Raw genomic sequence first — 115,343 nt, 5'->3', positions numbered from 1 at the left:
AGCTGCGCCAGGTGCACGGTGTGGCCGGTCTCGCGCTGAAGCGCACGCAGGGGCGCGGCGGCGAACTGGCGCAGGTCCATCGAGCCCAGGGCGAGTTCCGACAGTTCGATGATGCCGCTGCCGAGCACGTACGTCCCGGCACCGGTCCGGCGGACGAAGCGGGCCGAGTCGAGCGTCTGAAGGATCCGCAGGGCGGTGGACTTGTGCACCCCCAGGACCTCCGCCGCCTCGGTGAGTGACAGCGGATGCTCCGCGGCGCGACGGATCAGGTCGACCGCACGGCGAATCGATTGCGACAACGTCCTGTCTCCCTTCGCGCGGCGACCCGGACGGTCGCCGGTTGCATCATATGCAATGTAGTCCGCCCCCATTGCAACCGACTATTGACACCGTTGCACATGTCGCTACGATCGTTGCAGATTCCAGCTCGGCGACTCTGACCTGCTACAGGGGAGCGACGATGAGCAAGGAGCCATGGTTCGGAAGTGCCGCCGAGGCGTTGCCGGACGACGTCGACCACAGCGTCCTCATCGGCCGCATCTGGGACCCGTCCGTCGACGGCCCCTCCCCGGTCACCGTCCGCGACGGCGACGTCATCGACCTCAGCCGCCGGTTCCCGACGGTCCGGGACATCTGCGAGCTGCCCGACCCCGCCGCGACCGTGGCCGGATCGGACGGGCCACGGGTCGGTGGCCTTGACGAGCTACTGGCCAACACCGGTGCCGCGAAGCGTGACCCGAGCCGGCCCTGGCTGCTCGCCCCCGTCGACCTGCAAGCACTCAAGGCCGCCGGCGTGACGTTTCCCGTCTCGATGATCGAACGCGTCATCGAGGAGCGGGCCCGGGGAGACCTGACCCTCGCGGCGGACATCCGTGGCCGGATGCTCGCCGACATCGGTGCCGACCTGCACAGCCTGGTCCCCGGCTCGGTCGAGGCGGAGCGACTCAAGACCGCGCTGGTCGCCGAGGGCGTCTGGAGTCAGTACCTGGAGGTGGGGATCGGGCCGGACGCCGAGATCTTCACCAAGGGACAGCCCCTCTCCGCCATCGGCACCGCCGTCCCGGTCGGCGTACTCGCCGCCTCGACCTGGAACAACCCGGAGCCCGAGGTCGCACTCATCGCCCAGTCCAGCGGTCGGATCGTCGGCGCCACCCTGGGCAACGACGTGAACCTGCGGGACGTCGAGGGACGGTCGGCGCTGCTGCTCCCCCGGGCCAAGGACAACAACGCCTCATGCGCGCTCGGTCCGTTGATCCGGCTGTTCGACGAGCGGTTTCCGCTCAGCCGGGTACGCGAACTGGAGGTGGGCCTCCAGGTCCACGGGGTGGACGACTTCCACCTGAAGGCAACCTCGGAGATGGCGCGGATGTCACGCGACCCGGCGGAGCTCGTCCGGCAGTTGATCGGCCCCCATCACCAGTATCCCGACGGCGCCGTTCTGATGCTCGGCACCATGTTCGCCCCGACTCAGGACCGCGAACGCCCCGGTGAGGGCTTCACCCACAAGGTCGACGACGTGGTGCGGATCAGTTGCCCGGCGCTCGGCACCCTGGTCAACCGGGTGTGGCACGCGGAGCGGTGCGAGCCGTGGCGGTTCGGCGTCCGCGACCTGATGAGCAATCTGGCGAGGAGAGGACTGCTGTGAAAGTCACCACCACCGACCCGCGCGACGGCCGGCCGCACCCGACGGATCTCACCGAAACGGACGAGGCTGGCGTGGCGGCGATCGCCGGCCAGGCGTCCCGAACGGCACAGTGGCTGTTCGACCTGGGCAGGGCCGGCAGGGCGCAGCTGCTGGACGCGGTCGCCAGCTCCCTGGAGTCCCGTCGTGCGGATCTGGTCGCGACGGCGGAGGCGGAAACCGGGCTGGGTCAGGCGCGGCTCGACACGGAGTTGACCCGGGCGGCGGTCCAGTTCCGGATGTTCGCGGCGGTGCTGCGCGACGGTGGGTACCTGGAGGCGGCCATCGACCACGCCGCCGACACGCCACTCGGGCCCGGCCCGGACGTGCGACGGATGCTCGTACCTGTCGGGCCGGTGGCCGTCTTCGGCGCCAGCAACTTCCCGTTCGCCTTTTCCGTCGCCGGGGGCGACACCGCCGCGGCGCTGGCTGCCGGCTGTCCCACGGTCGTGAAGGCCCACCCGTCTCATCCGCTGACGTCGCGTGCCTCCGCCGACGCGATCGAGTCGGCCGTCCGCGACCTGGGTGGGCCCGGCGGTGTGCTCGCGGCCGTGTACGGGGAGCAGGCCGGCCGGTCGTTGGTGCGCCAGCCGACGATCCGGGCGGCCGCCCTGACGGGCTCGATCGGTGCTGCCCGCGCCATCCAGGCGGCCATCGACGAACGCGCCGATCCCATTCCGCTGTACGCCGAACTGAGCAGCGTGAACCCGATCGTCGTCCTGCCCGACGCGGCGGCCAGCCGGGGAGACCAGATCGCCGACGGGCTGTTCGCCTCCTTCACCGCCTCGGGCGGTCAGCTCTGCACCAAACCGGGGCTGGCGTTCCTTCCGGCAGACCCGGGCGGAGACCTGTTGGTCGACGCGCTCCGGGAAAAGGTCGCCGCCGCTGGCGGGATGGTCCTGCTGAACCAGCGCATCCGTGACGCGTACGAGAGCGGGGCCAACGCCTTGGAGAAGGCCGGCGCTCGCCTCGTCGCGCAGCCCCGGATCGACGCCGACGCGGGCTTCACGGTGGCACCGACGCTGCTGGAGGTCGACCTGCCGGGCCTGACCGCCGAGATCGCCGGCGAGTGCTTCGGCCCGCTCATGGTCGTGGTCCGCTACCGCGACGTCGCCGAACTCGACGCCGCGCTGGCGACCGTGCCACCGTCGCTGACCGGCTCCATCCACAGCGGACCGGGAGACGACAGCGACGCGGTACGCAGGCTGGTCGACGTCCTCGCCGCCCGCTCCGGTCGCATCGTCTTCGACGGCTATCCCACCGGCGTCCGGGTGTCGTGGGCCCAGCACCACGGTGGTCCCTGGCCGTCGACGAATGCCGTGCACACCTCGGTGGGCGCCACCTCGATCCGACGCTTCCTACGCCCGCTGGCCTGGCAGAACGCCCCGGAGTGGATTCTTCCCGAGGAGTTGCGAGACGAGTACACCGCCATTCCCCGCCGAGTCGACGGGAGGTGGGTGTCAGGGATCGATCGCCAGCCCTGATGTGGACGCATGGAACTCGCGCACGGAGCCCGAAGGGAACCCACGTCAATGAAGACGACACGAAAACTCGCCACGGTAGCGATGCTCGCAGCCGCGAGCGGCCTGGTCGCCTGCTCCTCGGACGGAGGCGGAAGCGACGCGAGCAACTGCACCAACACCATCACCAAGCAGGACCTGCCGGTTGTCACGATGTGGGCCTGGTACCCCAACATGCAGCTGGTCGTGGACAACTTCAACAAGGCCAACGACGAGGTTCAGGTCTGCTGGACCAACGTCGGGCAGGGCGGCGACCAGTACGACAAGTTCCAGACGGCCATCTCGGCGGGCACCGGCGCACCTGACGTGATCATGGTAGAGATGGACCGGATCCCGACCTTCCAGATCCAGAACGCGCTCGTCGACATCAGCGGGTACGGCCTCGACACGGTCCGGGCCAACTACGGCGACGGCGCCTGGAAGGACGTCTCGGTCGGCGACGCGGTCTACGGCGTACCTGTCGACGGCGGCCCGCTGGCGATGATCTACCGCAAGGACATCTTCGACAAGTACGACGTCACTCCACCGCAGACCTGGGCCGAGTACGAGCAGGCCGCGCAGAAGGTGAAGGACGCCGGTGGACCGCTCTTCGGTGACCTCGGCGCGAACGTCCCGGCACTGATGATGGCGCTTCAGATCCAGAAGGGCGCCTCCCCGTTCACCTACGATCCCGCCCAGCCGGAATCGATCGGGGTACGACTGAACGACCAGGCGTCGAAGGACGTCCTGGACTACTGGGGCGGTCTGGTCCGCAAGGGCCTGGTCGGCACGCAGGACCAGTTCACCCCGGAGTACATCTCCGGGGTGATCAACGGCAACTACGCGACCTACATCTCGGCCGCCTGGGCACCCGGTTACCTGACCGGCGCGGGCGTGGGTCAGGGCGCGGACACCGGCACGTTCGCGGTGGCGCCGCTGCCGCAGTGGGATCCGAACAACCCGGTCCAGGTGAACTGGGGCGGGTCGGCCTTCTCGGTCACCAGCCAGTCCAAACAGCCGGAACTCGCGGCCAAGGCCGCCTACGGCCTCTACGCCGACCAGGAGTCGCTCACCGACGGCTGGACCAACCAGATCATCTTTCCGCTCAACCTGACCGCACTCAACAACCCCGAGTTCGTCGATCTCAAGGTGGAATTCTTCGACGGCCAGCAGGCGAACAAGGAGGTGTACGTCCCCGCCGCCAACGCCTACCAGGGCGTCGTCTACAGCCCGTTCGGCCAGTACTACTTCGATGCCATGACCAAGCAGATCAGCGAGATGAGCGCCGGCTCCATCACCGGATCGCAGGCTGCCGACCGGCTTCAGGAGGACGTGACGAAGCACGCCACCGAGCAGGGATTCACCGTCCAGTGACCGACCGGGTGGGCCGTGCCGTCCTCCCCCGGCCGGCCCACCCTCCACCCCCAGCGGCCCTCGTCCCGGAGCCCGAGATGACATCGTTGACCGAGAAGCGCGCACCGCGTACTCACGATGAGAAGCGCAAGACCCGCGGCAAGACGCGCCGCCGCGAGCACCTGACCGGGTGGCTGTTCGTCGGGCCGTTCGGGGTGGTCTTCCTGGCGTTCCTCATCGCCCCACTGGCGTACGCGCTGTACCTCAGCCTGTTTCAGAAGAAGCTGATCGGCGGCACCAGCTTCGTTCTGTTCGACAACTACGTGAAGGCGTTCACCGACCCGAGTTTCCTGTCCGGAGCGTGGTTCGTCATCCGCTTCGCGCTCGTCGCCATCCCGGTCCAGATCGCCGTCGCGCTCGCCATGGCCCTCATCCTGGACGCGGTGACCTCGCTGTTCACCCGCTTCTCCCGGCTCATGATCTTCCTGCCGTACGCGATCCCCACGGTCATCGGGGCCGTGATGTGGGGCTTCCTGTACAGCCGGAGCTTCGGCCCGCTCACCGACGTCTTCGGGTTCTTCGGCGCTACCGCGCCCGACTTCCTCAGCAGCAACCTGATCTTCTACGGCCTGCTCAACATCGTCACCTGGCAGTGGGCCGGCTACTACATGATCATCCTGTACGCGGCCCTCCAGGGCATCGACCCGACGCTCTACGAGGCCGCCCGCATGGACGGCGCCGGACGATGGCAGGTCGCCCGGCGGATCAAGATTCCGCTGATCGCGCCCGCGCTGATCCTGATCCTGGTCTTCTCGCTGATCGGCACCCTTCAGTTCTTCAACGAACCGCAGATCCTGCGATACCTGGCGGCCGGCACGATCGGGTCGGACTTCACGCCCAACATGTACGCGTACCAACAGGCGTTCGGGCTGGCCAACTTCAACTACGGGTCGGCGATCTCCTTCGCCCTCGGCGGAGTCGTCTTCGTCTGCGTCTACGCCTTCCTGTTCTTCACCCGCAAGCGGAGGAGCTTCCTCTGATGTCCGAGAGCGCCAGCGCCGGCCACCGCCGCGCGCACCGCCACCTTCCGCTGCAGATCCTGCTCGGCTTCCTGGTGATCTACTTTCTCGTGCCGTTCTGGTGGGTCGTCGTCAACAGCTCCAAGGACGCGCCGGGCCTGTTCGGTGGCGGCAACACCCTCTGGTTCGCCGACCAGGTCGACTACCTCGGCAACCTCAGGCAGTTGTTCACCTACAACGGGGGCATCTACCTGCGGTGGCTGCTGAACTCCACGCTGTACGCGCTCGCCGGTGGGATCGGTGCCACCGTCCTGGCGGTCATGGCCGGCTACGGCTTCGCCAAGTATCGCTTCGCCGCCCGGCGCTTCAGCTTCGCGGTCGTGCTCGGGGCGCTGATGGTGCCCGCCACCGCCCTGGTCATCCCGACCTTCATGATGTTCTCCCGGCTCGGCCTGACGAACACGGTCTGGGCCGTGATCCTCCCGTCGCTGCTCAATCCGTTCGGCGTCTACCTGATGCACGTGTACGCGCGCGACGCGGTCCCCGACGAGATCCTGGACGCGGCGCGGGCCGACGGCGCGGGAGAGGTACGGACGTTTCTCCAGATCGCCCTTCCGCTGATGCGCCCCGCGGTGGTCACCGTCCTTCTCCTGTCCGCGGTCGCGTCCTGGAACAACTACTTCCTGCCGCTGGCCATGCTCTCCGACAACCGACTCTTCCCGGTCACCGTCGGCCTCGGCCTCTGGCAGGGGGTCGCCTCCGCGAACAACGCGGGCGGCACCTCCCTGTGGAGCCTGATCATCCTGGGCTCCCTGGTATCGGTCATTCCACTGATCATCGCGTTCTTCAGCCTGCAACGACACTGGCGCGGCGGACTGTCCGTCGGGGGCCTCAGGTAGCCCGTCGCCGCCAACTGATCAACAGCTTGCCCCTCGACCGCCGCGTACGCCGCGGCCAGAGCTTTGACAGGAAGGTGTGCTGATGTCGATGACGAGTCGACCGCTACGCAGCGGCCAGTGGTTCGGTGCCGACGGCCGCAACGGGTTCGTTCATCGGTCCTGGATGCGCAACCAGGGGTTCGCCGACGACGTCTTCGACGGTCGACCGGTGATCGGCATCGCCACCACCTGGTCGGAACTGACCCCGTGCAACGCCCACCTGCGCGAACTGGCCGAATCGGTGAAGCGAGGCATCTGGGAGAGCGGCGGCCTGCCGCTGGAGTTTCCCGCGATGAGTCTCGGCGAACCCCTCATGCGGCCCACCACCATGCTCTACCGCAACCTGCTGGCGATGGAGGCGGAGGAACTGATCAGGGCCAACCCGCTCGACGGCGTGGTGCTGCTCTCCGGCTGCGACAAGACCACGCCCGGCCTGCTGATGGGTGCGGCAAGCGTCGACCTGCCGACCCTGTTGATCACCGGCGGGCCGATGCTCAACGGCAAGTTCCGTGGCCAGGACATCGGGTCCGGCACCGCCGTCTGGCGTTTCACCGAGGACCTGCGGGCCGGCCGGGTGACCGCCGCCGACTGCGCCGAGGCGGAGGTCTGCATGTCCCGCAGCCGGGGCCACTGCATGACCATGGGCACCGCCTCCACCATGGCCTGCGTGACCGAGGCGTTGGGCGTTCAGCTGCCGGGCGCCGCCGCGGTTCCGGCGGTGGACTCACGACGGTACGCGCTCGCCCACGCCGCCGGACGGCGCATCGTCGACATGGTCGACCAGGATCAGCGCCTGTCCACGGTGCTCACCCGCGAGGCGTTCGAGAACGCGATCCGGGTCAACGCCGCGATCGGTGGCTCCACAAACGCCGTGGTGCATCTGCTGGCCATCGCCGGCCGCGTCGGCGTGCCCCTGTCGCTGGAGGACTTCGACACCCTCACCGCCGACGTGCCCGTGCTGGTCAACCTGATGCCGTCCGGGACGTACCTGATGGAGGACTTCGCGTACGCGGGTGGGGTGCCGGCGGTGATGACGGAGATCGCCCCCTTCCTGCACCTGGACCAGATCACGGTCAGCGGGAAGAGCGTGGCCGACAACATCGACGGCGCCCAGTGCTGGAACCGGCAGGTCATCGGCACCCTGGCCGAACCCTTCCAGCCCGCCGGATCGGGCACCGTCGTGCTGCGTGGGTCGCTCGCGCCGTCCGGGGCGGTGCTGAAGGTCTCAGCCGCCTCGGCGCACCTGCTCACCCACACCGGGCCGGCGCTCGTCTTCGACCGGATCGAGGAGTACGTCGTCGCCGCGGACGACCCTGATCTCGACGTCACGCCCGACACCGTCATCGTGGTGCGCAACGCCGGGCCGCGCGGTTACCCGGGCTTCCCGGAGGTGGGCAACGTGCCCATGCCACGACGGTTGCTCGCCGACGGCGTCATGGACATGGTGCGGATCTCCGATGCCCGGATGAGCGGCACCGGGTACGGCACCTGTGTCCTGCACACGGCACCGGAGGCGTCGGTGGGCGGCCCGCTCGCGCTGGTACGCACGGGCGACCTGGTCCGCCTCGACGTCCCGGCACGCCGCCTGGACCTGCTGGTCGACGAGGCGGAACTCGCCGAACGCCGCGCCGCCTGGCAGCCGCCGGGGCCGGCAGCCGATCGGGGTTGGGTACGCCTGTACAGCGAGCACGTGCAGCAGGCAGACAGGGGCGCAGACCTGGACTTCCTGGTCGGTGGCAACGGCAGCGCGGTGCCTCGGCACTCACACTGACCCCGGCAGGTCCTACCGGGTGCATCTGCCGCTGTGACCGCGACAGATGCACCCGGTAGCGCCGGTCAGTCGGCGAGGGTGCCGGCGGCGCGGCCCTCGTGCAGGGTGAGGTTGCGGCCGTCGGACGGGTCGAACAGGTGGATCTTCTCCAGGTTGAACCAGACCCGCCGGTCCGCCCCCTCGGTGACGGTTGACTCCGCCGACAGCCGGGTGACCAGGTTCGACCCGGCGCCGCTGAAGTCGGCCGCACCCGCGTCGGCGGCCAACTCCTCCAACTCGGCGGAGGTGGCCCGCTCCCCCTCGACGCTCAGGTAGACGTACTTGTCCGAGCCCATCGACTCGACGATGTCCACCGGGGCGGTGAACTCCATGCCCCGACGGCGGGTCTCCTCGTCGATCAGTTCGGCGTCTTCGAAGTGTTCCGGACGGATGCCGAGGATCAGCTCCCGAGGGGCGTCGGCGCCCTCCAGTTCACGGCGGATCCGGTCGCCGATCGGCACGTCACCCAGGGCGGTACGCAGCGTGCCCTCCTCGACCTTGGCGGTCAGGAAGTTCATCGACGGCGAGCCGATGAACCCGGCCACGAAGAGGTTGTTCGGGTGGTCGTACAGCTCCTGCGGCGGACCGACCTGCTGCACCGCACCACCCCGCATGATCACCACACGGTCGCCGAGGGTCATCGCCTCGGTCTGGTCGTGGGTGACGTACACGGTGGTGGTGCCGAGCTGCTTCTGCAGGCGGGACACCACGGTCCGCATCTGCACCCGCAGCTTGGCGTCCAGGTTGGACAGCGGCTCATCCATCAGGAACGCCTTGGGCTGCCGGACGATCGCCCGACCCATCGCCACCCGCTGCCGCTGCCCGCCGGAGAGGTTGGCCGGCTTGCGGTCCAGCAACGCGGTCAGCTCCAGGACCTTCGCCGCCTCCTCCACCTTCTGCGCGATCGTCTCCTTGTCGAGCTTGGCCAGCCGCAGCGGGAACGCCATGTTCTCCCGGACGGTCATGTTCGGGTAGAGCGCGTACGACTGGAACACCATGGCGATGTCCCGGTCGCGGGGGGCCTTGTCGTTGACCCGCTGCCCGCCGATGCGCAGCTCACCGGAGCTGATGTCCTCCAGCCCGGCGATCATGTTGAGGGTGGTGGACTTGCCGCAGCCGGAGGGGCCGACCAGGATGACGAACTCGCCGTCGGCGATCTCCAGGTCGACGTCCCGCACCGCCGTGGTGCCGTCCGGGAACTTCTTGCTCACCTTGTCGAGCACGATCTCAGCCACGAGTTACCACCTATCCCTTGACGGCGCCGGAGGTCAGGCCGGAGACGATGCGGCGCTGGAAGAAGAGCACGAACAGGATGATCGGCACCGTGATCACCACGGCGGCGGCGCAGATCGCGCCGGTCGGGTCCTCGAACTGCGAGGCGCCGGTGAAGAACGACAACGCCACCGGCACCGTGCGCGAGCGCTCGGTGGAGGTCAGTGAGATGGCGAACAGGAAGTCGTTCCAGCAGAAGATGAAGACCAGGATGGCCGTGGTGAAGAGGCCCGGTGCGGCCAGCGGGGCGATCACCCGCCGGAACGCCTGCCCCTGGGTGGCGCCGTCCATCTTGGCGGCCTTCTCCAGATCCCATGGGATCTGCTTGAAGAACGCCGACAGCGTGTAGATCGCCAATGGCAGCGCGAAGGTGATGTACGGCAGGATCAGGCCCGGCCAGGTGTCGAAGAGGCCCAACTGCCGCTCGATCTCGAACAGCGGCGAGACCAGCGACACCTGCGGGAACATCGCGATCAGCAGGGAGACGCCGATCAGCAGCCGCTTGCCGGGGAAGTCCAACCGGGAGATCGCGTACGCGGCCATCGCGCCGAGCACGACGGCGATCGTGGTGGCGATCAACGCGATGCCGATGGAGTTGACCAGCGCTCGGACGAACTGGTCGGTCGCGAAGATCGTCCGGTAGTTCTCCAGCGTCCACTCCCGCGGGATGAACTTCCCGTCGGTGAGCGTCGCCGGCGTCTTGAACGACAGCGACATGATCCACAGCACCGGGGTCAGCGCGAAGACGACCACGGCGACGTCCAGCAGGCCCCAGCGCACCTTGGCCCGGGTGGTGGTGTCAGCCATGTCAGCGCCTCTCTCCGTCGTCGCTGCCCGGAGCAGCGGTACCGAACAACTTCACGAAGATGAACGCGATGATCGCCACGGTGATGAAGATCAGCACCGACATCGTCGAGCCGATGCCGAGGTTCAGCCCTCGGATCAGGTTGTTGTACGCGATCATCGACACCGACGAGGTCTCGTTGGCCCCCGACGTGAGCACGTAGATGTTGTCGAAGACCCGGAACGCGTCCAGGGTGCGGAACAGCAGCGCCACCAGGATCGCCGGCTTCATCACCGGCAGCATCACCTTGGTGAACCGCTGCCAGGCGGTCGCGCCGTCGGTGGAGGCCGCCTTGAGCAGATCCTCCGGCACCAGCGCCAGCCCCGCCATCAGCAGCAGCGCCATGAACGGCGTGGTCTTCCAGATCTCCGCCAGCATGATGATCGCCAGCGAGCTGGCCCGCTCGGTCAACGGCGCACCGTCGGAGAACAGGTTGGCCAGATATCCGGTGCCGGGCGTCCACGCGTACCGCCAGGAGAAGGCGGCCACGACCGTGACGATGCCGTACGGGATCAGCGCCGAGGTCCGCACGATCCCCCGCCCGACAAGCGTACGGTGCATGATCAGCGCGAGTCCCATGCCGAGCACCAGCTCCACGGCCACGGTGACCACCGTGATCAGCATGGTCACCCCGAACGCCGTCCACCAGAACTCGTTGGTGAGCACGGTGGCGTAGTTCTGCAAACCGATGAACTCCCGCTCGGCGGGGAACCTCAGGTCGTACCGCTGCAATGAGAGCCACACTGAGTACAGGATCGGGTAGGCGGTCACCGCCAGCATGACCAGTGCCGCCGGGGCGCACAGCAGCCAGCCCAGCCGGCGCTCGGCCCGCTTGTTCTCACTCAACGGCGGCTTGCCGCGCCGGTTGTCCCGCTGCCCGGGTACCGCGGCCCGCCGGCCGCTGCGGGTGTCGGTGCCGTCGGCGGCGACGTCCGCGCCGGCCGGGGTCGCATTGACGCTCATGCCGTCCCTCCGCTTCGCTCCGGTCCGGCCTGAGGCGCCGGCGCACTGAGGACGATGGTTCGCTCGCGGCGCTCGCTCACGGCAGGACTCCCCTCGACTCCAGGGCGGCGGCGACGGCCTCGCGCAGCTCGTCGGCGGTCGCCTGCGGGTCGATCGCCGACGGCGGCGACAGGATCGCCGAGGTCACGGTGGAGATGCTCTGGTACGCGGGGGTCAGCGGTCGCACCGCCGAGTCCCGCAACTGTTCGAGGATGGTCTCCTTCATCGGGTACGCCTCGTCCATCTCCGGGTCGTCGTAGACGCTCTCGATGGTCGGCGGCACCCCGTCGTTGATCGCGGAGAACTTCTGGTTCTCCGCGTTGCGCAGGCACTTCGCCGCCTCGAAGGATTCCTCCGGGTGCTCCGAGTACCGGCTGACGGCCAGGTTGATGCCGCCGATGGTGACCCGACTTGGTGTGCCCTCCTCGACTCCCGGCACCCGGGCCCAGGCGACCTGCTCCGCCAACTCCGGGTTGGCTTCCTGCATCGCCGGATAGACGAAAGGCCAGTTCACCTGGAAAGCGCCGTTGCCGCTCTGGAACTCCAGCCGCACCGGATCCTCGGTGGCATTGCTGAACGACGGCGAGGTCACCCCGGAGGTGGCGAAGTCGCGCAGCACCTCAAGTGCCCGCACCGCGCCGTCGTCCACCACGGCCTCGGTGCCGTCGTCGTTCAGGATGTTGCCGCCCGCGCTGGCCACCAGGGTGTTGTAGAGCACCACGAGTCCCTCGTACTGGGCACCCATGGTGAGCACCTGATGCGGCCGGCCCTGATCCCGCAGCCGCTGCGCCATCGAGATCATCTCGTCCCAGGTGGTCGGCGGCTCGGGCACCAGATCCTTGCGGTACCACAGCAACTGGACGTTCGTGTTCTTCGGCGCGGCGTAGAGCTTGTCCTCGTACCGGGCGGTCTCCAACGGCCCTTCGAGAGTGCCTTCCTCCACCTCGGCGCGGTCCTGCCCGGTCCACTCCCGGATCCAGTCGGCGCTGGCGAACTCCTGAGTCCAGGTCACGTCGAGGCCGAGCACGTCCATGCCGTCGTCCTCGGCCGCGAGTCGGCGCACCATCTGCACCCGCTGCTCGTCGGCTTCCCGCGGCAACACCCGGTTGACGATGCGGTACCGCCCGCCGGCCTCGGTGTTGCACCGGTCGACCACCTGCTGCAGGTTCTGCTCCGGCGGGTAGTACAGGTTGATCGTGGGCACGCCGCCGTCGTCACCGGCGGCACACGCCGCCATCGGTGCCAACAACGTCAGTGCCGCGGCCGTCGCCGCCATCCGTACGCGGGGCCGGCGTCGACCGCCGGCCGGATCACTCCGCTCGCTCATGACCCTCCCCTCGTTCTCGGCCAACAGCCGGGGAGGACTCCGTGCCCCGGCGCACGGCGAGACGGTCAGGGCGTTGACCTGCTGCTTCGCACCCCTGCGTTTCGTGGCTGAAACACTGCCCGACGTGTGGAGCCGCGAAACCTGCCCGAGCCGAGACGCGCTAAACACGAAAGTGTGTGGCCCACGTCACGTGCCGGCAGTCGCACCGGATCGCCGGGGCCGGCAAGCGCCGCTGACCACGGCCCCGCGGCCTTCGGAGGCGGATGTCGGTGCCGGCCGGCATGATCGGCGGATGATCGCACGCTTCAAGGACCTCTGCCTCGACGCCGCCGACGCACACGCCCTCGGCGGCTTCTGGGCTCGGATTCTGCACGGGGAACTGGTCGATGTCGGTGACGGCGACACCCGGGTCGACTCGCCCACCGGTGTCAGCGCCGAGTCGATCTGGGTCAACCGGGTGCCCGAACCGCGTACCGTCAAGACCCGCGTACACCTGGACCTGCGGTTGGCCGAGGCGAGCCCGGCAGCGCTGCTGGAAGCCGGCGCGCGGCTGGTCCGCGAGCCGGACTCGGAGATCAGCTGGTGGGTGCTGGCCGACCCCGACGGCAACGTGTTCTGCGCCTTCGCCCCCGGTGACGACCCCCGCCCGGGGCCGTTCGAGTTGGTGGTGGACTCCGCCGACCCGAGCGCCCAGGCCACCTGGTGGGCCGGCGTCGTCGGCGGCGAGGTCCAGGTCAGCGAGGAGGGGCACGCCTCGGTCACCGGCGCTGCCGGCTTCCCCTGGGACTACTGGGTCTTCGACCCCGTCCCGGAGCGTAAGACCATCAAGAACCGGATGCACTGGGACGTCGACCTGGCCGCCCCCGAGCCGTCCGCGCTGATCAGGGCCGGGGCCACCCTGCTGCGGGAGCCGGACGACGCGGTGTCCTGGTGGGTGCTGGCCGACCCGGAGGGCAACGAATTCTGCGCCTTCCCACCACGGGACTGACCGGCCGGTGCTACCGGGCGACCGTCAGGTGGACTAGCGTTTAACAAGCTCCGCCGCCAGCGCGTACGCCGTCGCCGTCGATACGCCACCGGCCGACCCCGACCCGCCCGATCGGTTGGTTCTCGCGGGAACAGCCCCTCACCGGTTACCGGTTGGGCAGGATCGTCCCCAACGAGGAGGTGCCGCCGTGGTGCAGGACACCCGCGCTCTCACCCTGACGTTCGAGGTGAGCGGCCTGCCACCGGTCAAGACCGAAGCGCTGTCCATCTTCGCCGCCGGGCATCGGCAGGCGACGAGGGTACGCGCCCTGTTGCAGGCCGCCTGCGCGGCCGCGCAGGAGACCGGCTGGACGCCACTGTCCGGCCCGATCGAGATCGACCTGACCCTGCGCTGCCCGCCCGGGCACCGCACCTCCGACGCCAGCACGCTGCTGGGCGGGGTGTGTGCGGTGCTGCAGGACAAGAAGCGGGTTTCCAGCATCGGTCTGGCCCACCTCGGCGTGCTTGTCGACGTCGCACTCTACGACGACGACAAGCAGATCCGCCGGCTGTCGTACCTGGAACAGCCAGCCGAGGAATTCTCCTACCAGGTACGCGTCGCCGCCATACCGGACGGGGTTTGACCGACGGCAGCGGTGGGGTACCGCAGCCGCCGACGAAGGGAGCGCCATGTCGGAGCCACACGTCACGCTGGATCCACACGACCCGGTGCAGGAGAAGCTGCGCGGGCCGCTGGAGGAGCAGCTGACCTCTGCCCTGCAGGTGGCCGCCGACCGGGTGCGCAACAGCTACGCCGGTGAGCCGGTCGAGCAGGTCTGCCAGCGGCTGCTCGACGAGACCCGCGCCGGCCTGCACCCCGACATCGCGGCCGGTTTCGAGCCCGACATGGACGAGTTGTGCCGGGTGGCGGTCGCCATCGTCCGCGGCGCCGCCACCTGACGTTCATGCCGCGACCGGTCTCGCCCGCGCTTCCGTCCTCGTCGGCCGGGCTGCCAGCTCGGCCACGTAGTCGCTGACCAGCGCGGGCAGCCGGTAACCGAGGGGCTCGTCCCGGTAGACCAGGTGCGCGTCGACCAGGCCCTCCAGGGCCCGCCACACGCGCTCGGCAGGGAGGCCGAGCCGCGCCGCGGTCGGCTCAGGAGCGACCGACGCGTCAGGTGCCTCCCCGAGCAGCGCGAGGATCCGGCCGGTCACCTCGTCCGTGGCGCGGACCGCGGCGACCCGGGTCGCCAGGCTCGTCCGCACGGACAGGTCACCGAACGCCAGGACGTCCAGCCGGCCGCGCCCGCCGTCCGCCCGCTCCGCCAGGACGCCGACCGGCAGGTCCGGACGGCTCGCCAACCGTGCGGCGGCGATCCGCAGGGCCAGCACCGAACCGGCGCAGAGCCGGACGAGCCTCGCCGTGGCGGCGGGTTCCGCCTTGAGCCGGTCGGCGCCGACATGGGCCGCCAGCAGCGCCCGCGCCTCGGAGTCAGTCAGCCGCCGCAACCCGACCGACGTGACGTCGTCCAGGCCGTACAGTTTCCGCAGGCCCACGACGATCAGTGCCGGACCGGGCCCGGCGGGGACGAGCGGTCGCACCTGTTCCGCCCGGATCACCCCGTCGAGCACCAGCAGGATCCGCCGGCCTGCGACCCGCGTCCGGTACCAGCCGGCCCGCTCGTCCACATCCTCCGGCACCTCGTCCGCCGGCACACCCAGGGCGCGCAGCACCCGGCCCAGCACCTCACCTGAGGTCACCGACGGCCGGGACCCGAGGTCGACGAAGACCTGCCCCTCCGGGAACTTCTCGGCGACCGCGTGCGCCGCCCGGACCCCGACCGCCGTCCTCCCGCTGCCGGCCGGCCCGCTGACGACCACGGCGGCCGGCCTGCCACCGCACGCGGCCGCCACCACGTCCGCCACTTCCCGGGTACGCCCGACGAACGTCGTGAGGTCCGCCGGCAGTTCCCGGGGTACGAGGGCACCCGGGGTCACGGGCCGGGACATCTCGTCCGGCCGGCTCCGGGCACTGTTGCCCTGCGCCAGATCGGGCGACCGATCCAGCATCGACCGGTGCAGCGCTGTCAGGTCCTCACCCGGCTCGATGCCGAGGTGTTCGTCGAGCGTCGCGCGTGCCTCCTGGTACGCGGTGAGCGCCGCCGGCACGTCCCCACACCGGTAGAGGGCGAGCATCAACTGCCCCCACGCGCGCTCCCGCAGCGGGTGCGCGGCGAGGTGGCGCCGCAGCTCGCCGAGGAGGTCGCCGTGCTCGCCGACGGCCAGGCGCGCCTGCGCCCACTCCTCGAACACCTGGAGACGCTGCTCCTCCAGGCTGGCCCAGTGGCCGTCCAACGCCGGACCCGACGGAAGTCCGTCACCGGCACGGCCCCGCCAGAGATCAAGCGCACCGGTCAGCGAGGCGACCGCCGAGCCGTGATGCCCGGCCGCCAGGTCCGCCCGACCCTCACGGGCCAGCCGCTGGAACCGGTCGACGTCCAATTCCTCATCAGCCAGGCACAACTCGTACGCGTGGGGACGGGCGACCAGCCGGTCACCGAGCACCTTGCGGAGCCTCATCGCGTGCGACCGCAGGTTGGCCACCGCGGAAGGCGGCGGCTCGTCGCCCCAGGCCACTTCGGAGAGACGGTTCAGCGAAACCGGCCGGTTCGCCGCCAGGGCCAGGGCGGCGAGGACCGCCTGCCGTTTCACGGATCCCGGCGTAACGGTGACGCCCTCCACGATCAGTTGCATCCGGCCGAGTAGCCTGAGGTCAACCTGCATGTTTCGCTCCCCCGTTGAGCCTTCGAGCGCGCTCAGGCTAAGTGCCGGCCGCAGGCGCCAACAAGATGCATTGATCGACGACAATCGTGATGAATGTCTATCGGCTACGACGGCGCGTCAGCGTAACGATCCGGCGGCTGGAAACGCTTAGCCAGCAAACCCTTGCCGGCCAAGCCCGCTCTCACACACAGATCATCTTGCGGCTAAAGGACGTCTCGTAACTCGGTGAAGGCGTTGCCGGGTAACGGTGCTGGTGTCAGCCGAGGAGGATGATGTTGTGGAGGTGGGCGATGCCGGAAGCGGTGTCGGTCAATGTGTGGGCGGCGCGGCGGTAGTCGCGGAGGATTTTGAAGGTCTTCATGCGGGCCAGGGCGTGTTCGACCTGGGTGCGGACGGTGCGGTGCTGCTTGTTCAGGTCTTTCTTCCAGTCGGGTAGTTCGCTGCCGTCGGCTGGTTTGCGGTAGGGAATGATCACGTCGGGGTTGCCGCGGTAGGCGCCGTCGGCCATGACCGGCCGCCCGGCGAGTTTCTGGTCGATGCCGGAGGTGCGGTAGACGATGGTGTCGTTGCGGTTGCCGGGCTGCGGGTCGCCCAGGGCCACAACGAGACGGGTGTGGGCGTCGATGGCGACCTGCAGGTTCGTCGAGTAGCGGTAGTTCTTGCTCGGTGCGGCGAGGCGGTGGTCGCGGGTCGGGACCAGGGTGCCGTCGACGATCGCGATCTGGTCAACCCGACGCCGCCGTACCGGAGCCAACGCGAGCAGCGGGCCGAGGGTGTCGATGACCCGATGCGCGGCGGAGTGCGACACCCCGAACAGGGGACCGATCTGCCGCATCGTCAGGTTCGTCCGCCAGTACGCGGCGACCAGCAGCACCCGATTAGCCAGATCGAGCGACCACTGCCGCCCCGGCCGCCCATCGGCGATCGCGTCACCGCCCCGCTCGGCGACCAGCCTGACCAGCCGGCGGAACTGCACGGGCTGCAGCCCGGTGAACGGGAAGATCCACTCCGGGCGGGCTGCCGAGATCACCTGCACCCCGACATGATCCACCATGGACCGCCGCCGGAGTTACGAGACGTCCCTTAGGTCAGCACGCAGTATCGCACTTCCGGTAAATTTTCCTGTCCCTCAGGTCAGGGTCACCAACATAGAACGCCAAGGTTATTATCCCGTCTCGCGTTTCGGCATACATCTCCGCGCCAACCGAGACCTGCCGGCCACCCAATTCCTTGACATGCAACTTCACTCGGTTAGTTGGACCATCCGGGTCCTCCCGGGATGTCGCCGTATCCCAGACCCCCACCGCGTCCAGTTTGTCACCAACCGGGTCGAAGTTCCGCGGGAGGGCGGACTGGAAGTCTTCGAACTCCTCATAGGGCAGATTAGTTGCCGAGAATTCTCCAGCTTCCCTGAAGACCAGACCATCGCCCGCGTCGTCCTGCCAGGCGCCGACCAGATCTCCGGCGGTTAGGTCTGCGCGGTTATCGCGAGCAGGAGCACCCCCGACGAAGCACCCACCCAACATCACGACAGCCAACACCAGAGCGGCTAGCCGGCCGGCATTCACTTCCACCATCCTGTCGCGCCATACTAGAGGGAAGGAAGGGTCGGCCAGTTAATATACCGCAACGGCTTGAGAGCCGGCGCCCAGCGACCGGCTCACTCCCACCCACGTGCGTCGCGGGTTTCGGAACCTGCATCCGACCACCGCCCTGCCGGCCAGCGCACCGAACCCAGCAAACCACGTCCCGGCTCCCGCAACCGCCGGCCCACACCCCGCCACGACGTCGGCAAGACCGTAAAGCGTGACTTGACCATCGCAGCACGTAAGCAAGGCGAGGGTTAAGATCAAGTTCAGTTCGTTCGCTCTCACCCGCCGTGGAAGACGTACACATAAGCCACCACATTCTGTGAGTCCGGCACGTGCTGCACGAGAGCATGCGCGGAATACAGATTCGGTTTCCCGACGCTGAACTCTTGGAACCGCTGCTCCGGCCCGAGTTGCCATCCCATATCGGTGACAATATCCTCGTCCATCCAAAGACTACGGAAGCTCAACGGCCGCTCGGCCCCACTTCCCCTGATTCTCTCGGCCTGAAGCAGACCCCGCATACCATTGGCAGCCAGAAAGCTGTTTATGCAAGCCTCTGAGGAATCAAGGCGCAGATACAGCTTGTAGTGGTATCCAAAACCATCGCCAGCGGTTGCGAACCGCAATTTCTCCTGAAGGCACTCCGGCAACCGCAAGTTTGCGCGGCGAAGACCCTCGTTAAGGGTGATATCTCCGCTGTCAACTGAGTATGCGCGGGCATCTGGCGCAGACGTAGCGGGGCCACGCCCAACCTCGCCGGAATTTGTCGCTCGCTCTACATCCATGACCACAATGGTGAGCAGCAGCGCCGTTGCGACGAAGACCGGCCAGACCAGGCGCGCCCCGCTACGCTTCATGAATGAAACCACTTCCCTGCGACTAGCTTACATCGATCTGTCGACGCTGTTGCGAAAATCCTTGGTCGCCATCAAACCCGACTTGGCATGCAACGGACTCCGTTATAAGCGAATAGGCGAAGGCCGTCACACGTTAACGCAGCGTGACGGCCATCTCCTTGAGCGACACAGGCTCAGACGTTTCCGGAGGATGCTATTCAACGGGATTCAGCAACCCTGCCTGCTTCATTTCAGCACCCAATCGCGTCACTCCCTCCAAGCCTGGCCAATCGCGACCTGGAACAACGAGCGAAAAGAGGAATCCAGCCTCTTCGAGACGCGCCTTCACCTTCAGCGACGCCGGAAGTGTGCGAACTCGCCTCCTCGACAGATAAGTGAGGTATCCGGCGAACGGATTGGCTGGCGACACTTTCTGCGCTTGCCGCATCGGGTGCGTCCAAACCATCCCGTAGTCGGGATCGAACGCCCTGACTAGCGAAAGCAACAGCGACTCCACAACAGCAGTCCACCGGGAGACCTCAGCCTGGGACTGCCGCCGAATTTCAAGCCGGGCACTATTCACCAAACCCGACGCCGACTGGCCAGCCACGGCCCTGAAGTTCACTTCGAGTTCGCCGCCTTGGCCGTTCCAGGCACCGAAACCGTAGCCCAACTCAGGTTTGTCTACGTTTGCTCCTTCCATGATCATCTGCCTCAGAAATTGCCGATCGTCGAGGGTGATCTCTCGATAACCCGAACCGCCACCCTCAACGGCTCGAGAGCCGGCTCCCATCGGACGCTCTGGCACCACCCCACCAGGAAACGCCTCGGGGGTTATCCAGTGCGATTTCCCACGAGCCAGCGTGGTGGCTCGCCGCACCAGCGACGAGCCACCCTCTGCCACAACTATTCGGGCTTCCCCGGCTGACTCAAAAGCTCCGGCACTGATCTGTCGATGGTAATGGTCAACGGGCCGTCCGGTTTGATTGCTGAGGCAGCCACAGCTCCGTCAACCAACGCTAACCATTGAGGAAGCGTCGACTCCACCAAATCAATGGAGGTCGTTATAGGGGAATAGTCGATGCCGAAAGCACGGACCTCGTCACCTACTTCCAGACTTATGAACTTCCAGTGCATGTCGGCCCGATCGGCGGCACGGAGCGTCAACCCGGCTTCGCCCATGGAAGCGACGAAATCTTCGGTACCACGGATCACCCCCGGGCGGGTGCCGTGGTTTAGGAATGTGAATCTGTTCTCGATTTGATCGCCGTTAGACAGGTATGACCTCAGCTCGGACACCTTCCTCGCTGAGTCGAGGTCGGCATCCCTCCGCCAGATTGATTTCCTCAAGCAGAAGGTCGGCCCCTCCCCCTCCGGTTCGGACAGGGCAGAGTCGGTCCGATACACCCCGACTACGAATGCACGATGACCTTCATCGATCAGCATCGTCAACCAAGGCTGGAACAGCAGGCGAGTTCCCGAGAAGGAGGCGCTGATCATTCGGATACTCGACAACTTTGCCATGGCTATCCGCTTGAGCGTGCCAACATTCGCCAGAAGGCGAGGCTGCCGCCTCACGACGAAGCCGGGAAAGCCAGCTTCCATCCCTTCCACCACCGAGCCTCCCTTGCCGCCGTCAGTAATCATCAACGTTTCCAATGTACTCCCCGGCGTTCGGATCAGCACCCTTTCTGACGGCGAAGATGTTGCCGTTCTTGTCGACGTAGAGGTCGAAGTGCGCCACCGGGCCCGGCAAGCCGTCCTTCACTTCATGCGGGTCAATCCCATTCTTTTTCAGCCACTTGTCGTCCCGCTTCTTGGGGTTGTCGGGCTTAGGCGTCTCAAAGTTACCTCCGCCACGAGCGCCTGGTGATTCCAGTCGGCCAAGGTCGTCCCAGAAATTGGACCCTCCGTGAGCCGCCATCGCGAAGCCTCCGACAACCAAGGCTCCACCGCCTACCACAGCAGCGCCTCCTGCGGCGCAGGCCGCACCGGTGATAGGTGCGGTAATGCCTCCCGCGAGCGCCGGCAGGCTCACCCCGCAGGCAGCAAGGCCAGTCCCGATCAACGCGATTCCGCCGTACATCGCGGCGCCCCCAAGGAGCATCTCGGCGGAGTCAACTGCGAGGTCGGTAAGGGCCTCCGAATTGTGATCCACCCATTCTGCTCCCGCCTCCAGAGCATCACAGGCTCCCTGGAACACTTCCCAGCAGTGCCCGTCAATCTCGATTGCGCTGATTGGATTGCCCCCGCCGAAGGCATATCGGTTGCCGGTCCAGGGATTCGTACCGAGGTACATATCGGCCAGTGCACCGTTGTAGCTGTCTCGGGTGAGGAACCGGTTGAGGCCGGGGCTGTAGTCGCGGAAGCCCATGTCGTACGACTCGGAGGCTTGGTCCCACCGCTTGGCGTTGAACCGGTAGGCGTTGTACGGCTCCTTCGTCGGATCCGCAGCGTCGGGCTTGTCGATGCCCGTGAACTCGGCCTCGTTGTCCTTCCCGTACGCGGTGTAGCCGTAGGTGGCCTTCGTGTTGCCGGTCGCGTCGGTCAGCTGTTCGACGTCGGTGTGCGGGTTGTACCCGTAGTACGCCTGATCCTCGGTGCCGTCGTCCTTGTGCGTGATCTGCGACAGCCGCTGACCCCACGGCGAGTACTGGTAGGACTTGGTGAGCTCGCCAGCCACCTCCTCGTCGAGGACCTCCGACGACAGGCCCAGGTAGTTGAAGGTGGTCGTCTTCTCCTGCGTTCCACCGGCGTCGGTCGTCTTCGTCGCCGTCCGATCCAGCGGGTCGTAGGTGTACCGGGTGACCGTGGTGCCGGTGCCGATGTTCTTGCGGTTCTCGATGACGTGATCGAACCCGTCGTACAGGTTCTTCTCGATCACCTGGCCGGCGGCGGTCACCGTGTCGAGCCGCCCGAACGGGTCGTAGTTGTACGACGCGGTCGCGCCACCCGTGGTGGCCGTGAGCAGCCGGTTGCGGTCGTAGTTGAAGGTGGTCGTGGCGCCCTTGATCGTCTGGTTGATGACGTTGTTGTTGGCGTCGTGGACGTAGGTCTCCGTGTCGGCACCGTCACCGGCCCTGACCAGTTGTGTAAGGCGGTCACGCGGATCGTAGGAGTAGTCGCTTGTCGTGTTCAGATACGCCGAGTTGTTGTCGGCGTTCATCTTCTTCGCGACGTCCCGCGTGCGGTTGCCGTTCAGGTCGTAGGTGAAGGTGTGCTCGGACACCAACGTCCCGTTCGACTTCTTCTCGACCTGGTGCCTCAGCAGTCCGTCGAGGTAGTACGTGTAGTCGACGGTGTTTCCGTTGCCCTTGGTCTCCTTCTTCTTCTCACCCCGGTCGGTGTAGGTGAAGGTGGTCGTCTTCTTGTCGGCGTCGGTGGCGGACTTGCCGTTGACCACCGTCGAGACCAGGTCGCGCTCGTCGTAGCCGTAGCTGGCGTACTGCTTGTCGTGCTCGGTGGTCAGCGGCGCGCTGTTCTCGTTGTAGGTGAAGGACGTCGTGTTCCTGACCGTCCCCGACTTCCGCTCGGTCACCGTCTGCACCTGGTTGAGGCCCGTGTAGGCCACCGAGTACGTGTCCACTCGGGCCTTGGGCGACGAGTCGGTGATGGTCTCCAGGTTGCCGTTCGGGTCGTACCGGTAGGCGTAGTCGACCTTCTCGTTGTCGGTCACACCGGTGTTGTCCCGCACCACCTTCACCGCGTCCGCGACGACCGTGCCGCTCGCCTGGTCGGACAACGACACCGTGTGGCTGTTGCCCTCGGTGAGGCTGTACGAGCCGAGGCTCACCCACGTCCCGGCGTTGGCGGTCTGGTCGACCGTCTTCACCGTGTCCCCGCCACCGTGCTTGACGGTGTATCGGGCGTCCGTGGCGGCGCCGGACACCTGCGGGTAGCGGGCGAACACCTCGTAGGTGCCGGCCTGCGGCACGTTGAGCTGCCAGGTGAAGGTGTTCGTGCCGGTGCCCGCCGGCCGGGTGGCGTAGTTCGGGCCGTACTTGTTCCCGGCCGTGGTCGCGGCCGTCCAGGTGCCGGTGGTGGTGACGTTGTTGAAATCGGAGTTGTCCACCAGCACCACGTGCTTGCCGACCGGCACGCCGTCATCCGTGCGGGACGCCAGCTTGCCGTCCGGGAAGTACGACCAGGTCATCGTGCGGTTGGACGATCCACCCGCGGACGTCACCGTCCGCGCCGTCTGCGCGCCGAGCTTGTTGTAGTCGTACGTCGTGACGATGTCCCACGGATCGCTGCTGGACTCCGTCCAGCCGTTGTCGAAGTACGAGTACGTCGTGTCGTTGCGAACCGACTCACCCGCCGACGGCGGCATGCTGACCTTCGCCAGCCGGCCCACGTCGTCGTAGTGGTAGGTGGTGACGTCCGCGGTCTTGTAGCGGGCGTCGTCCTTGTCGTACGCGGTGCGGGTCTCCTTCACCCGGTTCAGCTCGTCGTAGACGCTGACGGTGGCGAAGTCGTCCGGGTCGTCCGTGGTGGCGACGCCCCGGGGGCTGATCACCCGCGTCTGGTTGCCGACCTCGTCGTACTCGTACTTGGTCGTCCGGTAGGTGATGTCGCCGTTGTCGTTCTTGTGCGGCACCTTCACCTCGGTCGGCTTGCCCCGCCGGTCGAGGGTCACCTCGGTCGTGTTGCCGAGCTGGTCGGTGGTCGCGGTGACGAGACCGTCCCGGTCGTACTGGCTGGTGGTGAACTTGCCGATGGCGTCGGTGACCTTGGTGACCCGGTGCGCCCAGTCGTAGTCGTACAGGGTCGTGTAGTCGGCGGTGTCGGCCGTCGCGTTCTTGCGCGGATCGACCACCTTCTTCACGTTGCCAACGTTGTCGTACTCGTAGGTGATGCGGTGCCCCTCGGCGTTTGTCACGCTGGTGAGCTGGTAGATCGGGTCGTACGCGTTGGTGGTGACGTAGTCGCCAGCCACCGTCGTCAGGTTGCCCTTCGGCTCGGTGGCGGTCAGCAGGTTGCCGACCTTGTCGTAGGTGAAGGACGTCTTCCGCTCCGGGTCACCCGCCACGTCGACCGGCGCCAGCGTGTAGGCCAGCTGGTCCGCCTCGTCGTACGACGCGGTGGTGTACGCGCCGTTCGGGGCGTACGACTTGACGACGTTGTCGTTCCGGTCGTACTCCGGGGCCGGGGTGACGATGAAGTCGCCGGCCGCCTGGTCCTTCGGCACCCGGTTCTCCAGCGGACGGCCGAACGTGTCGTACGTCTGCGTGGTCTCCTTCTCGTACGCGTCGATGACCTTCGTGACCTGGCCGCGCACGTCGTAGACGAACTCCGTCTCCTTCAGCTTCGCGTCGATGATCTTCTGTGGGTAGCCGTTGTCGTCGAACAGGTCGTTCTTGGTGGTGTTGCCGTTGGCGTCGGTCGCCGTCAGCATCTGGCCCCATGCGTCGTAGGTGTAGGAGGTCTTGTAGTCCTCCGGGTCCGACGTCGTGTTGCCGATCGGGTCGATTACCCAGGCGAGGTCACCGTCGGCCTCGTAGCCGAAGGTGTGCTTGCGCCCCTCCGGGCTGGTCTTCTCGGTGAGGTCGGCGACGTAACCGTTGAGCTGGCGCTGGTAGGTCAGCACCGTGCCCGGCGTGCCGTTCTTGACCGCCTCCGCGTCCTTGATCTCGGTCGGGTAACCGGTCTTGGCGTCGTACGCCCAGGTCGCGACCGCGCCGTTGGCCTCCTCCAGCCGGGTGACGTTGTGGTCGTCGTCCCAGCCGAGCTTGGTGATCTCGTTCTTCGCGTTGGTGGTCTGGTACGGACGGCCGTAACCGTCCATCCGGTACGCCGTCGCGTGGTTCTCCGCGTCGGTGACAGTGGTGTCGATGTTGTTGCCCTGCGGCCCGTCCGGGTCGGTGTAGGCGAACTGGGTCGGGTGCCCGAGCCGGTCGGTGTAGGACTTGGTGGTCCAGTGCCACTTCGGGTCGTCGCCGGTCTGCGGGTAGTTGTAGACCAGGTTGGTCGCGTTGGCCCGCGGGTCGGTGACCTTGACCAGCTTGACGTTCTTGTTGCCCTGGGTCATGTCGTAGGCAAACTTGAACGTCTTCGGCGCGCCGTTGGTGGAGCCGGCGCCGTCGATCAGCTCACCGAGCAGGCCCTTGTCGGTGTAGGTGAAGGTGAGCTTGCGGCCCGAGATGTCGGTGATCTGCGAGATCTTGTCGATGATGTGCGGGTTGGTCAGGTTGGTGCCTGACTTCCGCGTCCAGGTCGTGTCATCGATGTAGTCGAACGCCTGGCCCTTGACGTGGTAGTCGACCGTGAGGGTGCGCCGGTCGGCCGCGTCGGTGATGTAGCGGAGAAACTTGGTCGGCTTGTTGTTGGACTTGCGCTCCTCGTACACGAAGCGCATCTCGTTGCCGTTGTTGTCCACCACGCTGGACAGGAAGCCCTCACAGTCGTAGAAGAACTGCGTCCGGTCCGGCTTGGTGAGCACCCAGGCTCGCGGCTCCTGCGTGTTGGGCTTGCACTGCACCGGGCTGTGCTTCTGCAGGTAAAGGTGCACGCCCTTCGGGCTCTTCCACTCGTTCGCGGCGGCGTCCCAGGTGAACCAGTGGCTGGTGCCGTCACCGTCGGTCAGGGTGACCTTCGTCGGGTTCGGGTTGGGGTGGAAGTCCAGCGGAGTGCCCAGCCGCATCAGCGACGACGCCTGCAGGGACCAGCCGAAGCCGGCGACCGTGTCGGAGGTGTCCAGCGAGTTGTACGCCAGCCGTACGAACGTCGACAGACCCCGCGACGGGTTGGTGAACGCGTTGTACGACCAGACGGTGTTGCCGGCGTACAGGTTGTTCATCACGGTGGAGCCGGCGCCGGTGTTCTTGCCCGCGTACGAGTAGAACTTCTCCAGGCCGAGTTGGTCGGAGGTCGGCTCCTCGACCGCCACGTTCTGCGGCAGCGCCTTGATCGGCGTGGTCTCCGACAGCTTCTTGCCGGTGAGCTTGTTACGCAGTTCCCACTGGAGTACGTAGGGCGTGCGCTTGCTCCCCTCCGTCGACGACGGCGGGGCCTTCACCTGGGCGGCGACGTCCACCGTGCCGCCGGCCGGCACGTTCTTCGGCAGCGGCGTGCGCAGCTCGAAGCTCGCGTCGGCACCGTCGGTGACGCCGTCGGCGCGCTTCCAGTCGTACGACAGCTCCCAGTCGCTGGTGTTCCAGGCCGCGAGCGTCGGGTTCGACACGGTCACCGGCAGCGTGTACGTGGTGTTCGGCGTGAGCACCTGCGGCGTGGCGGCGGCGTAGTACGTCGACTCGGCGGTCTGCTCGAGGTAGGTGACCTCAAGCGTCGGCCGCAGCATCGGCTCGGCGCCCTCGGAGGAGAGCAGCATCGCCCGGGCGGTCTGGTTCGCCTCGTCGCGCTGGCGCAGCAGCAGGCCGTAGTTGCTGGCCGGGGTCTTCACCCAGCCGTCGACGGCGGTGGTGACGTCCCAGGTCTCCCACTCGGGGTCGTTGGTGAAGCCGTTGAAGCTCGCCTTCCAGGCGGCGTCGTAGTCACCGCCCGGCGTGGTCCAGGCGTTCACCCCGTCGTAGGTGTTCCACGTTGCCTTCGTCTCGTTGAAGGCGCGCTTGAGCTTGTAGACATCGACGTACTCGTCGGTGTCCGTGCCGGGGAACAAGGCGTTGTTGTACATCCGCAGCTCGGCGCCGACGACTCTGGCGTCGGTCGGGATGCCGGTCAGCGTCGGGAACTTCACCACGCCCCGGGAGTCCCCGTAGTACGGCGAGTTGTTGCCCGGGCTGACGTAGGGGTCTCCGTCGTAGACGTCGACGTTCTCCGTCGGCCGCGCCGCGGAGAGCGTGGTGTCGATGACGCCGTTCGAGCCGGTCGCGTCGGTCGCCGCGGTCCGGTAGATCCGGGTGATCTGGCCGGCCTTCGGCAGCATCGCCGGCTGCGTCGGGCCGGCGAGCAACTGCCCGTCGCGGGTCTTCACCGCGACCATGTAGTAGAAGAACTTGCGGGCCATCGGGTCGGTGTTGTCGGCCGCCGTCGGCTCCGCGGTGGTGTCCTGATAGGTCCGCGTGCCCGACGAAACCGGGGCGATCAACGTCGCCGCCGACGGGGTGAAGTTCTGGTGCACGCTGCGGTGTACCTGGTACTCGGTGATGTCGTCGCCGGTCGCCGTTGACGGGTCGACGTACGCCGGCCAGGTCAGCACCGCACCGGTCGAGGTGATCGTGGTCGGTGGCTCCACCGAAACGCCCGGCCGGCCGTAGGTGACGACCAGCTTCGGCAGGTTGTAGTCCCGCCGGTCGTTCGCGTACGCGTACTCCGACGCCTCGTAGATCGGGCCACCCCGGTTCTTGGTGGCCTCGTCCAGAGCCTTGATCATGAAACCGTGGTTCGAGTGCGTCCCGTTCACCCAGTCCTGCACCAGGTTGCGGACCGGGAACGACGTCCACACGCTCGACTTGGCGTTCTTCTTGACCGCACCGGCCTTGGTGAAGCGCACCGCGTCGGCGTTCGCCGACGTGCCCGGGACGCCGTTGAGGACCACCTTGCCGGTGGTACCGGCCACGAACGGGTGGGTGCCGAGGGTGACCCACCTACCCGCGCTGTCGGGCGTCGTCTGGTCGACGGTGTAGGCCTTCGAGCCGCCGCTGTGGTGCACGGTGTACTTCGCGTTCGTGGGCCGGTCGGAGGCGCCGACGTAGTGCACCTCCACCTGGTAGTCGCCCGCCTCGGTGATGGTGGGCACCCAGGTGTGGGTGTCCGACGAGCTGGAGCTGCCGTGGTAGCGGTAGTCGCCGTTGACCGCCTTCGGCGTCAGCGTGGCGTTGCTGGAGTACGGCCACGAACCGACCACCGACGTGCCGGAGTCGCCGTCGTCCTTGGTCACCACGTTGCCGGCCGGGGCGCCCGCGATGTTGCCGCTCATGTTCGCCCAGTTGGCGGAGTCCTCGGACCAGGCCGTGGTGACCCGCCGCGCCTCCATCGGCACGTCGTAGGCCCACTGGGTGTGCGTCTGCGAGTAGTACAGCTGCAGCTGCGCGTCATCGATCGGCGTGTTCGCCGGAATGGTGCCGAGGTTGAACTTCAGCAGCGATCGCCAGGTGTGGGTCGCCTCGGTGCCGACCTTCAACTGGTAGGTGTCGTTGTAGTTCCTGGTCGTGTTCCCCGAGTAGATCTGCACGTCCTGCGCGTCGGCGGGGACGGGCTGGATCTTGATCGTCGGGTCGATGACCACCGGGTAGACGCGCGCCGGGTCGGCGAGCCAGCCGGCGTCGGCGGTCACCGTGATCGTCGAGGCGCCGCCGGACTGGGTCACCGTCTGGGTGACCTTGTCGCTCCACACCTTGCCGTGCGGGGACGACCTGTCGTCCTTGTCGTCGTACATGAACGGCGCCGGCATCACGTAGACCGGCTCACCGCCACTCGCCCGCACGAAGGCGATCGAGCCGTCCTCCCGCTGCTGCGCGGTCAGGCCGGCGGTCTCCAGAGTGAACGTGTACGACGCCGGTCCGCTCGGAGCCTTGCGCAGAACGATCTTCTCCTTGAGTGCCGTCGCGGTGACGTCGTAGACGACGTCGGCACCGCCGGCGATGCCCGGGTACGTGACCGTCGAGCCACTGACCTTCGGCGTCACGTCCTTCGCCGCACCGGCCAGGCCCAGCGCGATGCTGCGCCCGTCCCGTTCGAAGCGGACCAGTTCGTCCGAGCTGTCACCGAACAGGCTGGTGAAGGTGTTGCTGCGGTTGCCCTGGACGTAGCCCTTTTCGGTGGTCGGGCGGACCTTGGTGTCGATGGGCTGGAAGTGGCCCTTGGCGTCCTTGTAGTGCAGCGGCACCGCGGAGATCTCCGCCTGCGTCCGCCCGTCGGAGAGCTGGTAGACGCGGGCGTTCGCCGTCCGCTTGCCGGTCAGCTCCCGGAGCCGCTTCTGCGGCGGCCACGCCTTGCCCGGTAGCGCCTTCTCGTTGACCGTCAGCCCGGCGCTGACCACCTCGGGCCTCGTGCGCCCGGCACCTCCGCCGACCAGGTCCCTCGCCGCGCCGCCGATGCGCTCCAGCAGGCCCGGCCCATCCTCGGAACTCGCTGCCTGGTCGGGGCTGTCATAGGTCAGCAGCTGCGTCCCGCCGACGGTGCTGCCCACCAGCGCGACCGCCAGGACCGCGATCAACGGTCCCCGTAGTCTTCTCTTCACCCGTCACCCTCCGGTCAAGGGCCAATACGACGGGTAGAAGCTAGGTGCGGTCGATACATCCCGGGCTATCGATCAGATAGCGACGCGTCGGAGCTTTTCCGCGAGTCCTGTCTCGCCTCGAAGCGAGGATTACGCGGACGCTTTGCGGCGGGCGGCCAAACGCCACTCAGAAGTGGAGGAGCAGGTCCGGGAAGGCGGCGAGGCACAGCAAACCCGCGTCCGCCAGGTCCAACTCGTCGTGCTCCAGCACCCAGGTGTTCTCGTTGGGAATGAACACGGCGTTCATGCCAGCCGCCCGGGCCGGGACGATGTCGGACTTCGGAGAGTTGCCGATCATCCAGGCGCTCGCCGGGTCGAAGCCGTGCTCCTTTGCCAGCCACCGGTAGGTGTCCACGCTCTTCTCCGGCACGATGTGCGCCGCCCGGAAGTGGTGCAGCAACCCGCAGGCGTCCAGCTTGCGCTGCTGCTCCTCGCGCTCGCCCTTGGTCAGCAGCAGCAGCTCGTGCCGGCCGGCCAACTCGTCGAGGGCGTCGGCCACCCCCGGCATCAGCTCGATTTGGTGGGTCACCAGCGCCACCGCCAGCTCGTCGATCTCCCGGCGCTCCGCCTCGGTGGCCGGCCGCTGACGCAGCTGCTCCAGGCACTCCCGCAGGCTGCGCAGGAAGACCTTGCTGCCGTACCCGTGGGTGACGGCGTTGGCCCGCTCGATGTCGTCGAGCACGGCCCGCAGCTGCGACCGGTCGAGGCTGGGATGCTCCAACCACTTCAGGAAGTCGTCGATCACCCGCTCGAACACGACGTTGTTCTCCCAGAGGGTGTCGTCGGCGTCGAAGACCAACACCCGGCCCGGCTCGATGGGTCCCCCACGCGTCACCTCGCGGACTGTAGGCGAACCGGCGCGCGGCGGGCCACCGGATAACCGGGGAACCTGATCGTCTGCATTCCAGTGACTCGACACGACGGCACGACGGTCACTGGAATGCAGACGATCATCGGCTCAGGCCGGGGCGAAGACCACCCGGGAGCGGATCCGCCGGAAGCCGGTCCGCTCCAGCTCCGCCACCACCGCCACCCGGTGCGCGGCCACGTCGGCGACCACCTCGTACGCCCCGTCGGCGGCCAACGCCGCGACCGAGTCGGCCAACAGCTCGCCCAGGCCGGTACCGGCCCGGACCGACTCGTCCAGCAGGCCGAGGTAGGCGATCATCGGGAAGCAGGCGTCGGCCGTCGGTCCCGCCAGGCCCACCGGTTCGTCACCGTCGAGCGCGACGCGCCAATTGCCTGGCGGCGTACCGGTCAACCAGGCCAGCGGGTCGCGGGCCAGGTCGACACCGGCGACCGCCCGGGCGGTCTCGGCACCGGTCAGCACGACCGGTTCGCCGACCCGGGCCACCAGCGCCTTGATCTCCGCGGCGTCTTCGGCGGGGCGGAAGGAGAACCGGCCGGACGGAGCCGGCAGCGGTCCACCCGCCCAACTGAACCTGAGCCGCTCCCCCCGCTCGACAAGTCCCGCGAGTCGGGCCGCCGCCATCGCCGCCTCGGCGACGGAGCGCACCTCGGGTTGCCGACGCCAGTACGCCGGCAGCGCCGCGTGGTACACCTTCGGGCCGCCCAGCGCGTCGTGTGCGGTACGCAGCAACGCAGCACCCACGGCGCTTGCGGTTTCGGTGGCGGGTGCGAGGTCCAGGTCGAACCGTTCCAGCCACGGTTCACCGACGGATCCGGGTAGCAGCAGCCACGCGGCGCGACCCACCACCCGGCCGGCGCGCAGGGCGATCCAGGTGTGCTCCGGCCGGTAGCCGCCACCGGCGATCCCGTCGGCGTAGCTGATCTGTCGCAGTTGCGGCAGTGGGTCGGGCATCGAGTCGAACAGTTCTTCCTCGCCCGCGACGAGCGGGCGGACGACCAGATCGGTCATGGCAGATCCTCCGGGACAGCGACGCCCCGGGTCAGATCCGCGTGGACGCCGGGCCGCGGACGGGGCGCAGAACATCGGACATTGTTCTGACCTCCTCTCCACTCGATCGGCGTGCCAGCCAACCTACGCCCCCACCCCACCCCCCGCAACCATCCCACCCATCCCACCCCCGGCCGGCTGATCAAGAAGTTTGCGTCGTCCCGGGCCGCGAAATCCGACGCAAACTTCTTGATCACCGGGACGAGGGGCGGGGGGTGAAGAGGGTTTTGCTGAGGAGGTGTTCGCGGTGGTCCTGGGTCTCGGGGCGTAGTCGGCCACCCCGGGTGAGCATCACCATGCCGTGCAGCAGGCTCCAGCCCAGCTCGGCGAGGATGTCGGCGTCGCGGCCGGCGGCCAACGGCGTGAGCGCGGTGCGCAGCTCGGCGAAGGTGGCCGCGACCGTCTCGGGAACCTGCGCCGCACCGAGGGTCAGCTCCGGCGTGTGGGCGAACATCGCGTCGTAGACCTCGGGATTGGCGTACGCGAAGTCCAGGTAGGCCGCCATCACCGCCGGCCAGACCTCTGCCGGGCAATCGACAGACATGCGTGCCCCGGTCAGTGCGGCGGCCAGGTCGGCGAAGCCACGCACCGCGACGGCGGCCACCACCGCGTCCCGATCGGCGAAGCGCTGGTAGAGGTCGCCGAGGTCGACGTCGGCGCGTTCGGCGAGCCGGCGGGTGGTCACCGCGGCCAGGCCCTCGGCCTCGGCCAGCTGCCAGGCGGTGGTGACGATAGCGTCGCCGTCCCGCCCGGTGCCTGGTTCGTCTGCTCCGGACACGCCGCCGATGCTAGCCCCGCGTCACACAGGGTTACCCGGTCGCGACGGATTGGCGACTGAAGGCGGGTCTGCCAGGAGGCCGTCAGCGGCGCAGGGTGAGGATGAGGTCGGCGACCAGGGCGGTCCAGCCCGTCTGGTGCCAGGCACCCAGGCCGGCGCCGTTGTCGCCGTGGAAGTACTCCGGGAACGCGATCAGGTCACGCCAGTCCGGGTGGGTCTGGAACAGCTGCGCCGCGCCGTAGATCGGCCGGCGGCCCCAACCGTCGCGGGTGAACAGTGCGATCAGCCGGGCCGACAGGTCGTCGGCGATCTCGTCGAGGGTCTTCTTCACCCCGGAACGGGTCGGATACTCCACCTGAAGGTCGTCGCCGAAGAACGCGGCGTAGTCCCGCAATGCGCTGATCAGCAGGAAGTTGGTCGGCATCCAGATCGGACCGCGCCAGTTGGAGTTGCCGCCGAACAGGCCGCTTGTCGACTCGGCGGGCTCGTAGCCGACGCAGAACTCCTGCCCGCCCAGGGTCACCGCGAACGGCTTGTCCAGGTGGGCGCGGGAGAGCGTACGCAGCCCGTACTCGGAGAGGAACTCGTCGGTGTCCAGCATCCGGGCGAGCAGCCGTACCACCTGCTCCGGGCCGCACATGGACAGCAACCGTTGCTGCCGCCCGTCCGGACCGAGCCGTCGCGCGCCGACCACCGCGGCGTACTCGGGCCGGTTGGTCAGGAACCAGCGCAGCCGGGCACCCAGTTCGGGCAGCCGGTGCAGGGTCCGCGCGGTCAGTCGGGTCACCGCGGCCAGCGGCAGCAGACCCACCACCGAACGAACCTTCAACGGCACCTTCGTGCCGTCGGCCAACCGCAGCACGTCATAGAAGAACGCGTCCTCGTCGTCCCACAGCCCCTGGTCGTACGCGGCCGCCGCGATGTAGGCGAAGTGTTCGAAGAACTTCGTGGCGGTGTCCACCCAGGTGCGGTCGTGCTCGGCCAGCACGATGGCGATGTCCAGCAGGTTGAGCGCGTACATCGCCATCCAGCCGGTGCCGTCGGACTGCTCCAGCACCCCGGCCACCGGCAGCGCCGCCGAGCGGTCGAACGGGCCGACGTTGTCCAGCCCGAGGAACCCGCCCTCGAACACGTTGTTGCCGCCGGTGTCCTTGCGGTTGACCCACCAGGTGAAGTTCATCAGCAGCTTGTGCATCATCCGGGCCAGGAAGTCGTGGTCCCGACTGCCGTCGATCTCGAACACCTTCAACGCCGCCCAGGCGTGCACCGGCGGGTTGACGTCGCCGAAGGCCCACTCGTACGCCGGGATCTGCCCGTTGGGGTGCAGGTACCACTCCCGCAGCAGGAGCAGCAGTTGCTCCTTGGCGAAGCCGGGGTCGACCCGGGCGATGCTCACGCAGTGGAAGGCCAGGTCCCAGGCGGCGTACCACGGGTACTCCCACGGATCCGGCATGGAGATCACGTCGAAGCTGGTCATGTGCCACCAGTGGCTGTTGCGCCCGTGCCGGCGACCGGCCGGCGGGTTCGAGCCGGGGTCGCCCTCCAGCCACCGTTTGACGTCGAAGTGGTAGAACTGCTTGCCCCACATCAGCCCGGCGATGGCCTGCCGGGCGATCAACGCCTCGTCGGCGCTGGCCTTGGCCGGGATGACCGTGTCGAAGAACCGGTTCGCCTCGGCGCGCCGGGCCCACACCACCGCGTCGAAGCCGTCGCCCAGGTCGGCCGGCGGCGGCTCGCCACCGCCCGGCGGCGGGGCCGTGCGGGTCAGCCGCAGCCGGATCCGCCGCTGCTCGCCAGCCGGCACGTCCAGCACGTAGTGCAGCGCTCCCTTCGTGCCCTCCAACTGCGGGTTGACCGTCTCCGCACCGTCGACCACATGGTCGTTGATGCCGTCCTTCGGGTACGGGGTACGACTCGGCAGCCCCCACAGCCGCTCGGCGTTGGTGTCGTTGTCGCAGAGCAGCGGCGTCGGGTCACCGTCGCCTTCGAGCACGACCTGACCGAGCACCCAGTGCTCGCCGACCAGCCGCCGCCCGGAGCCGACGATCCGGGGCACCCGGTCACCGCCGGGCAGCCCCCACGCCCAGGTGTTGCGGAACCACAGGTGCGGCAGCACGTGCAGCCGGTCGGCTTCCTCGCCACGGTTGGCCACGGTCACCACGATGCACATGTCCGTCGGTCCGGCCTTGGCGTAGTCGACGCTGACCGCCCAGTACCGGTCGTCGTCGAAGATGCCGGTGTCGACCAGCTCGTACTCCGTGTCGTCCCGGCCCCGCAGGCCGTTGACCGCGACCAGCTCGTCGTAGGGGAAGGCGGCCTGCGGGTAGTGGTACCGCCACCGCATCCAGGAGTGGGTGGGGGTGGAATCCTCGTACCACCAGTACTCCTTGGCGTCCTCGCCGTGGTTGCCGCCGTCCCCACCGAGGCCGAACATCCGCTCCTTGATGATCGGATCGCGTCCGTTCCACAACGCGAGAGCGAAACAGAACGTCTGCCGGTCGTCACACACGCCCGCCATGCCGTCCTCGGACCACCGGTAGGCTCGGGACCGCGCATGGTCATGGGGAAAGTAGTCCCATGCCGTGCCGTGCTCGCTGTAGTCCTCCCGTACCGTCCCCCACGCCCGCTCGGACAGATAGGGACCCCATGCGCGCCAGTCCTGCTCCCCGGCATCGGCCTGGGCGAGCCGGATCCGCTCGACGTCGGGGGCGGAGGGCGAACCGTCAGTGATCACCTGAACATCTTCGACGCCGCCGGGGTACTGCACCACAGCGGCCATTGTCGTCGTGTCGTGTTACACCTCGCCGCCGTGGAGGAAAGTTGATCGAAATTCGCTACGGTTCGCAGGTCTGCGGCGAGCTGACCAGCGCCGCCAGCCGGGAATGGCTGGTACCCGACGGCCTCGGCGGGTACGCCATGGGCACCGTCGGCGGGTTGCGCACCCGCCGCTACCACGGGCTGCTGGTGGTTCCGGGTGAAACGCCGGCCTCCCGAAAGGTGGGACTGGTCAGCCTCGATCCGGCGGTGCTGCTGCCCTCCGGTGCCCGGGTGCGCCTCGGCGCGCACGAGTGGGTCTCCGGCGATGTGGACCCGCGCGGCTTCGAGCTGCTGGAACGCTTCGACCTGGCCGACGGGCTGCCGCGCTGGCGGTGGCGCATCGGCGACGTGGTGATCGACCGGGAGCTGGCCATGCTGCCCGGTCGCTCCTGCGTAGCGGTGGTGCACCGGCTGGTCAGCGGCGGTCCGGTCGAGCTGGAGCTGGCCGCCGCCTGCACCTGGCGGGACGCGCACGGCGAGCGGCGCGGCGACGGACCACCGCTGCGGATGGACCCGGTCGACGGCGGCGCGGTGATCGAGGAGGCGTACCGGCTGTCCGGGCCCGGCTGGTCACCGCAGGGCCACTGGTGGCGGGGCGTGTACCACCGCGAGGAGGCGGCGCGCGGCCTGCACCCGGAGGAGGACCTGTGGTACGCGGGCCAGTTCCGCGACACCCTGCACCGCCCCGGGGACACGCTCTCGGTGTTGGCCTGGGCGACGGACCTGGAGCACGAGCCACCGCCGGGACCGCAGGTGGTGGCGGCGGCGCGGCAACGCAACCGGCAGGTGGTCGCCGCGGCCCGGCCGGCCGACGCGGTCGAGGCGACCCTGGCACTCGCCGCCGACGCGTTCGTGGTGCGGACCGCCACCGGTCCGGACGTGGTGGCCGGCTATCCGTGGTTCGGCGCCTGGTCGCGGGACACGATGATCTCGTACGAGGGGCTCTTCCTCCGGACCGGTCGGGCCGACCTGGGCCGTGAGCTGCTGCGTTCGTACGCGGCGACGCTGTCCGAGGGGATGCTGGCCAACACCGCCGACACCGGGCGGGTCGAGTACAACACCGTCGACGGCACGTTGTGGTTCCTGCACGCGGTCAGCCGGCACGTCACCGTCACCGGTGACACCGACCTCGGCGACGACCTGCTGCCGGCGTTGCGCGCGGTCGTCGACGCCCACGTGGCCGGCACCCGGTACGGCATCGCCGTCGATCCGACCGACGGGCTGCTCGCCTGCGGTGCCCCTGGTGCCGCGCTGACCTGGATGGACGCCCGGGTGTACGGGGTGCCGGTCACCCCGCGTCACGGCAAGCCGGTGGAGGTCAACGCCCTGTGGGTCAACGGGGTGGCCGGGGTCGCCGAGCTGGCCGAGCTGGCCGGGCAGGACGCCGACGGGCTGCACCGGCTGCACGAGCGGGCGGTCGAGGCGTTCCGGAAGCGGTTTCCCACCCCCGCCGGCTGGCTGCACGACGTGGTCGACGCGCCCGCACCGGCGTACCCGCTCGGTGGCGCGGCCCACCACGACGACGACCTGCTGCGGCCCAACCAGCTGCTGGCCTGGTCGTTGCCGTTCGCGCCGGTGGCGCCGGATGCTGAGGCGCTGGGCCACCTCGGGGCGGGGCTGCTCACTCCGCTCGGCCCGCGCAGCCTCTCCCCCGACTGTCCCGGCTTCCTGGGCCGGCACCGGGGCGGGCCGGCCGAGCGGGACACCGCGTACCACCAGGGCACGGTCTGGCCGTGGCTGATCGGCCCGTACGCCGACGCCGTCCGGCGGGCCGGTCTGCCGGTCGACGACCTGTTCACCGGATTGGAAGCGCACCTGAGCGAGTACGGCCTCGGCTCGGTCAGCGAGACGGCCGACGGTACAGCCCCGCACACCGCGACCGGTTGTCCCTTCCAGGCATGGTCGGTGGCGGAACTGCTGCGCGTCCGCCGGTAGCGCTTTACACCCCCGCAACGGTTATGTCTCCGCTGGTTAGCCAGGTGCGACCAGGATTGGTCCCGATCCGGCCGCAACGCGAACGCCACCCGTCAGGGGGCTTCCCACGGGGTGCGCGGAGACAAGTCAAAGGGGGCGCGTATGTCACCGAACGCCGACGTGATCGACATCAACCCCGCACGCTCGCAGCGGGTGCTGATGCTGTCGTGGGAGTACCCACCCGTTCTCGTCGGCGGGCTCGGCCGACACGTGCACGCGCTTTCGGTGGCGCTGGCCGCCGCCGGTCACCAGGTCACCGTCGTCACCCGCCACACCGACGGCGCGCCCCTGGAGGAGTACGTCGACGGCGTACGGGTCATCCGGGCCGCCGAAGACCCCGTCGCCTTCCCCCTCGCCACCAACTCCCTGCTGGCCTGGACCATGGCCTTCAACCACACCCTCACCCGCGCCGCCCTGCACGCCACCAGCACCGGTCAGTACGACGTCATCCACGCCCACGACTGGCTCGTCGCGCACACCGCCATCACCCTGCGCGACCACCTCCGCCTCCCCCTCGTCACCACCATCCACGCCACCGAAGCCGGTCGGCACCAGGGCTGGCTACCCGAAGACATGAACCGCACCATCCACGGCGTCGAGCACTGGCTGAGCAACGCCTCGAACCGGGTCATCGCCTGCTCCGGCTACATGCGCGATCAGGTCACCAGGCTGTTCGGCACCCCCGGACACCGCGTCGACGTGGTGCCCAACGGGGTCGACGACCGGGCCTGGCGGGCCCGGCCCCGCGCGGTGGCCTCGGCCCGCGCCCGCTTCGCCGGGGACGGGCCGCTGGTCGGGTACGCCGGCCGACTGGTCTACGAGAAGGGCGTGCAGCACCTGGTCGACGCGGTGCCGAAGCTGTGCGCGCGGCATCCCGGGCTGCGGGTGCTGATCGCCGGGGACGGCCCCTTCCGGGGCGAGTTGGAGGACCGGGCCCGCCAGCTCGGGCTCGCCAGCACCGTCCGCTTCACCGGTTTCCTCGACAACACCCAACTACCGGCGGTGCTCGGCGCCACCGACGCGACGGTGGTGCCCAGCCTCTACGAACCCTTCGGCATGGTGGCGCTGGAGGCCGCCGCAGCCGGGGCACCACTGGCCGTGGCCCGCACCGGCGGGCTCGCCGAGATCGTCGAACCGGGCGTCACCGGCGTCACCTTCCCGCACAGCGACCCGTCGGCGCTGGCCGGCGCCGTCGGGCAGCTGCTCGGCGACGAGGTCTTCGCCCGCCGCGTCGCTCGCCAGGCACGCAGCATGGTCGGCCGACGGTACGGCTGGGCCACCATCGCCGCCCGCACCGCCGACACGTACGTCGTGGCCCGCCGCGACCACACCACGCCGCAACCCCGGCGCGTCGCCGCCGAGCTGCCCGCGCGCCGGCAGCCGATCGCCATCCCGGACGGCAACCTCCTCGCGGTGGGAGGGGCCGCCTCCTGAGTGGACCTGCCGGATAGGTGAATCCCGATCCGCTGGCTAGGGTCTGAGTCGACGTGCTCGATTGAGCCGAGGACGTCGACCAGACCCTGGGGACGTACGCCGGACCGTGGCGGATGGGAGAGATGTGCGAGCGGTGATCGCTGGCCGGTACCGGTTGCTCGATCTGGTCGGGCGCGGCGGGATGGGGACGGTGTGGCGGGCCGAGGACGAGCTGCTGCACCGCCAAGTGGCGATCAAGCAGGTGGTGCTGCCGGCCTGGCTCGGCGGTGACGAGCTGGACCAGTCGCGGGCCCGCACGCTGCGTGAGGCGCGGACCGCGGCGCGGCTGAACCATCCCAACGTGGTCCGCGTCTACGACGTGGTCGCCGAGGCCGACGAGCCGTGGATCGTGATGGAGTACGTGCCGTCGCGCACCCTCCAGGACCTCCTCGACGCGGACGGGCCGCTGTCGCCGCAGCGGACCGCTCGGATCGGTCTGGCGCTGCTGGACGCGCTGCGGGCGGCGCACGACGCCGGGGTGCTGCACCGCGACGTCAAGCCGGCGAATGTCCTCGTCGCCGACGACGGCCGGGTGCTGCTGACCGACTTCGGGTTGGCCGTGTTCGACGATGGCGATCAGACGATGACCGGTCCCGGCACCATCCTGGGCTCGCCGCAGTACGTCGCGCCGGAGCGGGCTGCCGAGGGGGTGTCCAGTGAACACGCCGACCTCTGGTCGCTCGGCGCCACGCTGCACGCCGCCGTCGAGGGCCGCGCCCCGTACGCCCGCAGCACCGCCATGGCGACGTTGAGCGCGCTGGCCTCCGCACCACCGGACCCGGCACCGCACGCCGGGCCGCTGTCGGCGGTGCTGGCCGGACTGCTGCGCCGCGACCCCGCGCACCGCACCGACCACGCCGAGACGCGCCGCCGGCTGCTGGCCGCCACCGGCCCCGACCCGACCGACGAACCCGACCGGTCGGGTGAGGACACCGCTGCCCTGCCCACGGTCGGCTCGTCGCCCGCCAGCACCGCCTCGTCCCTCGGTACCGCAGCCGTCCCGCCGATGACCTCCGCCTCGCCCCGCGCCGAACCCACCCGGTACCCGACTGTCGACGAGGCGACCCGGCCGTCGATCGAGCCCGACCCGGACCAGACCAGCAGGCACGATGCAGATCAGACCAGCGGGCACGACCGGGCCAGGACCGGCGGGGACGGCTTGGGCCGGGCCGGCGGGTCGTCGCCGCCCACCCCGCCCGCCGGCGGCTCGAAGGCGACGCCGAAGGCTGGGCAGCGGGGGGCGGTGGCCAGGCCCTGGGCGCTGGCGGCGGTAGCGGTGCTGGTCGCCATGGCGGCCGGGATCGGCACCGCACTCACAGTGGTCGGCACCGGCGCGGACGAAGCCGGTTCGGGGACGCAGAGCCCACAGCCGTACGACGTGGGCGCCCCGGGGCCCGGTGGCCCGTTCCCACGCGACGGGCGACGCCCGCCCGGCCCGCCGCCCGGCGGCTTCGTTCCCCCGCCGCTGCCCTGCGTACGCCCGTGGGTGGACGGTGCCTCGCTGCGCACCGCCCCACCCCGTCCCGCCGACGGGTTCCGGCCGCCCGCCGGCTGGGTGTGGCACGCCGACGCCAGCGGCTTCCGGGTGGCGTTGCCGGCCGACTGGCGGCACTCCCGCGACAACGACGTGGCCTGCTTCCAGGACCCGGCCAGCGGTCGGGCGTTCACCGTCGCGGCGAGCGCCGACGCCGCCGCCGAGCCGACCGCCCGGCTCAAGGCGGTGCGGGACCGGGAACTGGCCGACGGCACCCTGCCCGGCTACCAGGAGTTCCGCCTCGGCCGGGTCGGCGACGCCGTCGAGTGGGAATTCGGATGGCTGACGCCGCACGGTGACCGGCTGCGCGCGATGCAGATCGTGCCGGACCTCCCGAGGCGGGGCCGTGTCTGGACGTTGGGCTGGATCACGTACGAACACGACTGGACGGCCGCGGCGAGCGAGCTGGCCACCGTCCGGCACAGCTTTCGTCCCTGAGAGCGGGTCGCGGGACACGGTTAGGCTCGGACCGTGGAACCGGACCGGCATGACGACACCGACGACCTGCGAGTCTCCGACCGGGAACGGGAGGAGGTCGTGGAGCTGCTCGGCAAGGCGACGGCCGAGGGCCGGCTGACCCTCGACGAGTACTCCGAACGGGCCGGTGCCGCCCACGCCGCACAGACGCGTGGGGAACTGGTCCGGGTAACCAGGGACCTGCCCGACGCGGCGACCCGACCCGCCACCGGCGCGCTCGTACCGGCGACGGAGAAACTGCTGGCCGTCTTCGGTAACGAGGTACGCAAGGGCGCGTGGCCGGTGCCGGAGCGCATCGATGCCCGGGCGGTCTTCGGCGACTGTCGGATCGAGCTGCACGAGGCCCGGCTGCCCGGGCGGGTGACCCGGATCGACGCCGAGGCGATCTTCGGCAACGTCACGATCGTCGTGGCGGAGGGCACCGATGTCCGGCTCACCGGCAGCGCGATCTTCGGTAGCAAGCAGTCCAAGCTGAGCGGTCCCGTCGCGGCGGGCGCACCGGCGATCGAGGTGCACTGCCGGGCTATCTTCGGCGACGTGACCGTCCGCGCGCCGCGCAAGCGCTGGTTGTGACGCCGCCCGTCCCATCGCCGACAGATCGGGCCGACCGGCCGCCACACGCTGCCATACTTCCTGGTGGTCGGCCCGGTCCACCGACCGACTCCGACGGCTGTCCGAAGTGGACGACGATGGTGGTTCCCCCTGCGGCGTCGCCGCGAACTACAGTGGCGTAGTTTTGGCGCTCAAGATCCCTGGGGAGGGCGAGCCGAGATGATGGGACCGTCGCACGCGCTGTCTGGCGCGGCGGTATGGCTGAGCGGGTCCTGGGCGCTACAGCACTTCTACGACTACGAGCAGTCGCCGTTGGCGTTGGCCGTCGGCACCGCCGTCTGCGCCGGTGGGGCGTTGCTGCCCGATCTCGATCTGTCCGGCAAGGTCACCCGCAACCAGGGTGGCGCGACCGTGGCCCGCACGTTCGGCGTCTTCTCGCTGTTCATCGCCGAGGTGGTGGAGAAGGTCTCGCTGGGCGTCTACTACGCCACCAAGCTCAGCCGCGATCCCAAGCGCAGCAACGGCCACCGGACCCTTACCCACACCATCCCGTTCACCGTGCTGGTGGGTTGGGGCACCACCACGCTCTGCGCGCGGTACGGCAAGTGGGCGGTCATCGGCATCCTGTTCTTCATGATCGGCCTCGCTCTGCGCGGCCTGTTCGACGAGTGGGCCGAGCGCGCGGGCTGGGTCATCGTCACCCTGGTCTCGGCCGGCGCGGCCACGTTCACCGCGGCGAACCTGCCCGGGGACCGGGGCTATCCGATGATCGGGCTGGCCGTCGGCGTGGGAAGTTTCGTGCATATCATCGGAGACATGATCACCAGGGCCGGCGTACCGATTCTCTGGCCGATTCCGATCAAACGCCGGATGTGGACACCGATCAGCCTGCCCGACAAGATCGCGCTGCGGGCCGGCGGCAAGACCGAGATCGTCGTGGTCCGCACCGCACTGACCATCGTGTCGGTGCTGGCCGCGGTCGGGCTGGTCGCTCCCTCGGTGCTACAGAAGTTCAACCTCGACCTGTGAGTGTCGAGGCCGTCGACCCGGCGATCGTGGCCGCCGACGAGGCGGTGCCACGGTTCTGGCAGGGGCTCGGCCTGCCCGGTCTGGCCGACGTCCACGTGCACTTCCTGCCGCCGAGGCTGCGCCGCCGGGTGTGGGAGTACTTCGACTCGGCCGGCCCGTTGGTGGGGTTGGAGTGGCCGATCCGGTACCGGTGGAGCGACGCGGAACGCGTCGATCACCTCCGTCGGCTGGGGGTACGGACGTTCAGCGCACTCGCGTACGCCCACCGGCCCGGCATGGCCGAGCAACTCAACCAGTGGACGCTGGACTTCGCCCGCGACACCCCCGGATGCCTGCCGTCGGCCACCTTCTTCCCCGAGCCGACGGCGCCGCGCTACGTCGCCGAGGCGATCGACGCCGGCGCCCGGGTGTTCAAGGTGCATTTCCAGGTGGGTGGTTTCGCACCCACGGACCCGGCGTTGACGCCGGTGTGGGACCTGCTCAGCGAGGCCGACGTGCCGGTGGTCGTGCATGCCGGGCACGCGCCGGTGGGCACCGCACACACCGGGCCGGAGCCGTTCGCCGCGCTGCTCGCCCGGCACCCGCGGCTGCCCGCGATCGTCGCCCACCTGGGTGCGCCGGACTATCCCGCCTTCCTGGATCTCGCCGAGCGGCACGAGCGGGTCCGGCTGGACACCACGATGGCTTTCACCCCCTTCCTCGATCAGCTCGTGCCCTTCCCGGCCGAGGAGTTGCCGCGCCTACGCGAGCTGGGGCTGGCCGGGAAGGTGCTGCTGGGCAGCGACTTCCCCAACATCCCCTACCCCTACGCCGACCAGTTGACCGGTCTGGCTCGGCTCGACCTGGGCGACGACTGGCTGCGGATGGTCTGCTGGCAGGCAGCCAGGGACCTCTTCGACCTGCCCGCACGCTGATTCGATCTGCCGGCAGGCTGATCCGGTCTGCCGGCACGCTGATCGAGCGGGATCCGACCTCAGTTCGTCACTGCCTATTGACGTGGTCGTAACACCTGACCTACCTTCTGTCGAACCGCTTAGTCGAAGCGCTTCGACAACGCCGGGGCATACCGCGAGGAGGTGCCGGATGGCCACCATGCAGGACGTCGCACGTCGCGCCCAGGTGTCGGTCAGCACCGTGTCGTACGTGCTCACCGGCGCCCGGCCGATCTCCCAGGCCACCCGGGACAAGGTCCTCGCCGCCATGGCCGAGCTGGACTACCAGCCCAACGCCCTGGCCCGTGGGCTGGCCAGCCGGCGCAGCCGGATCCTCGGGCTGCTGCTGCCGATGGACGAGCGCGGCATCGGCGCCACCGAGACCGCCTTCGTCACCGGCGCGACCTCCGCCGCTGTGGCCGCCGGCTACCACCTGGTGCTCTCCCCGATCGGCGTCGGCGACCTCGACGAGCTGCGCCGGCTGGCCAGCCAGCGCATCCTCGACGGTGCGCTGCTGATGGAGGTCCAGCTGCACGACCCCCGGGTGGACGTGCTGCGCGAGGCGGGCGTGCCGACGGTACTGATCGGGCGCACCGAGGACCCGAGCGGCCTGTCGTACGTCGACATCGACTTCGACCGCACCGTGCGCGCGGCGGTCGACCACCTGGTCGGCCTCGGCCACCGACGCATCGTCTACGTCAACCACTCGGCCGACACCATCGCCGAGGGTTACGGCCCGGCCCTGCGCACCCGTGACTCGTTCGCCGCCGCGATGACCGAGCACGGTCTGACACCGCTGATGATCCCCGCCGAGGACAGCGCCGCCAGTGGTCGAGCGGCACTGGCCAGCGCGCTGCGCCAGGAGCCCGATCTCACCGCCGTGCTGGCGATGAACGAGAGCGCCGTCTTCGGGCTGCTCGGCGAGCTGTCCACCCGGGGGCTGGCCGTCCCCGACGACGTTTCCGTCGTCTCGATGGTCACCTCACCGCAGGTCGCCGAGTTGGCCACGCCCGCGTTGACCGCGATGACGTCGCCCGGCTCGGCGCTGGGCCGCATCGCGGTGCAGACGCTGCTGCGCCACGTCGAGAGCGGCGACGGGGAGATCCACCAGGAACTGCTGCCGTGCGTGCTGGAGGTCCGCGGTTCCAGCGGCCCGCCACGTACGCCGGCTGCCAGCACCACCGACCCGGAGGCGGCCGACGACCGGTCGTCCCCGAGTACCGAAGCAGCCCGCCGTCGCGCTGCCACGCGACGACGGGCTTGAAGGAGTACCGGCTCGATACTCACCAGGGAGACTAGCAATGCGACGATTCCGTAGCGTAGCCGTGGCCGCCACAGTGGCGGCGCTCGCGGCGACCAGCCTGGCGGCGTGCGGCGACGACGGTGGCGACGGCGAGGCCAACGTCCTCAAGCTCTGGCACTACGAGAGCGCCAACAGCGCCATGGGCATCGCCTGGGACCGGGCGATCGAGATCTTCAAGGAAGAGCACGAGGGCGTCGAGGTGCGCTTCGAGCGCAAGGCGTTCGAGCAGATCCAGCAGAACGCCGGCATGATCATCAACTCGTCCGAGGGCCCGGACGTGATGGAGTACAACAAGGGCAACGCGACCGCCGGGCTGCTCTCCTCGCAGGGTCTGCTCACCGACCTCACCGAGGAGGCGACCGAGCGCGGCTGGGACACCGCGCTCAGCCCCAGCCTCCAGACCACGGCCAGGTACGACAACGGCGTCATGGGCTCCGGCAACTGGTACGGCGTGCCCAACTACGGCGAGTACGTGATGGTCTACTACAACAAGGACCTCTTCACCGAGCACGGGGTCACGGTGCCGACGACGCTGGCCGAGATGACCGCCGTGATGGACACCTTCGTCGCCAAGGGCGTCACGCCGCTGGGCATGTCCGGCGCCGAGTACCCGGCCGGGCAGCTCTTCTACCAGCTCGCCCTCTCCCGGGCGGACCGGGCCTTCGTCGACAACTACCAGCTCTACGCCAACCCGGTGGACTTCACCGCCGACCCGCTCAAGTACGGTGCCGAGACCTTCGCCGAATGGGTGGACAAGGGGTACATCGCCAAGGACTCCGCCAGCCTCAAGGCCGAGGACATGGGCACCGGCTTCATCTCCGGCAAGACCCCGATGATCGTCTCCGGCAGCTGGTGGTTCGGCCGCTTCAAGAGTGAGATCTCCTTCGACTGGGACACCTTCCTCTTCCCCGGCAACACCCTGCACGCCGGCTCCTCGGGCAACCTGTGGGTGGTTCCGGAGACGAGCAGGGCCAAGAGCCTGGCGTACGACTTCATCGACATCACCATGCGGCCGGAGATCCAGGCGTTGATCGGCAACAACGGTGGCGTACCGGTGGCCGGTGACCCGGCGACGATCAACGACCCGAAGGACCGCAAGCTGATCGAGGACTTCAACACGGTCAGCTCCCAGGACGGCCTGGCCTTCTACCCGGACTGGCCGGTCCCGGGCTACTACGACGTGCTGGTCTCCGGCTTCCAGGGCCTGATCAACCAGTCCAGGTCGCCCGCGCAGGTCCTCGAGGCGATCTCCGGGCCGTACCAGGACGGCGTCGCGGAGATCAAGCGCGACTGACGGCGGCCCGGGGCAGGCGCGCCCGCGCGCCTGCCCCGCCCCTGGAAGGACTTCCATGGCATCCCTCGACACGGTCGACGCCCCGGCCCGGAAATCGGCAGGTCGGCGACGCCGGTCCGGCTCCGACGCCGGGTACTGGCTCTACCTGATCCCCGGCGCGGTGCTCTTCCTGCTGGTCATCGGCGGCCCGCTGGTCTACACCGGCTACCTCTCCCTGACCAAGTGGTCCGGCGTCGGCGACCCCACCTTCATCGGGCTGGACAACTACCGCGATCTGCTGACCGACGACGTCTTCTGGACCTCGTTCCAGAACACCGTCGCGATGATCATCGCGATGGTGGTGCTGCCCACCCTGATCGGACTGGTGCTCGCCGCGGTGCTCTTCGACACCATCGGACGCCGGTTCCGGCCGCGCACCGCCGCCGCGCTGCGGGCCGCCTTCTACCTGCCGCAGGTGCTCCCGGTCGTGGTGGCCGGCATCGTCTGGGGTTGGATCCTGCGGCCCGACGGCGCACTCAACGGGCTGCTCGACGCGGTCGGGCTCGGCTCGCTGGCCCACGACTGGCTGGGCGATCCGAACACCGCGCTGCCCGCCGTGATGGCCGTGATGATCTGGGTGCAACTCGGCTACCCGGTGGTGGTCTTCATGGCCGCCCTGGAACGGGTCAACCCGGAACTGTACGAAGCGGCAGAGATCGACGGGGCAGGCTGGTTCCGGCGGTTCCGGGCGATCACCCTGCCGCAGATCCGGCCGGAGACGTTCGTGGTCGGGCTCACCTGCACCATCGCGGCGATGAAGGTCTTCGGCCCGATCTTCGCGCTGACCCGGGGCGGGCCCGAGAACGCCACGAACGTGCCCTCCTACTTCGCGTACTTCACCTTCTTCAAGCGGTTGCAGGTCGGCTACGGCTCGGCGATCTCGATGGTGCTGACCCTGATCATCGTCGTGGTCGCGGTGCTGTTCATCCGGGCGCAGCACCGTGCCGAACGCCGGGACGGAGTGCTCTGATGGCGATCACCCTCACCCCGCCCCGACGGGTACGGCGTCCCGCTGACCGGCGGCACCGGGGCGTCGCCCGGTGGATCGTGCTCGCGCTGGTCGGCGCGGCGGCACTCGCCATGCTGGTGCCGTTCGCGTTCATGCTGCTCAACGCCTTCAAGTCGCCCGGGGACTACTCGACCAACGGCCCGTTGAGCTGGCCGGGCGAGTTCTACACCACCGGCCTGCGCACCTACTGGGAGCAGGTCGACTTCCCGGTGAAGCTGTGGAACTCGGTGCTCATCTCCGGCTCGGTGGCGGTCCTCGCGGTCGTCGTGTCGCTGCTCAGCGCGTACGCCCTGGGCATCGGCCGGGTCCGCGGCCGGCTCTGGATCATCGGTCTGTTCCTGCTGGCCAACATGCTGCCGCAGGAGGCGCTGATCTACCCGCTCTACCACTTCGCCAAGGAGGCGGGGCTCTACAACACCCGGCTGGCGGTCATCATCATCTTCACCGTCATCCAGGCCGCCTTCGGCACCTACCTGCTCGCCTCGGTGCTCGGCACCTTCCCGCGCACCCTGCTGGAGGCGGCCGCCCTCGACGGGGCCGGTCGGTGGCGGACCCTGTGGCGGGTGGTGCTGCCCAACATCCGGCCCACCATCTCGGTGCTGCTGGTCTTCTTCTTCATCTGGACCTGGAACGAGTTCCTCATCCCGCTGGTCATGCTCATCGACAACCAGACGCAGACCGTCCCGGTCGCGCTGGCCTCGTTGCAGGGCGACCGGCTGATGGACGCCCCGACCACCAACGCCGGGGCACTGATCAGTCTCCTTCCGGCGATCCTGTTCTTCCTCATCTTCCAGCGCACCCTTTCGCGCGGCATCACGGCAGGAGCCGACAAGTGAAGTTCACCGACGGGTACTGGCAGCTGCGTCCCGGGGTCAGCGTGCTGCGCCCCGGAACCGTGGAGTCGGTGGAGCCGGACGAGCGGTCCTTCACCGTCTTCGCACCCATCGGGCGGATCACCGGACGCGGGGACACCCTCAACCGGCCGGTGATCACCGTACGGTTCTTCTCCCCCGCGCCCGGCGTGGTCGGGGTGACCATCGGTCACCACACCGGTGGGCTGCCCAAGCAGCCGCGGTTCACCCTCGCCGAGAGCACCGAGCATCCGGTGCAGGTGGAGGTCACCGGGCTCAGCGCGCGATTGACCACCGGCGAGCTGACCGTCCGGGTCGCGCTGACCGGGCCGTGGCGGGTGGACTTCCTGCGTGGCGACCGGTTGGTCACCTCGTCCACCGAGCGCAGCATCGGCGCGGTCACCGACGCCGAGGGCAACAAGTACGTCCACGAGCGGCTGGCCCTGGGCGTCGGTGAGACCATCTACGGGCTGGGCGAGCGTTTCGGCGCGTACGTCAAGAACGGCCAGGCCGTCGACATCTGGAACGCCGATGGCGGCACCGCCAGCGAGCAGGCGTACAAGAACGTGCCGTTCTATCTCAGCAGCGCCGGCTACGGGGTCTTCGTGGACCATCCGGAGCACGTGTCGTTCGAGGTCGGCTCCGAGGTGGTGTCGCAGACCCAGTTCAGCGTGCCGGGTCAGTCGCTGACGTACCACCTGATCGACGGGCCCACCCCGAAGGACGTGCTGCGCCGCTACACCGCGCTGACCGGGCGCCCGGCGCGGGTGCCGGCCTGGTCGTACGGGCTGTGGCTGTCCACCTCGTTCACCACCTCGTACGACGAGAAGACGGTCACCGAGTTCATCGACGGCATGGCCGAGCGGGACCTGCCGCTGTCGGTGTTCCACTTCGACTGCTTCTGGATGCGGCAGTTCCACTGGGTCGACTTCATCTGGGATCCGGCGACCTTCCCGGACCCGGAGGGAATGCTGCGCCGGCTGCACGAACGTGGCCTGAAGGTGTGCGTCTGGATCAACCCGTACATCGCCCAGCGGTCGTACCTGTTCGAGGAGGGCCGGCAGGCCGGCTACCTGGTCCGCAACCCGGACGGCTCGGTCTGGCAGTGGGACAAGTGGCAGGCCGGCATGGCGCTCGTCGACTTCACCAACCCGGACGCGGTCGACTGGTTCGCCGGAAAGCTCAAGGTGCTGCTCGACATGGGCGTCGACTGTTTCAAGACCGACTTCGGCGAGCGCATCCCCACCGATGTGGTCTGGCACGACGGCTCCGACCCGCAACGGATGCACAACTACTACGCGTACCTGTACAACAAGACCGTCTTCGAGCTGCTGGCGGCCGAGCGTGGGGAGGGCGAGGCGGTCGTCTTCGCCCGCTCGGCGACCGCCGGCGGTCAGCAGTTCCCGGTGCACTGGGGCGGCGACTGCGAGTCGACATTCGTGGCGATGGCCGAGTCGCTGCGCGGCGGTCTGTCACTGGCCGCCTCCGGCTTCGGCTACTGGAGCCACGACATCGGCGGCTTCGAGGGCACCCCCGACCCGGCGGTGTTCAAACGCTGGATCGCCTTCGGCCTGCTGTCGTCGCACTCGCGGCTGCACGGCTCCGGCTCCTACCGGGTTCCGTGGGCGTACGACGACGAGGCGGTCGACGTGTTGCGCCGCTTCACCCGGCTCAAGCTGAGCCTGATGCCGTACCTCGCGGCAGCGGCCGAGGAGGCCCACCGCGAGGGCGTACCGGTGATGCGGCCGATGATCCTGGAGTTCCCGGACGATCCGACCGCCGCGTACCTCGACCGGCAGTACATGTTGGGCCCGGACCTGCTGGTCGCACCGGTGATGAGCGCCGACGGCCAGGTGACCTACTACGTGCCCGCCGGCACCTGGACCCAGCTGACCACCGGCGCCCAGGTCACCGGTCCGGGCTGGGTCACCGAGAAGCACGACTTCGACAGCGTTCCGGTGCTGGCCCGGCCCGGGTCGGTCATCGCGTTCGGCTCGGTCACCGACCGCCCGGACTACCCGTGGGCCGACGGCGTACGGCTGCGGATGTTCGCGCCGACCCCCGGGCAGCGGACCTGGGTGCGGGTGCCGGCTCCCGACGGTGGGCCGGGAACCGAGTTCGAGGTGTCCTACCAGGACGGAACGGCCAGCGCCGAGCTGGTGGCGGGCGCGTCGTCCGGGTACGAGTGCGAGGTGACGGAGGTGGCGAGATGAGCGACGTCGTGTTTCCTGAGGGATTCGTCTGGGGTTCGGCGACGGCGGCGTACCAGATCGAGGGCGCGGCGAAGGAGGACGGTCGGGAGCCGTCGATCTGGGACACCTACAGTCACACCCCGGGGCGCACCCTGAACGGGGACACCGGCGACGTCGCGGCCGACCACTACCACCGGTGGGCCGACGACCTCGACCAGGTGGCCGCGCTCGGGCTGGGGGCGTACCGGTTCTCGATCGCCTGGCCCCGGGTGCAGCCCGGCGGCTCCGGCGCACTGAACCAGGCCGGGGTGGACTTCTACTCCCGCCTGGTGGACCGGCTGCTCGAACTCGGCGTCCGGCCGGTGGCCACGCTGTACCACTGGGACCTGCCGCAGGAGTTGGAGGACGCGGGCGGCTGGCCGGCCCGGGACACCGCCGCACGCTTCGCCGACTATGCCGAGAAGATCGTCGGGGCGCTCGGGGACCGGGTGCACACCTGGACCACGTTCAACGAGCCGTGGTGCTCGGCCTATCTCGGGTACGCCTCCGGGGTGCACGCACCGGGGCGGACCGAGCCGGCCGCGGCGCTGGCCGCCGTACACCATCTGAACCTGGCGCACGGCCTGGCCGGCCGGGTGATCCGCGACCTGGCACCGGCGGCGCGGCTCTCGGCCACGCTGAACCTGCACGTCATCCGACCGGCGTCGGACTCGGCCGCCGACGCCGACGCGGCACGCCGGATCGACGCCCTGGCCAACCGGGCTTTTCTCGGCCCGATGCTGGACGGCGTGTACCCGGCGGACCTGCTCGCCGACACCAGCGCGGTCACCGACTGGTCGTTCGTCCGCGACGGCGACGAGGCCACCGCCGCGGTGCCGCTGGACGTGCTCGGCGTCAACTACTACTCGACCACGCTGGTCCGTGCCTGGGACGGCGTCTCACCCAAGTCTGACTCCGACGGGCACGGCCGCTCGGCGCACTCGGCGTGGGTCGGCTCGGAACAGGTCGAATTCCTGCCGCAACCGGGTCCGTACACGGCCATGGGCTGGAACATCGAGCCGGCCGGTCTGACCGAGCTGCTGCTGCGCCTGCACCGCGAGTATCCCGACCAGCCGTTGATGATCACCGAGAACGGCGCCGCCTTCGACGACGTCGTGTCGCCGGACGGCGCGATCCACGACGACCGCCGGATCGACTATCTCCACCGGCACATCGCCGCCACCCACGAGGCGATGGCCGCCGGCGCCGACGTGCGCGGCTACTTCGTCTGGTCCCTGCTCGACAACTTCGAATGGGCGTACGGCTACGACCGCCGCTTCGGCATCATCCGCGTCGACTACGAAACCCAGCAGCGCACCTGGAAGGACTCCGCCCACTGGTACCGCCGCCTCACCACCACCAACCGCCTCCCCTGACCCCACTCCCACCCCGCCCTTACTCGTTGATCATGAGGTTAGCGGCAGTTTGAAGATCATCTAGTGCCGTCAAACTCATGATCAACGGGAGCAGGAGGGCTGGGCAGGGCAGGGCGGGGGGCGGGTGGGGGTCAGGCGCCGACGCGTTGTTCGGGGACGGTGAGGCCGTACAGGGCCATCAGCTCGGGGGTGTCGACCCGGCTGCCGTCGGCCACCGCGTCGCAGGCGATGTCGACGATCTGGTCCTTGTGCGCCAGCAGGTACGGCCGGGCGCCGACGTCGGCACTGGCCAGGGTGGCGATGCCGGGCCAGTGCCGACGGCCGAACAGCATCGGGTAACCGCGCAGGCCGTTGTAGGTGGCACAGACCAGCACGTCAGGGAAGGGCAGCGCGGCCACCCGGCGGACCGCCGCGGCGGTGAGCCCGGGCATGTCCACCGGCACCACCACCGCCGCCTCGACCCGGTCGTCGTCGATGCCGGCGAGACCGGCCCGGATGGACGAGCCCACGCCGGTACCCCAGGCGCGGTTGACCACCACCGTGGCGCGACTCAGGTCGGCGGTCTGGCGGACCTGGTCGGCCGCGGCGCCCAGAACGACCACGATCTGCCCGCAGCCCGCCTCCGTCAGCGTGTCGATCATCTGGTCGACCAGGGGTTTGCCGCCCTGGTGCAGCAGGGCCTCCGGCCCGCCGATCCGGCGGCCACCCCCCGCAGCGATGATCATTCCTGCGATCCGGTTCAGAGCTGCGCTCCCTCCAGCGTGGGAGCGGTCGGGGCCGCGTGACCCCGACCCTCCCGTCCTACGCACACCGTTTGCAACGACAGCGGTCGGAGGAGAGTGGCGGGGCATTTGGTGTAAATTGGGTATCTATCCGGATTGCACGGACATCCCATCCGGCGTGCGGCGGCCCGCATCGCCCGAAATCGGCAGCAGCAGCATCGCCACCGCGACCAGCAGATAGGCGTTGCCGCCGAGAAAACCGTGCGGTCCGCTGGACCCGTTGGCGAAAATCCACACGACTCCGCTGCTCAGCACCGCGTACCCGACGACCCCGGCCCGCAGCCGCCATCGTTCGACGGATCTGGTCGACGGCCACGGCAGCGTCGCGCCGACGAGGACGATCAACCCAGGCACCAGCCACACGAGATGGTGCACCCAGCTGACCGGGCTGACCAGCACCCCGAGGACCCCGGTGAAGGCGAACCCGAGGCGTTCGTCCCCCGCGGCCCGTCGGACCTGGTACCACCAGAAGGCGAGCGCTGCGGCCACCAGGCACAGCCACAGCAACCGGTCGGGATGCGCCGGGTCGAGCCGGGCAACCAGACCCAGCAGCGACTGGTTCGACACGTACTCCAATTTCCCGACCCGCCCGGTGTCCCACAGCGCCTCGGTGAAGTAGGTGCGGGTGGCGTTCGGTGCCACGACTGCCGCCAGCAGGGTCGCCACCGCCGTGGTCAGCGTGGCCGTCGCGGCGGCCCGCCACCGTCGGGTCACCAGCAGGTACGCGACGAAAACCGCCGGCGTCAGCTTGATCGCGGCGGCCAGTCCGATGCCGACGCCGGCCAGCCGGTGCCGACGCTCCAACAGCCACAGGTCGACGTAGACCAAGGCCATCAGCAGCAGATTCACCTGCCCGAAACTGACCGTGTCGCGGACCGGGTTGAGCGCGGCGAACAGGCAGGCCGCCAGCGCGAAGGTATGCCACCTCGGCCAGCCGGCGCGCCGCGCGACGGGCCCGACCAGCAGGTGCAGCAGGAAGCTGGCTGCCACGACGGTGAGCGCCAGGTTCGCCGCGATCGCCGGATGCCAGGGCAGGGCCGCCACCGGCAGCATGACCAACGCGGCGAAGGGCGGATAGGTGAAGCCGTACTGGTTCCAGGTCACCCACTCGTAGAGTTGGCCGCCGTCCGCCCAGTGGCGTACCGCGCCGTGGTAGACACCGATGTCGAACCAGCCGCGGTGCCCGGGCAGCACCGCGATCGCCACGCCGATCGCGGTGGCCAGCCCGATGATCAACAGCGTCCGACGCCTGTGCTGCGTGGCCGGCCTGGTCACACTGAGGGCGGTGGTGCTGGCCCGGGGCCGCCCGGTGGTGGTCATCGGCGACCCACCAGGGCGGGCGGGGCGGACCGGCTGAGCAGCCACAGCACACCGACGGTGGCCAGGCCGAGGAGGACCCCTGCCGCCGCGAGCACCGCCTGGTCCAGGTCCGGGCCGAAACCGCTGGGCAGGACCGCAAATGCCAGCACCGTGGCGGCGAGCGCCGCTGCCTGCCGCGGCCGCCCGTGCGGCGCCGCCGCGGCGAGCAGCACCAACCCCCACAGCGCGTACCAGGGCCGGGTCGCCGGACCGAGCAGCGCCACGGCCAGCAGGACCAGGCCGACCGCGTACGGCGGACCCAGCCGACGTCGCTGATGCCAGGCGACCACCGCGACAGCGAGCAGCCCGAACAGGCCCAGCAGAACCCCGGCGCGCATCGGCGTGGCACCCAGATGCAGGTCGAACGTCTCCGCGAGCCGCTGCGCGCCCCGGCCGAGGGCGGTCGAGACCGACCAGCTGTGCCGGTACACGGGCGTGGCGAGGGCGTCGATCCAGCCGTATCCGATTCCGCTCGCCCAAGTCACCGCCACACCGCTGGCCCCCGTGAGGCCGGCGACCCGCACCACCGCCCGGAAGGCGCCGAGGCGCCGGGCGGCAAGCGCGCCCACCACCAGCAGGCCCAGCAGCGCCGGCACCTTGACCAGGGCGGCGAACGTGACCAGCACGGTGGCCGCGCCGAACCGGTCGGCGAGCGCCAGCCGAAGGCCGAGCACGAGCAGGCCCAGCATCACCGCCTCGTTGTGGGCACCCGCGACCAGGTGCAGCGGAACGAGCGGGTTGAGCACCCCCAGCCAGAGAGCGGCTGCCGGGTCGACCCCACAGTGGTGCGCCAGACGCGGCAGGTTGATCACGAGAAGCGCCACCCCGGCCAGTGCGACGAGCCGCAGCATCAGTACGCCGAGCGCCAGGTGCCCTCCGGTGAACCAGGAAACTCCGGCGACGAGGGACAGGAAGACCGGCCCGTACGGCGCGGGCGTCTGCTGCCACATCTGCGGCACCTCGGTGGCGAGGTGTCCACCGAGGTGCGCCACGCCCACCCGGTAGACATCCAGGTCGGCCAGGACCATCGCGCCCTGAGCCAGGTAGCTGTAGACATCGCGGGAGAACATCGGCGGTGCCAGCAGCAACGGCCCGGCCCAACAGGCCAACGTGACGGCGGCGCCTCGGGCCCGGGCGGGATTGTCCGGCGTGCGGCCGGGCCGGCGCAGGTCGCGGCCAGCACACCACCAGGCGAGCGTGAGCAGGGTCAGACCGGCGTAGCCGGCCACCAACGCGGGCCGGTCGGCATGCCGAAAGGCCGCCCACCACAGGGCGTCCCGCACCGGCAGTGCGCCGGCACCGCAACCGGCGACCGCCAGCAGGGCGCCACCCACCCCGCCCAGGAGTCGGTACGCAATGACGCTCGTCGGTGTCAGCACCGGGGCATGGTGGCAGCGCGAGCTGACCGCGAGACGGCCGCCGGTCGGTCAACAGGAGACCCTCGGGTGTCCGCTCAGCTCGACCGGGATCGTGCTCGCGTCGGGCTACAGCTCGCGTCGGGTGGCCAGCCGCAGCCGGCGCTTGACGCCACCGGCCGCGCGGGTCCTGAGCCGGGAGAGGACGTTGACGGCGTCGGCTCGGCCGTCCGGCTGCGGACTGAGGCTGTCGGCGTGACCCAGCATGCCGACGATCGTCTCGACAGCGACCTGGAGCAGCTGTTCCTCGTCCAGTTCGTCGGGGCTGATGCTCTGCCGCATCACGGTCGGCCGCAGGTCGTCGAGGTCACCGACGATCCGGCACGGATAGTCCTGAAGCTCCTTGATCTGCTGCTCCGCCAGGTCCCGCACCCAGTCGGCCCGGTCCAGGCCGACGCCGAAGGGCACGCCCTCGCGCCGTTTGAGCACGGCGTCGACGAGATGCCGCTGGACCACCCTCTGGTACGGCGTCCGCAGCGGATACCTGTCGCCCAACGCCAGGTTGACCCGGCGCAGCAGTTCGATCTCGGCCGCGCCGAGCGACGGGTTCGAGGTCGGTTCCGCCAGCTGGCACAGCCCGTCCGGGATCCCCAGGATGCCGGCGAACCGCTGCCAGAGCAGGTCCCTCGGTGCGCCGGGCGGCGGAACCGTCACCAGGTACCGGTGCTCAGCGGGGACCAGGTCGCCCCAGCGGCGCAGCATGCGCGGTGCCGTGTGGTTGTTCCAGAAGGCCTCGGCCCTGCCATTCTCGACGGCGCGCATGAACGCCCCGAACCGCCAGCCACTGCGCGCCCGGATGCTCTGCTGCCAGAAGGACGGGAAGGTCCGCCACAGGTCGCGGCCGGCCGCGATGACATGGACCTCGGCGGCCTCCAGGCTCTCCACCGCCCGGGCGGCCTGTTCGCTGGTCGCCGCACCCAGCCCCTCGTTGCTGATGATCACATCACCCGGCCAGCTGCGTGCCTTCTCGGCCAGCCGGTCCCAGGTCCAGTAGACGTCGCTGTCCCGCCAGGGCGCCGCCCGCAGATCGGCCATCGCGTGGTCGTGCGCCACGGCACTGCCCGGCAGAAGAATGCCGGCGTCCCGCAGAGCGGCACAATTGTTCCAGAGCACGTTCTGCACATAGGTGCTTCCCGTTTTCGGCGCACCGATATGCAGATAGACGCGTCTGGCCATGCCGCCTCCCGGACCCGACACCATGTCGATCGAAGTGGTCACCTTTGCGGAGCCAGGGTGACATACGGCGGGCGTACGCCAAAACAGCGGGCGATGCCTTTTCCGGCAGACAAATTCCCTGTTGTGCAGAGATGTATGGGCCACGAAATTCTGGTGAACAGTTTCACCGCAGCGTCGGCCGGGGCGATCGCCGCAGCACGTCCTCTCAGGCCGCGTCGGCATAACACTCCACGACAGACAGATCCAACGGGAAACGCACCGGAGTATCCCCGAACAGCAGCGCGGCGGCTCGTCGACCGGCCCGATCGACCGCCTCGGCGACCTGCCCGGCCTGCTCCGCCGGGCAGTGCACGATCACCTCGTCGTGCTGGAAGAAGACCAACTCGGCCCGGGTGCCGGCCAACTCGCCGCGGAGCACCGCGAGCAGGGTGGACGCCCACTCGGCCGCGGTGGCCTGGATGACGAAGTTGCGGGTGAACCGACCCCGGGCTCGGGCCGCCCGAGCCCGGGGTGACTGGGCGTCACTGCCCGCCTCCGGATCCGTCACGCCCTCCTCGTCCACGCCGAACCCCACCGTGCCGGGCGGGCAGGTCCGCCCCAACCAGGAACGCACCAGGCCGCCCACCTCGCCGGTCCGCGCCGCCGCCTCGACGTAGCCGAACGCGGTCGGATAGCTGCGTCGCAGCACTGCCAGCGCGGGCACCGCGGCCCCACCGGTCTGCCCGTACATGGCCCCGAGCAGCGCCAGCTTGGCCCGGCCACGGTCACCGTCGAACGCGTCCCGAGCCAGTGCGGCGTAAAGGTCACCGGTCGCTCCGGCGGCGGCGAGCCGGACGTCACCGGAGACCGCGGCCAGCACCCGTGGCTCCAACTGCCCGGCGTCGGCCACCACGAACCGCCAGCCGGGGTCGGCCACCACCGCCCGGCGGATCACCTTTGGAATCTGCAACGCGCCGCCGCCCCGGGTGGCCCACCGCCCTGACACCACCCCGCCGGGGACGTACTCCGGGCGGAACCGTCCGTCGCGCACCCAGGCGTCCCGCCACGCCCGACCGTGCGCCGTCCAGATCCGGTACAGCTCCTTGTACTCCAGGATCAGCGGCACCGCTGGATGATCGACCCCGCGCAGCACCCAGGCCCGGGTGTTCGGCAGCTCCACGCCGACCCGCGCGAACGCCTTCAGCAGCTCGGCCGGGCTGTCCGCGTGCACCTGCCGGACCCCGAACGCGGCGGCGATCCGCGCGGCCAACTCCGCCAGCCGGCGCGGCGGCCCACCCACCGGAGAGGGTTCACCCAGCAACTCGGCGAGGACCGCGTCGTGCACGTCGGCCCGCCAGGGCAGCCCGGCCGCGCCCATCTCGGCCGCGATCAACGCACCGGCCGACTCGGCCGCCACGAGCAGCCGGAACCGCCCCGGGTCACCGGTCGCCGCGACCCGGCCGAGTTGGTCGGCGTACACCCGGGTCAGGGCGGTGATGCCGGGGCCCGGCGGCCCCGGCACGGCGTCGAAGAGCGCGGCCTGACCGGTGCCGGGCGGGGTGGCGGCGCGGGGCGGCGGATCGGCCGGCACCGGCGCACCGGTCAACCGCGCCCAGGCCGCTGCCAGCCCGCGGGGCTCACCCCACCGGCCCGCGTACCCGAGCAGCAGCGCCTCGGTCAACTCCACGTCGTGGCACCGCTGCACCATGACCCCGGCGCGGAGCAGCGTCGGGTAGAGCGCGGCCCCGGATGCCCACACCCAGCGCGGCTGGTCGGTGCGTTCCCGGGCGGCCACCGCGGCGGGCAGATCGACGACCGGTTCGGGCGCGCCCAGCGGCGCACCGGTCGGGTCGAGGGGTTGCAGACTTCCCCCGCCCCGGTCGTCGGACACCACCGCCACCAGCACGAACGTGATTCTGCCCGGCCCCTGCGACAGACCGGGGCCGGCCCTCGGTCCGCTGGTCAGTCTCGGCGAAGGTTCATCCGCAGCAGTTCGGACTCGTCGGAGATGCCCGGTGGCGCCTTGGTGCCCGCCGGAACCAGCGACCAGACCTCCTGCTTGCGCACCAGCCGAGGAGAATCCAACTGCACCTGCTCGCCGTCGACGGACAGCCGCGCCGTTCCGGCTGCGAGGACGTTGCGGACCCAGTCGGTACGCGGCCCGTACAGCGGAAGGAACAGGTATCCGTCGGGCAGCGGGTGGGCGTCCAGCGGAGTCTGGTACGTCCTGCCGGACGATCTGCCCACGTGCGTCAGGACCGGTCGGACGCCCCGACGGACTTCCCGCGGGTTGACGAACCGTTTGTTGAACCGGGCGAGCCACCGCGGCAACGGCATGCCGACCTCCTCGTTCTCGGTGCGTGTCAGCGAGCACCACCGAACCACCTGGTTAGCGCCACCTCAAGGGTCTGCTGGTCCGCGCCGACCCACGCGACGTGCCCGTCCGGCCGAAGCAGGACCGCCGGCACGTCCAGTTCCTCGGTGGTGTCGACGACATGATCTACCCGGTCGCGCCAGCCGTCCACCGCGAGCCGCCCGGTCTGGTCGAGTAGCAGCCCATTCCCGGAGCGCATCAGCTCGAACAGCCGCCCACGTTTGACGTGGACGTCGCGCAGCCGCCGCCCGAGCAGGGCAGGGCCCTCGCCGAAGTCGTACCGGACACCGATCGCCGTGATCTTCTCGATCAGGAACCGGTTGACGTCGTTGAAGTCCATCAGCTGCGCCAGCAACCGTCGGACGGCCTGCGGTCCGGGCTCGTTGGTGGTCAACTCCATCTGGGCCCGCGTGTTGTCGAGCACGTCCGCTGCCACCGGATGCCGCTCGGACTCGTAGCTGTCCAGCAGATCGTCCGGCGCCCAGCCGTTGATCGCCGCCGCCACCTTCCAACCCAGGTTGAACGCGTCCTGGATCCCGAGGTTCAGCCCCTGACCGCCCATCGGCGGGTGCACGTGCGCGGCGTCACCGGCCAGGAACACCCGTCCGACCCGGTATCGCTCCGCCTGGCGGGTGGCATCGCCGAAGCGCGACAGCCAGCGGGGCGAGTGCAGCCCGAAGTCCGTGCCCGCGTACGCGCGCAGCTGCTGCTGGAACTCCGCGAGCGTCGGCGGCTGCGACCGGTCTTCGACCACGTGCTCCGCCGGCACGACCACCCGGAATGTCCCCGGCGTGCCCGACGGCCCGACCCCGAACCGCTTCTCGGTCTTGCGTACCTCGGTCACCACCTCGGCGATGTCCTCCGGCGAGGCCGTCACCTCGACCTCACCGAGCAGCGTGTCGACTCGGGAGGGCTCGCCCGGGAAGCCGACACCGAGCAGCTTCCGAACCGTGCTGCGCCCGCCGTCACAACCGATCACGAACCGGGCGCGCACCGGCGACACGCTGCTGTCTCCGAGGTGGACGGTCACCCCGTCGTCGTCCTGCTCCAGCGCGACCACCGCGCAGCCCCGCCGGATCTCGGCGCCAACCTCGGCCGCGTGCTCGGCGAGCAGCCGATCGGTGAGCGTCTGCGGGATCCCGAGCACATATCCGTGGGCGGTGTCCAGTCCACTGGGGGCGGGCTTGTCGATACCCGCGAAGAATCCCCGGATCGGAAACTGCTTACCGTTTTCGAGGAACCGTTCCAACAACCCCCGCTGATCCATCACCTCGATGCTGCGCACGTGCAGCCCGAGCGACCGCACGAACGGCGGCGGCTCGGCCTCTTTCTCCAACACGAGCACGCTGACGCCCCGCAGCCGCAATTCGCTCGCCAACATCATGCCAGTGGGCCCACCGCCGACAATGATCGCATCAAACATCAGTCCCCCAAGTGCACCCATTCTTGCCGCTCGGCCGACGATTGTGCGCCACGACCGGGGTCTTGCCGCAATCCCGGGGCTGCGGTATACGTTTATAGTGGCAAGGTGATCTACCGCGACCCCGACGGCAACGAGGTCGGCTTCGCGGCGCGCCGGTCGACCCGGCTCAGGCACCCGATGACAGACAAGACTGACTTCAAGAAGACCGCTGACGTCTACCAGGCGCACCGGGGGCGGTTCCGTGTCCTGGACGTACCCGACATGCGGTACCTCATGATCGACGGCCACGGCGACCCCAACACCTCACCCGCCTTCACCACCGCCGTCGAGGCTCTCTATCCGGTGGCGTACAAGCTCAAGTTCGCCAGCAAGCGGCACCTCGGGCGCGACTACGTCGTCCCGCCGCTGGAGGGCCTGTGGTGGGCCGAGGACATGGCCGCCTTCACCACGTCGCGGGACAAGTCACGGTGGAGCTGGACCCTGTTGCTGATGGTCCCGGACTGGGTCGACCGGGCCATGTTCGACGCCGCCGTCACGCAGGCCGGGGCAAAGAATCAGCCGGTACGCCTCGATGACATCCGCCTGGAGACCCTGTCCGAAGGACGTTGCGTGCAGACGCTGCACGTCGGTGCCTTCGACGACGAAACAGCCGTGCTCGCCCAGCTGCACGAAGAGTTCATCCCGGCCCAGGGGCTGCGCATGACCGGGAAGCACCACGAGATATACCTCAGTGACTTCCGCAGGGTCGCACCCGAGAAACAGCGCACCATCCTGAGGCAGCCGGTCACTGCCGAGGCCGCGCCCGCGCCGTCGAAACCCGGATGACCGCGACGCCCGGTGGTGCGTAGGGTGCCGGCCATGTCCCGCGCCGAGCTACGGCCGCTCACGGCCGCCGATCTGGCTGCCTGCGCCACGTTGCTGGCCGAGCGGCACCGCCGGCACCGCGTCGCCCAGCCGCTGCTGTCCGCCCGCTTCGAGGACGCCGCCGCGGCGCTGGCCGAGCTGACCACCGCGTACGAGACGCCGGACGCCTCGGGGGCGGTCGCCCACCGCGCCGGTGGCCCGGTGGGTTTCGTCCTCGGTGCGCCGAAGCCGTCACCGCTGTGGGGGCCGAACATCTGGGTGGAGGCCGCCGGGATGGCGGCCACCGATCCCGAGGTGATGCGCGACCTGTACGCGCTCGCCGCCACCCGATGGGTCGACGAGGGCCGCACGGCGCACTACGTCGTCGTTCCGGCACACGACGCGGAGCTGGTACAAGCCTGGTTCCGACTGGGCTTCGGCCAGCAGCACGCGCACGCCATCCGGCCCGCCGCACGGCTGGCAACGGCCACCCCGGCCGGGCTGTCGGTGCGTCGGGCGACCCGGGCCGACATCCCGCTGCTCGCTCAACTCGATCTTGAATTGCCGCTGCATCAGGGACAGTCCCCGACCTTCTCCGCCGGCCCGATGGGCACGCTGGAGGAGACCGTCGCCGAGTGGACGGCCGACATCGACAACCCCGGGTACGCCACCTTCGTGGCCGAGGCGGGCGGCCAGGTCATCGGCTCTGCCATCGGCTGCGCGCTGGAAAAGTCGAGCGCCCACCTGAGTCTGGCCCGCCCGGAGCACGCCGGGTTCCTCGGGTTCGCGGCGGTCCTTCCGCACGCACGCGGCGTCGGCGCCGGACGAGCCCTCGGCACGGCGGTCATCGACTGGGCGGTGTCGGCGGGTTTCGACAGCGTGGTCACCGACTGGCGAGTCACCAACCTGCTCTCCTCGCGGACCTGGCCGAAGCTGGGCTTCACCGAGACGTTCCTCCGGCTGCACCGGCTGATCCGTTTCTGAGCGCGTGCTACGAGCGTACGCAACCAGACGCTCGTCCTCGGCCTCAGCCGGAGTCAGCGGTCCACCGCCGCGCCCGGCAACGAGCAGCTTCTGGGCCGACCGACCGCCGACCGGTGTCCGATTCGTTCAAGACTTCTTCGGCGGCATGCTCGTACTGTCGAATTCATGGCACCCACCTTCAACGCGATCGGCCTCGCGGTGGCCGACATGGCCGCGTCCCTGTCCTTCTATCGGCGACTCGGCCTGGAGTTTCCGGACGGTGCCGAGCAGGAGCCGCACGTCGAGACGACGGTGGCGGGCGGCATCCGTCTCATGTGGGACACCCACGCCTCGTTGCAGTCCTTCGACCCGGGTTACCAGCCGGCACCGCCCTCCGGCGGCTGGGCCTTTCTCTGCTCCGATGCGGCAGAGGTGGACCGATGCCACGGCGACCTGGTCGCTGCCGGACACTCGTCGGTCAACGCGCCCTGGGACGCGCCGTGGGGGCAGCGTTATGCACAGGTACGCGATCCGGACGGCAACGTCGTGGACCTCTTCGCCTGGACCCCGTCACCGCAGTAGAGCGCTCAGCGGCACGCCGGCCATCGCCCGTACCTCGCGTGCGAGATGGGCCTGGTCGGCGTAACCCGCATCGACTGCCACCGTCGCGAACGACCGACCCGACCGGGCCAACGCAAGGGCCCGCTGCAACCGCAGAATCCGCTGCAAGGTCTTCGGCCCGTAACCGAAGGCGGTGTTGCAGCGCCGCTGCAACTGTCGGGAGCTCAGACCACACCGCTCGGCGACCGACCTCACAGGCAACCCCGCCTGCGCGGCACCGGCCAGAGCAACCATCACCCGGTCGGCCCCTTGCCAGCGTCGGCTCGCCGCCGAGGTCAGCGCGGCGGCCGGATCGTCGGACTCGGCGATGGCCCGCACGACGGCCGCCGGCCACACCGCGTCCAGCGGCACCCGCCGATCGACCAACTCGAAGGCGGGCACGCCCAGCACACCGGGCCCGGTGCCCGCGCCGAACCGCAGCGCAACGTACCGACTACCAGGCACAACAGACTCGACCTGAGCGGTCGTGTCCGGCCCGGCGACGAAAACCGTGCCATCCCACCAGATGATGTCGAGACAGCCGTCCGGCACAATCCGCGTGGATCCACCGCCCGGCGGCGTGACACTCTGCCAGGCCACGACGTACGGCAGCGGTGACGACCATTCCTCGTACACGCCTCAACCCTCCCATCCGGGCACGACAACTCACGAGGATGCCCGTTCGAGCGAGATCCTTCTGCGTGGGTTGCCGTGGCGCTTCGCGCCCCTCGTGTCGTAGCGGAGGTCCGTGTCGGTGGGCTGAGGCAGGATGTGGCCATGACCGTGACTGCTCACCTGGACCTGGCCATCTTCGACGCGGCGGACATTGACAAGGTTGGCTTGTTTTATGCCGAGTTGACCGGCTGGGACGTCGTCCGTCAGGATCCTGACCGGTTCGGCCTCCGGACTCCGGATGGTCAAGAGGTCGAGTTTCAGCGCGCGCCCGACCATGTCGGGCCGCGGTGGCCCGGGCAGGAGCACCCGCAGCAGTTCCACCTGGATCTACAGACCGACGATCCCCAGGCGGCGGCCGAGCGCGCGGTCGCCCTCGGTGCGGTCCGGCTGGCCGACGGCCCGACCTGGATCACCCTGGCCGACCCGGCCGGTCATCCATTCGATCTCTGCCAGGCGCAGGGTGTCGGCCCGGTGATGGGGCTGTTCGCGGTGACGATCGACGCTCCCGACGCGTCAGCTCTGGCCCGCTTCTACGCCGACCTCACCGGTATGGAGATCACCTACGACGGCCCCGAGGGCGCGCTCATCGCCGGTGGCGGTAAGAGCCTGATGTTCCAGCAGATCAGCGCCTACAACCCGCCCCGCTGGCCGGATCCGGCGCACCCTCAGCAGGCCCATCTCGACCTCGTCGTCGACGACCTCGACGCGGGCGAAGCCCGAGCACTGGAGCTGGGCGGCCGTCGGCTGAGCGCAGACGGTGAACGCTTCAGGGTCTTTGCCGACCCGGCCGGCCACCCGTTCTGCCTCATCCGGTAGCCCACGACCACGGCTTACGGTATGGGCGGGCGTTCCGGCGGCGTTCAGCGCCGAACGGCGGACCGGGTGTCGGCGTCGAGGTATTCGGCGAGCCGGGCGGCCCCGGTGAGCATGGCTTGGCCACGGGCGGTGAGTTGTTCCCGCCACTGGCGCAGCGACGCGGCGAGCGGTTCGATGCCCCCGGCCTCGCGCACCCGACGCAGCACGCCGGCGATGTGGTCGAGCCGGTACCCGCCACGGCGCAGCAGGTGAGCGAGTTCGGCGTCGCGGACATCGTCTGGTGAGTAGCCGCGGTAGCCGGTGGCCGGGTCACGCGCCGGCTGCAGAACCCCGGCCCGCTCCCACTTGCGCAGGGTCGCGGGTCGTACGCCGAGGCGGTGGGCCAGCATGCTGATCGGTACTGCTTCCCGGCTCTGTGCTTGCCGCGGTGAACCGGCGAGGACGGTGACCGCCGTCTCGACCGCGTCCAACGTGTCTCGGTCGCGCTGAAGCACGACGTGGCTGTGGTCGATCGTGCGCAGCGCGGCGTCGATGTCACCCCGGTTGACAGCACGCATGATGTCACCGCTGGCCGGGTAGCCGTGGCCCGCGATCAGCCCGAGATAGGCGCTCAGCGCCTTCGCGTGCACCTCGGTGAATCGGCGGTAGCCGGTCGGGCTGCGCTGGGCCGGCGGCAGTACGCCATCCCGCTCGTAGTTGCGCACGGCCTGCGCGGAGAGGCCGTGCCGGCGCGCGAGGTCGACTGGTCGGCGTACCCCTGGGTTGGAGGGTTTCAGGGCGGTCACCTCGCTCGATCGCTGAAAAGTCTCAACCGGTAGTTCAACGATACGGTTGATGCAATGACGTCCCTTCTTGACCTGCTTGCCGTACCGCCGACGCTGCTCGCGCTCGGCGAGCCGACGCACGGCGAGTCCGCCTTCCTCCAGATCCGCAACGAGACCTTCATGTCGCTGGCCGTGCGGGGCTACCGGTCGATCGCGCTGGAGAGCGACCGGGCGGCGGGGCTGATCGCCAACGAGTTCGTCCAGGGCTCCACCGCCGTCACGCTCGACCGTGCGCTCACCGAAGGGTTCAGCCACGGGTTCGGCGGCGCCCCGGCCAACCGTGACCTGCTGCTGCGGATGCGCGAGTGGAACGCCGGCCGACCGGCCTCCGAACGCCTGACGTTTCACGGCTTCGATGCCCCGCTGGAGATCGAGGGTGCCCCGAGTCCCCGGCACTACCTCATCCGGACCTGCGACTTCCTCGGCCTCGACCGATCGACGGAAATCGACGACCTGATCGGGGACGAGGCGCGGTGGAGCGACCCCGCTGCTATCTGGGAGCCCGGCAGGTCGGTCGGGCGGTCGGCCGACGCCCAGCGCCTGCGGGTGATCGCCGACGAGCTGCTGATCGAGCTGTACCTGAACGCACCCCGACTGGCCGAGGGCTGGCCGGCAGCGTTCGTGCAGGCCATGTCCGCCGTCGCGGTGCTGCGCTACCACGCGGCGGCCGCCGCACCACTGAAGCGGGAGGAACGCTTCGCCCGCCTGGCCGGGGTCCGGGACGCGCTGATGGCGGAGAACCTGCTTCAGATCCGATCGGCCGAGGCACACCGTGGACCCACGCTGGTCTTCGCGCACAACACACACCTCCAGCGCCAATCGAGCACGATGACCATGGCCGGAAAGGACGTCTCGTGGGCCGGCGCCGGTGCCATCGTCGGGTCGCTGCTGAATGACCGGTACGCGGTGATCGTCGGTAGCCTCGGCGCGAGCCCCGCCCTCGGCATCGGGGCGCCCGCCCGGTCGACCTACGAAGGCAGACTCCAGCGGGGGACCATGCTTCCGCGGTACGTCCGGGCGTCCGAGGTAGCAGCGGCCGAGCGGAGAACGCACGATCACCGCTACTTCCCGCTCGACCAGGCCACCATCGACCATGCCGACGCGGTGCTGCACATCCCGACCGGCGTCGACGCGGCCGTGCTCGCCGACCGGATTCTCGCGCTACCCGGCGTCGAGCAGATCGTGACGAACGAGGAGAACGGATCACCCGAGGATGCCGGCGGCGATCGGTTCTTCTACGTCGGCCCCGACCGCCGCCAGCCCTTCGCCACCATCGTCGACCACGACGTGCCCGGCTTCGACGACGCCTCCCAGCTCGACCGTCCCGGCGTCTTCCGCCTCAACCTCGACCTGGGCCGAGCCGAGTTCGAGAGACTGTTCGGCTTCCCACCCAAGGCGTTCGAGGAGCACCGGCAGGAGTTCGACTTCGCCCGGCTGGACACTCTCGTACCGCACCCGGGCTACGCGCTGTACGGCTTCGGCAGCATCGTCATGCCCGGCCCGCACCTGCTGCCCGAGATCGACCGGCTCCTCGCCATCGCTCACGGCCAAGCCGTCGACCGCCACGAACGCGCCGCACGCCGGGCGGCTGACCGACCGGACTGAGCCCCGACGATTCGGGCCAGGGTGCCATTTTCCAATGCCGTCCACAGGTTGCCGTCGGGTCCGAGGGTGATGCCGTGCGGCTCGGAGCGCGGGGTGGGCAGGTCATGGACTTCGATTTTCCCGTCCGGCGTGATGGAGCCGACCCGGTTGCCCCGCCATTCGGTGAACCACAGGTTGCCCTTGTCATCGCCGGTGATGGCGTGCGGACGACCGGCGCGGTCCGGTAGCGGAAACTCGTCGATCGCGCCGTCGGGGGTGATCCGTCCGATCTGGCCGGCAGCGATCTCGACGAACCAGACGGCGCCGTCGGGCCCGGCGGTGATCCCTACGGGGGCCGCTGCCTGCGTCGGCAGCGGGTGAATGGTGATGGTGCCGTCCGTACCGATCCGGCCGATCGCGTTCGCCTGGTTCATCGTGAACCACATGCCGCCGTCGGCACCGGCGGTGATGGCCGACGGGTAGGCGCCGGTGGCCGGGAGCGGGAAGGCGGTGGTCTCGCCGCCAGTGGTGATCCGGCCGATTCGATCGGCGTTCATCTCGGTGAACCACAGGGCACCGTCGGGCCCGGGGGCGATGCCGTACGGCCCGCCGTTGCGGCTGGTTACGGGGAATCGGGTGGTCGCGCCGTCGACGCTGATTCTGCCGATGCGGTGGGCCCGAGACTCGGTGAACCACAGCGCCCGGTCGGGGCCGGTGACGATGATCGTGGGCTGCCCGGCAGGGTCGAGTTGGTACGTGGTGGGCTCCTCACCGGGGATCATGCGTCCGATCTCGCCACTGTGGGCGAGTGTGAACCACAATGCACCGTCGGGTCCGGTGGTGACGGCGTACAGGCCGCGGCCGGCCTCGGCAACTGGGTGTTCCTCAATGAACGCGTACTTCACCGGGCTCGCTCCAGTCCGTTCTCGATGGCGATGCGTTCGATCTCGGCTGGTGTGCCGGTCATCAGCGTGCGGCAGTGCTGGTTGATCAGATCGGCAGGCCAATCCCACCACGCAGCCCTGCGCAGCCGGTGGATGTCTCGGTCGCCGAAGCGTTGGCGGATCGGTCGCGCCGGATTCCCGCCGACGATCGTGTAGGCCGGGACGTCGCTGGTGACCACCGCGCCCGCCGCGATGATCGCCCCGTCGCCGATGCGTACTCCCGGCATGACAGTGGCCCGGTAGCCGAACCACACGTCGTTGCCGACGATGGTGTCGCCTCGACTGGGCATGGCGCTCACGACATCGAGGGTCCGCTCGGCCCACTCGCCGCCGAAGAGGGTGAACGGGAAGGTGGACGGGCCCACGACCGGGTGGTCGCCGCCGGCCATCAGGAACCGGGTTCCCGCCGCTATCGCGCAGAACCTGCCGATGATCAGCTGTTCCGGTCCGTAGCCGTAGAGCACGTTGTGCCGCTCGAAGCCGGTCGCGTCGTCGGGATCGTCGTAGTACGTGTAGTCCCCCACGGTGATCTTCGGAGACGTGACCAGCGCCTTGAGGAACACGACACGTGGATGCGTCGCCACCGGGTGAAGGACTGTGGGATCAGGTGTCACGGACGCCCCGCTCGTTAAGACTACTTCTGTAGCGTTAATATCCTGGCATGGCGTCCCCACGACCGACAAGCGATCCCGACGAGTCCGTCACCGCCCCCACCCGCCGTCCCGGCGGGCGCAGCGCCGCGGTACGACGCCGCGTGCTCGACGCCGCGCTCGCCCAGTTGGTGCAGCACGGCTACGACTCCCTGAGCATTGACGTGGTGGCCGACCGCTCGGGTGTACACCGGACGACGGTGTACCGGCGCTGGCGGGATGTCGGTGGCCTGCTGGCCGACGTCCTGAACGAGGCGAGCGTCGACGCGTGGCGCCCGCCCGACACGGGTTCGCTTGAAGGGGACCTGGTCGCGGTCAACCACGAGGTCTATGCCGCACTGACCGCCGACCCGGTGACCGTGGCGCTGATCGCCGCGTCGTTCCGCTCCGAGCAGGCCGCCGAGGCCCTGCAGGCTTTCTGGACCGGCCGGTACGACCGCTGCACAGACATCGTGCGGCGCGCCGTCGAACGCGGTGAGATACCGGCGGGCACCGATGCGCGGCGACTACTCGTCGCCGCAACCGCTCCGCTGTATCACGAGCTGGTACTCCTGCGGTCGGCAGCCAAGGCGCGCCTTCCCGACCTTGTCGCCCGCAGCGCGACTACCGCCGCCCGTGCAGGCGCCTTCATCGACCGTTAGAAGGTTTCGCAGCGTGGGCTCGATCGGCCCAGTTGTCTCCCGCGTTCAGGCGGGTCGCCCGGGGGCGATCCGGGTTGACTCGTTCGCCATGCTGAAACCGCAAGCTCATGTCCAGACCATCCGAGGAGCAGCCATGCGCAAGCCGGCCAAGACTGCCGCCGCCCTTGTCGGGCTCGGCGTCGGCGTCGCAATCGGTCCGTCCCTCGGTCCGGCAGCTGTCTGGTCCGGCGTCGCGATTGCCGTGCTCGGTGCCGCACTCTGCCTGGTCGGTACGACGGAAAGCGATGTCGCCGGAGACGGCCCGGTCGACCGCGATGAGGAAACTGGGGTGGCAGGCGACGGGCCGCCCACCGGAACAACGGTCGCTGCCCCACGACGCCGCAACCGCCAGCGGCCCAGCCTCGGTGACTTGAACACCCAGGTAGAACAGATCCTCAAACTCGCCGAGGAACAGGCCAACGACCACCGCGACGAGGCACGGCGCGAGAGCGAGGCGATCGTGACCGCCGCCCGACGGGAGGCCGAGGCGATCCTGAACCGAGCCCACGAGCAAACGGCCAGGATCACCGCCAATCATCGGGACCCGTCGTCCACCCGGTCGGCTGCACCGAACGGAAATCCCAGCCCTCCGGCATGAGGCAACGCCCGTCCCGGGACCGAACGGAGGATGTCGCGGCATGGCCGATTCGATACCAATGTCGCTATGCCCGAGCTGAGCCCGCCCATCGTCCGGGTGCATCGATCGTTCGTTGCCGCCATGGCGGAGTTTCGCGCTGAGGGACGCGGTAGCTCGGGAGACCACACCATGATCGGGGCTGAGCTGCGCGAGTTTGGCCTCCGCTGGGCAACGGTGGAGGGCTTCGCCGCGTACGTCGACTGGTTGCGGTCCCAGTCCCTGGAGGACTCACCCCGGCCTGACGGCCACGTGCCGTCGACCACGCTGTGGTGGATCCAGGACGACGATTACCTCGGTCGCCTCGCGATCCGGCATCGGTTGACCCCTCAGTTGCGGGAGGTTGGCGGTCACATTGGCTACGACGTGCGGCCGTCGGCGCGGCGTCAGGGCCATGCGTCCGAGATGCTGCGCGCCGCATTGCCGGTCGCGCGCAGCTTAGGCATCGAGTCCGCGTTGGTGATGTGCGATGTGGACAATGTCGCATCCCGCAGGGTCATTGAGTCCAACGGCGGCATCTTGGAGAACCGATGCGGCGGGAAGTTGCGATTCTGGGTACCGATCACGTGACCGACGGCTGCGGCGCTGGAACGACGGACTACCCGCCAACGACCAGCAGAGGCACACCCGCGCTCGAGCAGTTGTCCGAGTACAGCACGCGCTGGCAACCTGGTTCGGCGACGCCCGTCCCACGGCATGATCGAATGCGCACTCATCGGCAGGTCCGGACGGCGGGCTCGTGCTGCCTCACATTCGCGATCTGAGTACGTCGAACTCGCAACCCGGCGCGGACGGGTCGAAGCCGTGTTCGATCAGCCAGCGGGACGCCAGCAGGCTGCGTAGCGACCACCACGCGCGAATCACATCCCGGTCGACGTCGGTGCCGTAACCGGTCAGGAGATCATCGAGACGGTCCTCGTGCCCGAGGGTCAGCACGGCCAGGTCGTACAGCGCATCGCCGGGCGCCGCCTCGGACCAGTCGATCACGCCGGTGATCTGGTCGCCGTCGGTGAAGATGTGGGTGATCTGCAGGTCTCCGTGCATGAACACCGGCGTCCACGGCCGAAGCGCCGCCTCGGCTATCTCGCGGTTGCGGTCGACCAGGTCGGCGGGCAGGACACCGCTGTCGACGAGCCAGGCGCATTCTCGTTCGAGTTCCGCGTCCAGTCCGACGAGCTTCCTGCCGGCCCATGGCGGTGGTGGCGCGTCGTGCAGCGTCCGGATCATCGCGCCCGCCGCGGCCCACGCCGCCGGCGACGCGGGCGACGGCTCGCCGAGGCGGCCGAGTGCCGCGCCGGGGACAGCGGTGATCGCTAGGACGGGCGGCTTGCGCCACAGGACCTCGGGGGTCGGCACGGGCGCCAGCCGCATCGCCTCGACCTCGACATCGATGCGTGCCTGATCACTGTCGACCTTCAGGAACACATCACCGACACGCAGGGTCGCGCGCTCATCATGGGCGACGACGACCGTGACCTCTTCCACGCCGGCCATTATCGAGGGCCGATCAGCGACGCCGCTGCGGTTATTGCTGCCGGGCCTCGCCGCCGGACCAGCGGCCTGCGACGCGAGGAGGCGGCCCTGCTCTGCCACATGTCGACCGATTACTACTCCCGGCTGGAACGCGAGCGCGGGCCACACCCGTCCGAGCAGATGATCGCCTCGATCGCGCAGGGCCTGCACCTGTCGCTCGACGAGCGCGACCACCTGTTCCGGCTGGCCGGGCACCGTCCTCCGCCGCGCGGCACCACCAGCGACCACATCAGTCCTGGCCTGCTACGGGTACTCGACCGTCTCGACGACACCCCGGCCGAGATCGTCAGCGAACTCGGCGAGACGCTCCGGCAGAACGCGCTCGGCGTCGCCCTCACCGGCGAGACCACCGGCTACACCGGTCCCGCCCGCAGCATCGTTGTTCACCTCGGGCGCCGCTCACCGAGCTGCTCCTTGAGCAGAGCGACGAGTTCCGCAAACTGTGGGAGCAGAACGAGGTCGGCCTGCGCCCGGACGACGGCAGGAACTTCGTGCACCCCGAACTCAATCTGACTTCACCGCCGTCGCGGGTCCGGAGGTCCGGATCGCAGGGCCGCGTCGAGCCCGTTCAGCCGGAGCACGCTTGCGCCGCGCAGGTGCGCCAGGTCCACACTGCCGTCGCCCTCGCATCGGAGGAAGGTCACCTGTTCGGTCCATTCCAGGCAGGTTCCGCCCGTTTCGACGCCGAGCCGGACGGTCACCAGCGAGGTCCATCGCAGTTCGCCGTCGACGATGGCCTCGTAGCCATAGACGATCCAGTGGGCACCGGCGATGTCGATGTATCGCGACCGGTACTCCAGCCGTTCGGGCGCGGTGTCCAGCCCGGTGTAAGTACTGCGGGCCGTCTCGCCCCCGCCCACCCGGAAGTCGTGCTGGTAGGAAGCCACCTTGCCGGGGAGCCGGAACCACCGCCGCCTGATCGCGGTGTCGGCGAACGCCCTGAAGACTTCACCCGGTGGCACGTCGAGGTGCCGCGAGATCGTGAACGTGTCGTGCCGGACCATATCGTTCCTTCCGCCGTCACGGCCGCCCAGGGTTGGCCGCACACCAGTTACGATCAGTAAGAAACGTGCGACCATCCGATTTAGTCCGGCTCTCCCATACGCACTTTGAAGTCAGTAACTGAGCCGTGAGGAACCAAGCCATGAGAAGCTCCCTTGCGGCCGAACTCGCGCAGCGCGGGGTCGCGCCGGACTGCGTACGGACGATCGAACTCGTCCGTGACGTACTCGCGCGGGTCGGCGACAAGTGGACGCTGCTGACCATCACAGTCCTGGCGTCCGGCCCGCTGCGCTTCACCGCGCTACACGAGCAGGTCACCGGCATCTCCCAGCGGATGCTCAGCCAGACGCTGCGCGCACTCACCCGCGATGGGTTGGTGACCAGGACCGCGTACCCGGAAGTGCCCCCGAGGGTGGAATATGCCCTGACGCCACTCGGCCGTTCGCTGCATGAGGCCGTGAACGGCCTCGTGCACTGGGTCCGCGACCACCAGAGCGACATCGCCCGAAACCGCGACGAGTTCGACCAGGCGCCCAATGTCGCTCGGCCTCGTCCTGGTCAACCGGAACGCCCTGACCGGTGCCGTACATGAGCCCGACCATCCGGAGCGCGGGCACGGTGCCGAGCTCGACCGAACGCTGATACCACCGCGGCGCCGCCGCCTGGTCCGGTGGGAAACCCCGGCCGGTGTCTCCGGCGATCTTGGTTACAAGGTTTCAGGGGTTGGGAAGCGGCCGTTGGTCAGCCGAGTTGCTGCTCTCAGGTGAGTTCGAGGCCGCCGTCGATGGTGAGGACTTGTCCGGTGAGCCAGGTGGCGGCGGGGTCGGCGAGCCGGAGCACCCATGTGGCCACGTCGTCGGGGTGGCCGCGGCGGCCCAGTGGGACGCGTGCGGCTTCGTCCTGTTTGATCTGGTTGACCATGGGTTCGGGCAGGCCGGCGGCGCGCAGGGCTTCGCTTTCGGTGGGGCCGGGGGCCAGGGCGTTGACCCGGATGCCGTCGGTGGCCAGTTCCAGTGCCCAGCATCGGGTGAGCTGTTCGAGGGCGGCTTTGGACGCGGCGTAGTGGGCAGCGCCGGCCACCGGGCGATGGCCGTAGGTGCTGGAGATGTTGATGATGGTGCCGCGGGTGTGCCGCAGGTGGGGTAGAGCCGCGTGGGCGAGCATGCTGGGTGCGGTGACGTGGAGGTCGAACATCTCGGTGATGCGGTCGGCGACCGTGTCGGCGAGCGGCATGACGGCTGTGGCGCCGGCGTTGTTTACCAGCACGTCGACCCGACCCCACCGGTCGACGGCGGCGTCGATGATTGCCTGGCCGGCGTCGGTCGCGCGGATGTCGGTGGCGAGAACGGCGATGCCGGGATGCTCTTGCGCGGTGCGGTGCAGTGCCTCCGCGCGGCGTCCGACACCGAGGACGTGTGCGCCGGCCTCGGCGATCGCGATCGTGGCCGCGCGGCCGATTCCTGATCCTGCTCCGGTGATGACGGCCACGCGACCGGTGAATGGGCCGGTGTCTGGGGGTGCGGTCACAGCTCCACCTTTGTTCGACGTTCGTAGAACATCGAACAAGCTACCATGGTTCGTGTGAAAGATCCGCAGCACCCGGAACTCGCCGAGATGACCCTCACCGAAGTGATGGCCGCGCTCAGCGACCCGCTCCGGATCGGCCTGATCCGACTGCTGTCCGACGGCCACGAACGCGGCTGGGGAGAGCTGCGAACGCCGGTGTCCAAGTCGACGCTGAGCCACCATCTGCGGGTGCTGCGCGCTGCGGGGCTCACCCGCACTCGCCAGGAAGGCACCCGGTGTTACGTCGTGCTGCGCCGCGAGGACCTGCACACCCGTTTCCCCGGCTTGTTGGACGCCGTGCTGGCCGCCGCAGACAGCGAGGACGTCGGCAGCCACGTTGGTCTCGCGACCGGCCGCCCGCCCAGGTGACACATCGGCGCCTGGTGGGCTGTCGGCGCGGATGCTCCCGCACACGCGACCGCCACCAGCCGCGCGGCCCAGCGGCAGTGAGTAGCGCCGCCGGTACATCGAGCGACGTCCTCCGTTCGGTTGCGTATGCCGAGGTTGACAGATCAGGACGATCGGCGCTCAAGCTCCTCGGGGTGCAGCTCCTTGCGTACGCCCTCGGGACCTTCGTCTTGCGCGGGCCGAGCCCCGGCGGCGAGGACGGCCTGCTGCGTCGACCTGGCGAGGCCGTGCAGGTCTGATGTCCGGACGAGGCGCTCAAGTTCGATGGTCACGGTCATGGGTGCCAACGTATGGCCGGCCGCCGCGCTCCGCCTGAGCCGCCGTACTCAACCGCACGTGAGCATCCCGCGCCGGGTCTAAGGTGTCGCCGTGAGCAACCAGCCGGTACGTGATGCCTATTCGTCAATGTCGGCGCAGTACATCGCACTGTTCGATGGCGGCGGGCAGGCCCATGCGAACGACACGGCTCTCATCCGGGACCATCTCGGCGGTCTGGACGGCGCGGTGCTCGATCTCGGTTGCGGTCCCGGCCACTGGACCGCCTACCTGCATTCGCTCGGCGTCGAGGTGACAGGTATCGATCTGGTCCCCGAGTTCATCGACCACGCCCGAGCGAACTTCCCCGGGCCGGCGTTCCGGCTCGGCTCGATGACCGAACTGGACGTCCCCGACCACTCGGTGGCCGGCGTCCTCTCCTGGTACTCGACAATCCACCTGCCACCACCGGAACTGGACCACGTGCTCACCGAGTTCCGCCGGATGCTGACCCCGTCCGGGCGATTGGTGATCGGCTTCTTCGACAGCGAGGACGAGGTGGCCGAGTTCGACCACAAGGTTCTCACCGCGTACCGCTGGCCAGTCGACGAGTTCTCCGCTCGCCTGACGCGGGCCGGCTTCACCGAGCTTCAGCGCCTGCAACAGCAGATCCCGGACCGCCCGGACCGCCGGTACGCGGCCATCGCCGCGACCGCCACCTGAGTCAGCCCGCAGCGTCCGACACCTGACCCTGCCTACGGCCGGCCGCTTCGATCAGGCAGCCGGCTGCTGTCCCGGCCAGAACGGCCACTCCTCGAACGACCGGCAACGTCCGTCGTCCGCGAATCGCATGATCCAAAGGTCGCGGTACTCCTGGTCGACCGGGTCGCCGTAGCGGACCTCCTGGCGCGACACCGCGGTGTCGCCGTCGACCGCGACGATCTCCGTGGTCATCTGGAACACCTCGTCGGGGCCCTTGCGCTGCTGGTCCCACATCTCGGCGATGGCCGGCAGGCCGACGACGGGCGTCCAGTACGGCCCCTGCTGATAGCTTGCATCCTCGGTGAAGAGCGTGGCCAGCGCCTGCGTACCCGGCGTCCGCCACACCTGCTCGTAGGCAGCGATCCAGTCGGCGACCTGCTTTCTGTTCATGGACAACACCATGCCATTCCGAGGGCGCCAGGCGGCGGGATCCGTTGAACGCAGGCCCAGCCTCGCCCCTCATGTCGGCTTGCCCTGCCTGCCGTTCGGTCCACTGAATAGGCTCACTCGACATGCGGGTGACCCACACGCTCCTCCACGGCGAGGACCTCGCCCGGCTCGTGCAACGGGAGTACGTCGTCGCACCGCCCGTCACGGTGAGTCTGCTGAAGCGTGGTTTCAACGACACGTACCTCGTCACCGATGTCGAGGGCGGTCGCCGCGTGCTGCGGGTCTACAACCGAGGAAAGTACTGGATCCGTTCGGAATCCGATCTCCACTTCGAACTCGACCTGCTCGATCATCTGGCTACGGCCGGGCTGGGCGTCATCCGTCCGTACCAGCGGATCGTCGGCGGCCGGCTCGGCCAGCTGACGGCGCCCGAGGGCGAACGATGCTTCGCCCTGTTCACCCACGCGCCTGGCAAGCCCCTGCACGAAGGCGCGCTGACCGCCGAGCAGTGGCGGGAGTTCGGCTCCGGTATCGCCCGGATGCACCTGGAGATGGACCGCTTCCTCACCCACCACGACCGCTACCACCTCGACGAGCGCATCCTCGTCGAACGGCCGCTGGCCAGCCTGGCGCCCTATGCCGGCTCGGGTCGGGCCGCGGCGGACCTCGCTGAGATCGGCAAGCTCGGGGAGCGACTGACCGGCGAGATCCGGCGCCTCCGAGCCATCGACGGCGCGTACGGGATCATCCATGCGGACCTGCACCGGGGCAACACCCATATCGACGGCGACGGACGGTTCGTCACCTTCGACTTTGACCACTGCGGTTTTGGGTTACGCGCGTACGACCTGGTCGCTCTCTATCGCGGGCCCGACTCGCCGGAGGAGGATCGCCATCGTTGGGCAGCGGTCCTCGCCGGCTACCAGCAGGTCCGTCCGCTCAGCCGGAGCGAGGTGGTCAGCTTCCCCGTACTGGCTGCCTGCCGGGCGCTGTGGGACATCGGGGACTGGCTGGGTGCCGCCGACCGTACCGGCGACGCCTGGGTGACCGATGCGGTGATCGCCAAGCTGCTGGCGGACGTCGGCAAAGCAGACGTTCCTCCCGAACCTGCGAGTTCCGCCGTGCCGGACTGAACCGAGGTCAACTCCGGGCCCGGCCTCGCCGCTCCCGCAGCCAGACGAGCACCACCATGCAGATGTTGACGACGGCGAGGATCAGCAGGGACGCGTCGCCGGTGTCGGTGGACCTGTCGATCGCGAAGCCCTCGCCGCCCGCCATCACCGTGTTGACGGTGGTGAACAGGACGTTGTTGGCGACGTGGAAGGCGACCGGCGCCTCCACACCGCGACTGATGATCGCCATGAGCCCGGTGGAGATGCCGAACACGGCGTAGTACCCGAACAGCCAGGGGTCGGTTGAGCCGTGCACCACGGCGAAGCCCAGGCTCGAGATGACCAGCCCGACGACCAGGGCCGGACGAACCTGGCGTACCCAGGATGCGGCGGCGGGCAGCACGGCGCTTCGGAACATCAACTCTTCGCCGGCTGCCTGAACCGGGGTGCTCAGCATGACGATCACCAGCATGGCGATCGTCGTGCCGGTGACACCGAAGCTGGTCCAGCCCGGCGCGTCGGGTGCGACCAGTGCCACGACACCGATCCCGGCGCCGACCAGCAGCGCCGCGCCGACCAGGTAGCGTGCCAGGCGGTGTGCGTCGAATGCTCGCGGTGAGCTGATCAGGCTGCGCCATGGCACCTTGGCGATCCACATCAGGAGCAGGATCGCCAGCACGCCCGCCGCGCCCACACTCACGTTGACGGCCAGGAACTTCAGCGGCGTGAAGGTGGGTGCCATCGGGTCGTCGCTGCCCTCGATGACGCCGACGACCTGGTAGAGCAGCACCTGCAGGATCAGCATCACCAGCGGCGGCACGATGATCACCACGAGCGGCTTCCACCAGCTCATCCGCAGGTGGGCACCGAAGGGGCGGGAGTTGTCGACCGCTGGTCGGGACTGCTCGGAGGTCAGTCGCGTAGTGGACATGTCATCCATTGCAGCGCACACCGCCTCCTGCGGACAGGCCCGCCCTGTCACCACCCGAACATGACATCCCGCGGGCAGAGATATGACGCGTTGTCACTGGTGACCCGTCGCAGGAGGCGGTGGAACGGGTCTGGTCAGGGTTTCGACAATCGGACATTTTCCGGTCACTTCGTCGCGAGCCGGCCGAGGAGGAACAGCGCCGTGGCATCGATCACGTCGTCGAAGTGCCTGCTGTCGTCGGGGTAGTGGAATCCGTGGCGGGCGTGCTCGTACTCGATGAGCGCGCACTCGTTGCCGGAGCGCACCATCGCGTCCCGAAATTGCCGCACCGAGTCGATCGGCTCGACCTCGTCGCGGGTGCCGTGGTGGATCTGCATCGGCGGGTTCCCCGGCCGCACGAGCTCGATCAGCGAATACTCGATCAGTCTGCCCGGTGCGATGCCGACCTGCCGTTCGAGGCGGCGCTGCGCTGCCGGCTCGAACGAGCGCAGATTCGATCCTGCCGGGTTGAGAGCCACCACGGCCGCGCTGCCGGGCTCCGGTGCCGTGGTGGACGCCGCCGGGGTCAGCGCAGCGACAATCGCGAGATGAGCCCCGGCTGAGCTGCCGCCCGAGGCCAGGTGCGAGGCTTCGAGCCCGCGCACCACGGCCAGCCGGGCGAACTGGTCGATCGCGCACCGAACATCAGCGATGCAGTCGTCGATGCTGGCAGCGCCGCCGGGACCGAGCAGCCGATACCCCGCCGACCCGGCGAAGATCCCGCGCGACGCCAGTTTTCGGCAGTGTGGGGCGAGCCCGTCGGCCGATCCCTGGCGCAAGGCGCCGCCATGGAACAGCACGATGCCGGCACGCGGCGGTGGGCCGTCGCCCGGCTCGAAGATCAGCAAGGGCAGTTCGCTGCCGTCGGCGGCGTGAAAGAGCAGCGAGGACTCTCGGCAGGCTGCCGTCATGAGCCGCATTCGACCATCGGGCGCAGGCGTCCACAACCGGTCAGCGTTGCTGGAACGCGGCCCGGTAGGCGAGCGGAGTGGTGGCGTACGCCCGGCGGAACTGAAGCCGGAGGTTGGCGGCGCTGCCCAGGCCACTGCGTCGAGCGATCTCCTCGACGGTCAGGTCACCGCTTTCGAGCAGAGCACAGGCCTTGCGTAGCCGGGCCGCGATCAGCCAGGCGCGCGGGCTTGTGCCAAGTTCCCTGGCGAAGGCCCGACTGAGCGTTCGGGTGGACTGCATCGCCTGCCGCGCGAGGTCGGCCACCGTGATGGGCCGGTGCAGGTTGGCCAGTGCCCAGTCCGTCACGCCGCTGAGCCGCTCCCCCACCACCACGGCGCTCGCCACGGTGTACTGGGCCTGTCCTCCGGCGCGGTGCAGAGGTGTGACCATGTGCCGGGCCCGCTGGATGGCCGCCTGCTGGCCGTGGTCGAGACCGATCAGGTACAGGCACAGGTCGAGGCCGGCGGCGAGGCCGGCGCTGGTCAGTACGGTGCCCTCATCGACGTAGAGGACCGCCGGGTCGACTTGCACGCTGGGATGTTCCTTGGCGAGGGCGGCGGCGTGAACCCAGTGGGTGGTGGCTCGACGGCCGTCGAGCAGACCGGCCTGGGCCAGCGCGAAGGCGCCGCTACAGATGGCGGCGATCCGGGCTCCGCGCTGGTGCGCGGTGCGTAGGGCGTCGAGCGCGGCTGCCGGCGCTGGCCCGCGCCGGAACCCGGGCACGATGACGGTGTCGGCGGTGGCGACCGCTTCGAGGCCGGCCGCGACGGTGATACCGAACCCGGGTGTGGTGGTCGGCACCGGCCCGGCCCGCAGCGAGCAGAGGACAGCCTCGTACCTGCCGAGACCTTCGTGGCCGAAGACCTGCGTGGCGATGGCCGCGTCGAACGCCACGACCGGAGGGAGAGCCAGTACAGCAACGCGATGAATGGCCGATTCCTCACGCACGATGGCAAGCATGCCACTGGCCCGTCCTGGCGGTGCTCGCGAGGCTGTACGGGTGAGAGTAGAGATCGTCGTGTTCGACGGCTTTGACGAACTCGATGCCTTCGGGCCGTTCGAGGTGCTGTCCAGTGCCGGGTTCGAGGTGGATCTGGTGGTCGCGGAGGGCCCGGGTCCGGTCCGGAGCATGCGGGGCGTCCAGTTGAACGTTCCCGGTGTGCTGGATCGCCCGGACGGAGTGATCGTGGTCGGGGGTGGCTGGCTGAACCGGGCCGGGCAGGGCTCCTGGGCGCAGGCTCAGGCCGGCGTGCTGCCCAGGAGATTGGCGGAGGTCGCCGGTTCCGCCCGCTGGATGGCGTCGGTCTGCACGGGCGCGATGCTGCTCGCGGCAGCCGGTCTGCTCACCGGGCGCAATGCCACGACGAATCGCCACGCGTACGACGAGTTGCGCGCCTACGGCGTGCACGTGATCGAGGAGCGGGTGGTCGACGACGGCGACCGGGTCACCGCGGGCGCGTTGAGCGCCGGTATCGATCTGGGCCTGTGGCTGACCGAGCGCGAGTACGGCGCGGAACGCGCTGCCACCGTGGCTGCCACCATCGACTTCGCTCTGCGCGGCCCGGCCTGGAGAAACCCGGCCACGACCAGATAGCGATGCCGAAACCGGCAGGTCAACTCAACCCATCAAACGGATTTGATGTAATATCCAGGTCGTGGTGTCATCGAGTCGTACCACTCCGTCATTCCTGCACCTGGCCGCACATCCGCTGCGCTGGCGACTGTTGACCGAGCTGGCGACCGGCGATCTCCGCGTCCGGGAGTTGGTGGCGCTGGTCGGCGAGCCGCAGAACCTGGTCTCCTACCACCTTCGGCTGCTGCGTGACGGCGGGCTGGTCAGCGCCTCGCGCAGCAGCTTCGACGGCCGGGACAGCTACTACCACCTCGATCTGGACTCCTGCGCCCTGGCGCTGGCCGAGGCCGGCAGGGCTCTGCATCCCGCGCTGCTCGTCGCGACAACGCCTCCCCCGGCGGATCGACAACGATCGCGGAGGCTGAGCGTGCTCTTCGTCTGCACCGGCAACAGCGCCCGTTCTCCGATCGCCGAGGCGTTGCTGCACCGCCGCTCCGGCGGCGAGGTCAGGGTGGCCAGTGCCGGCATCCGGCCCAGGTCGGGCCTGCATCCGCACGCGGTCCGCGTACTGCGCGACAGCTTCGGTGTCGACGTCGCCGGGCAGCAGCCCCGGCACCTCGATACAGTCGCCCGCCGCCGGTACGACTACGTGATCACCATGTGCGACAAGGCCCGCGAGGTCTGTCCCGACCTGCCCCACGAACCCCGACGGGTCCACTGGAGCATCCCCGATCCCGCGACGACCGCCGGCTATCCCGCCTTTCACCGCCTGGCGAACGACATCGACATCCGCGTCCGACATCTGCTACCCGTGCTCACCGCAGCCCCGCCCGCAAAGGAGATCCGGCCATGACAGACCCCCAGTACGCGAGCGTCCGCTACCTCGTCGACGACGTGAGCGCCGCCGTCGAGTTCTACACCACGCATCTCGGGTTCGCCCTGCACACCAGCGCCGCCCCCGCCTTCGCCGACGTGGTGCGCGGCCCGCTCCGGCTGCTGTTGTCCGGGCCAGCCAGCTCCGGTGCCCGCGCCACCCCCACCGACGTCGCCGCCGCCGGCCACAACCGCATCCACCTCGTCGTCGACGACCTGGATGCCGAGATCGATCGACTGCGCGGCGCCGGGGTGTCGTTCCGCAGCGAGTTGGTCAGCGGCCCGGGCGGACGCCAGATCCTGCTCGCCGACCCGGCCGGCAACCTGATCGAACTGTTCCAACCCGCCCACCGCCTCGCCGCCGGCGCAACGGCCACGTCCTGAGCGGGACCGTCGTCACGGCCGGGCCGGCCCGGCGGTCTCGGAGGTCGTCGAGCGGGTCGATCCTGCCGGTTCGGCCTGCTGCGATCAGCAGCAACGTGGTTTGGCCGGGCTCGGCCGGCTGGTCGACGAGTTCGGCGGCACCGTGACGCTCCACCTGCGCACCACGTTGGTGCTCGGCCGGGCCGGACGGCGGACCGATGTTCGCTGACCGGTGGGGAGTGACCGAAGACGGGGTCCGGCGGGCCTATCCGTGCGACGACTTCGTCGTCCCGCCGACTTTGCAGGCGTGGCGCGACCGCCGGGCCGGCACCGTCAGGGGACGTCCCCGGCGACGCGCTCGCCGGGCCCGAGGTTCACCCGGGCGTACGACGGGAGGTCGGCGCGTACGGCGCGCCCCTCGCGTACCGCTGTCGCGGTGTCCACGACGGTAGCCAGGGCCGACCGGAACAGCAGGGAGCCGGTGCTGATCCGCCGCACACCCAGCTCGGCCAGGGCGGTCACGGTGTGCCGGGCCGGCAGGAACAGGATGTTGACCGGTACGTCGACGGCGGCCACCACCGCCGCGATGTCGGCGGCCTCGGCCAGACCGGGGAGGAAGACGCCGTCCGCACCGGCGTCGGCGTAGCGTCGGATCCGGTTGACCGCCTCCGTCAGGTCGCCGGGACGCTGCCAGTGCGTGTCGGTACGGGCGTTGACGAACAGCCCCGGCACCTCCCGCTTCACCGACCGGATCAGTTCCGCGTGCTCCGGCGCCGGACCCATGGCGTCCTCCAGGTTGACGCCCACCGCGCCGGCCTCAGCCACCGCGACCGCCGCGGCGACCGATCCGGTCTCGATATCGGCGGTGAGGTGTACCGGCAGCGCCGCCAGCCGGCGGATGAGCGACAGCGTCGCGGCCCCGGTGACGGCCGCGCCGTCAGGCAGGCCGTTGACGGCCGCGACGCCGAGGCTGGTGGTACCGAGCGCGGCGAACCCGGCCTCGACCAGGAACCGGGCCGACGCGACGTCCCAGACGTTCGGCAGAACCAGCGGGTCGCCGACACGATGCAGCGCCGCGAAGCCGCTCATCCGCGTGCTCCGGCCACCAACGAGAGGGCGTGGGCGCGGCCGGGGCAGCGCCGAGGTCCCGCACCGAACGCCAGATCACCGGCCAGTGGCACCCGCACTACCTCACCGGCCTCGACGGTCATGCCGGCCACGGTGGCGGTGACCGTCGCCTGCCGCTTGGTCGCCGGCACCGGCGGGTCGTCACGCAGCACCTCGTCGACGTGACGGTGCCGGGTCCGGTCGATCAGGACGGCTGTTGCCTCGCAGGCCTGGACGAGCAGGCCGATGCGGGCGGCGGTCGGTTCGTCGAACCTGCCGCCGAAGAGCGCCACCAACCGATGCGTGGCGGTGTCGGCCCGCGACTCGTCACCGGTGCCGGGCTGGTACGCCTGCGCCACGTCGCGGATCAACTCCACCACGGGTTGGGTGACTCCCAGCCGGTGGCTCAGGACCGTCACCGGGTGGGAGTCACCGGCATGGCGTAGCGGCTCCAGCGGGATCGCGTCCAGGATCGCGACGGACAGGCCGCGTCGGCGCTCGTACTCGATGCCCGAACTGAACCGGCCCACCGTGGCGCGCAGCCAGGCGACGCCGGTGGACGCGGGCGGGACGGGCGGCACGACGAACGTCGGGTCGGTGAGCACCGCGAGGGCGGCCGCGTGGCCGTGTATCTCCAGCATGCGGCGAAGGCTACGGCCACGATCCTTCGGTGAGCACCGAACTGTCGTACCCGACAATGGGTCGATGACGTCCGCTGCCGACCTTGCCGGGCTCGCGGCACTGCTGGCCGACGAGACCCGGGCGGGGATCTGCCTCGCGCTGCTCGACGGCCGGGCGTGGACCGCGAGCGAACTCGCCGCGTACGCGGGTGTCGCGCCCTCCACCGCCACCGGGCACCTGAACCGCCTCGTCGAGGGTGGCCTGCTCGTTCAGCGACGCCAGGGCCGGCACCGGTACGTGCAGCTCGCCGACCCCTCGGTGGCGCAACTGCTGGAGGATCTGTCGGCCCGGTTCGCACCGCCCCCCGCCCGGACCGGTGGTCTGCGGGCGGCCACCGCCAGCGCGGCCCTGCGCCGAGGCCGTACCTGCTACGACCACCTGGCCGGACGGCTCGGTGTAGCGGTGACCGAGGCGATGATCGGGCGGGGGCTGCTGGACGACGGCGGCGGCTTCGCGCTCACCCCGGCCGGCCGGTCCTGGCTGATCGACCTGCTCGGCTGGGATCCGGCGCAGCCCCGGCCGGGCCGCCGGCCGCTGGTCCGGGGCTGCCTCGACTGGACGGAACGCCGGGAGCACCTCGGCGGATTGGTCGGCGCGAAACTGTGCGAGCGGTTTCTCGGCCACGGGTGGGTGGTGCGCATCGGGTCCGGCCGCGCCGTACGCCTCACCGCCGCCGGACGTGCGGCCCTGCGCGACCAGTTGGGGATCGCCCTCGACTGAGGTGTCGCGCGCTCGGTCCGGGACCGGTCGGACTCGGGTGGAGGCCGTTGGTTCCCGGACCGAGCACGTCCTGCGCGGCGGTGTCCCGGCGATTACTTGCTGACGCCTGCGGTGAGGCCGGACTGCACCTGACGCTGGAAGACGATGTAGACGATGAGCACCGGCAGCATCGCCATGGTGACCCCGGCGAACAGACCGGACCAGTCGGAGCGGTAGCCCTGGTTGACCGACAGCTCGATCAGGCCCTGGGAGATGACCTGGTTCTTCGGCTCGCCGGCCACCGACTGCATGAGCAGGGTCGGCAGGTACCACTGGTTCCACTGGCCGAGGACGTTGAAGATGCCGATGCTGATCAGGCCCGGTTTGGCCATCGGCAACATCACGCTGAAGAACAACCGGCTGTGCGACGCGCCGTCGACCATGCCCGCCTCGGCGATGGCGTTCGGCAGGGTACGGAAGAACGAGTGCATGAAGAAGACGGTGAACGACAGCGACCAGGCAACGTAGACCAGGATCAGCATGAGGTGGCTGTTCGGGCCGAGGAACGGCAGCACCACGCCGGTGTTGTAGACGCCCTTGAACAGGGGCACCGCGGCAAGGTAGATCGGCAGGGTCAGCCCGGACAGGAACATGTAGTAGATCAGCCGGTTGCCGGGGAACTCGTAGCGGGCGAGCACGTAGGCGGCCATCGAGCCGAGCAGCATGGTGAGGAAGACGCTGCCGGTCAGCACCAGGATGGTGTTGAGGAAGAACGACCCGATGTGCCCCTCGGTCCAGGCTCGGGCGAAGTTGCCCCACTGCAACTGCTCGGGGATCAGCGACAGCGGCTTGCGGATGACCTCCGAGTCGGTCTTGAGCGCCGACATCACCACCCACAGCAGCGGGTAGACCACCATGATCGCCCATACGGCGAGGAACAGGTGTGAGAAGCCGTTGAAGAACCGTGCTCCGGCCCGGCCGCCGCCGACGGCGGCGCGCTGTGCCGGCGTACCGCCCGGTGGTGGAGTCTGGTCGGGGCCGGCCAGGCCACCCGGAGTGTGGGTCACCGTGCTCATCGTCCAGGTCTCCTCAGTACTCGATCCGCTCACGACGGGTGATCCTCAGCTGGAGAGCGGCCAGCAGGATCGTGAAGATCGCCAGTGCCACGCCCATCGCGCAGGCGTAGCCGAACTGACCCTTCTGGAAGGCGGTGAAGTTCAGCACCGACGCGAAGATCTCACTGGCATGGTTCGGGCCACCCTGGCTGGGCGTCATGACGAACACCAGGGCGTACATGTCCAGGGCGATGAAGCCCAGGTAGACCCAGGCCACCGAGACGGTGTCCCGCAGCAGCGGCAGGGTGATCCGGAAGAAGGTGTGGAATCGGCCGGCACCGTCGAGGATGGCCGCCTCGTAGACGTCCTTCGGGATGGACTGCATGGCTGCGGAGAAGAGCACCATGTAGAAGCCAGCGCCGCTCCAGACCGCGATCAGCAGCAGCCACCACAGCACCGCCGGTACGCCGAGGAAGGGCTCCGGGTCGTACATGAAGGTGATCGGGTCGTCCTCGCTGACCAGCCCGATCTTCATCAGCATGCCGTTGATCAGGCCCTGGCCGTCAGCGCGGTAGATCTGCTGCCACATCACCGCGATGACGACCAGGGACAGCACCTGCGGGAAGAAGAAGATCACCTTGTAGAGGCCGGAGCCGAACACTCCCCGGATGCCGGCCTTGTCCTCGCGTCCGCCCACGTTGAGCAGGAACGCGAGGAACAGGGCCAGCGCGATGGTGAACAGCGGCACGGTGATCAGAAAGAAGACGTTGTGCCAGAACGCCTTCCTGATCAGTTCGTCGGAGAACAGCCGGAGGTAGTTGTCCAGCCCGACGAACTGCTGCCTGTCGGAGTAACCACCCCAGTCGGTCAGCGAGTACCCGGCCGCCTGAAGGAAGGGCCACACCACGTAGAAGAGGTACAGCCCGACCGGCAGGGCCAGGAAACCCGTGACGAAACGCGCAACACCGTGCCGCATGGGACTCACTCTTTCCGTTCGGATCAGGCGTCGCGGGTCTGCTTGGTGATCGACGAGTCCTGGGCGACCTTGTCGGCGGCGGCCTGCATCTTGTCGACGAACTGTGCGGCGGTCAGCCGGCCGGCCATCAACTCGGCGGACAGGTTCTGGCTCTCCTTGTCCAGGTCGGCGTAGAAGTTCCAGAGCTTGATCGAGATCAGGTCCGAGCTGGCGTTCTTCATCAGCTCGTTGGCGCTGGCGAGGGCGGCGTCCTGGACGTTGTCACCGGAGCCCTTGGTGGAGGCCAGGGACTTGGTCAGCTCGGCGAACTTCGCCGAGCCGGCCTTGGAGAGCACCGCGCGCAGGAACTCCTTGGCCGCGGCCTTGTTCGGCGCCTTGGCCGGGACGACGATGCCCTCGCCGGCACCGGCGTAGACGTCGTTTGGCGCCTTGTCGGTGGCGCCCAGGCCCCAGTAGTCGGAGATCTTCATCTCGAAGCCCGGCGGGATGGTCGCCGCCATCTCGTTCTTCAGCCAGGTGCCGACCTGGATGAAGGCCGCCTTGCCGTCGAGCCAGGCCTGCTGCGACTGGGTGTGGTCGAGCTTGCCCGGCAGCAGCAGCTTGTCCTTGACCAGCTTCTCCCACGCCTCCAGCGCCGGCAGCACACCGTCGGCACGCCAGGCGTTCTCCTTGAGGTTGTCGATGTCGATGACGGCCTGCTTGCCGGCGGACTTCCAGACCGTCGCCATCAGCGCCCAGCGCGGGTAGTACCCGTGCACGGCGTCGTACACGTACGGGGCCATGCCCTTGGCCTTGATCTTCGGGGCGAGGGCGAAGAACTCCTCGAAGGTCTTCGGCGGCGTCCAGCCCTCCTTGTCGAACAGCACCGAGTTGTACCAGTTGCCCCAGACCGTGTAGGCCACGTTCACCACGAAGAACTTGCCCTGGTAGGTGCCGTCGCCGACGGTGCCCGGCAGCAGCGTGTCGGCCACCGTGCCCTCGCTGTCCCAGGCCGGGGCGGCCAGCAGGTCGTCCAGCGGCTCGATGGCACCCTCGTTGACCAGGGTGCTGATGTCCATCATGTCGGCGCCGGAGTTCATGACGACGTCGCTGGGCTGCGTCGCCATCTTCGGCTGCTCTTCGGTCTTGATCTTCTGGGTGGAGCTCATGTTGACGGTGACGTTGGGGTACTTGGCGTTGAAGATCGCCTGGTCCTCCTTGGCCCAGGCGTCACCCAACCCACCGTTGAAGATGACCACCTTCACGGCGCTGCCGTCCTGCACGCCGAAGGGGTTGTCGTTGCTCTTCTCCCCGGCGCTGTCGTCGTTCTGGCTCGGCGTGCTGCCGGCGCAGGCGCTGAGCAGGCCGGCGGCCGGGGTCACCAGGAGGCCCGCGGCCGCCGCGCGGCGCAGCAGGGTCCGGCGGTCGAGATCGGGGGTAACGGACATCGTGTGACTCTCCTTGTGATGTCGGGTCAGGCGGTGCGCCGGAGTCGCCCGGCGTACCGCGACTCGAGGGCGAGGTTGTGCTCGTCCCCACCGGGGACGTTGGCGGAGAGGTAGATAGGGGGTGCCTCTCCGGCCTGGTGGAACCGTCGTACGACCTCCGCGGTCAGCAGCTGCGCCAGCAGCGCCGAGGTGACCGAGGAGACCGCACAGACCGCGCCGCCGCCCTCGAGCGGCAGCAGTGCGTCGCCGTACGGCGCGCCGTTGTCCAGCACGACGTCGGCGAGATCGACGAGCCGCCGGCCGGACGGGTGCCGCGGGGCCACCCGTCCGGTGTGCTCGACCGAGGTGACCGCGATCAGCGGGTGACCGCGTTCGGTGGCCAGCAGCGCCAGTTCGACCACCGAACCGTTGATGCCGGACTGGGACGCCACCACGAAGACGTCCTGCGGCTGGGGTGCGGCGATAGCGTAGAGCTGATGCGCGACGGCCGGGTCACGTTCCAGCTTCGGGTCGGCCAGCACCTGATGCGAGGCACCGCCGTGCAGCACCAGGTCGTGCAGGGAGATCCGGTTGGTGGGTACCAGCCCGCCGGCCCGGGCGACCAGTTCGGCGGCGAAGGCTTCCGAGTGTCCGGCGCCGAACGCCTGCAACACCCCACCGTCACGCAGGCTGGCGGCGATCAGATCGGCGGCCCGGCCCAGCGACTCGGCACCCCGCTCGACCAGCCGGTCGAGGACTGGCCGGACGGCGTCGGCGTACCCCTGGGCGCTGATCATGCGCTGGCCTCCCTCGCGGCCTTGTGCCCGTCCACGGCCTGGGCGGTACGCCGGAAGGCCGCGTGGGCGCGGTCGTGGGTGCGCTGGGCGACCGCGATGTAGAGCAGGTCGAGGACGACCAGTTGAGGGTGCCGGGCGGACAGCGCGTCCGGCCGGAACGTGGTGGCCTGGCTGGCGGTGAGCAGCACGATGTCGGCCAGCTCGGCCAGCGGCGACCGGCGGAATCCGGTGAGCGCGATGGTGGTGGCACCCCGGCTGCCGCCCTCGGCGAGCATCTCGATGGCCTCGCGGGTCTGGCCGCTGTGCGAGATGCCCAACGCGACGTCGCCGGGACGCAGCAGCGCGGCAGCGGCCAGCCCGGAGTGCACATCGTTCCAGGCCCACGCGGCCACGCCGATGCGGTGCAGGCTGAACTGCATCTCCTCACCGACGAGCGCGCTGCCGCTGGCACCGAAGATGTTCACCCGCTCGGCACCGGCGATGGCGACGGCGGCCCGCTCGACCTCGGTCAGGTCGAGCAGCGCGGCGGTGTCATGCATGGCCCGGGTGTCGGCGGCCATGATCTGCTCCAGTACCCGCTCCAGCGGGTCGCCGGGCTGGATCTCTCGGCCGATGTCGACGGTCCAGCCGGCCGAGCGAGCCCGACCGGTCTCGGCGGCGATGCCCAGCCGCAGGTCGGCGTAGCCGTCGAAGCCCATCGCGCGGCAGAACCGGGTGACCGTGGCCGGCGAGGTGCCGCTGCGTTCGGCCAGTTCCACGATGGTGGCGCGGGCCGCCGCCTCCGGGTCACTGAGCACGTGCTCGGCGACCCGTCGCAGCGCGCCGGTCAGTTCGGCGGCACCGGTGCGTACCCGGGCCAGCGTCCCGTCGGAGGCAACGCCCAGAGCGCCCCGGCGGTCAACCCCATCGACGTCGGCCACCGCGGTGCCCGCGGAGGTGTCCGCCTCGTGATCAACCATGGGACGCCTTTCGGAAAAGACTGTTAACTGTTAGTGGTAAAAGTTCTTACTAGAGGCCCCTCCATGTCAAGACCGTGGGCGAAGTTTTCAAACTGTTACCTGCGACACCGGGCCCGCTGCGGCTGCGCACCCCGCCCCGGAAGCGGCCACGACCAGCATGAACACCCATCGATCAGGGAGCTGGGGCGGTGTCCGGCACCGCCGTGGCCGACGGCCCCTCGCCACCGCCGGCCGCCCCGGAGGTGGCAGGCACCACCTCACCCGGGGCGGCAGGCACCACCCCACCCGTCGGCACGCCCGCCTGGCCGCACTGGTCATTGAGCCCGTCGACCTCTTGTCAACATTTGCTCGCCGATCGAGTCGTCAATGGCTAGCAGAATCCCCCTGAGCCGTCCCCGGAAAGTCGCATTACCGACTCGTCGATTCGTTGCCCTTCGTAGGGCCACCGCCGATACACCTACCGGTGGATTCGGTGCCTTGTCCGGTCGGTTAACGTTCAGTTGCAAGCAGCTGCCAGTCGAAGTCCATGTTGGAGGCCTGGTGCCGGACATCCCCCTGACCACCGCACTGTCCGCGCTGATCCAGGATCTGCAGCGATCGACATCCGGCGCTGCCGACGACAGCGTCGACGTGGAACTGAACCTGGTCACCCGGGAGAATGGCAGCGGCGTCACATGGCATCTCGCGCCTGTCGAAAACACCGGCGCACATCGCATCCGATTGACACTTTATCCATGGCGGCAGCCACGGCACTCTCCCGTTCCCCGGCACCGGCAGCCCCACGACATCGAGCCCGGAAACGCCGACCGGATAACCCGTGGCGCGGACGAGACCGAGGTGGGCCTCGACCCGAACTGGATCGGCAGCGCCCAACTGCCGCCGATCGTCCGTCCGAAGCCCGGTGTGGACATCGATCGTGATGATCACTGAAGGGGAGACCACCGGCAGCACCGACGCCCTGGAACGCGGCAACGACCGCATCCGTGACGCGGCGAAGTGGCTGGTGGCCAGCGCCGCCGCGGTGGGGGCGGCAATGCTGGCCGGCAGCCAACTGTCCAGCATCGGCGAACTTCCGCTCGGCATACCCGACTCCGTCGACCGCGCCCGGCTTTGGGTCGCGGTAACCGGTGCGGCTGCCGGGCTCTCCACGGTGGTCTACGCCATCTGGACCGCCGTGCAGATTCTTCTCCCGAAGCTGGTGCTGGTCAGCGACCTGGACGCGGCGTGGACGCAACGGCGATCCGAGTTGACCACGGTCGTGGAGCACTTCCGGCGCAACCCCAAGTACCTACAGGGCTTCGCCACGCCGGCCGACATCATCACCGCCCGCGAGGAGCTGATTGCCGCGCAGCGCGAGCCGTCGACCGGTGACGACGTACGGACGCAGCTGGCGGCCGGGATCGCCGACCTCGACGAACGGATCACCGCGATCGAGGACACCGCCACCCACGAGGCGCTGAAGAGCCAGTTCCGGCACGCCCTGCGCAAACTGATGCTGGCCACCGCCGTCGCCGCCATCGGCATCGTGGCCTTCGCCTGGGCCGCCAACCCGCCGGCCGCCCAGCCCACCGCCGACCTGCGCAACGCCCGTCTCGTCGACGCGTACCTGCGGGACGCCGATCTGCGCAACGCCAAGCTCGACCACGCCGACTTCAGCAACGCCGACCTGACCGGCGCGGACCTGACCGGCGCTTCGATCGGCGGGGTCGTCTGGCGGAACACGACCTGCCCCGACGGCACCAACAGCGACGACAACCGCCGCACCTGCGCCGGCCACCTCTCGTGACGGGACTGGAGCCGCACGTCCAGCAGGTGGTCAAGGTACGCGGCAAGCTGCTCGGCTCTGGGTACGCCGTCGGGGAGGACCTGGTCCTCACCGCCGGTCACGTCGTGGGTGCCCGCGGGGAGCCGACCTGGGTATCCCGCAGCGACAGCCCCACCGAGCCGGAGCACCGGGCGACGGTGATCTGGCGCGGCGACGACCTGGACGCCGACGCGGCGCTGATCCGGATGGACGTACCGCTCTGGTCCCGCGAGCAGACTCGCATCCGCTACGGCGAGCTGCGCGGACATCGGCCGGTGCCCTGTCTCACCGTCGGCTATCCCTGGGTCCGGGTCACGCACGACGGCCGCCACCTCGACGAGCTGCCCGGGCAGGTCATGCCCAGCCTCGGCTTCGAGGACCACCGGTACGCCCTGGACTCCACCCGGATCGCTCCGCAACCGCCGCAGCCGCAGCGCGACGACACCGGTGCCGTGGTACGCGACGACTCCGGCACGCCGGTGTTGGAGCCGCACCCGCACAGCGGTTACTCGGGCGCCCCGCTGCTGACCGCGGGCGATCGGCAACTCCTGCTCGGTGTCATGGTGGCGGTGCCGTCCCGGTACGGTCCGGGCCGGCTGGACGCGGTACGCATCACCCGGCTGCTCACCGACCCCGCCTTCGCCGGCCTGGTCGGCACCTCGCTCGACCAGGTCGAACGGGAACCACCGCAGCTGCTGCCGACCGGGATCGTCGAACACGCGGAGGCGTTGACCGAGCTGGCCGACAACCTGCGCGACGACCGGCTGCCGTACGTGTCGCCCGCCGACAGCGACGCCGCCACCCATCCCGTACGGCTGCTGAAGCGCCTCGACGAGCAGGCCGGCCAGTCCGGGCTGCTGCTGGTCGGTCAGGCCGGAATCGGCAAGACCCGCACCTGCCTGGAGGTCGCCGGCCGTGCGGTCGACGCGGGTTGGCGGGTGCTGCACGTACGCCCCGGTGAACCGTTGGTCACCACCGAGCGGCTGATCGAGGTGGTGACCGGTTGCGCCGACGAACGCCTGCTGATCATCATCGACTACCTGAACCTCAGCGCCCTGGACTATCCGGCGATCCGGTACCGACTGCTGCCGGCCGCGCGAGCCCGTGGCATCCGGCTGGCCCTGCTCGGATCGGCCCGGCCCGGCTGGTTTCACCAGAAGGACAACACCCCACTCACCGAGGTGTTCAAACCTGTCGAGTTGCGACCCGACGACGAGCACCTCGACCGGATCCGGCACCAGGTCGTCACCGCGCTGGCCCCCCGGGCGCGGACGATCCTCGGTGAGAAGCGGTTGTTGCAGTTGTGCGGCCGACGACCGGTCATCGCCACCCTGATCGCCGCCGCGGCCGAGGCACAGGCGGATCGGGGGCGGCTGTCGACGGCGATCGGCGACCTGCGGCCGGAAAACCTCCTGGACTGGTTGGTCCGCCGGCTCAACGAGGACGACCTGCTTCATCACGCCGAACGGCTGGACGACGAGCGCGACCCGGACGTGCGGCTACAGGTCTACGCCGCGATGGCCGCAGCCACCCCCCAGCCGCGTCCCGCCCTGGTCGCCTGCGGCGGCCGGGTCGAGCACAGCGACGAGTCGCGCGCCGAGCACCTGCTCGACGTCCTGCTCGCGATGGGCTGGATGATCCACACGCCGGACGGCCTGGCACCGGTGCACGACATCGTGGTCGACCAGTTGCTGGAGCACACCACCGTGCGGGCTGGACTCGACACGGTTCGCACCAGGGTCGCCGACCGGATCCTCGACGCCTGCCTGACCAGTGCCCGCACCATCGGCCGGTACGCCATGAACCTGGACCGGCTGTTGCGGGACATGGCCCTCCAGCACCGCGACGGGCCGCTCGCCGGGCATTGCACAGCCTGGTTGGCCGCCAACGCGAACGCGGCCGGCGTGCTGCTGGCCAGCCAGGATGACGTGGGCGCCTACGCCCTCGGCTCGGTGCTGGACAACTCCGCCTGGGCGCAGGCACTGTTCCAGCACTGGCCACAACTCGGGGAACCCTGGCTCACCGCGCACGGAACATCGCTGCCGGCGCGCCACATCCTCTACAAAGGACTGCGTACGGTCGCCACGCCCCAGGCCGCCCACCTGATCGACGTGGCGACCGTCTGGCTGGCGTTGCATCGAACGGCGCTGGAGGCCAGCTTCGTCATCGCGGCCTTGCTGAGCCGTACCGACCTGCGACCGGAGGATGCCCGTCACGGCATCGAGGCCGCCCTGCGCTGGCTCGACCAACACGGCACCCTCACCGAAGCCCAGTTCGTCTTACAACCGCTGCTCAGCCGAAGCGACCTGACACCCCACGACGCGCCACCCGGCATCCAACACGCCCTGCACTGGCTCGACCAACACGGCACCCTCGCCCAAGCCCAGTTCGTCCTACATTCCCTGCTCAGCCGAAACGACCTGCCAGCGCACGTGACAACTCGCGCGGTAGACGCCGCCTTGGCCTGGCTGCACGAGAACGGCGAGACGGCTGATGCCAGATTCGTCCTACAGCCGCTACTCAGCCGAAACGACCTGCCAGCGCACGTGACAACTCGCGCGGTAGACACCGCCCTGGCCTGGCTCCACCAGAACGGCGACACCGTCAATGCCGGATTCGTCCTACCGCCGCTACTCAGCCGAAACGACCTGCCAGCGCACGTGACAACTCGCGCGGTAGACACCGCCCTGGCCTGGCTCCACCAGAACGGCGACACAATCGATGCCGGATTCGTCCTACCGCCGCTACTCAGCCGAAACGACCTGCCAGCGCACGTGACAACTCGCGCGGTAGACACCGCCCTGGCCTGGCTCCACCAGAACGGCGACACCGTCGATGCCGGATTCGTCCTACCGCCGCTACTCAGCCGAAACGACCTGCCAGCGCACGTGACAACTCGCGCGGTAGACACCGCCCTGGCCTGGCTCCACCAGAACGGCGACACCGTCAATGCCGGATTCGTCCTACCGCCGCTGCTGGCAATGAGGAAGCTGACCGACCTACCGCAGTGGCTGTCGCCGCTCATCGATCGCTGGGCGGACAAACACCGGTCGACGCCGGACGTCGTCTTCGTCAGCAAGCAGCTCGCTCGGCAGAAAGCCCTGACCGAGACCACTGCGGACGTGGTGTTGCAGTGGGCCGCCACGCACCCGGAGGATGTCGACATCCCGTGGCGCCTGACCGGCATCGCCGCAGGTCTCGACCGCTATCCGAGCTTGGCCGGCCGGCTACTGCGCTCTGTCGAGGGCTACCTGGACGCGGTCGAGCACGAGACGATGGGGGTGAACGGGCACGGTGAACTGGACAGCCTGATCCAGACCCTCTGCCGGCATCGCGCGCTGCGCTGCGGGCTCGCCGGGGCACGCCTCGACGACATCGTTCTCCGCTGGCTGGCCCATCCGGCCGCGCTGAACCCGAACTGCCCGAGCAGCTTCCATTTCAGCGAGGCAGCGCGGCGCGTCCAGTCGCTGGTCTGGGCGGGACGATTCACCCACCAGGGCGCGGTCGACGTGCTGACCCGACTCCACCACTGGATTCCCCGATGGCGGGTCGTCGAGCCGCACATCCACCTGCGCGACGCCGTGTTGCGGGAGACGGCGGCGCTGCTCGCCGCGCTGACAGCCCCGGCAGCGGCGCAGCAGTTGGTGGAATAGTCCCGACGGTGCGCGTTCGTCGGCATACTTTCGGACTATGCGCCGCCTGGCCCGCCTCGCCGCCCGTACGCCGGCGGAGCGGGAGCGTTACCTCGACCTGCTCCGGGCGCTGGCGATCGTGCTGGTGGTCCTCGGGCACTGGGCGATAGCGGCGGTCGAGTACGACGAGAGCGGCCGACCCGACGGGCACTCGGCACTGACCGCCCTGCCCTGGGCGTACCCGCTGACCTGGGCGGTCCAGGTCATGCCGGTCTTCTTCCTGGTCGGCGGGTACGCCAACGCCGCCTCGCTGGCCACCCACCAGAGCCGTGGCGGCGATGCGATCGGATGGCTGCTGGGCCGCAGCGCCCGTCTGCTGCGCCCGACCAGCGCCCTGGTGCTGGTGCTCGCCGGTGGCGCGCTGGTGGCCCGGCTGGGCGGCGCCCAGCCGGACGAGGTTCGTCCGGTCGTCTGGTTCGCCACCATTCCGCTGTGGTTCCTCGCCGCCTACCTGGCCGTGGTGCCGCTGACCCCGGTCATGTACGCGCTGCACCGCCGCTTCGGGCTGCTGGTGCCGCTGGCGCTGGCGGTGCTGGTCGCCGCCGGCGACCTGGGCCGTGCGCTGGGGCCGGCCAACCTGGCCCTGCCCAATTATCTACTCGGCTGGCTCGCCGTCCACCAGCTCGGCTTCGCCTGGTACGACGCCCGCCGGGGGCACTGCCACCCATCCGGACTGCGTACCCGGTGCCTGCCGATGTCCCGCCGAGCCGCGAGTGCGATGCTGCTCGGCGGTCTCACCGTGGCGATCCTGCTCACCGGCCCCGGGCCGTACCCGATAAGCATGATCAATCTTCCCGGTCAGCGGCTGGCCAACGCCGCTCCACCCAGCGTGGCGCTGCTCGCGGTCGCCGCCGCCCAGCTCGGGCTGATCCTGCTGCTGCGGGAACGGGTGGAACGGTGGCTGCACCGTGACCGTCCGTGGCAGGCGGTGATCGCGGTCAACTCGGTCGTACTGACGGTCTTCCTGTGGCACCTGAGCGCGGCCGTGCTGCTGGTCGGTGCGCTGCACGGGTTCGGCCTGCTCCCCACGCCGGAAGCCGGTACGGCGGCCTGGCTGGCCTGGCGGCTGCCGTGGGTGCTGATGCTGGCGGTGGTGCTGGCCGTCCTGGTCGCCATCTTCGGTCCGATCGAGGCGTCCACCGGTCGCCCGCGGCACCTGAGGGCGTCGGCCAGGTGGGCGGGTGCCCGCGCCGCACTCACCGTCGCCGGATTCGCCGCCGTCGGGTACGCCCTGGCGGCAAACGGCGTGGCGGCCAAGACCGCACCGGAGCCGCTCGGCTGGCCGGTGGAGGCGCTGGTGGCCTACCTGGCCGGCGCGGGCACGCTGCGCCTGCTGAGGTCCGGGTGGGGAAGCCGAGATTGACCGTCGCGGCGACCAGAGCGAACCCCGCCCAGCCGGCGACGAGCGCAAGCGCGGCCGAGACGTCCTGGCCCAGGTAGACCCCGACCAGGAACCCGAGCAGCGCCAGACTGTTGCCGGCGAAGTGCCGACAGAAGACCGGCAGGTCCCGCCGTACCTCGACCGCGACCAGCACCCCGGCGTACGGGAAGGTCACCACCAGGCCTCGCAGCACCTGCCCGAGCAGCCCGGTCAGCACCGCACCGGCGAGAACCAGCAGCAGCCGGGCCACCACCGGCACCCGCTCCGGGCCAGCCGGGTTGGTCGGGCCAGCCGGGTTGGTCGGATCGCCCGGATCGGCCGGCTGGTCGGGCCCCGGAGCGCGGCGCAGCACCAGCACGGCGAGCAGCCAAAGGGCGACCGTAGCGGCCAGCGTCGGCCAGAACGGCAGCGCGAACGGACGCAGCACCGCCGCAAGTGCGAGGTAGCCGGCGACGCCCGCCAGGTCGGCCAGCAGGATCGGCAACCGGAACCGGTGGTACGCCAGTGCCACGACGCCGAAGAACAGGTTGAGCCCCATCACCCCGACGAGTTGGCTGCCGTCGACGGGATGACCGGTGGCCAGCAGCGCGGCGGTCATCGGCAGTGGCAGCGCGGCCACGAGGGCCCGCCACCGAACCGGACGGATCAGGGTCACCGCCCAGACCACCACGGTCACCAGCAGTACGCCCTGGGCGGTCATCCCTTCGTCAGGTGTCGAAGGTGGCCCGGCTGAGGCACGCCTGGAACGTGTCGTCGGCCCGGGCAAGGTCGGCGGCGTTCACCGAGAACCGGTTCTCGTTGATCTCGCCATGCGCGCTCATGCCGGCCGTCCAGCACGCTGTGCCGTCCCAGCGGATCAGGTTGACGTGCAGGTCGGCCGGGACCGTGGCGGTCGACAGCAGACCCACCCGGACCCCCGCCCGACGCTGCGTCGCCACCAGCTCCGCCAACTCGTCGGAAAACTCGGTGTAGGTGAAGATCCGGGTGATCTCTACGCCACGGGCCAGCGCGGCGAGATTCTCCGCCCAGTACCGCCGGCCGATGTCACCGCGCCACCAGGCCAGCCGGGGTAGCACGTTGGTCAGCGCCTCCAATCGCCGTGCGCAGTCGCGAGTGGCGGCGAGCATGTCCTGATAGTCGTCGCCGGGCCGGATGATGCGTCCCTGCCGGAGTTGGCCGAGGTCGGCGTGGAACCGTTCGAACCGGCGCTGGGTCTCCTCGGCGACGCGGGTGCCCGGATAGCGGTCGACCGCCTCGGTCGTGGCGGTGGCCAGTTCCGGAACTGCCCGGACCAGCCAGTGCGGGCCGGCAAGCAACGCTCGCAGTTGGAACCGACGCTCGGCCCGGGCCATGGAGTCCACCAGCAACGAGATGGTGATGCCCATCAGGCCGGCCAGCAACGACTCCACGCCGGTGGCGGCACCGGTCAGGTCCAGCGTCACGGAGAGCGAGATCGACAGGGCGACACCGATCAGGGCGACCGGGTCGGTGTGCGCCATCAGCCGCGCGACGCCGACCGCGTGCGCACGCGGTCCGGCACCTGGACGGCGCAGCAGTTGAACCATCTACCACCTCCGGGAACCGACTCCCGTCAGCGTAAAACCCCCCAACCACACCCACCCTCGCCCGTCCTAGCGCCCACCCAACCTCCCCCAACTCGCTGTTGATCATGAGGTTAGCGGCACAGTTGATCTCTTCAGCTGCCGCTAACCTCATGATCAACCAGGGCGGGGAGATCAACCAGGGCGGGGAGGTTGGGTGGGGTGGGGTGGGGTGGTTAGGCGGGGGCGGTGGTGCGGATGGCTTCGGCGAAGACTTCGGAGCGGTGTTCGAAGTTGCGGAAGCGGCCGTAGCTGGGCGCGGCGGGCGAGAGCAGCACCACGCCGCCGGCCGGAGTCACCTGGCGGGCCAACTGCACCGCGGCGGCGAGGTCGTCGACCAGTTCGGTGCGTACCTTCGGCAGTCCGTCGAGCGCACCGACGATGCGCGGACCACTGTCCGGGATGCCGATCACGGTCAGTTCCCGCTCGGCCAGGTGCTCGCGCAGCGGCGTGTAGTCGACCCCTCGGTCGTTGCCCCCGACGATCACGGTCAACGGCCGCCCGTCGTACGCGTCGATGGCATGGATGGCTGCGTACGGACTGGTGGCGAGGGTGTCGTCGACGAAGGTCAGGCCGGAGCGGTCGGGGATCTCGGTCAGCCGGTGGGCCAGTCCCTGGAACTCGGCGACCGCGACGGCCAGGGCGTCCTTACGCTCGACCAGGTCGATGCCCAACGCGTCGAGCACGGCCAGGGCAACGCAGAGGTTGCTCTCGTTGTGTCGACCGACCAGCGGCAGCACCGCCCGTGGGAAGAGCGGCTGGTCGACCCGGTGGAACCAGGGCGTACCGTCCGGGCCGGTGGCGACGTTTATCGAGTCGGCGGTGCCGGCGCGTACCGCCGCGCGGTCGCCCAACTCGAACGCCAGCCGCGGGTCCGCGCCGTTGACCACCACGGTGCGCGGCCCGTACGCGAGCAGGTTGAGCTTGTCCCGGTAGTACTCCCGTTCGCCGCCGTGCGCGTCGAGATGCTCGGGAAACAGGGCGGTGACCACCGCTACCCGGGGCGAGTCGGTCAGGTCGCTGCACTGATAGCTGGACAGCTCCAGGACGTAGAGCTCCGCCTCCGGCAGGTCCAGCGTCGGTACACCGATGTTGCCGCCGAAGACGTTCGGCCGATCCACCGCGGTCAACAGGTGATGGATCAGGCTGGACGTGGTGCTCTTGCCCTTGCTGCCGGTCACCCCGATGGTGCGGTCGCCGTGGTCGGCCATCCAGAGCGAGGTGCCCTGGGTGACCGTCGCGCCCTGGCGGCGCAGTTCCATCAGCCAGGGATGCGTCTGCGGCACACCCGGCGAGCGGACCACCACGTCGGCTGCGGCCAGCCGGGCGAAGCCCTCGTCGCCGGTGACCAGTGGGGCGGCCTCCGCCAGAGGCCCGTCCCAGGGCAGCGAGAGGAAGTTCGCGCTGTCGTCGACGGCGACGAGGTCGGCCGGGCCGTGGGCGGCGATGGCCGTCACCGCCGCCCGGCCCTCCCGGCCGGCGCCCCAGACGGCGACTTTACGTCCGCGCAGGTCAGACAGGCGCACAGGTTCTCCTCGGGTACGACGGCGGCAGGGCACGGTCCGGCCGAGCCGGGCACGGCCGGACGAACCAGGGCCTAGTATGGCGTGTGCTCAACACGCAGCTGGCGCGGATGGACGCGTTCACCTTCCCGTCCTACTCGATCGACCTGTCCACCGGCGAGGCGTTGTTCGACTACGCCCTGACCGGGCCCGATGGTGAGCAACGGTTCACCGAGGTGGTCACCTTGCCGGTGCCGGAGGAGTCCCCGTCGGACGCCGCCGTGGCGGCGCTGGGCCGGGTGCTGGAGCTGCTGCACGTGGTTGCCGGGGTCAGCTACTACAAGACGGCCGCGCCGGGGCAGCTGGTGCTGCCGGCACCGCTCGGCCCGGCCGCCGTCGAGTTCGTCACGGCCGTCTACACCAAGGGCCTCGCCGAGTACGCGTACCGCAACCAACTGCCGCACGTGCTGGAGCTGGCCCCACGCGTGCCCGACGGACGGGTCAAGCCGGCAGCCGAGTACGACAACTCCGACCGGCGACCGCTGTCAGCGGTCGGTGGCGGCAAGGACTCGATCGTCAGCTTGGAGGCGCTGCGCCGGGCCGGCCTCGACCCGGTGCCCTTCTCGGTCAACCCGAACCATGTGATCAACGCGGTGAACGCGGCGTCGGGGCTGCCCGCTCTCGCGGCCCGGCGACGCATCGACCCGGTGCTGTTCGAGCTGAACGCGGCCGGCGCCCGCAACGGCCACATCCCGGTCACCGCGATCAACTCGCTGATCGCGGTCGCCACGGCGGTGCTGCACGGGTTGGGCCCGGTGGTGATGTCCAACGAGCGCTCGGCGTCGGACCCGAACCTGATCTGGAACGGTCACGAGATCAACCACCAGTGGTCCAAGGGCATCGAGGCCGAGGGACTGCTGCGGGCCGCGCTCGCGGAGCACGCCGGGCTGGCCGAACCGTACTTCTCGCTGCTGCGCCCGCTGTCGGAGCTGCACATCGCCCGACTCTTCGCCGGCATCGACCGCTACGACGACGTGGTCACCAGTTGCAACGCCGCGTTCAAGCTCCGCGACGCCAGCGAGCGGTGGTGCCGGGACTGCCCCAAGTGCCGCTTCGTCTTCCTGGCCCTGGCTCCGTTCATGCCCCGCGAACGGATCACCCACATCTTCGGTGGCGACCTGCTCGCCGACTCCGCGCAGATCCCGGGCTACCGCGAACTGCTCGGCATCGACGGGCACAAGCCGTTCGAGTGCGTGGGCGAGGTGGAGGAGTCGGTGGTCGCGCTGAGCCTGCTCGCCCAGCAGCCCGACTGGCGCGACACCCCCGTCGTGACCGCCCTGGTAGCCGCCGTCCCCGACAGCGCGTGGGCGACGGCCGCCACCTCCGACACCTTCACCCCCGCCGCCGCCAACCACCACATCCCCCCCACCTACCAGAAAACCCTCCAGACCCTCACCCCCTGACCCTCACCGCGGTGATCAAGAAGTTTTGGTCCTCATTGGAGATCAAAAATGACGCAAACTTCTTGATCAACGCCGAAAGAGGGGGCGGCGGGGGTGGTCAGGGGGTGCGGATGGCGTCGAGGGCCAGTAGGGCCACGTGAAGGGAGAGGCAGGCGTCGACCGAGTCCAGGTCGACGTCGAGGATCCGGCCGATCCGGGCCAGCCGCTCGTAGAACGCCGGGCGGGACAGGTGCGCCGCCACCGCCGCCGCGGACTTGTTCCGGCCCTGCTCCAGGTAGACGCGCAGGGTGCCGAGCAGCTGCTCCCGGGGATGCTGCGCGTCGTACGCCAGGAGTGCGCCGAGTTGCCGTTCGACGAAGGTCTGCACCCGGGGCTCGTCGCGCAAAAGGTGCAGCAGCCCGGCCAACCCCACGTGCGGCAGCCGAAAGATCGGCAGGTCACGTCGGTCCCGGCGGGCCGCCTCGGCGACCTGGCGGGCCTCGATCAGTGACCGGCGTGCCTCCCGCAGGCTACCCACGCCGGACCCGGCGGCGATCAGCAGCCCGGCGATGGACCGTCGGCCAGCATCCGTCGGCGCGTCGTCGGAACGGCCGGGTGCTCCGAGACGCCCCAGCGAGTCAACCCGCCCGGACGGGTCAGCGCGCCCAGGCAGGTCACCGCCGCCCCCGGACAGGTCGGCGCGTCCCCGCAGGTCAGCGCGCCCCGGCAGGTCGGGGCGGGCCCGGCGCAGCGCGGCGGCGAAAGCGGCCAGCGCTCGATCCTCTGCGGCCGCGTCCGGCAGGGCGAGCAGGACACCCACCGTCTGGTCGTCCAGAGCACTGGTGAGCCCGGTCAGACCGGCCTCGCGCAGCGCCTGTCCGGCGGCCTCGGCGAGGTCGCGCAGCCGGGCGGGCCCGGCGTCCGGGACGTTGTCGAGCGCCTCGCCGGGGTGTCCCGGCTCGGTGAGCGGCCAACTACCCGCCGGCTGGCGATGGCGCGTGATGTCCTCGCCGCCGTCGGCACGGTGGCGGACCACCACGCCGATGAGCTGACGGCGGTCCAGCACCACACCGAGCGCCCGGGCCCGCAGGGCCACCTCGTCCACCGGCCAGGAGTGGTCGAGCAGGGCGGTGAGCAGGGTCCGGTGAAGCTGACGTTCCAGTCCCTCGGCATCCCGCCGGATCAGCCGGCCGAGGGCGAGCGTGGACGCCGCCCGCTCCACGAGGATGGCCAGCCTGGTCGGCGGTGCCGAGGGCGAGTCACCGCGCCCGGCCAGGGTCGCGACAGCCCGCCCGGGGGTCGACACCGGGGCAGACCGCCCACCGGCCGGCAACGGTTGGCCATCGGCCAGATCACCACCGGGTGGCCAGCGCAGCAGCAGCCGGCCCCAGTCCTGTCCTCGCGCGCCCACCATGGTGACCAGCCAGCCCCGGTCCGGGTCGTACGCCGTGCGCCCCTCGGGCCGGATCCGCCGGGAGTGCTGCTCCCACCCGTCCAGCAGCAGCTCGGCGCTCTCCCCCGCCGGGTCGTACGCCAGCACCTGGCGGGACAGGTTCTCCAGCACCACCGGGCAGCCGGACAGCTCGGCCGCCTGCCGGACCACCTCACCGGGATCGGCGCCCTCCACCGACAGCTCGGTGAACCGCTGGTGGATCTCCTCGGTGGCGCGCAGCTCGGTGAGCTGGGCGTCCACGATCAGGGCGTGCACCGCCTCGGTGATCCGCACGAACGGGGTGGCCCGGCGTAGTTCCACCAAGGGCAGTCCGTGGCGTTCAGCGGCGGCCACCATCACCCGGGGTACGCCGTCGTGGTAGCGCCGGCCCAACTCGACCACCAGCCCGGAGACGCCGACGCCGGCCAGGTCGCCGATGAAGGCCCGTAGTCCGGCGTCGTCGCCGGGCAGTCCGATACCCGTCGTGAGCACCAACTCGCCGCCGCCGAGCAGGGTGGCGATGTCCGGTACCTCGGCGACGTGCACCCAACGCACCCGACGGTCCAGCCCGACTTCCCCCGCGACCAGGCGTGGTGCGCCGTGGCGGACCGGATCCAGGGCGAGGACCTCACGCACGGTAGGGAACACCCGCGACACGCTACCGTCCGTGACGTGCCGGGATGCTCGCCGGTGTCGTAACAGCTGCCGGGTTGCTCGGCTGCCGCTCAGAGCGGGTCGTCGCGGCCCAGTTCCCAGCAGGCCACGGCGGTGGCGGCGGCGACGTTCAGCGAGTCCACGCCGCGTCTCATCGGGATCACCACCCGGACGTCGCTGGCCGCCATCGCCGCGCCGGTCAGTCCGGCGCCCTCGGCACCGAGCAGCAGCGCGGCCCGGGACCGCTGGGCCGGGTCCAGTCGCTGGATGGGCACCGCGTCGGGTGCCGGCGTCATCGCCAGCACGGTGAACCCGGCGGCGCGCACGTCGGCCAGCGCCGTCGGCCACGGTTCCAGCTTCGCGTACGGCACGGCGAACACCTCACCCATGCTGACCCGTACGCTGCGCCGGTAAAGCGGATCGGCGCAGGTTGGTGAGAGCAGCACGGCGTCCACCCCCAGCCCCGCCACCGCCCGGAAGATCGCCCCCAGGTTCGTATGGTTGTTGACGTCTTCGAGGATCACCACGCGACCGGCGGTGGCGATCACGTCGGCGGCGGTCGGCAGCGGCTTGCGCCGGAACGAGGCGAGCACGCCCCGGTGCACGTGGAACCCGGTCGCTTCGCGCAGCACGTCGGGGGTGGCGGCGTACACCGGGGCGTCGCCCGTGTCGAGGTCGGCCAGTTGGTCTACCCGCTTGGCGTCGACGAGGAAGGACCGGGCCGGGTAGCCGGCCCGCCGCGCCCGCCGCAGCACCAGCTCACCCTCGGCGATGAACAGGCCGTGCGGCGGCTCCCAGCGGGTACGCAGCTCCACGTCGGTGAGCGCCCGGTAGTCGGCGATCCGCTCGTCGCCGGGCTCGGTGATCAGATGGACGGGCACCCGCCGATTCTGCCGGACCGGGTGATGCCGGGGGCTGACCGGCCCGTGCCCGACCGGCACGACGGCCACGCAAGGCCGCGTCCACCGACCGAGGACGCGGGTACGGCTACTTCATGGTGGCGAGCTGGATCAGGTTGCCGCAGGTGTCGTCGAGCACGGCGGTCGCCACCGGGCCCAGGTCGGTAGCCTCCTGGGTGAACTCGACGCCCAGTTTCTTGAGTCGCTCGACCTCGGCGTACACGTCGTCGACGGCGAACGAGGTGAACGGGATGCCGTCGGCGACCAGGGCCTGCTGAAACGGACCCGTCGCCGGGTGGTTGGCCGGCTCCAGCAGCAGCTCGACCCCGTCGGGGTCGGCCGGCGAGACGACGGTCAGCCAGCGGTACTCGCCGGCGGGCATGTCGGTCTTCTTGGTGAATCCCAGCTTTTCCGTGTAGAAGGCGAGCGCCTTCGCCTGGTCGTCGACGAACACGCTTGTCACATGGATGCGGATCACGGATCTGGTGCCTCTCGGTCGATGGGCCACCGCTCGACGATCGAGCGCAGCGGGCTCGTGTCGATGTGGTGGAGCTTGTACCGGCCTTGTCGCCGGGTGCGTACCAGGCCGGCCTTTTCGAGCACCGCGAGGTGCTGTGAGATGGCCTGGCGCGAGGAGGTCAGGTTGTGCTTCACGGCCAGTCGGCCGCAGATCTCGAAGAGCGTCTGTCCGTCCCGGTCGATCAACTCGTCCAGGATCGTGCGTCGCGTCGCGTCATCAATGGCCCTGAACAGGTCACGCTCCGCGTCCACTCGCACAGTTATAGGCAAGCGTTCACTTGCCTGTCAAGCCGACTCACCGACAACAATCCAGCCGGGTGGGACGTGGCCGGTGAGCCAGACACCGCTGGCGGCCCGGTAGAAGACGAACCCGCGGCGGTGCATGCCGGCCGCGTCGACGGTCAGCACGACCGGGTCGCCACGTCGGACACCGACCGTGACGGCGGTTTCCCGGTCCACCGACAGGTGGACGTGGGTACGACCGCGTGGCAGCAGCCCCTGGGCACGGATGCCGGGCAGATGGCGGGCCACCGTGCCGTGGTAGAGCAGCGGTGGCGGCACCACGGGTTCGAGGCGCAGGTCGACGCGGATCGAGTGACCCTGCGCGGCGCGGATCCGCCCGGCGTGCAGCTCGAAACGCTGTTTGTCGGTGCCGGCGGCCAGCTCGGCCAGCGTCTGTCGGGTGACCGGACGGCCGTGTCGGGCGAGCGCGGCGAGCAGCACCTCCACGTCGACCCAGCCGCTCTCGTCGAGGGTGATGTCGACGGCGTCCGGACGGTGGCGGAGCACGTACGCGAGGAACCTGCTGGCCGAGGTTAGCCGGTCGGTCACTGGCCGGTTCCGAACTGGTCGAGCAGGTCCTGCACCACGGCCCGCCGGGGTGGCCGCCAGGTCGCCCAGTACCGGATCTCCGGCAGGCCGTGGATCGGGACCGCACGCAGACCCTCGGGAAGCCCCACACAGCCGTTGACCACGGTGGCGCCGACCCCCAACGCGGCCAGATGCACCAACAGGTCCCACCCGTCGACCTCGGCGGCGACCTGCCAGCGCACACCCGCGTCGAGCAGGGCGCGGTCCAGCGCCCTGCGGTGCGGACGCCCGGCCGGGGGTACGACGAGATCCAGACCTTCGAGATCACCGAGCCGGACCTGCCCGCGCGCGGCGAGGGGGTGCCCGTCACCGAGTACGAGCACCTGTCGGTAGGCGGCGATCTGCATGGCCTCGACCTGCCGGCCGGGCGGGTCGTGGGCGACGATGGCGAGGTCGGCCCGCCCGCTGGTGACGGCAGTGAGGGCCGCGTCCCGATCAGCCGTGATCACCTGTACCCGACGGCCCCGGTGCCCGACCCGCTGGATCGCCTCGCCGATCACCCACCGCAGGGCGCCCCGCCCGACCGCGATGGTAAGCGTCGGCGCGGACTGATGGTGCAGCTCCCGCAGGAACTCCTCGGCCCGTCGGCGGGAGTCCAGCGCGTACGCGGCGAGCCGTTCCCCCGCGACTGTCAGGGTGAGCCGGCGACCGTCGCGTTCGTACAGCTCCACGCCGAGCGCGGCGGCCAGCTTCCGGATCTTCACGTGCAGGGAGGGCTGACTGATGTGCAACTCCCGTGCGGCGGTGGTGAAGTTGCGGTGCTCGGCGAAGACCGCGAACGAGCGTAACGGGTCGGCTTCCAGCAGCTCCCGCCCATCCATAGCCTATGACTATAGGGCGGGCATCAAACAATAGTTCTGCGCGGGCTATACGCGCTGCATCCTGAACGGCATGACCAACCCGCTCCCCCGGCTCGGCATCGACATCGGCCGGGTCATCATCGACGGCCCCGCCCACCCGGGCGGCGGCGACACCGCATTCTTCAGCGGAGACGAGGCGACCATGCTGGCCACCCCCGAGGTGCCCGGTGCCGTCGACACCATCGCCCGCCTCGTCACCCTGTTCGGCGGCCGGGTATGGCTGATCTCCAAATGCGGCCCGCGCGTCCAGGCCCGTACCCTGCGCTGGCTCGCCGCCCACGACTTCCACCGGCGCAGCGGCGTCCCGCACGACCACGTCCGGTTCTGCAGGGCGCGGGCCGACAAGCGGGCCCACTGCCTCGACCTCACCCTCACCCACTTTGTCGACGACCATCGCGAGGTGCACGCCGCCATCCGGGGAACCGTCGCCCATCAGTACTTCTTCGGGCCCCAGCGCCATCCGGTGCCCGGCTACGGCCGACCCGCGCCCACCTGGGCCGATGTCGAACGCCACATCGTCGGCTCGCTACCTACCGCGAGCCCGGCCCGCCGGTAGGACACCAACGGCGTGTCAGGCCGGCAGGCCGGCCGGTCGCACTCACGGGTTACGGGATCTCGTGCCTTCCCGCTCCGCCGACACCCCAGGATGCCGCAACCCGGGCGCGGCAGCGGGAGCCGGGAGCGCCCGCCGCGACCCGGGCGCGGCAGCGGGAACCGGGAGCGGGTCCGCCGACGAGCGGGCCGAGTGGTCAGCGGGGTGACAGGCGCGCCAGGGCGCGGTGGGCATGCTCGGCCGCCGGGTCACCGAGATCGTCGAGGATCTGCGCCGCCCGTCGCCAGGCGTCGACGGCGCGGGTGACGTCGCCGGTCGCCTCGCGCGCCTCGCCGAGCCGCTGAAGCGTCTCGGCCTCGTGGTAGCGGTCTGCGGACTCCCGGAACAGCGCGATGGCCTCCTCGTAGCAGTCGGCCGCCCGATCGTGCTCGCCCAACCGGGCATGGGCGAAACCCAGGCTGTCCAACGTCGCTGCCTGACCGTTGCGGTCGCCGCTCGCGCGTTGCTGAGCGAGGGCCTCGGTGCAGCTCTCGATCGCACGTGGGTAGTCCCCGGTGGCGGCGTAGAGCCAGCCGACCGCGTTCAGGGCTCGGGCTTCTCCGGCGCGGTTGCCGACCGACCGGTACAGCCGTAGCGCTTCCTGACCGTGGCGCAACCCTTCCTCGGGTCGCCCCCGCATGTAACAGACCTCGGCGTGGTTGTGCAGCGTCAGCGCCTGGCCGGTCGGGTCGTCGAGTCGCCGGTGCAGGTCCAGGGCGCGCAGCAGCTGCTTCTCCGCCGCGTCGAGGTCGCCGAGGCGGGTCTCCGCGCGGGACAGCAGCCGGTTTGCCACGGCCTGACCGGCGAGATCGTCGACGCGTTCGGCCGCAGCGAGGGCGACCTGTTGGGCCGCCCGTTGATCCTGCCAGAGCCCATGCGGGGCGAAAAACGTGGTCAACGCCCAGGCCAACTGCCAGGCGTACGCCTCGAAGCCGGTTTCCGCGGCCTGGCGCACCGCCCGCAGCAGCACCTGGTGCTCCGCCAGGAACCAGCAGAGCGCCGCGTCATGGTCCTCCGCCGGCGACCTGACGTTCGACAGCACCGCGGGGACCGGATCGATCGCCGGCCACTGTGGCTGGAGCAGCACCGCCGCCGGGTAGGAACTGTGCAGGTAGTAGTCGAACAGCCGGTGACGTGCCTCCCGTGACTCGTCGGCCTCACCGGCGGTTCGGGTCAGTTCGGCCGCGTACGCCCGGAGCAGGTCATGGAAGGCGTACCGGCCGGGCACATGCTCGGCCAGCAGGTGCAGCCGGGTCAGCTCCCGCAACGACGACCCGACGCTCGCCGCGGTCTCGCCGGTGAGGGCCGCCGCGGCCTCGGCGGTCAGATCCGGGCCGGGGTGTAGCCCCAGCAGGCGGAACAGGCGGGCTGCGGGCCGGCTCAGCGCCAGGTAGGACCAGGAGAAGACGGCTCGTACGTCGCCGTCGGCCAGCGCGTCCAGCATGGCCTCGTCGGGACGCAGGCTGGCGGCGAAGGAGTCGAGCGGAAAGCCGGGGTGCAACGCCATCCGTGCCGCCACGATCGACAACGCGAGCGGCAGCCGGCCGGTCGAGTCGATGATGTCCGCCGCGGCGGCGGGCTCGGCGACCAGCCGACGGACGCCGAGCCGACTGGCGAGCAGACTCATCGACTCGGTGCTGGTGAGCACGTTCAGCCGGATCGGTTGGGCGCCTTCCGCCGCGATCAACCCGGACAGCTCGTCCCGGCTGGTCACCACGACCACGCAGCCACCGGCACCGGGCAGCAGCGGCCGCACCTGCGCCGTGTCGCGCGCGTTGTCCAGCACCAGCAGCATGCGACGGTCGGCCAGCAGGCTGCGGTGCAGGCCGACGCGGGCCTCCAGGCTGGCCGGTATGCCGGTGGTCGGCACGCCGAGCGCTTCGAGGAAGCTGCGGAGGGCGTCGCTCGGATCGACGACATCGGCCTCGTCGTAGCCGCGGAGATTGACGTAGAGCTGGCCTTCGGGGAACCAGCCGGCAGCCCGGTGCGCCCAGTGCAGGGCGAGCGCGGTCTTGCCGACCCCGGCCATCCCGGAGATCGTGAAGATGGCCACCGCCGTCCGCTCCGCCGATTCCGGATGGCGACCGGCGTCGAGGGTCTCCAGTTCGGCGCAGCGGCCGACGAAGCCCGGTACCGCCAGCGGCAGTTGCTGCGGCCGATCCCCCTCCGGCCCGGTCAGGTCGGGGTCGGCGGCGTGGATGAAGTGGACCCGGTCGGCGGCGGACAGGTTGAACGCTTCGGCGAGCAGCCGGACCGTCGACGCGCGCGGTCGGGCCACCCGCCCGCTCTCCACGTCCCGGATGCTGCGTACGGCCAGGCCGGTGGCGGCCGCGACATCCTCCTGGGTCAGCCCGAGCCGTCGCCGGTGGGCCGTCACCATCTGACTAAACCGGGCCATGCCCATCCACTCATGGCCTAGCGGTCCGAAGTGGACCGGTCAGCCTCTCGACGGGGAAATGGATGTCCGGTGATGGTTTCTACTGGATGGCGTTGCCATTGTCGAGCCGTGGCCCGACGGCCGGGATGGCCGACGGGCAAGCGCCGTGGTCAGGGGTTGGTCATGCTGTCGGCGAGGTTCTCCGCAACCGCGTTCAGGCTCATCGGCGGTGCGGCCCATCGGTCGATCGCCTCGACCGCGGTGTGGGTGACCCCCACCCGCCAGTGCTCGCGCAGCCACCGTCCGGCCCGTGGATCCCCCGGCCAGTCCGGCCCGATCTCGTGCGTGAGCAGCCCGCCGATGGAGGTGCCGAACTCCCAGGAGCGCAGGCGGGTGGCGCTGACGAAATCGCCGCAGAGGACGTCCAGATACTCGATCGGCCCAGGTCGCGCGCCGAGGTGCTCGGCCATCAGCTGGTCGTACCGGGACCGTAGTTCCGGTGGAGCGGCCGGACGGCGGGCGGCGTCGACGGCGAAGAGCAGCCGAACGCACTGGGCACGGGTGACGATCAACAGTCGTTGTGCGGTGTCATGGGCCAGGGCCGTCGCGGTGCGGCCGGGGAACGAGCGGTTCAGCCAACCGTGGTGCAGGAAGATGTTCTCGGTGACCACGCCCCAGCCCTCGACAAGTCCCTCGTCGCCCATCCGGCGTCCGTCGACGGGCAGTTCCGGGCCGGTGTACGCGAAGTGCAGCGCATGCCCGACCTCGTGGAACAGGGGCCGGCAGTCACCCACGCCGCCAACGGCCGACACGGCGACGACGATGTCGTCGGGAACCCGCACCGGCAGGCAGTACGCGCCGGGCACCTTGCCGGGGCGGGCTTCCAGGTCGAGTCGGATCCGGGGGGCGAACTCCAGCCCCAGCTCGCCGACCAGGGCGTGCAGCAACGGCAGGCAGGTCGCCAGGTCGACCGGGTCGGCGAAGGTGGTGCGAGCCGCGCCGATGAGCTGGGCGACCGTGAACGAGCCGGCGGCGAACCGGGGACGCCGGATCGACTCGTACCGCTCCCGGGTCGCGTCGAGGAATGCCCGCGCCTCACGCTCCAACCGGCAGAGGTCATGTCGCTGTACCCGGTCGGCGTAGTCGATCAGGTCCCGGTAGCCGGCCGCCGTGACGACGGCCAACTGCCGCTGTTGCAACTCCAGCCACAGCGGAGCGATCTCGCGGTCGTACAGCTCGTGCAGACGGTGCTGCGGGACCGTCACGTCGCCGGACGCGATTGCGCGACGTCGGGCCCGGGCGAGATCGACTCGTGCGCCGTTCGCGTCGGTGACGGTGACCGCCTTCTCCCGTTCGGCGATACGGGCACGCAGCGGGGTGGTTTCCGCCTCGATCAGCGCCTGGAGCACCAGCGCGACGAAGGGCCGACCGGCATCCTCCGCGATGCCGGCGGCCCGCAACGCGCTGGCCGTCTCCGGCCGGAACACCTCCGGCCACGCCGCGTGGATCTTCGCCGGTTCGAACGTGGTGGCCTCGCCGAGGCAGTACCGCGCCTCGGCGGCGGCAAGCGTGTCCAGGATCGTGGCAACCGGGGGCCGCAGCGACTCGATCAGGGGGTGGGTATTCATCAGGATGACCCTTCTGCTTGCGCCCGCTCTGCCTGCGCCCGCCGTGACAGCATCGCGATCGCCACGGCGACCGGGACACCGGCCAGCATCAGTAGCTTGTAGGCGTCGAGGTGGATCGGGCCGTACGAGGCGGCCCCGAGGGTGGCGGTCACGGCCAGCACCGCGCCGCCGGCCGCCGAGTAGAGCTGAAGCTTGGACGAGGCGATCACGTCGCGCAGCGTGAACATCGCCCGAGAGTGGTTGTCCGGCACGGCGTCGTACCAGGTGGTCAGGTTGGCGTTGCCGTAGCCGGCGGCACAGACCGCGGACACCACGACGATGCCGGCGAAGCAGGCGACGCTCGCCCCACTCGCCGCGCCCTCGGTCGTCGGCACGAAAACCCACGCCAGGCGGGCGAGCACCGTCCCGGCCATGGTGTAGACGATGAGGCGGTACGTGCCGACCCGGTGCGCGGCCCGGCTCCAGGCCAGCAGGCTGATCGGCGCGGCCAGTCCGCGTACGGCGAGGATCACCGCCACGGTGCCGGCGGGGATGCCGAGGTGCAGCACGGCGTAGATCGCCAGCAGCGGCGTCACCAGCACCGTGTCGAGAAGAAAGATCACGCTGAGCCGGCGGAGCGGACCGTCGGCGACCAGACCGGTGGCGGCGGCGCGCAGCTCGCCCAGGGCCTGGGGGTGCGCGCCGCCCGGCACCGGCGTGCGTGGCAGGCCTCCCAGCGTCGTGATCGACACGACCAGCAGCACCGCCAGCACCCCGAGCAGGATGCGGTACTCGTTGCGATCGACGACGGCGCCCGCCAGCAGGCCGAAGCCGAGCAGCAGCACCACGTTCAGGAGCTGGGTGGCGAACTGCATCCGGGCGACGAACCGTGGCCGGCGATTGGACGGCACCAGTGCCCGCATCCACGGGTGCCACGCCACGCCCCAGCTGACCGAGATCGCCACCTCGATGGCGAGCAGCACCGCCACGAACGCCGCGAACACCGCCGCCGTCCCCCACCGGCTCAGCTCCGGTACCGCGGCCAACAGCACTAGCAACAGCAGTACGCCCGCGTAGCCGAACCGCATCGTCCGCCGGAAGCCGAGACGCCGGGGCAACCGCACCGCGAGCAGCTGCGCGGGCACGCTCAGCACCAGCAACCCCAACGCCGTCCCCACCTGCGCCGGCGTGAGGCCGAGGGTCTGCACGCCGTACAACTGGACGAGGTCAGCGCTGAGCCGGCCGGTGGCGAAGCAGAGTGGAACGATGACCATGTTCGCCACGATGGCGAGGCGTTCGACGCGCGGCTCGCCGGGCGGGGCGAGGCTGGCCGGGGTGGACGTGCCGCCGGTCAGTTCCCCCCGAGAACCGACGGCAGGTAGCTTCGCGTCAACCATTTGTAAAGTTCCATATCCCGGGTGTTCGCGGCACGGAAGGTGTCGACGGCCTCGGCCGGCAGCAGCCGATGGTCGTCACGGTCGCCGCTGTTCAGGTGGAACGTGGCCGGCCGTTTCCAGGACAACATCTCGCCGAGCCGGGCCTGGCACTCGGCGAACCGCTCGACCGTGCCGACGAAAGCGAAATGCTCCTCGACGGCCTTCATCGCCAGCGCCAGGTCGTCGTCGGTGGTCTCGACGTTCGTCGTACCGGACAGGAAGCGAACCTGGTCGTCACGGAACTGCAGCGGCAGCCCGGCCACGCCGTCAGGCAACCCGGCCTGGAGTGCGGCCCAGAGATTACCGGTGTCCCGCTTGCGATACGCCCAGTACCAGTAGGAGACGCAACGGTCGACCGGATCGCGCAGCATGGTGACGTACCGGACCGGTCGATCGATCCTGCGGTGGATGCCGACCGGCAGATTGAGCGCGATGGCGTCGTGGCGGTGCCGGTCCTCGGCGATCTCCGAGACGATCTGCCGCACATCCTCATCGGGGCTGTCGACGGTCTTGGCCCCCGGCCCCCCGTTGCTTCTCCGGCCGGACACGAGGTACTGCCGGAACCGGCCGGGGTAGTTGTTCAGCAACGCCTCGATGATGCTGTTGCCGGCGTTCTTGTTGATGTGGACGTAGCACAACAGCGGGTCGGACGTCACCGTCTACTCCACGAAATCGTAAATGTACTCGCCGAATTCGGCGTGGTACCGGTCCTGGGTCTGCTGCCAGGCGTTCGACAGGTTCGTCCGGTCGGCCGGCCCGCGGGTGCCGAAGTAGGGAAAATGGTGGAAGTAGTAACCGAAGATCCGGTCACAATGGGCGAAGTACGCGTGCGTGTCGAGGATGTGGCCGTGCCAGAACTCGTCGATGTCGATGTGCGGCGGCAACAGTTCACCCTCGTACCGGCGACGCAGGTACAGCCAGTTCTTGTAGAGCCGCTCGTAGTAGTCCGCGCGCGCCGGGCTCCATTCGCTGCCCAGCACGTCGCGTCCCTGGGTGAGCCGGTGCTTGAGCGGCCCGAAGTCGATGGCGTCGATGTACCGCCGCACCTCCTCGAGGTCGGCGATCCGATTGGCGGAGGTGTCGTGGGGAACCTCCCAGCGAAGTTCCTCGGCGGGTTTGACGACGATTTCGGTCATGTCGCAGCCAATCTCGATCGGTCGAATCGATTGTGCGGTGGTGGTCCGGGCCGGCGATGCCGGCCCGGACCACCGATTCGCGTCAGACAGCCTGGTCGCAGCACATCACGCGGGTCGACGGCTGACGGACCTCGGCGGCCTCGGCCGAGTCCTCGACCTCGGGGGTGGCCTGCTCGGTGATTTCGGTCTCCACGACCTCAGTGATCTCCGACATTGCGCTCTCCCTTCCTGATGCCCGCACCGAGGTCGCTGACCGATCGGCACGAACAGGTGTTGGATGGCCCGTTGCGAGTGGGTCCCGTTGATAGAAATGTCACCCGCAGCGGTTACCAGGAACGCTATTTACACGACCTGGGCTCATCCAGGAGATTGACCGGCAGTTGACCGGCAGGTCCGGGTGGGACCGCCGCGTACCCAAGCGGTCAGGCAGGCACAGCGGCCGGGACGGCCGGCGCGATCCTGGCGACGGCTACGATCCCTGGGCTCGGGTGGTGGTCAGACCCAGCCAGGTGGCGAGAGCCTCGATTTCGCCGTCGACCTCGGCGGTCATCGCCCGGGTGAAAGGGACGTCCTCGTGCAGGGCGTTGACGGTGAGGACGCCCGCCTTGCGGTCGGCGGTCGCGTCCAGCTTGCCGACGAGCCGGTCATGATGGAGTACGGGCAGGGCGAAGTAGCCCCACCGGCGCTTGTCCCGGGGCTTGTACATCTCCAGGAGATACTCGTAGCCGAACAACTGCTCGGTGCGTACCCGGTCGTGGATCAGCCGGTCGAACGGCGACAACAGCGCGGTGCGCCCCTCGAACGGCAGCCCGAGGTACGCCGGCTCGACCCGCCACGTCCCCGGTACGCCCTCGACCACGGCCTCCTCCCCCGCGGCGCCGACGAACGGCGACTCCCCCGGGGTCAGCGTCCCACCGGACCGGGCGATGCCCAGTGCGGCGAGCCGACGCTCGTCGCGCAGCCGGGCCGCCTCGTCCGGATCGAGGTCGGGCAGGTCGACCGGGTACACCCGCTCGGGGAGATCCCAGTAGCGCTGCCGCCCCTTGCGGCCGGAGATCGCCACCTGGCCGTACCGAGCCAGCAGTTCGAGCATCTTGGTGACGTTGCGGTTGTTGGTCCAGCCACTCGACGGCCACGGCACCACGCTGGTGTCGGGGATGTCCCGGGACAACAGTGGTCCCCTCGCCGCCAAGGCCGCCAGGATGTCCCGGCGAAACGACGCGTTCTGCTCCAGCCAGGCTCGGGCGGCCGGATGGGTCGCGGCGCGGGCCTCGGCGATCACGGCGGGCAGGTCGCCCGGCGTCCGGATGTAGGCGACGGTCTCGACCAGGCTGCGCTCGACCTCGATCGCCCTGGTCAGGTGCGCGGGGTCGTAGGCCGGACCGAGCCGGCTCCACAGCACGAGATCGGCGCTGGGCGCGATGGCCGCCGTGGGGTCGAGCTGCAGAATCGTGAGGCGCTCGACGACCTCCACCAGGTTGTTCGGGCGCGGCTCGGCGAGCAGTTGGGCGTGGATCGCGACCCGCCGGGCTTCGTCCCGCGTCAGTCGATGAGCGACCATTCCGCGACCCTAGCGGACCGACCGACGCTCGAGATCCGCGCACTTTCGGGGATATCGCTGCCTCCGGCACCTGCGACGCCGCAGCATCAGGGAAGTTGCGGCGGAGTGCCGGTGGCCCGGCCGGAAAGGCGATTCAGGTGAGCGCAGAGCATGTCGGCACGCTCGTGCCGGGCGATCCGTGGCCGTTGCCGCGTGGCGCCAGCGTCGCGGACCACGTCGTGCAGCGGCTCGCCTGCTGGGGCGTACGCCGTTACTTCGGCTTTCCCGGCGACGGCATCAACGGGATGACCTCGGCCCTGCAACGCACAAACGAGCAGGTGCAGTTCGTCCAGGTGCGACACGAGGAGACCGCCGGGTTCGCCGCGTCGGCGCACGTCAAATACGGCGGTGGGCCGCTCGGCGCGGTGCTGGTGACAAGTGGTCCCGGTGCCATCCACGCGCTCAACGGTCTCTACGACGCGAAACTGGATCATCAGCCGGTGGTCGCCCTGGTCGGGCACACCGCGCTCACCGCCGAGGGGGGCGGCTACTACCAGGAGGTGGACCTGCTCGCCCTCTACAAGGACGTTGCGGCGGCGTTCCTGGCCCAGCTCGACCACCCGTCCCAGGTACGCCACCTGGTGGACCGGGCGTGCCGGACCGCGCTGGCCCGGCGTACCGTCACCGCCCTGGTGCTGCCGCTCGACGTGCAGGACCTGCCGGCGGTGCCCAACCCGCCGCACGCGCACGGCTTCTACCACACCAGCAGTGTGCCGAGCAGCGGTCCGACGGTGCCGCCGGAGGCGGACATCCGGCACGCCGCCGAGGTGCTGAGCAGCGGCGAGCGGGTGGCCATGCTGGTCGGCCAGGGCGCGCTCGGTGCGGAGAACGAGGTACGCGAGATCGCCCACCGTCTCGGCGCGGGCGTGGCCACGGCGCTGCTCGGGTTCACCGCCGTGGACCACCGCGAGCCGTGGGTGACCGGCGCCATCGGCCTGCTCGGCACCCGGCCCAGCTGGCAGCTGATGAACCAGTGCGACCGGCTGCTCATCGTCGGCAGCAACATGCCGTACTCGGAGTTCTACCCGCCTCCCGGGCAGGCGCGGGCGGTGCAGATCGACCATGACGGCACCCAGCTCGGTCTGCGCTACCCGACGGAGGTGAACCTGACCGGCGACGCCGCACCGACCCTGCGGGCGCTGCTGGCCGCACTCGGCCCCGGACCGGGCCCGACCCGCTGGCGGGAGACCATCGCCGGGGCCACCGCCGCGTGGCGGCAGTCGCAGCGGGAACTGGCCGAGCAGGATGCCCGCCCGGTCAACCCGCAGCTGCTCTTCGCCAGCCTCAGCGAACGCCTGCCCGACGACGTGATGCTCGCCGTCGACTGCGGCACGACCACCGCCTGGTACGCCCGGCACGTCAAGGTGCGTCCGGGGATGCTGGCCAGCCTGTCCGGCACCCTGCTGTCCATGGGCGGCGCCATGCCGTACGCGCTGGCAGCCAAGTTCGCGCACCCGGACCGTCCGCTGGTGGCTCTGATCGGCGACGGCGCGATGCAGATGAACGGGGTCAACGAGCTGATCACGGTGGCGAAGTACTGGCAGAGCTGGGCCGATCCCCGGTTCGTGGTGCTGGTGCTCAACAACCGGGATCTGGCCTTCGTCAGCTGGGAACAGCGCTCCATCGAGGGCACCCCGATGTTCCCGGACAGCCAACAGCTGCCGGACATCGCGTACCACCGCTGGGGTGAGGTGCTGGGGCTGCGCGGCGAGCTGGTCGACCGCCCGGACCAGGTGGCCGACGTCTGGGACCGGGCCCTGCGCGCCGACCGGCCGACGGTGATCAACGCGCTGGTCGACCCCGCCGAGCTGATGATGCCCCCACACTTCACCACCGAACAGGCCCGCAAGACCGCCGCCGCGGTGCTGCGCGGCGACACCGACTGGGCCGGCATCATCCGCCGCGGCATCCCCAGCGTCGTAACCACCTACCGCCCCCGCCGCCCCTAACCCACCCCGTCCCCACCCACCCACCCCACCCCACTTCGCCCTGTTGATCATGAGGTTAGCGGCACTCATGGAGATCGAACTTGCCGCCAACCTCATGATCAACGCGGTGGGGGTGGGGGTGGGGGTGGGACCTCGGGGTGGGGG

Annotated in this window: 102 protein-coding genes (1 of these 102 running past the window's edge); 45 read left to right on the top strand and 57 right to left on the bottom strand. The window is 69.7% G+C overall.

Going from position 1 to position 115,343, the window contains the following annotated elements; genetic code table 11:
• Positions 1-299, bottom strand: partial view of an IclR family transcriptional regulator gene (locus KBX50_RS14875; RefSeq protein ID WP_210937615.1) — the beginning only. 460 nt of this gene lie to the left of the window's left edge; 299 of the gene's 759 nt are visible here — the first part of the coding sequence; its start codon is at positions 297-299; the stop codon falls past the left edge of the window.
• A 161-nt stretch (positions 300-460) separates the two neighbouring features.
• Here KBX50_RS14875 and KBX50_RS14870 point away from each other — a divergent pair, with 161 nt between their 5' ends.
• The 6 genes from KBX50_RS14870 to KBX50_RS14845 all read left to right on the top strand — a co-directional run bounded on the left by KBX50_RS14870 (position 461) and on the right by KBX50_RS14845 (position 8,261).
• The gene (locus KBX50_RS14870) at positions 461-1,645 is read left to right on the top strand and encodes a fumarylacetoacetate hydrolase family protein (RefSeq protein ID WP_210937614.1); all 1,185 of its coding nucleotides are present in this window, start codon (positions 461-463) and stop codon (positions 1,643-1,645) included.
• Positions 1,642-3,165, top strand: coding sequence for an aldehyde dehydrogenase (NADP(+)) (locus tag KBX50_RS14865; protein ID WP_210937613.1), 1,524 nt, complete (start codon positions 1,642-1,644; stop codon positions 3,163-3,165). Before KBX50_RS14870 ends, KBX50_RS14865 begins: the two co-directional genes overlap by 4 nt.
• Before the next feature lie 48 nt (positions 3,166-3,213).
• Entirely contained in the window at positions 3,214-4,554 is a 1,341-nt protein-coding gene (locus KBX50_RS14860; RefSeq protein ID WP_210937612.1) for an ABC transporter substrate-binding protein, read from the top strand.
• A 77-nt stretch (positions 4,555-4,631) separates the two neighbouring features.
• The gene (locus tag KBX50_RS14855) at positions 4,632-5,573 is read left to right on the top strand and encodes a carbohydrate ABC transporter permease (protein WP_210937611.1); all 942 of its coding nucleotides are present in this window, start codon (positions 4,632-4,634) and stop codon (positions 5,571-5,573) included.
• Positions 5,573-6,451 (top strand): carbohydrate ABC transporter permease, encoded by an 879-nt coding sequence (locus tag KBX50_RS14850; protein WP_210937610.1) that lies wholly within the window; start codon positions 5,573-5,575, stop codon positions 6,449-6,451. The genes KBX50_RS14855 and KBX50_RS14850 overlap by 1 nt, the downstream gene beginning before the upstream one ends.
• Positions 6,452-6,533: 82 nt before the next feature.
• Positions 6,534-8,261 carry an IlvD/Edd family dehydratase gene (locus tag KBX50_RS14845; RefSeq protein ID WP_210937609.1) on the top strand — a complete coding sequence of 576 codons (1,728 nt, stop codon included), beginning with the start codon at positions 6,534-6,536 and terminating at the stop codon, positions 8,259-8,261.
• Between the two features lie 65 nt (positions 8,262-8,326).
• On the opposite strand, the gene KBX50_RS14840 is transcribed toward KBX50_RS14845, so the two are convergent.
• The 4 genes from KBX50_RS14840 to KBX50_RS14825 form a co-directional block, all read right to left on the bottom strand.
• Complete coding sequence (locus tag KBX50_RS14840) at positions 8,327-9,535, bottom strand: ABC transporter ATP-binding protein (protein ID WP_210937608.1); 1,209 nt, start codon at positions 9,533-9,535, stop codon at positions 8,327-8,329.
• A 10-nt stretch (positions 9,536-9,545) separates the two neighbouring features.
• Complete coding sequence (locus KBX50_RS14835; protein WP_164448176.1) at positions 9,546-10,379, bottom strand: carbohydrate ABC transporter permease; 834 nt, start codon at positions 10,377-10,379, stop codon at positions 9,546-9,548.
• A 1-nt stretch (position 10,380) separates the two neighbouring features.
• The gene (locus KBX50_RS14830; protein WP_247673721.1) at positions 10,381-11,379 is read right to left on the bottom strand and encodes a carbohydrate ABC transporter permease; all 999 of its coding nucleotides are present in this window, start codon (positions 11,377-11,379) and stop codon (positions 10,381-10,383) included.
• Between the two features lie 76 nt (positions 11,380-11,455).
• Complete coding sequence (locus KBX50_RS14825) at positions 11,456-12,745, bottom strand: ABC transporter substrate-binding protein (RefSeq protein WP_210937607.1); 1,290 nt, start codon at positions 12,743-12,745, stop codon at positions 11,456-11,458.
• A gap of 292 nt (positions 12,746-13,037) precedes the next feature.
• Between KBX50_RS14825 and KBX50_RS14820 the strand changes: the two genes are divergently transcribed.
• From KBX50_RS14820 to KBX50_RS14810, 3 genes are all read left to right on the top strand, one after another.
• Positions 13,038-13,733 (top strand): VOC family protein, encoded by a 696-nt coding sequence (locus KBX50_RS14820; protein ID WP_210937606.1) that lies wholly within the window; start codon positions 13,038-13,040, stop codon positions 13,731-13,733.
• 190 nt (positions 13,734-13,923) lie between these two features.
• Complete coding sequence (locus KBX50_RS14815) at positions 13,924-14,355, top strand: hypothetical protein (protein ID WP_210828405.1); 432 nt, start codon at positions 13,924-13,926, stop codon at positions 14,353-14,355.
• A gap of 46 nt (positions 14,356-14,401) precedes the next feature.
• Complete coding sequence (locus KBX50_RS14810) at positions 14,402-14,671, top strand: hypothetical protein (RefSeq protein ID WP_210937605.1); 270 nt, start codon at positions 14,402-14,404, stop codon at positions 14,669-14,671.
• Positions 14,672-14,674: 3 nt separating this feature from the next.
• Here KBX50_RS14810 and KBX50_RS14805 read toward each other — a convergent pair whose 3' ends face one another.
• From KBX50_RS14805 to KBX50_RS14755, 11 genes are all read right to left on the bottom strand, one after another.
• The gene (locus KBX50_RS14805; RefSeq protein ID WP_210937604.1) at positions 14,675-16,495 is read right to left on the bottom strand and encodes an AfsR/SARP family transcriptional regulator; all 1,821 of its coding nucleotides are present in this window, start codon (positions 16,493-16,495) and stop codon (positions 14,675-14,677) included.
• A 256-nt stretch (positions 16,496-16,751) separates the two neighbouring features.
• Positions 16,752-17,531: a transposase family protein gene (locus KBX50_RS14800; RefSeq protein ID WP_210937648.1), complete on the bottom strand. Its 780-nt coding sequence runs from the start codon at positions 17,529-17,531 to the stop codon at positions 16,752-16,754.
• Positions 17,532-17,583: 52 nt separating this feature from the next.
• Complete coding sequence (locus KBX50_RS14795; protein WP_210937603.1) at positions 17,584-18,072, bottom strand: hypothetical protein; 489 nt, start codon at positions 18,070-18,072, stop codon at positions 17,584-17,586.
• A gap of 293 nt (positions 18,073-18,365) precedes the next feature.
• Positions 18,366-18,944 (bottom strand): hypothetical protein, encoded by a 579-nt coding sequence (locus KBX50_RS14790; protein ID WP_210937602.1) that lies wholly within the window; start codon positions 18,942-18,944, stop codon positions 18,366-18,368.
• A 193-nt stretch (positions 18,945-19,137) separates the two neighbouring features.
• The gene (locus tag KBX50_RS14785; protein ID WP_210937601.1) at positions 19,138-19,803 is read right to left on the bottom strand and encodes an Imm52 family immunity protein; all 666 of its coding nucleotides are present in this window, start codon (positions 19,801-19,803) and stop codon (positions 19,138-19,140) included.
• 26 nt (positions 19,804-19,829) lie between these two features.
• Positions 19,830-20,573 carry a hypothetical protein gene (locus KBX50_RS14780; protein ID WP_210937600.1) on the bottom strand — a complete coding sequence of 248 codons (744 nt, stop codon included), beginning with the start codon at positions 20,571-20,573 and terminating at the stop codon, positions 19,830-19,832.
• Complete coding sequence (locus KBX50_RS14775; RefSeq protein WP_210937599.1) at positions 20,560-29,061, bottom strand: DNRLRE domain-containing protein; 8,502 nt, start codon at positions 29,059-29,061, stop codon at positions 20,560-20,562. The genes KBX50_RS14780 and KBX50_RS14775 overlap by 14 nt, the downstream gene beginning before the upstream one ends.
• Positions 29,062-29,227: 166 nt before the next feature.
• The gene (locus KBX50_RS14770; RefSeq protein ID WP_210937647.1) at positions 29,228-29,902 is read right to left on the bottom strand and encodes an HAD family hydrolase; all 675 of its coding nucleotides are present in this window, start codon (positions 29,900-29,902) and stop codon (positions 29,228-29,230) included.
• A 156-nt stretch (positions 29,903-30,058) separates the two neighbouring features.
• Positions 30,059-30,979: an acetyltransferase gene (locus KBX50_RS14765; protein WP_210937598.1), complete on the bottom strand. Its 921-nt coding sequence runs from the start codon at positions 30,977-30,979 to the stop codon at positions 30,059-30,061.
• 232 nt (positions 30,980-31,211) lie between these two features.
• Positions 31,212-31,796 (bottom strand): TetR/AcrR family transcriptional regulator, encoded by a 585-nt coding sequence (locus tag KBX50_RS33600; protein ID WP_210937597.1) that lies wholly within the window; start codon positions 31,794-31,796, stop codon positions 31,212-31,214.
• Positions 31,797-31,878: 82 nt separating this feature from the next.
• Positions 31,879-34,575, bottom strand: coding sequence for a glucosidase (locus KBX50_RS14755; protein ID WP_210937596.1), 2,697 nt, complete (start codon positions 34,573-34,575; stop codon positions 31,879-31,881).
• 41 nt (positions 34,576-34,616) lie between these two features.
• Here KBX50_RS14755 and KBX50_RS14750 point away from each other — a divergent pair, with 41 nt between their 5' ends.
• The 12 genes from KBX50_RS14750 to KBX50_RS14695 all read left to right on the top strand — a co-directional run bounded on the left by KBX50_RS14750 (position 34,617) and on the right by KBX50_RS14695 (position 50,687).
• Entirely contained in the window at positions 34,617-36,548 is a 1,932-nt protein-coding gene (locus tag KBX50_RS14750; RefSeq protein ID WP_210937595.1) for an amylo-alpha-1,6-glucosidase, read from the top strand.
• A 141-nt stretch (positions 36,549-36,689) separates the two neighbouring features.
• Positions 36,690-38,021 (top strand): glycosyltransferase family 4 protein, encoded by a 1,332-nt coding sequence (locus tag KBX50_RS14745; RefSeq protein ID WP_210937594.1) that lies wholly within the window; start codon positions 36,690-36,692, stop codon positions 38,019-38,021.
• 133 nt (positions 38,022-38,154) lie between these two features.
• Positions 38,155-40,032: a serine/threonine-protein kinase gene (locus KBX50_RS33360; protein ID WP_210937593.1), complete on the top strand. Its 1,878-nt coding sequence runs from the start codon at positions 38,155-38,157 to the stop codon at positions 40,030-40,032.
• Between the two features lie 33 nt (positions 40,033-40,065).
• A complete protein-coding gene (locus KBX50_RS14735; protein WP_210937592.1) occupies positions 40,066-40,644 on the top strand; it encodes a DUF1707 domain-containing protein in 579 nt (192 codons plus the stop codon).
• A gap of 198 nt (positions 40,645-40,842) precedes the next feature.
• Positions 40,843-41,652: a metal-dependent hydrolase gene (locus tag KBX50_RS14730; protein WP_093407241.1), complete on the top strand. Its 810-nt coding sequence runs from the start codon at positions 40,843-40,845 to the stop codon at positions 41,650-41,652.
• Positions 41,653-41,675: 23 nt separating this feature from the next.
• Positions 41,676-42,566, top strand: a complete 891-nt coding sequence (locus tag KBX50_RS14725) for an amidohydrolase family protein (RefSeq protein WP_307870960.1) — start codon at positions 41,676-41,678, stop codon at positions 42,564-42,566.
• A gap of 169 nt (positions 42,567-42,735) precedes the next feature.
• Positions 42,736-43,848 (top strand): LacI family DNA-binding transcriptional regulator, encoded by a 1,113-nt coding sequence (locus tag KBX50_RS14720; RefSeq protein WP_210937591.1) that lies wholly within the window; start codon positions 42,736-42,738, stop codon positions 43,846-43,848.
• 37 nt (positions 43,849-43,885) lie between these two features.
• Positions 43,886-45,181 carry an ABC transporter substrate-binding protein gene (locus KBX50_RS14715; protein WP_210937590.1) on the top strand — a complete coding sequence of 432 codons (1,296 nt, stop codon included), beginning with the start codon at positions 43,886-43,888 and terminating at the stop codon, positions 45,179-45,181.
• A 55-nt stretch (positions 45,182-45,236) separates the two neighbouring features.
• Positions 45,237-46,190: a carbohydrate ABC transporter permease gene (locus KBX50_RS14710; protein WP_210937589.1), complete on the top strand. Its 954-nt coding sequence runs from the start codon at positions 45,237-45,239 to the stop codon at positions 46,188-46,190.
• On the top strand, positions 46,190-47,065 hold the full coding sequence (locus KBX50_RS14705) for a carbohydrate ABC transporter permease (protein WP_210937588.1): 876 nt from the start codon (positions 46,190-46,192) through the stop codon (positions 47,063-47,065). The genes KBX50_RS14710 and KBX50_RS14705 overlap by 1 nt, the downstream gene beginning before the upstream one ends.
• Positions 47,062-49,293, top strand: a complete 2,232-nt coding sequence (gene yicI, locus KBX50_RS14700) for an alpha-xylosidase (RefSeq protein ID WP_210937587.1) — start codon at positions 47,062-47,064, stop codon at positions 49,291-49,293. The genes KBX50_RS14705 and yicI overlap by 4 nt, the downstream gene beginning before the upstream one ends.
• Positions 49,290-50,687 carry a GH1 family beta-glucosidase gene (locus KBX50_RS14695; RefSeq protein ID WP_210937586.1) on the top strand — a complete coding sequence of 466 codons (1,398 nt, stop codon included), beginning with the start codon at positions 49,290-49,292 and terminating at the stop codon, positions 50,685-50,687. The genes yicI and KBX50_RS14695 overlap by 4 nt, the downstream gene beginning before the upstream one ends.
• Positions 50,688-50,818: 131 nt before the next feature.
• Here KBX50_RS14695 and KBX50_RS14690 read toward each other — a convergent pair whose 3' ends face one another.
• The 7 genes from KBX50_RS14690 to rox form a co-directional block, all read right to left on the bottom strand.
• On the bottom strand, positions 50,819-51,412 hold the full coding sequence (locus KBX50_RS14690; RefSeq protein WP_093407260.1) for an NTP transferase domain-containing protein: 594 nt from the start codon (positions 51,410-51,412) through the stop codon (positions 50,819-50,821).
• Positions 51,413-51,556: 144 nt separating this feature from the next.
• Positions 51,557-52,789, bottom strand: coding sequence for a glycosyltransferase 87 family protein (locus tag KBX50_RS14685; RefSeq protein WP_210937585.1), 1,233 nt, complete (start codon positions 52,787-52,789; stop codon positions 51,557-51,559).
• Positions 52,786-54,207 carry a polyprenol phosphomannose-dependent alpha 1,6 mannosyltransferase MptB gene (gene mptB, locus KBX50_RS14680; protein ID WP_210937584.1) on the bottom strand — a complete coding sequence of 474 codons (1,422 nt, stop codon included), beginning with the start codon at positions 54,205-54,207 and terminating at the stop codon, positions 52,786-52,788. Before mptB ends, KBX50_RS14685 begins: the two co-directional genes overlap by 4 nt.
• A gap of 105 nt (positions 54,208-54,312) precedes the next feature.
• Positions 54,313-55,419 carry a hypothetical protein gene (locus KBX50_RS14675; RefSeq protein ID WP_210937583.1) on the bottom strand — a complete coding sequence of 369 codons (1,107 nt, stop codon included), beginning with the start codon at positions 55,417-55,419 and terminating at the stop codon, positions 54,313-54,315.
• Between the two features lie 205 nt (positions 55,420-55,624).
• Complete coding sequence (locus KBX50_RS14670) at positions 55,625-57,334, bottom strand: bifunctional 3'-5' exonuclease/DNA polymerase (RefSeq protein WP_210937645.1); 1,710 nt, start codon at positions 57,332-57,334, stop codon at positions 55,625-55,627.
• Positions 57,335-57,360: 26 nt separating this feature from the next.
• Entirely contained in the window at positions 57,361-57,735 is a 375-nt protein-coding gene (locus KBX50_RS14665; RefSeq protein ID WP_210937582.1) for a nitroreductase family deazaflavin-dependent oxidoreductase, read from the bottom strand.
• Positions 57,736-57,761: 26 nt separating this feature from the next.
• Entirely contained in the window at positions 57,762-59,195 is a 1,434-nt protein-coding gene (gene rox, locus KBX50_RS14660; RefSeq protein WP_210937581.1) for a rifampin monooxygenase, read from the bottom strand.
• A gap of 177 nt (positions 59,196-59,372) precedes the next feature.
• Here rox and KBX50_RS14655 point away from each other — a divergent pair, with 177 nt between their 5' ends.
• The 3 genes from KBX50_RS14655 to KBX50_RS14645 all read left to right on the top strand — a co-directional run bounded on the left by KBX50_RS14655 (position 59,373) and on the right by KBX50_RS14645 (position 61,583).
• On the top strand, positions 59,373-60,020 hold the full coding sequence (locus KBX50_RS14655; RefSeq protein WP_210937644.1) for a GyrI-like domain-containing protein: 648 nt from the start codon (positions 59,373-59,375) through the stop codon (positions 60,018-60,020).
• Between the two features lie 33 nt (positions 60,021-60,053).
• Positions 60,054-61,022 carry a GNAT family N-acetyltransferase gene (locus KBX50_RS14650; protein WP_210937580.1) on the top strand — a complete coding sequence of 323 codons (969 nt, stop codon included), beginning with the start codon at positions 60,054-60,056 and terminating at the stop codon, positions 61,020-61,022.
• A 165-nt stretch (positions 61,023-61,187) separates the two neighbouring features.
• Positions 61,188-61,583 carry a VOC family protein gene (locus KBX50_RS14645; RefSeq protein WP_210937579.1) on the top strand — a complete coding sequence of 132 codons (396 nt, stop codon included), beginning with the start codon at positions 61,188-61,190 and terminating at the stop codon, positions 61,581-61,583.
• On the opposite strand, the gene KBX50_RS14640 is transcribed toward KBX50_RS14645, so the two are convergent.
• Positions 61,572-62,237 carry an AraC family transcriptional regulator gene (locus tag KBX50_RS14640; protein ID WP_210937578.1) on the bottom strand — a complete coding sequence of 222 codons (666 nt, stop codon included), beginning with the start codon at positions 62,235-62,237 and terminating at the stop codon, positions 61,572-61,574. The two genes, KBX50_RS14645 and KBX50_RS14640, sit on opposite strands and share 12 nt — an antisense overlap.
• Before the next feature lie 141 nt (positions 62,238-62,378).
• Between KBX50_RS14640 and KBX50_RS14635 the strand changes: the two genes are divergently transcribed.
• Positions 62,379-63,092 carry a VOC family protein gene (locus KBX50_RS14635; RefSeq protein WP_210937577.1) on the top strand — a complete coding sequence of 238 codons (714 nt, stop codon included), beginning with the start codon at positions 62,379-62,381 and terminating at the stop codon, positions 63,090-63,092.
• A gap of 44 nt (positions 63,093-63,136) precedes the next feature.
• Here KBX50_RS14635 and KBX50_RS14630 read toward each other — a convergent pair whose 3' ends face one another.
• Positions 63,137-63,877, bottom strand: coding sequence for a TioE family transcriptional regulator (locus KBX50_RS14630; RefSeq protein WP_307870959.1), 741 nt, complete (start codon positions 63,875-63,877; stop codon positions 63,137-63,139).
• Between the two features lie 54 nt (positions 63,878-63,931).
• Between KBX50_RS14630 and KBX50_RS14625 the strand changes: the two genes are divergently transcribed.
• On the top strand, positions 63,932-65,521 hold the full coding sequence (locus KBX50_RS14625) for a DUF6194 family protein (RefSeq protein ID WP_210937575.1): 1,590 nt from the start codon (positions 63,932-63,934) through the stop codon (positions 65,519-65,521).
• Here the strand turns inward: KBX50_RS14625 and KBX50_RS14620 are convergent.
• Together KBX50_RS14620 and KBX50_RS14615 are read right to left on the bottom strand one after the other, a co-directional pair.
• Entirely contained in the window at positions 65,458-66,405 is a 948-nt protein-coding gene (locus KBX50_RS14620; protein WP_307870958.1) for a virginiamycin B lyase, read from the bottom strand. The genes KBX50_RS14625 and KBX50_RS14620 overlap by 64 nt on opposite strands.
• Positions 66,402-67,058 (bottom strand): CatB-related O-acetyltransferase, encoded by a 657-nt coding sequence (locus KBX50_RS14615; protein WP_374224631.1) that lies wholly within the window; start codon positions 67,056-67,058, stop codon positions 66,402-66,404. The genes KBX50_RS14620 and KBX50_RS14615 overlap by 4 nt, the downstream gene beginning before the upstream one ends.
• 140 nt (positions 67,059-67,198) lie before the next feature.
• Between KBX50_RS14615 and KBX50_RS14610 the strand changes: the two genes are divergently transcribed.
• The 3 genes from KBX50_RS14610 to KBX50_RS14600 all read left to right on the top strand — a co-directional run bounded on the left by KBX50_RS14610 (position 67,199) and on the right by KBX50_RS14600 (position 68,978).
• Positions 67,199-67,735 (top strand): TetR/AcrR family transcriptional regulator, encoded by a 537-nt coding sequence (locus tag KBX50_RS14610; protein WP_210937643.1) that lies wholly within the window; start codon positions 67,199-67,201, stop codon positions 67,733-67,735.
• A gap of 13 nt (positions 67,736-67,748) precedes the next feature.
• Entirely contained in the window at positions 67,749-68,372 is a 624-nt protein-coding gene (locus KBX50_RS14605; RefSeq protein WP_210937573.1) for a DivIVA domain-containing protein, read from the top strand.
• A gap of 66 nt (positions 68,373-68,438) precedes the next feature.
• On the top strand, positions 68,439-68,978 hold the full coding sequence (locus KBX50_RS14600; protein WP_210937572.1) for a GNAT family N-acetyltransferase: 540 nt from the start codon (positions 68,439-68,441) through the stop codon (positions 68,976-68,978).
• 177 nt (positions 68,979-69,155) lie between these two features.
• Here the strand turns inward: KBX50_RS14600 and KBX50_RS14595 are convergent, their stop codons facing one another.
• Positions 69,156-69,902 carry a phosphotransferase family protein gene (locus KBX50_RS14595; protein WP_210937642.1) on the bottom strand — a complete coding sequence of 249 codons (747 nt, stop codon included), beginning with the start codon at positions 69,900-69,902 and terminating at the stop codon, positions 69,156-69,158.
• On the opposite strand from KBX50_RS14595, the gene KBX50_RS14590 reads away from it, so the two are divergent.
• On the top strand, positions 69,864-70,454 hold the full coding sequence (locus KBX50_RS14590; protein ID WP_307870957.1) for a helix-turn-helix domain-containing protein: 591 nt from the start codon (positions 69,864-69,866) through the stop codon (positions 70,452-70,454). The genes KBX50_RS14595 and KBX50_RS14590 overlap by 39 nt on opposite strands.
• A gap of 2 nt (positions 70,455-70,456) precedes the next feature.
• Here KBX50_RS14590 and KBX50_RS14585 read toward each other — a convergent pair whose 3' ends face one another.
• On the bottom strand, positions 70,457-70,945 hold the full coding sequence (locus KBX50_RS14585) for an SRPBCC domain-containing protein (protein WP_210937571.1): 489 nt from the start codon (positions 70,943-70,945) through the stop codon (positions 70,457-70,459).
• Positions 70,946-71,085: 140 nt separating this feature from the next.
• Here KBX50_RS14585 and KBX50_RS14580 point away from each other — a divergent pair, with 140 nt between their 5' ends.
• The gene (locus tag KBX50_RS14580) at positions 71,086-71,535 is read left to right on the top strand and encodes a helix-turn-helix domain-containing protein (RefSeq protein ID WP_210937570.1); all 450 of its coding nucleotides are present in this window, start codon (positions 71,086-71,088) and stop codon (positions 71,533-71,535) included.
• A gap of 167 nt (positions 71,536-71,702) precedes the next feature.
• Here KBX50_RS14580 and KBX50_RS14575 read toward each other — a convergent pair whose 3' ends face one another.
• Positions 71,703-72,470 carry an SDR family oxidoreductase gene (locus KBX50_RS14575; RefSeq protein ID WP_307870956.1) on the bottom strand — a complete coding sequence of 256 codons (768 nt, stop codon included), beginning with the start codon at positions 72,468-72,470 and terminating at the stop codon, positions 71,703-71,705.
• A gap of 45 nt (positions 72,471-72,515) precedes the next feature.
• On the opposite strand from KBX50_RS14575, the gene KBX50_RS14570 reads away from it, so the two are divergent.
• Positions 72,516-72,878: a helix-turn-helix transcriptional regulator gene (locus KBX50_RS14570; RefSeq protein WP_210937569.1), complete on the top strand. Its 363-nt coding sequence runs from the start codon at positions 72,516-72,518 to the stop codon at positions 72,876-72,878.
• Between the two features lie 143 nt (positions 72,879-73,021).
• On the opposite strand, the gene KBX50_RS14565 is transcribed toward KBX50_RS14570, so the two are convergent.
• The gene (locus KBX50_RS14565; RefSeq protein WP_210937568.1) at positions 73,022-73,195 is read right to left on the bottom strand and encodes a hypothetical protein; all 174 of its coding nucleotides are present in this window, start codon (positions 73,193-73,195) and stop codon (positions 73,022-73,024) included.
• 127 nt (positions 73,196-73,322) lie between these two features.
• Here KBX50_RS14565 and KBX50_RS14560 point away from each other — a divergent pair, with 127 nt between their 5' ends.
• Positions 73,323-73,895, top strand: a complete 573-nt coding sequence (locus KBX50_RS14560) for a class I SAM-dependent methyltransferase (protein ID WP_247673733.1) — start codon at positions 73,323-73,325, stop codon at positions 73,893-73,895.
• 51 nt (positions 73,896-73,946) lie between these two features.
• On the opposite strand, the gene KBX50_RS14555 is transcribed toward KBX50_RS14560, so the two are convergent.
• Positions 73,947-74,324 (bottom strand): nuclear transport factor 2 family protein, encoded by a 378-nt coding sequence (locus KBX50_RS14555; protein ID WP_210937566.1) that lies wholly within the window; start codon positions 74,322-74,324, stop codon positions 73,947-73,949.
• A gap of 122 nt (positions 74,325-74,446) precedes the next feature.
• On the opposite strand from KBX50_RS14555, the gene KBX50_RS14550 reads away from it, so the two are divergent.
• On the top strand, positions 74,447-75,457 hold the full coding sequence (locus tag KBX50_RS14550; protein WP_210937565.1) for a phosphotransferase enzyme family protein: 1,011 nt from the start codon (positions 74,447-74,449) through the stop codon (positions 75,455-75,457).
• A 7-nt stretch (positions 75,458-75,464) separates the two neighbouring features.
• Here the strand turns inward: KBX50_RS14550 and KBX50_RS14545 are convergent, their stop codons facing one another.
• The 3 genes from KBX50_RS14545 to KBX50_RS14535 form a co-directional block, all read right to left on the bottom strand.
• Complete coding sequence (locus KBX50_RS14545; RefSeq protein ID WP_210937564.1) at positions 75,465-76,367, bottom strand: CPBP family intramembrane glutamic endopeptidase; 903 nt, start codon at positions 76,365-76,367, stop codon at positions 75,465-75,467.
• Between the two features lie 164 nt (positions 76,368-76,531).
• The gene (locus KBX50_RS14540; protein WP_210937563.1) at positions 76,532-77,317 is read right to left on the bottom strand and encodes an alpha/beta hydrolase; all 786 of its coding nucleotides are present in this window, start codon (positions 77,315-77,317) and stop codon (positions 76,532-76,534) included.
• A gap of 40 nt (positions 77,318-77,357) precedes the next feature.
• A complete protein-coding gene (locus tag KBX50_RS14535; protein WP_210937562.1) occupies positions 77,358-78,317 on the bottom strand; it encodes a GlxA family transcriptional regulator in 960 nt (319 codons plus the stop codon).
• A gap of 40 nt (positions 78,318-78,357) precedes the next feature.
• Here KBX50_RS14535 and KBX50_RS14530 point away from each other — a divergent pair, with 40 nt between their 5' ends.
• The 3 genes from KBX50_RS14530 to KBX50_RS14520 all read left to right on the top strand — a co-directional run bounded on the left by KBX50_RS14530 (position 78,358) and on the right by KBX50_RS14520 (position 80,187).
• Positions 78,358-78,951 (top strand): DJ-1/PfpI family protein, encoded by a 594-nt coding sequence (locus KBX50_RS14530; RefSeq protein ID WP_210937561.1) that lies wholly within the window; start codon positions 78,358-78,360, stop codon positions 78,949-78,951.
• 61 nt (positions 78,952-79,012) lie between these two features.
• Positions 79,013-79,783 carry an ArsR family transcriptional regulator gene (locus KBX50_RS33355; protein WP_210937560.1) on the top strand — a complete coding sequence of 257 codons (771 nt, stop codon included), beginning with the start codon at positions 79,013-79,015 and terminating at the stop codon, positions 79,781-79,783.
• Complete coding sequence (locus KBX50_RS14520; protein ID WP_210937559.1) at positions 79,780-80,187, top strand: VOC family protein; 408 nt, start codon at positions 79,780-79,782, stop codon at positions 80,185-80,187. The genes KBX50_RS33355 and KBX50_RS14520 overlap by 4 nt, the downstream gene beginning before the upstream one ends.
• A gap of 312 nt (positions 80,188-80,499) precedes the next feature.
• Here the strand turns inward: KBX50_RS14520 and KBX50_RS14515 are convergent, their stop codons facing one another.
• Together KBX50_RS14515 and KBX50_RS14510 are read right to left on the bottom strand one after the other, a co-directional pair.
• Positions 80,500-81,255, bottom strand: coding sequence for an isocitrate lyase/phosphoenolpyruvate mutase family protein (locus tag KBX50_RS14515; protein WP_210937558.1), 756 nt, complete (start codon positions 81,253-81,255; stop codon positions 80,500-80,502).
• Positions 81,252-81,914, bottom strand: coding sequence for a hypothetical protein (locus KBX50_RS14510; RefSeq protein ID WP_210937557.1), 663 nt, complete (start codon positions 81,912-81,914; stop codon positions 81,252-81,254). The genes KBX50_RS14515 and KBX50_RS14510 overlap by 4 nt, the downstream gene beginning before the upstream one ends.
• Positions 81,915-81,978: 64 nt before the next feature.
• Here KBX50_RS14510 and KBX50_RS14505 point away from each other — a divergent pair, with 64 nt between their 5' ends.
• Complete coding sequence (locus tag KBX50_RS14505; RefSeq protein WP_210937556.1) at positions 81,979-82,674, top strand: helix-turn-helix transcriptional regulator; 696 nt, start codon at positions 81,979-81,981, stop codon at positions 82,672-82,674.
• Positions 82,675-82,766: 92 nt separating this feature from the next.
• Here the strand turns inward: KBX50_RS14505 and KBX50_RS14500 are convergent, their stop codons facing one another.
• Genes KBX50_RS14500 through KBX50_RS14480 form a run of 5 tightly spaced genes read right to left on the bottom strand, consistent with a single transcriptional unit; the run spans position 82,767 to position 87,846 of the window.
• Positions 82,767-83,729 (bottom strand): carbohydrate ABC transporter permease, encoded by a 963-nt coding sequence (locus tag KBX50_RS14500; protein WP_210937640.1) that lies wholly within the window; start codon positions 83,727-83,729, stop codon positions 82,767-82,769.
• A 13-nt stretch (positions 83,730-83,742) separates the two neighbouring features.
• Positions 83,743-84,684 carry a carbohydrate ABC transporter permease gene (locus tag KBX50_RS14495; RefSeq protein ID WP_093407322.1) on the bottom strand — a complete coding sequence of 314 codons (942 nt, stop codon included), beginning with the start codon at positions 84,682-84,684 and terminating at the stop codon, positions 83,743-83,745.
• Positions 84,685-84,707: 23 nt separating this feature from the next.
• On the bottom strand, positions 84,708-86,111 hold the full coding sequence (gene ngcE, locus KBX50_RS14490; RefSeq protein WP_210937555.1) for an N-acetylglucosamine/diacetylchitobiose ABC transporter substrate-binding protein: 1,404 nt from the start codon (positions 86,109-86,111) through the stop codon (positions 84,708-84,710).
• 26 nt (positions 86,112-86,137) lie between these two features.
• A complete protein-coding gene (locus tag KBX50_RS14485) occupies positions 86,138-86,887 on the bottom strand; it encodes a sugar isomerase domain-containing protein (protein ID WP_210937554.1) in 750 nt (249 codons plus the stop codon).
• Entirely contained in the window at positions 86,884-87,846 is a 963-nt protein-coding gene (locus KBX50_RS14480; RefSeq protein ID WP_093407330.1) for a MurR/RpiR family transcriptional regulator, read from the bottom strand. Before KBX50_RS14480 ends, KBX50_RS14485 begins: the two co-directional genes overlap by 4 nt.
• A gap of 540 nt (positions 87,847-88,386) precedes the next feature.
• Here KBX50_RS14480 and KBX50_RS14475 point away from each other — a divergent pair.
• From KBX50_RS14475 to KBX50_RS14460, 4 genes are read left to right on the top strand one after another with little or no spacing between them, the layout of a single operon-like run.
• On the top strand, positions 88,387-88,776 hold the full coding sequence (locus KBX50_RS14475; RefSeq protein WP_210937553.1) for a hypothetical protein: 390 nt from the start codon (positions 88,387-88,389) through the stop codon (positions 88,774-88,776).
• A complete protein-coding gene (locus tag KBX50_RS32820) occupies positions 88,766-89,632 on the top strand; it encodes a pentapeptide repeat-containing protein (protein ID WP_247673731.1) in 867 nt (288 codons plus the stop codon). Before KBX50_RS14475 ends, KBX50_RS32820 begins: the two co-directional genes overlap by 11 nt.
• Positions 89,629-93,303, top strand: coding sequence for a trypsin-like peptidase domain-containing protein (locus tag KBX50_RS14465; protein WP_210937552.1), 3,675 nt, complete (start codon positions 89,629-89,631; stop codon positions 93,301-93,303). The genes KBX50_RS32820 and KBX50_RS14465 overlap by 4 nt, the downstream gene beginning before the upstream one ends.
• 37 nt (positions 93,304-93,340) lie before the next feature.
• Positions 93,341-94,705, top strand: coding sequence for an acyltransferase (locus tag KBX50_RS14460; protein WP_210937551.1), 1,365 nt, complete (start codon positions 93,341-93,343; stop codon positions 94,703-94,705).
• A gap of 725 nt (positions 94,706-95,430) precedes the next feature.
• On the opposite strand, the gene KBX50_RS14455 is transcribed toward KBX50_RS14460, so the two are convergent.
• Positions 95,431-96,288, bottom strand: a complete 858-nt coding sequence (locus tag KBX50_RS14455) for a hypothetical protein (RefSeq protein WP_210937550.1) — start codon at positions 96,286-96,288, stop codon at positions 95,431-95,433.
• 212 nt (positions 96,289-96,500) lie between these two features.
• Positions 96,501-97,850 (bottom strand): UDP-N-acetylmuramoyl-L-alanine--D-glutamate ligase, encoded by a 1,350-nt coding sequence (murD, locus tag KBX50_RS14450; RefSeq protein WP_210937549.1) that lies wholly within the window; start codon positions 97,848-97,850, stop codon positions 96,501-96,503.
• 83 nt (positions 97,851-97,933) lie between these two features.
• On the opposite strand from murD, the gene KBX50_RS14445 reads away from it, so the two are divergent.
• A complete protein-coding gene (locus tag KBX50_RS14445) occupies positions 97,934-99,289 on the top strand; it encodes a hypothetical protein (RefSeq protein ID WP_210937548.1) in 1,356 nt (451 codons plus the stop codon).
• A 97-nt stretch (positions 99,290-99,386) separates the two neighbouring features.
• On the opposite strand, the gene KBX50_RS14440 is transcribed toward KBX50_RS14445, so the two are convergent.
• From KBX50_RS14440 to KBX50_RS14415, 6 genes are read right to left on the bottom strand one after another with little or no spacing between them, the layout of a single operon-like run.
• Positions 99,387-101,429: a PucR family transcriptional regulator gene (locus tag KBX50_RS14440; protein WP_374224637.1), complete on the bottom strand. Its 2,043-nt coding sequence runs from the start codon at positions 101,427-101,429 to the stop codon at positions 99,387-99,389.
• On the bottom strand, positions 101,426-102,304 hold the full coding sequence (locus KBX50_RS14435) for an RNA methyltransferase (RefSeq protein WP_307870955.1): 879 nt from the start codon (positions 102,302-102,304) through the stop codon (positions 101,426-101,428). The genes KBX50_RS14440 and KBX50_RS14435 overlap by 4 nt, the downstream gene beginning before the upstream one ends.
• A gap of 37 nt (positions 102,305-102,341) precedes the next feature.
• The gene (locus KBX50_RS14430) at positions 102,342-102,728 is read right to left on the bottom strand and encodes a VOC family protein (protein ID WP_170863517.1); all 387 of its coding nucleotides are present in this window, start codon (positions 102,726-102,728) and stop codon (positions 102,342-102,344) included.
• Positions 102,728-103,024, bottom strand: coding sequence for a metalloregulator ArsR/SmtB family transcription factor (locus KBX50_RS14425; protein WP_307870954.1), 297 nt, complete (start codon positions 103,022-103,024; stop codon positions 102,728-102,730). Before KBX50_RS14425 ends, KBX50_RS14430 begins: the two co-directional genes overlap by 1 nt.
• 33 nt (positions 103,025-103,057) lie before the next feature.
• Complete coding sequence (locus tag KBX50_RS14420; protein ID WP_210937545.1) at positions 103,058-103,603, bottom strand: RNA 2'-phosphotransferase; 546 nt, start codon at positions 103,601-103,603, stop codon at positions 103,058-103,060.
• Entirely contained in the window at positions 103,600-104,463 is an 864-nt protein-coding gene (locus KBX50_RS14415) for a LysR family transcriptional regulator (protein WP_210937544.1), read from the bottom strand. Before KBX50_RS14415 ends, KBX50_RS14420 begins: the two co-directional genes overlap by 4 nt.
• Positions 104,464-104,533: 70 nt before the next feature.
• Here KBX50_RS14415 and KBX50_RS14410 point away from each other — a divergent pair, with 70 nt between their 5' ends.
• A complete protein-coding gene (locus KBX50_RS14410; RefSeq protein ID WP_210937543.1) occupies positions 104,534-105,058 on the top strand; it encodes a hypothetical protein in 525 nt (174 codons plus the stop codon).
• Between the two features lie 193 nt (positions 105,059-105,251).
• Here KBX50_RS14410 and KBX50_RS14405 read toward each other — a convergent pair whose 3' ends face one another.
• From KBX50_RS14405 to KBX50_RS14380, 7 genes are all read right to left on the bottom strand, one after another.
• Positions 105,252-107,492, bottom strand: coding sequence for a tetratricopeptide repeat protein (locus KBX50_RS14405; protein WP_247673715.1), 2,241 nt, complete (start codon positions 107,490-107,492; stop codon positions 105,252-105,254).
• Between the two features lie 149 nt (positions 107,493-107,641).
• The gene (locus KBX50_RS14400; protein WP_210937542.1) at positions 107,642-109,099 is read right to left on the bottom strand and encodes a hypothetical protein; all 1,458 of its coding nucleotides are present in this window, start codon (positions 109,097-109,099) and stop codon (positions 107,642-107,644) included.
• Positions 109,099-110,475, bottom strand: a complete 1,377-nt coding sequence (locus tag KBX50_RS14395) for an MFS transporter (protein WP_210937541.1) — start codon at positions 110,473-110,475, stop codon at positions 109,099-109,101. Before KBX50_RS14395 ends, KBX50_RS14400 begins: the two co-directional genes overlap by 1 nt.
• A complete protein-coding gene (locus tag KBX50_RS14390; RefSeq protein ID WP_210937540.1) occupies positions 110,430-111,170 on the bottom strand; it encodes a sulfotransferase family 2 domain-containing protein in 741 nt (246 codons plus the stop codon). Before KBX50_RS14390 ends, KBX50_RS14395 begins: the two co-directional genes overlap by 46 nt.
• Before the next feature lie 3 nt (positions 111,171-111,173).
• Positions 111,174-111,650 carry a hypothetical protein gene (locus KBX50_RS14385; protein ID WP_210937539.1) on the bottom strand — a complete coding sequence of 159 codons (477 nt, stop codon included), beginning with the start codon at positions 111,648-111,650 and terminating at the stop codon, positions 111,174-111,176.
• 82 nt (positions 111,651-111,732) lie between these two features.
• Positions 111,733-111,864 (bottom strand): hypothetical protein, encoded by a 132-nt coding sequence (locus KBX50_RS33350; RefSeq protein WP_275410415.1) that lies wholly within the window; start codon positions 111,862-111,864, stop codon positions 111,733-111,735.
• A gap of 255 nt (positions 111,865-112,119) precedes the next feature.
• Entirely contained in the window at positions 112,120-113,211 is a 1,092-nt protein-coding gene (locus KBX50_RS14380; RefSeq protein ID WP_210937538.1) for a DNA glycosylase AlkZ-like family protein, read from the bottom strand.
• 137 nt (positions 113,212-113,348) lie between these two features.
• Here KBX50_RS14380 and KBX50_RS14375 point away from each other — a divergent pair, with 137 nt between their 5' ends.
• Positions 113,349-115,199: a thiamine pyrophosphate-requiring protein gene (locus KBX50_RS14375; protein ID WP_210937537.1), complete on the top strand. Its 1,851-nt coding sequence runs from the start codon at positions 113,349-113,351 to the stop codon at positions 115,197-115,199.
• Positions 115,200-115,343 lie beyond the last annotated feature (144 nt).

It is taken from the genome of Micromonospora sp. C51, from assembly GCF_018070435.1.
GTDB lineage: Bacteria > Actinomycetota > Actinomycetes > Mycobacteriales > Micromonosporaceae > Micromonospora > Micromonospora sediminimaris.
The sequence above is the reverse complement of the archived record's forward strand: the minus strand, read 5'-3'. Positions and strand labels throughout refer to the sequence as shown.

Coding starts and splice junctions, on each gene's coding strand:
- KBX50_RS14870 (WP_210937614.1), top strand. CDS start 461: ATGAGCAAGGAGCCATGGTTCGGAAGTGCCGCCGAGGCGTTGCCGGAC.
- KBX50_RS14860 (WP_210937612.1), top strand. CDS start 3,214: ATGAAGACGACACGAAAACTCGCCACGGTAGCGATGCTCGCAGCCGCG.
- KBX50_RS14855 (WP_210937611.1), top strand. CDS start 4,632: ATGACATCGTTGACCGAGAAGCGCGCACCGCGTACTCACGATGAGAAG.
- KBX50_RS14850 (WP_210937610.1), top strand. CDS start 5,573: ATGTCCGAGAGCGCCAGCGCCGGCCACCGCCGCGCGCACCGCCACCTT.
- KBX50_RS14845 (WP_210937609.1), top strand. CDS start 6,534: ATGTCGATGACGAGTCGACCGCTACGCAGCGGCCAGTGGTTCGGTGCC.
- KBX50_RS14835 (WP_164448176.1), bottom strand. CDS start 10,379: ATGGCTGACACCACCACCCGGGCCAAGGTGCGCTGGGGCCTGCTGGAC.
- KBX50_RS14830 (WP_247673721.1), bottom strand. CDS start 11,379: ATGAGCGTCAATGCGACCCCGGCCGGCGCGGACGTCGCCGCCGACGGC.
- KBX50_RS14825 (WP_210937607.1), bottom strand. CDS start 12,745: ATGAGCGAGCGGAGTGATCCGGCCGGCGGTCGACGCCGGCCCCGCGTA.
- KBX50_RS14820 (WP_210937606.1), top strand. CDS start 13,038: ATGATCGCACGCTTCAAGGACCTCTGCCTCGACGCCGCCGACGCACAC.
- KBX50_RS14810 (WP_210937605.1), top strand. CDS start 14,402: ATGTCGGAGCCACACGTCACGCTGGATCCACACGACCCGGTGCAGGAG.
- KBX50_RS14805 (WP_210937604.1), bottom strand. CDS start 16,495: ATGCAGGTTGACCTCAGGCTACTCGGCCGGATGCAACTGATCGTGGAG.
- KBX50_RS14795 (WP_210937603.1), bottom strand. CDS start 18,072: ATGGTGGAAGTGAATGCCGGCCGGCTAGCCGCTCTGGTGTTGGCTGTC.
- KBX50_RS14790 (WP_210937602.1), bottom strand. CDS start 18,944: ATGAAGCGTAGCGGGGCGCGCCTGGTCTGGCCGGTCTTCGTCGCAACG.
- KBX50_RS14765 (WP_210937598.1), bottom strand. CDS start 30,979: ATGACCGATCTGGTCGTCCGCCCGCTCGTCGCGGGCGAGGAAGAACTG.
- KBX50_RS14755 (WP_210937596.1), bottom strand. CDS start 34,575: ATGGCCGCTGTGGTGCAGTACCCCGGCGGCGTCGAAGATGTTCAGGTG.
- KBX50_RS14745 (WP_210937594.1), top strand. CDS start 36,690: ATGTCACCGAACGCCGACGTGATCGACATCAACCCCGCACGCTCGCAG.
- KBX50_RS14730 (WP_093407241.1), top strand. CDS start 40,843: ATGATGGGACCGTCGCACGCGCTGTCTGGCGCGGCGGTATGGCTGAGC.
- KBX50_RS14720 (WP_210937591.1), top strand. CDS start 42,736: ATGGCCACCATGCAGGACGTCGCACGTCGCGCCCAGGTGTCGGTCAGC.
- KBX50_RS14715 (WP_210937590.1), top strand. CDS start 43,886: ATGCGACGATTCCGTAGCGTAGCCGTGGCCGCCACAGTGGCGGCGCTC.
- KBX50_RS14710 (WP_210937589.1), top strand. CDS start 45,237: ATGGCATCCCTCGACACGGTCGACGCCCCGGCCCGGAAATCGGCAGGT.
- KBX50_RS14705 (WP_210937588.1), top strand. CDS start 46,190: ATGGCGATCACCCTCACCCCGCCCCGACGGGTACGGCGTCCCGCTGAC.
- KBX50_RS14695 (WP_210937586.1), top strand. CDS start 49,290: ATGAGCGACGTCGTGTTTCCTGAGGGATTCGTCTGGGGTTCGGCGACG.
- KBX50_RS14690 (WP_093407260.1), bottom strand. CDS start 51,412: ATGATCATCGCTGCGGGGGGTGGCCGCCGGATCGGCGGGCCGGAGGCC.
- KBX50_RS14685 (WP_210937585.1), bottom strand. CDS start 52,789: ATGACCACCACCGGGCGGCCCCGGGCCAGCACCACCGCCCTCAGTGTG.
- KBX50_RS14675 (WP_210937583.1), bottom strand. CDS start 55,419: ATGGCCAGACGCGTCTATCTGCATATCGGTGCGCCGAAAACGGGAAGC.
- KBX50_RS14665 (WP_210937582.1), bottom strand. CDS start 57,735: ATGCCGTTGCCGCGGTGGCTCGCCCGGTTCAACAAACGGTTCGTCAAC.
- rox (WP_210937581.1), bottom strand. CDS start 59,195: ATGTTTGATGCGATCATTGTCGGCGGTGGGCCCACTGGCATGATGTTG.
- KBX50_RS14655 (WP_210937644.1), top strand. CDS start 59,373: ATGACAGACAAGACTGACTTCAAGAAGACCGCTGACGTCTACCAGGCG.
- KBX50_RS14650 (WP_210937580.1), top strand. CDS start 60,054: ATGTCCCGCGCCGAGCTACGGCCGCTCACGGCCGCCGATCTGGCTGCC.
- KBX50_RS14645 (WP_210937579.1), top strand. CDS start 61,188: ATGGCACCCACCTTCAACGCGATCGGCCTCGCGGTGGCCGACATGGCC.
- KBX50_RS14635 (WP_210937577.1), top strand. CDS start 62,379: ATGACCGTGACTGCTCACCTGGACCTGGCCATCTTCGACGCGGCGGAC.
- KBX50_RS14625 (WP_210937575.1), top strand. CDS start 63,932: ATGACGTCCCTTCTTGACCTGCTTGCCGTACCGCCGACGCTGCTCGCG.
- KBX50_RS14600 (WP_210937572.1), top strand. CDS start 68,439: ATGCCCGAGCTGAGCCCGCCCATCGTCCGGGTGCATCGATCGTTCGTT.
- KBX50_RS14590 (WP_307870957.1), top strand. CDS start 69,864: ATGGGCGACGACGACCGTGACCTCTTCCACGCCGGCCATTATCGAGGG.
- KBX50_RS14595 (WP_210937642.1), bottom strand. CDS start 69,902: ATGGCCGGCGTGGAAGAGGTCACGGTCGTCGTCGCCCATGATGAGCGC.
- KBX50_RS14585 (WP_210937571.1), bottom strand. CDS start 70,945: ATGGTCCGGCACGACACGTTCACGATCTCGCGGCACCTCGACGTGCCA.
- KBX50_RS14580 (WP_210937570.1), top strand. CDS start 71,086: ATGAGAAGCTCCCTTGCGGCCGAACTCGCGCAGCGCGGGGTCGCGCCG.
- KBX50_RS14570 (WP_210937569.1), top strand. CDS start 72,516: ATGGTTCGTGTGAAAGATCCGCAGCACCCGGAACTCGCCGAGATGACC.
- KBX50_RS14565 (WP_210937568.1), bottom strand. CDS start 73,195: ATGACCGTGACCATCGAACTTGAGCGCCTCGTCCGGACATCAGACCTG.
- KBX50_RS14560 (WP_247673733.1), top strand. CDS start 73,323: ATGTCGGCGCAGTACATCGCACTGTTCGATGGCGGCGGGCAGGCCCAT.
- KBX50_RS14555 (WP_210937566.1), bottom strand. CDS start 74,324: ATGAACAGAAAGCAGGTCGCCGACTGGATCGCTGCCTACGAGCAGGTG.
- KBX50_RS14550 (WP_210937565.1), top strand. CDS start 74,447: ATGCGGGTGACCCACACGCTCCTCCACGGCGAGGACCTCGCCCGGCTC.
- KBX50_RS14545 (WP_210937564.1), bottom strand. CDS start 76,367: ATGTCCACTACGCGACTGACCTCCGAGCAGTCCCGACCAGCGGTCGAC.
- KBX50_RS14540 (WP_210937563.1), bottom strand. CDS start 77,317: ATGACGGCAGCCTGCCGAGAGTCCTCGCTGCTCTTTCACGCCGCCGAC.
- KBX50_RS14535 (WP_210937562.1), bottom strand. CDS start 78,317: ATGCTTGCCATCGTGCGTGAGGAATCGGCCATTCATCGCGTTGCTGTA.
- KBX50_RS14520 (WP_210937559.1), top strand. CDS start 79,780: ATGACAGACCCCCAGTACGCGAGCGTCCGCTACCTCGTCGACGACGTG.
- KBX50_RS14515 (WP_210937558.1), bottom strand. CDS start 81,255: ATGAGCGGCTTCGCGGCGCTGCATCGTGTCGGCGACCCGCTGGTTCTG.
- KBX50_RS14510 (WP_210937557.1), bottom strand. CDS start 81,914: ATGCTGGAGATACACGGCCACGCGGCCGCCCTCGCGGTGCTCACCGAC.
- KBX50_RS14505 (WP_210937556.1), top strand. CDS start 81,979: ATGACGTCCGCTGCCGACCTTGCCGGGCTCGCGGCACTGCTGGCCGAC.
- KBX50_RS14500 (WP_210937640.1), bottom strand. CDS start 83,729: ATGAGCACGGTGACCCACACTCCGGGTGGCCTGGCCGGCCCCGACCAG.
- KBX50_RS14495 (WP_093407322.1), bottom strand. CDS start 84,684: ATGCGGCACGGTGTTGCGCGTTTCGTCACGGGTTTCCTGGCCCTGCCG.
- ngcE (WP_210937555.1), bottom strand. CDS start 86,111: ATGTCCGTTACCCCCGATCTCGACCGCCGGACCCTGCTGCGCCGCGCG.
- KBX50_RS14485 (WP_210937554.1), bottom strand. CDS start 86,887: ATGATCAGCGCCCAGGGGTACGCCGACGCCGTCCGGCCAGTCCTCGAC.
- KBX50_RS14480 (WP_093407330.1), bottom strand. CDS start 87,846: ATGGTTGATCACGAGGCGGACACCTCCGCGGGCACCGCGGTGGCCGAC.
- KBX50_RS32820 (WP_247673731.1), top strand. CDS start 88,766: ATGATCACTGAAGGGGAGACCACCGGCAGCACCGACGCCCTGGAACGC.
- KBX50_RS14460 (WP_210937551.1), top strand. CDS start 93,341: ATGCGCCGCCTGGCCCGCCTCGCCGCCCGTACGCCGGCGGAGCGGGAG.
- KBX50_RS14455 (WP_210937550.1), bottom strand. CDS start 96,288: ATGGTTCAACTGCTGCGCCGTCCAGGTGCCGGACCGCGTGCGCACGCG.
- KBX50_RS14415 (WP_210937544.1), bottom strand. CDS start 104,463: ATGGATGGGCGGGAGCTGCTGGAAGCCGACCCGTTACGCTCGTTCGCG.
- KBX50_RS14410 (WP_210937543.1), top strand. CDS start 104,534: ATGACCAACCCGCTCCCCCGGCTCGGCATCGACATCGGCCGGGTCATC.
- KBX50_RS14405 (WP_247673715.1), bottom strand. CDS start 107,492: ATGGCCCGGTTTAGTCAGATGGTGACGGCCCACCGGCGACGGCTCGGG.
- KBX50_RS14400 (WP_210937542.1), bottom strand. CDS start 109,099: ATGAATACCCACCCCCTGATCGAGTCGCTGCGGCCCCCGGTTGCCACG.
- KBX50_RS14395 (WP_210937541.1), bottom strand. CDS start 110,475: ATGGTTGACGCGAAGCTACCTGCCGTCGGTTCTCGGGGGGAACTGACC.
- KBX50_RS14385 (WP_210937539.1), bottom strand. CDS start 111,650: ATGACCGAAATCGTCGTCAAACCCGCCGAGGAACTTCGCTGGGAGGTT.
- KBX50_RS33350 (WP_275410415.1), bottom strand. CDS start 111,864: ATGTCGGAGATCACTGAGGTCGTGGAGACCGAAATCACCGAGCAGGCC.
- KBX50_RS14380 (WP_210937538.1), bottom strand. CDS start 113,211: ATGGTCGCTCATCGACTGACGCGGGACGAAGCCCGGCGGGTCGCGATC.